Annotated in this window: 103 protein-coding genes, 4 tRNA genes and 2 pseudogenes (1 of these 109 cut by a window edge); 37 read left to right on the top strand and 72 right to left on the bottom strand. The window is 60.7% G+C overall.

The window, feature by feature from the left end; translation table 11 throughout:
- From ACYQ1P_RS10145 to ACYQ1P_RS10100, 10 genes and pseudogenes are all read right to left on the bottom strand, one after another.
- Positions 1-482, bottom strand: the start of a protein-coding gene (locus ACYQ1P_RS10145) for a P63C domain-containing protein (RefSeq protein ID WP_460020246.1). 508 nt of this gene lie to the left of the window's left edge; 482 of the gene's 990 nt are visible here — the first part of the coding sequence; the start codon lies at positions 480-482; its stop codon lies off the left edge, out of view.
- Positions 475-1,401: pseudogene (locus ACYQ1P_RS10140) on the bottom strand (IS1595 family transposase). The gene ACYQ1P_RS10145 and the pseudogene ACYQ1P_RS10140 overlap by 8 nt, the downstream one beginning before the upstream one ends.
- A 107-nt stretch (positions 1,402-1,508) precedes the next feature.
- Positions 1,509-4,352: an excinuclease ABC subunit UvrA gene (uvrA, locus tag ACYQ1P_RS10135; RefSeq protein WP_460020245.1), complete on the bottom strand. Its 2,844-nt coding sequence runs from the start codon at positions 4,350-4,352 to the stop codon at positions 1,509-1,511.
- An 83-nt stretch (positions 4,353-4,435) separates the two neighbouring features.
- On the bottom strand, positions 4,436-6,061 hold the full coding sequence (locus ACYQ1P_RS10130; RefSeq protein ID WP_460020244.1) for a sensor histidine kinase: 1,626 nt from the start codon (positions 6,059-6,061) through the stop codon (positions 4,436-4,438).
- Between the two features lie 77 nt (positions 6,062-6,138).
- Positions 6,139-9,105, bottom strand: a complete 2,967-nt coding sequence (locus ACYQ1P_RS10125) for a chemotaxis protein CheB (RefSeq protein WP_460020243.1) — start codon at positions 9,103-9,105, stop codon at positions 6,139-6,141.
- A gap of 174 nt (positions 9,106-9,279) precedes the next feature.
- On the bottom strand, positions 9,280-10,062 hold the full coding sequence (locus ACYQ1P_RS10120) for a cyclic nucleotide-binding domain-containing protein (protein WP_460020242.1): 783 nt from the start codon (positions 10,060-10,062) through the stop codon (positions 9,280-9,282).
- 159 nt (positions 10,063-10,221) lie between these two features.
- Positions 10,222-10,794 carry a rubrerythrin gene (gene rbr, locus ACYQ1P_RS10115; protein WP_460020241.1) on the bottom strand — a complete coding sequence of 191 codons (573 nt, stop codon included), beginning with the start codon at positions 10,792-10,794 and terminating at the stop codon, positions 10,222-10,224.
- Positions 10,795-10,914: 120 nt separating this feature from the next.
- Positions 10,915-11,682: an OmpA family protein gene (locus ACYQ1P_RS10110; RefSeq protein WP_460020240.1), complete on the bottom strand. Its 768-nt coding sequence runs from the start codon at positions 11,680-11,682 to the stop codon at positions 10,915-10,917.
- Positions 11,683-11,688: 6 nt separating this feature from the next.
- The gene (locus ACYQ1P_RS10105) at positions 11,689-12,504 is read right to left on the bottom strand and encodes a motility protein A (RefSeq protein WP_460020239.1); all 816 of its coding nucleotides are present in this window, start codon (positions 12,502-12,504) and stop codon (positions 11,689-11,691) included.
- A gap of 112 nt (positions 12,505-12,616) precedes the next feature.
- Complete coding sequence (locus tag ACYQ1P_RS10100; protein ID WP_460020238.1) at positions 12,617-12,868, bottom strand: YMGG-like glycine zipper-containing protein; 252 nt, start codon at positions 12,866-12,868, stop codon at positions 12,617-12,619.
- Between the two features lie 152 nt (positions 12,869-13,020).
- Between ACYQ1P_RS10100 and ssb the strand changes: the two genes are divergently transcribed.
- Positions 13,021-13,512 carry a single-stranded DNA-binding protein gene (gene ssb / locus ACYQ1P_RS10095; protein ID WP_460020237.1) on the top strand — a complete coding sequence of 164 codons (492 nt, stop codon included), beginning with the start codon at positions 13,021-13,023 and terminating at the stop codon, positions 13,510-13,512.
- Here ssb and ACYQ1P_RS10090 read toward each other — a convergent pair.
- Positions 13,509-14,426, bottom strand: a complete 918-nt coding sequence (locus ACYQ1P_RS10090) for an adenylate/guanylate cyclase domain-containing protein (protein ID WP_460020236.1) — start codon at positions 14,424-14,426, stop codon at positions 13,509-13,511. The two genes, ssb and ACYQ1P_RS10090, sit on opposite strands and share 4 nt — an antisense overlap.
- A gap of 226 nt (positions 14,427-14,652) precedes the next feature.
- Here ACYQ1P_RS10090 and gyrA point away from each other — a divergent pair, with 226 nt between their 5' ends.
- Positions 14,653-17,358, top strand: coding sequence for a DNA gyrase subunit A (gyrA, locus tag ACYQ1P_RS10085; RefSeq protein WP_460020235.1), 2,706 nt, complete (start codon positions 14,653-14,655; stop codon positions 17,356-17,358).
- A complete protein-coding gene (gene coaD, locus ACYQ1P_RS10080; RefSeq protein WP_460020234.1) occupies positions 17,355-17,876 on the top strand; it encodes a pantetheine-phosphate adenylyltransferase in 522 nt (173 codons plus the stop codon). The genes gyrA and coaD overlap by 4 nt, the downstream gene beginning before the upstream one ends.
- 16 nt (positions 17,877-17,892) lie before the next feature.
- On the opposite strand, the gene ACYQ1P_RS10075 is transcribed toward coaD, so the two are convergent.
- Positions 17,893-18,327 (bottom strand): CBS domain-containing protein, encoded by a 435-nt coding sequence (locus ACYQ1P_RS10075; protein WP_460020233.1) that lies wholly within the window; start codon positions 18,325-18,327, stop codon positions 17,893-17,895.
- 169 nt (positions 18,328-18,496) lie between these two features.
- Here ACYQ1P_RS10075 and ACYQ1P_RS10070 point away from each other — a divergent pair.
- Positions 18,497-18,572: transfer RNA gene (locus ACYQ1P_RS10070), tRNA-Lys, on the top strand.
- Positions 18,573-19,271: 699 nt separating this feature from the next.
- Here the strand turns inward: ACYQ1P_RS10070 and ACYQ1P_RS10065 are convergent.
- The 3 genes from ACYQ1P_RS10065 to ACYQ1P_RS10055 all read right to left on the bottom strand — a co-directional run bounded on the left by ACYQ1P_RS10065 (position 19,272) and on the right by ACYQ1P_RS10055 (position 21,084).
- Entirely contained in the window at positions 19,272-19,493 is a 222-nt protein-coding gene (locus ACYQ1P_RS10065; protein WP_460020232.1) for a hypothetical protein, read from the bottom strand.
- Between the two features lie 317 nt (positions 19,494-19,810).
- On the bottom strand, positions 19,811-19,975 hold the full coding sequence (locus ACYQ1P_RS10060) for a hypothetical protein (protein WP_460020231.1): 165 nt from the start codon (positions 19,973-19,975) through the stop codon (positions 19,811-19,813).
- A 122-nt stretch (positions 19,976-20,097) separates the two neighbouring features.
- Positions 20,098-21,084: a helix-turn-helix transcriptional regulator gene (locus tag ACYQ1P_RS10055; RefSeq protein ID WP_460020230.1), complete on the bottom strand. Its 987-nt coding sequence runs from the start codon at positions 21,082-21,084 to the stop codon at positions 20,098-20,100.
- Positions 21,085-21,405: 321 nt separating this feature from the next.
- Here ACYQ1P_RS10055 and ACYQ1P_RS10050 point away from each other — a divergent pair, with 321 nt between their 5' ends.
- On the top strand, positions 21,406-21,912 hold the full coding sequence (locus ACYQ1P_RS10050) for a hypothetical protein (RefSeq protein ID WP_460020229.1): 507 nt from the start codon (positions 21,406-21,408) through the stop codon (positions 21,910-21,912).
- A gap of 363 nt (positions 21,913-22,275) precedes the next feature.
- Here ACYQ1P_RS10050 and ACYQ1P_RS10045 read toward each other — a convergent pair whose 3' ends face one another.
- The 5 genes from ACYQ1P_RS10045 to ACYQ1P_RS10025 form a co-directional block, all read right to left on the bottom strand.
- Positions 22,276-22,473: a hypothetical protein gene (locus ACYQ1P_RS10045; RefSeq protein ID WP_460020228.1), complete on the bottom strand. Its 198-nt coding sequence runs from the start codon at positions 22,471-22,473 to the stop codon at positions 22,276-22,278.
- Between the two features lie 31 nt (positions 22,474-22,504).
- On the bottom strand, positions 22,505-22,882 hold the full coding sequence (locus ACYQ1P_RS10040) for a hypothetical protein (RefSeq protein ID WP_460020227.1): 378 nt from the start codon (positions 22,880-22,882) through the stop codon (positions 22,505-22,507).
- Positions 22,875-23,909, bottom strand: coding sequence for a hypothetical protein (locus tag ACYQ1P_RS10035; protein ID WP_460020226.1), 1,035 nt, complete (start codon positions 23,907-23,909; stop codon positions 22,875-22,877). The genes ACYQ1P_RS10040 and ACYQ1P_RS10035 overlap by 8 nt, the downstream gene beginning before the upstream one ends.
- Positions 23,910-24,060: 151 nt before the next feature.
- Positions 24,061-24,267, bottom strand: coding sequence for a hypothetical protein (locus tag ACYQ1P_RS10030; protein WP_460020225.1), 207 nt, complete (start codon positions 24,265-24,267; stop codon positions 24,061-24,063).
- A gap of 555 nt (positions 24,268-24,822) precedes the next feature.
- A tRNA-Arg gene (locus tag ACYQ1P_RS10025) sits at positions 24,823-24,899 on the bottom strand.
- A 155-nt stretch (positions 24,900-25,054) separates the two neighbouring features.
- Between ACYQ1P_RS10025 and ACYQ1P_RS10020 the strand changes: the two genes are divergently transcribed.
- Together ACYQ1P_RS10020 and ACYQ1P_RS10015 are read left to right on the top strand one after the other, a co-directional pair.
- The gene (locus tag ACYQ1P_RS10020; RefSeq protein WP_460020224.1) at positions 25,055-26,164 is read left to right on the top strand and encodes an NAD(P)/FAD-dependent oxidoreductase; all 1,110 of its coding nucleotides are present in this window, start codon (positions 25,055-25,057) and stop codon (positions 26,162-26,164) included.
- Positions 26,165-26,207: 43 nt separating this feature from the next.
- A complete protein-coding gene (locus tag ACYQ1P_RS10015) occupies positions 26,208-27,317 on the top strand; it encodes an endo alpha-1,4 polygalactosaminidase (RefSeq protein ID WP_460020223.1) in 1,110 nt (369 codons plus the stop codon).
- Positions 27,318-27,327: 10 nt separating this feature from the next.
- On the opposite strand, the gene ACYQ1P_RS10010 is transcribed toward ACYQ1P_RS10015, so the two are convergent.
- The 7 genes from ACYQ1P_RS10010 to ACYQ1P_RS09980 all read right to left on the bottom strand — a co-directional run bounded on the left by ACYQ1P_RS10010 (position 27,328) and on the right by ACYQ1P_RS09980 (position 33,195).
- Positions 27,328-27,564, bottom strand: coding sequence for a hypothetical protein (locus ACYQ1P_RS10010; protein ID WP_460020222.1), 237 nt, complete (start codon positions 27,562-27,564; stop codon positions 27,328-27,330).
- A 191-nt stretch (positions 27,565-27,755) separates the two neighbouring features.
- A complete protein-coding gene (locus ACYQ1P_RS10005) occupies positions 27,756-28,250 on the bottom strand; it encodes an Hpt domain-containing protein (RefSeq protein ID WP_460020221.1) in 495 nt (164 codons plus the stop codon).
- 93 nt (positions 28,251-28,343) lie between these two features.
- A complete protein-coding gene (locus ACYQ1P_RS10000; protein ID WP_460020220.1) occupies positions 28,344-28,844 on the bottom strand; it encodes a response regulator in 501 nt (166 codons plus the stop codon).
- Between the two features lie 139 nt (positions 28,845-28,983).
- The gene (locus tag ACYQ1P_RS09995) at positions 28,984-29,667 is read right to left on the bottom strand and encodes an SDR family oxidoreductase (protein WP_460020219.1); all 684 of its coding nucleotides are present in this window, start codon (positions 29,665-29,667) and stop codon (positions 28,984-28,986) included.
- Between the two features lie 71 nt (positions 29,668-29,738).
- Entirely contained in the window at positions 29,739-31,517 is a 1,779-nt protein-coding gene (locus ACYQ1P_RS09990; RefSeq protein ID WP_460020218.1) for a response regulator, read from the bottom strand.
- A 60-nt stretch (positions 31,518-31,577) separates the two neighbouring features.
- Positions 31,578-32,990: a magnesium transporter gene (gene mgtE, locus ACYQ1P_RS09985; RefSeq protein WP_460020217.1), complete on the bottom strand. Its 1,413-nt coding sequence runs from the start codon at positions 32,988-32,990 to the stop codon at positions 31,578-31,580.
- A 118-nt stretch (positions 32,991-33,108) separates the two neighbouring features.
- Positions 33,109-33,195, bottom strand: a tRNA-Leu gene (locus ACYQ1P_RS09980).
- Between the two features lie 123 nt (positions 33,196-33,318).
- Here ACYQ1P_RS09980 and ACYQ1P_RS09975 point away from each other — a divergent pair.
- Together ACYQ1P_RS09975 and ACYQ1P_RS09970 are read left to right on the top strand one after the other, a co-directional pair.
- On the top strand, positions 33,319-34,107 hold the full coding sequence (locus ACYQ1P_RS09975; protein WP_460020216.1) for a hypothetical protein: 789 nt from the start codon (positions 33,319-33,321) through the stop codon (positions 34,105-34,107).
- Positions 34,108-34,150: 43 nt separating this feature from the next.
- Complete coding sequence (locus ACYQ1P_RS09970) at positions 34,151-34,978, top strand: hypothetical protein (RefSeq protein ID WP_460020215.1); 828 nt, start codon at positions 34,151-34,153, stop codon at positions 34,976-34,978.
- 8 nt (positions 34,979-34,986) lie between these two features.
- Here ACYQ1P_RS09970 and ACYQ1P_RS09965 read toward each other — a convergent pair whose 3' ends face one another.
- Complete coding sequence (locus tag ACYQ1P_RS09965; RefSeq protein WP_460020214.1) at positions 34,987-35,757, bottom strand: class I SAM-dependent methyltransferase; 771 nt, start codon at positions 35,755-35,757, stop codon at positions 34,987-34,989.
- An 83-nt stretch (positions 35,758-35,840) separates the two neighbouring features.
- Between ACYQ1P_RS09965 and lipB the strand changes: the two genes are divergently transcribed.
- The 7 genes from lipB (at position 35,841) to flgH (ending at position 41,859) form a co-directional block, all read left to right on the top strand.
- A complete protein-coding gene (lipB, locus tag ACYQ1P_RS09960; protein WP_460020213.1) occupies positions 35,841-36,500 on the top strand; it encodes a lipoyl(octanoyl) transferase LipB in 660 nt (219 codons plus the stop codon).
- Positions 36,497-37,384, top strand: coding sequence for a diguanylate cyclase (locus ACYQ1P_RS09955; RefSeq protein ID WP_460020212.1), 888 nt, complete (start codon positions 36,497-36,499; stop codon positions 37,382-37,384). The genes lipB and ACYQ1P_RS09955 overlap by 4 nt, the downstream gene beginning before the upstream one ends.
- A 30-nt stretch (positions 37,385-37,414) precedes the next feature.
- Positions 37,415-38,407 carry a zinc transporter ZntB gene (locus tag ACYQ1P_RS09950; protein ID WP_460020211.1) on the top strand — a complete coding sequence of 331 codons (993 nt, stop codon included), beginning with the start codon at positions 37,415-37,417 and terminating at the stop codon, positions 38,405-38,407.
- Between the two features lie 185 nt (positions 38,408-38,592).
- Positions 38,593-39,324 carry a flagellar basal-body rod protein FlgF gene (gene flgF / locus ACYQ1P_RS09945; RefSeq protein ID WP_460020210.1) on the top strand — a complete coding sequence of 244 codons (732 nt, stop codon included), beginning with the start codon at positions 38,593-38,595 and terminating at the stop codon, positions 39,322-39,324.
- Between the two features lie 18 nt (positions 39,325-39,342).
- Positions 39,343-40,128, top strand: a complete 786-nt coding sequence (gene flgG, locus ACYQ1P_RS09940; protein WP_460020209.1) for a flagellar basal-body rod protein FlgG — start codon at positions 39,343-39,345, stop codon at positions 40,126-40,128.
- A gap of 11 nt (positions 40,129-40,139) precedes the next feature.
- The gene (gene flgA / locus ACYQ1P_RS09935) at positions 40,140-41,087 is read left to right on the top strand and encodes a flagellar basal body P-ring formation chaperone FlgA (RefSeq protein WP_460020208.1); all 948 of its coding nucleotides are present in this window, start codon (positions 40,140-40,142) and stop codon (positions 41,085-41,087) included.
- A 10-nt stretch (positions 41,088-41,097) separates the two neighbouring features.
- A complete protein-coding gene (gene flgH / locus ACYQ1P_RS09930; protein ID WP_460020207.1) occupies positions 41,098-41,859 on the top strand; it encodes a flagellar basal body L-ring protein FlgH in 762 nt (253 codons plus the stop codon).
- 81 nt (positions 41,860-41,940) lie between these two features.
- Here flgH and dksA read toward each other — a convergent pair whose 3' ends face one another.
- Positions 41,941-42,357 carry an RNA polymerase-binding protein DksA gene (dksA, locus tag ACYQ1P_RS09925; RefSeq protein WP_460020206.1) on the bottom strand — a complete coding sequence of 139 codons (417 nt, stop codon included), beginning with the start codon at positions 42,355-42,357 and terminating at the stop codon, positions 41,941-41,943.
- A 142-nt stretch (positions 42,358-42,499) separates the two neighbouring features.
- Entirely contained in the window at positions 42,500-42,934 is a 435-nt protein-coding gene (locus ACYQ1P_RS09920; RefSeq protein ID WP_460021632.1) for a flagellar assembly protein FliX, read from the bottom strand.
- A 280-nt stretch (positions 42,935-43,214) separates the two neighbouring features.
- Between ACYQ1P_RS09920 and ACYQ1P_RS09915 the strand changes: the two genes are divergently transcribed.
- The 7 genes from ACYQ1P_RS09915 to ACYQ1P_RS09885 all read left to right on the top strand — a co-directional run bounded on the left by ACYQ1P_RS09915 (position 43,215) and on the right by ACYQ1P_RS09885 (position 52,658).
- Positions 43,215-45,464, top strand: a complete 2,250-nt coding sequence (locus tag ACYQ1P_RS09915) for a flagellar hook-basal body complex protein (RefSeq protein WP_460020205.1) — start codon at positions 43,215-43,217, stop codon at positions 45,462-45,464.
- Positions 45,465-45,481: 17 nt separating this feature from the next.
- On the top strand, positions 45,482-46,474 hold the full coding sequence (locus tag ACYQ1P_RS09910) for a hypothetical protein (protein ID WP_460020204.1): 993 nt from the start codon (positions 45,482-45,484) through the stop codon (positions 46,472-46,474).
- Between the two features lie 190 nt (positions 46,475-46,664).
- Positions 46,665-47,801, top strand: a complete 1,137-nt coding sequence (locus ACYQ1P_RS09905) for a flagellar basal body P-ring protein FlgI (protein ID WP_460020203.1) — start codon at positions 46,665-46,667, stop codon at positions 47,799-47,801.
- A complete protein-coding gene (locus tag ACYQ1P_RS09900) occupies positions 47,801-48,127 on the top strand; it encodes a rod-binding protein (RefSeq protein WP_460020202.1) in 327 nt (108 codons plus the stop codon). Before ACYQ1P_RS09905 ends, ACYQ1P_RS09900 begins: the two co-directional genes overlap by 1 nt.
- On the top strand, positions 48,124-48,588 hold the full coding sequence (flgN, locus tag ACYQ1P_RS09895; RefSeq protein ID WP_460020201.1) for a flagellar export chaperone FlgN: 465 nt from the start codon (positions 48,124-48,126) through the stop codon (positions 48,586-48,588). Before ACYQ1P_RS09900 ends, flgN begins: the two co-directional genes overlap by 4 nt.
- 18 nt (positions 48,589-48,606) lie before the next feature.
- Positions 48,607-50,862 (top strand): flagellar hook-associated protein FlgK, encoded by a 2,256-nt coding sequence (gene flgK / locus ACYQ1P_RS09890; protein ID WP_460020200.1) that lies wholly within the window; start codon positions 48,607-48,609, stop codon positions 50,860-50,862.
- Positions 50,863-50,891: 29 nt separating this feature from the next.
- Positions 50,892-52,658: a flagellin gene (locus ACYQ1P_RS09885; protein WP_460020199.1), complete on the top strand. Its 1,767-nt coding sequence runs from the start codon at positions 50,892-50,894 to the stop codon at positions 52,656-52,658.
- A 17-nt stretch (positions 52,659-52,675) separates the two neighbouring features.
- Here the strand turns inward: ACYQ1P_RS09885 and ACYQ1P_RS09880 are convergent, their stop codons facing one another.
- Positions 52,676-54,859 carry an ATP-binding response regulator gene (locus ACYQ1P_RS09880; protein WP_460020198.1) on the bottom strand — a complete coding sequence of 728 codons (2,184 nt, stop codon included), beginning with the start codon at positions 54,857-54,859 and terminating at the stop codon, positions 52,676-52,678.
- Between the two features lie 21 nt (positions 54,860-54,880).
- Positions 54,881-55,912 carry an amino acid ABC transporter substrate-binding protein gene (locus tag ACYQ1P_RS09875; RefSeq protein WP_460020197.1) on the bottom strand — a complete coding sequence of 344 codons (1,032 nt, stop codon included), beginning with the start codon at positions 55,910-55,912 and terminating at the stop codon, positions 54,881-54,883.
- Positions 55,913-56,034: 122 nt separating this feature from the next.
- Here ACYQ1P_RS09875 and ACYQ1P_RS09870 point away from each other — a divergent pair, with 122 nt between their 5' ends.
- The 3 genes from ACYQ1P_RS09870 to ACYQ1P_RS09860 all read left to right on the top strand — a co-directional run bounded on the left by ACYQ1P_RS09870 (position 56,035) and on the right by ACYQ1P_RS09860 (position 58,418).
- Entirely contained in the window at positions 56,035-56,598 is a 564-nt protein-coding gene (locus tag ACYQ1P_RS09870) for an SCO family protein (RefSeq protein ID WP_460020196.1), read from the top strand.
- A gap of 91 nt (positions 56,599-56,689) precedes the next feature.
- Positions 56,690-57,010 (top strand): hypothetical protein, encoded by a 321-nt coding sequence (locus ACYQ1P_RS09865; protein ID WP_460020195.1) that lies wholly within the window; start codon positions 56,690-56,692, stop codon positions 57,008-57,010.
- A gap of 82 nt (positions 57,011-57,092) precedes the next feature.
- Positions 57,093-58,418 carry a hypothetical protein gene (locus ACYQ1P_RS09860; RefSeq protein WP_460020194.1) on the top strand — a complete coding sequence of 442 codons (1,326 nt, stop codon included), beginning with the start codon at positions 57,093-57,095 and terminating at the stop codon, positions 58,416-58,418.
- Positions 58,419-58,427: 9 nt separating this feature from the next.
- On the opposite strand, the gene ACYQ1P_RS09855 is transcribed toward ACYQ1P_RS09860, so the two are convergent.
- The 9 genes from ACYQ1P_RS09855 to ACYQ1P_RS09815 all read right to left on the bottom strand — a co-directional run bounded on the left by ACYQ1P_RS09855 (position 58,428) and on the right by ACYQ1P_RS09815 (position 67,080).
- Positions 58,428-59,963, bottom strand: a complete 1,536-nt coding sequence (locus ACYQ1P_RS09855; RefSeq protein ID WP_460020193.1) for a S41 family peptidase — start codon at positions 59,961-59,963, stop codon at positions 58,428-58,430.
- Between the two features lie 94 nt (positions 59,964-60,057).
- On the bottom strand, positions 60,058-60,990 hold the full coding sequence (locus tag ACYQ1P_RS09850; RefSeq protein ID WP_460020192.1) for an exopolyphosphatase: 933 nt from the start codon (positions 60,988-60,990) through the stop codon (positions 60,058-60,060).
- Between the two features lie 34 nt (positions 60,991-61,024).
- On the bottom strand, positions 61,025-61,774 hold the full coding sequence (locus ACYQ1P_RS09845) for a TlyA family RNA methyltransferase (protein WP_460021631.1): 750 nt from the start codon (positions 61,772-61,774) through the stop codon (positions 61,025-61,027).
- 19 nt (positions 61,775-61,793) lie between these two features.
- A complete protein-coding gene (locus ACYQ1P_RS09840; protein ID WP_460020191.1) occupies positions 61,794-62,396 on the bottom strand; it encodes a MarC family protein in 603 nt (200 codons plus the stop codon).
- A 19-nt stretch (positions 62,397-62,415) separates the two neighbouring features.
- Complete coding sequence (gene dxs / locus ACYQ1P_RS09835; protein ID WP_460020190.1) at positions 62,416-64,347, bottom strand: 1-deoxy-D-xylulose-5-phosphate synthase; 1,932 nt, start codon at positions 64,345-64,347, stop codon at positions 62,416-62,418.
- A 25-nt stretch (positions 64,348-64,372) separates the two neighbouring features.
- Positions 64,373-65,257, bottom strand: a complete 885-nt coding sequence (locus tag ACYQ1P_RS09830) for a polyprenyl synthetase family protein (RefSeq protein WP_460020189.1) — start codon at positions 65,255-65,257, stop codon at positions 64,373-64,375.
- A 26-nt stretch (positions 65,258-65,283) separates the two neighbouring features.
- Positions 65,284-65,541 (bottom strand): exodeoxyribonuclease VII small subunit, encoded by a 258-nt coding sequence (locus ACYQ1P_RS09825; protein WP_460020188.1) that lies wholly within the window; start codon positions 65,539-65,541, stop codon positions 65,284-65,286.
- A 124-nt stretch (positions 65,542-65,665) separates the two neighbouring features.
- Complete coding sequence (locus ACYQ1P_RS09820; RefSeq protein WP_460020187.1) at positions 65,666-65,998, bottom strand: hypothetical protein; 333 nt, start codon at positions 65,996-65,998, stop codon at positions 65,666-65,668.
- A gap of 152 nt (positions 65,999-66,150) precedes the next feature.
- Positions 66,151-67,080 (bottom strand): histone deacetylase family protein, encoded by a 930-nt coding sequence (locus ACYQ1P_RS09815; RefSeq protein WP_460020186.1) that lies wholly within the window; start codon positions 67,078-67,080, stop codon positions 66,151-66,153.
- Positions 67,081-67,228: 148 nt separating this feature from the next.
- On the opposite strand from ACYQ1P_RS09815, the gene ACYQ1P_RS09810 reads away from it, so the two are divergent.
- The 4 genes from ACYQ1P_RS09810 to ACYQ1P_RS09795 all read left to right on the top strand — a co-directional run bounded on the left by ACYQ1P_RS09810 (position 67,229) and on the right by ACYQ1P_RS09795 (position 73,233).
- Positions 67,229-68,359: an efflux RND transporter periplasmic adaptor subunit gene (locus ACYQ1P_RS09810; RefSeq protein WP_460020185.1), complete on the top strand. Its 1,131-nt coding sequence runs from the start codon at positions 67,229-67,231 to the stop codon at positions 68,357-68,359.
- 4 nt (positions 68,360-68,363) lie between these two features.
- On the top strand, positions 68,364-71,546 hold the full coding sequence (locus ACYQ1P_RS09805) for an efflux RND transporter permease subunit (protein WP_460020184.1): 3,183 nt from the start codon (positions 68,364-68,366) through the stop codon (positions 71,544-71,546).
- Positions 71,547-71,885: 339 nt separating this feature from the next.
- A protein-coding gene (locus ACYQ1P_RS09800) for an IS630 family transposase (RefSeq protein WP_460018340.1) occupies positions 71,886-72,831 on the top strand; the annotation gives its coding sequence in 2 pieces (ribosomal slippage) (positions 71,886-72,224 and positions 72,226-72,831; 945 coding nt in all).
- Between the two features lie 30 nt (positions 72,832-72,861).
- Complete coding sequence (locus ACYQ1P_RS09795; RefSeq protein WP_460020183.1) at positions 72,862-73,233, top strand: ArsR/SmtB family transcription factor; 372 nt, start codon at positions 72,862-72,864, stop codon at positions 73,231-73,233.
- Between the two features lie 83 nt (positions 73,234-73,316).
- Here ACYQ1P_RS09795 and ACYQ1P_RS09790 read toward each other — a convergent pair whose 3' ends face one another.
- Positions 73,317-74,105 carry a hypothetical protein gene (locus ACYQ1P_RS09790; protein WP_460020182.1) on the bottom strand — a complete coding sequence of 263 codons (789 nt, stop codon included), beginning with the start codon at positions 74,103-74,105 and terminating at the stop codon, positions 73,317-73,319.
- Between the two features lie 777 nt (positions 74,106-74,882).
- Between ACYQ1P_RS09790 and ACYQ1P_RS09785 the strand changes: the two genes are divergently transcribed.
- Positions 74,883-75,821 carry an ROK family protein gene (locus ACYQ1P_RS09785; RefSeq protein ID WP_460021630.1) on the top strand — a complete coding sequence of 313 codons (939 nt, stop codon included), beginning with the start codon at positions 74,883-74,885 and terminating at the stop codon, positions 75,819-75,821.
- On the opposite strand, the gene ACYQ1P_RS09780 is transcribed toward ACYQ1P_RS09785, so the two are convergent.
- Entirely contained in the window at positions 75,788-76,594 is an 807-nt protein-coding gene (locus ACYQ1P_RS09780) for an EipB family protein (protein ID WP_460020181.1), read from the bottom strand. The two genes, ACYQ1P_RS09785 and ACYQ1P_RS09780, sit on opposite strands and share 34 nt — an antisense overlap.
- Positions 76,595-76,857: 263 nt before the next feature.
- On the opposite strand from ACYQ1P_RS09780, the gene ACYQ1P_RS09775 reads away from it, so the two are divergent.
- Positions 76,858-77,586, top strand: coding sequence for a GGDEF domain-containing protein (locus tag ACYQ1P_RS09775; RefSeq protein WP_460020180.1), 729 nt, complete (start codon positions 76,858-76,860; stop codon positions 77,584-77,586).
- 6 nt (positions 77,587-77,592) lie between these two features.
- On the top strand, positions 77,593-78,099 hold the full coding sequence (locus tag ACYQ1P_RS09770) for a hypothetical protein (RefSeq protein WP_460020179.1): 507 nt from the start codon (positions 77,593-77,595) through the stop codon (positions 78,097-78,099).
- Between the two features lie 7 nt (positions 78,100-78,106).
- On the opposite strand, the gene ACYQ1P_RS09765 is transcribed toward ACYQ1P_RS09770, so the two are convergent.
- Entirely contained in the window at positions 78,107-78,913 is an 807-nt protein-coding gene (locus ACYQ1P_RS09765; protein WP_460020178.1) for an SPOR domain-containing protein, read from the bottom strand.
- Between the two features lie 173 nt (positions 78,914-79,086).
- A complete protein-coding gene (gene aspS / locus ACYQ1P_RS09760; RefSeq protein ID WP_460020177.1) occupies positions 79,087-80,904 on the bottom strand; it encodes an aspartate--tRNA ligase in 1,818 nt (605 codons plus the stop codon).
- Positions 80,905-81,066: 162 nt separating this feature from the next.
- On the opposite strand from aspS, the gene ACYQ1P_RS09755 reads away from it, so the two are divergent.
- Positions 81,067-81,142 (top strand) — tRNA-Lys (locus tag ACYQ1P_RS09755).
- A 55-nt stretch (positions 81,143-81,197) separates the two neighbouring features.
- On the opposite strand, the gene ACYQ1P_RS09750 is transcribed toward ACYQ1P_RS09755, so the two are convergent.
- A complete protein-coding gene (locus ACYQ1P_RS09750) occupies positions 81,198-81,443 on the bottom strand; it encodes a hypothetical protein (protein WP_460020176.1) in 246 nt (81 codons plus the stop codon).
- Positions 81,444-81,483: 40 nt separating this feature from the next.
- Between ACYQ1P_RS09750 and ACYQ1P_RS09745 the strand changes: the two genes are divergently transcribed.
- Complete coding sequence (locus tag ACYQ1P_RS09745) at positions 81,484-81,639, top strand: hypothetical protein (protein WP_460020175.1); 156 nt, start codon at positions 81,484-81,486, stop codon at positions 81,637-81,639.
- Positions 81,640-81,641: 2 nt separating this feature from the next.
- Here ACYQ1P_RS09745 and ACYQ1P_RS09740 read toward each other — a convergent pair whose 3' ends face one another.
- The gene (locus ACYQ1P_RS09740; RefSeq protein ID WP_460020174.1) at positions 81,642-84,992 is read right to left on the bottom strand and encodes a DEAD/DEAH box helicase; all 3,351 of its coding nucleotides are present in this window, start codon (positions 84,990-84,992) and stop codon (positions 81,642-81,644) included.
- Between the two features lie 318 nt (positions 84,993-85,310).
- Here ACYQ1P_RS09740 and ACYQ1P_RS09735 point away from each other — a divergent pair, with 318 nt between their 5' ends.
- Positions 85,311-85,652: a single-stranded DNA-binding protein gene (locus ACYQ1P_RS09735; RefSeq protein WP_460020173.1), complete on the top strand. Its 342-nt coding sequence runs from the start codon at positions 85,311-85,313 to the stop codon at positions 85,650-85,652.
- Positions 85,653-86,014: 362 nt separating this feature from the next.
- On the opposite strand, the gene ACYQ1P_RS09730 is transcribed toward ACYQ1P_RS09735, so the two are convergent.
- The 23 genes from ACYQ1P_RS09730 to ACYQ1P_RS09620 all read right to left on the bottom strand — a co-directional run bounded on the left by ACYQ1P_RS09730 (position 86,015) and on the right by ACYQ1P_RS09620 (position 110,510).
- Complete coding sequence (locus ACYQ1P_RS09730; RefSeq protein ID WP_460020172.1) at positions 86,015-86,968, bottom strand: hypothetical protein; 954 nt, start codon at positions 86,966-86,968, stop codon at positions 86,015-86,017.
- Entirely contained in the window at positions 86,965-87,642 is a 678-nt protein-coding gene (locus tag ACYQ1P_RS09725; RefSeq protein ID WP_460020171.1) for a Fe(II)-2OG oxygenase family protein, read from the bottom strand. The genes ACYQ1P_RS09730 and ACYQ1P_RS09725 overlap by 4 nt, the downstream gene beginning before the upstream one ends.
- On the bottom strand, positions 87,639-90,779 hold the full coding sequence (locus tag ACYQ1P_RS09720; protein ID WP_460020170.1) for a type I restriction endonuclease subunit R: 3,141 nt from the start codon (positions 90,777-90,779) through the stop codon (positions 87,639-87,641). The genes ACYQ1P_RS09725 and ACYQ1P_RS09720 overlap by 4 nt, the downstream gene beginning before the upstream one ends.
- Entirely contained in the window at positions 90,779-91,285 is a 507-nt protein-coding gene (locus ACYQ1P_RS09715; RefSeq protein WP_460020169.1) for a DUF4411 family protein, read from the bottom strand. The genes ACYQ1P_RS09720 and ACYQ1P_RS09715 overlap by 1 nt, the downstream gene beginning before the upstream one ends.
- Positions 91,282-92,436, bottom strand: coding sequence for an ImmA/IrrE family metallo-endopeptidase (locus ACYQ1P_RS09710; RefSeq protein ID WP_460020168.1), 1,155 nt, complete (start codon positions 92,434-92,436; stop codon positions 91,282-91,284). Before ACYQ1P_RS09710 ends, ACYQ1P_RS09715 begins: the two co-directional genes overlap by 4 nt.
- Positions 92,433-93,428: a restriction endonuclease gene (locus ACYQ1P_RS09705; protein ID WP_460020167.1), complete on the bottom strand. Its 996-nt coding sequence runs from the start codon at positions 93,426-93,428 to the stop codon at positions 92,433-92,435. Before ACYQ1P_RS09705 ends, ACYQ1P_RS09710 begins: the two co-directional genes overlap by 4 nt.
- Positions 93,425-94,699, bottom strand: coding sequence for a restriction endonuclease subunit S (locus tag ACYQ1P_RS09700; RefSeq protein WP_460020166.1), 1,275 nt, complete (start codon positions 94,697-94,699; stop codon positions 93,425-93,427). Before ACYQ1P_RS09700 ends, ACYQ1P_RS09705 begins: the two co-directional genes overlap by 4 nt.
- Positions 94,692-96,257 carry a class I SAM-dependent DNA methyltransferase gene (locus ACYQ1P_RS09695; protein ID WP_460020165.1) on the bottom strand — a complete coding sequence of 522 codons (1,566 nt, stop codon included), beginning with the start codon at positions 96,255-96,257 and terminating at the stop codon, positions 94,692-94,694. Before ACYQ1P_RS09695 ends, ACYQ1P_RS09700 begins: the two co-directional genes overlap by 8 nt.
- 70 nt (positions 96,258-96,327) lie before the next feature.
- On the bottom strand, positions 96,328-96,516 hold the full coding sequence (locus tag ACYQ1P_RS09690) for a type II toxin-antitoxin system Phd/YefM family antitoxin (protein WP_460020164.1): 189 nt from the start codon (positions 96,514-96,516) through the stop codon (positions 96,328-96,330).
- A 181-nt stretch (positions 96,517-96,697) separates the two neighbouring features.
- Positions 96,698-97,822, bottom strand: coding sequence for a TraI/MobA(P) family conjugative relaxase (traI, locus tag ACYQ1P_RS09685; RefSeq protein ID WP_460020163.1), 1,125 nt, complete (start codon positions 97,820-97,822; stop codon positions 96,698-96,700).
- A gap of 121 nt (positions 97,823-97,943) precedes the next feature.
- Positions 97,944-98,270: a plasmid mobilization protein gene (locus ACYQ1P_RS09680; protein WP_460020162.1), complete on the bottom strand. Its 327-nt coding sequence runs from the start codon at positions 98,268-98,270 to the stop codon at positions 97,944-97,946.
- Between the two features lie 8 nt (positions 98,271-98,278).
- Positions 98,279-98,848 carry a hypothetical protein gene (locus tag ACYQ1P_RS09675; RefSeq protein WP_460020161.1) on the bottom strand — a complete coding sequence of 190 codons (570 nt, stop codon included), beginning with the start codon at positions 98,846-98,848 and terminating at the stop codon, positions 98,279-98,281.
- Positions 98,817-99,074, bottom strand: coding sequence for a hypothetical protein (locus ACYQ1P_RS09670; protein ID WP_460020160.1), 258 nt, complete (start codon positions 99,072-99,074; stop codon positions 98,817-98,819). The genes ACYQ1P_RS09675 and ACYQ1P_RS09670 overlap by 32 nt, the downstream gene beginning before the upstream one ends.
- Positions 99,075-99,166: 92 nt before the next feature.
- Positions 99,167-101,299, bottom strand: a complete 2,133-nt coding sequence (locus tag ACYQ1P_RS09665; protein WP_460020159.1) for a zincin-like metallopeptidase domain-containing protein — start codon at positions 101,297-101,299, stop codon at positions 99,167-99,169.
- Positions 101,286-101,465 carry a hypothetical protein gene (locus ACYQ1P_RS09660; RefSeq protein ID WP_460020158.1) on the bottom strand — a complete coding sequence of 60 codons (180 nt, stop codon included), beginning with the start codon at positions 101,463-101,465 and terminating at the stop codon, positions 101,286-101,288. Before ACYQ1P_RS09660 ends, ACYQ1P_RS09665 begins: the two co-directional genes overlap by 14 nt.
- Positions 101,465-103,255, bottom strand: coding sequence for a type IV secretory system conjugative DNA transfer family protein (locus ACYQ1P_RS09655; protein WP_460020157.1), 1,791 nt, complete (start codon positions 103,253-103,255; stop codon positions 101,465-101,467). The genes ACYQ1P_RS09660 and ACYQ1P_RS09655 overlap by 1 nt, the downstream gene beginning before the upstream one ends.
- The gene (locus ACYQ1P_RS09650; protein WP_460020156.1) at positions 103,252-104,232 is read right to left on the bottom strand and encodes an ATPase, T2SS/T4P/T4SS family; all 981 of its coding nucleotides are present in this window, start codon (positions 104,230-104,232) and stop codon (positions 103,252-103,254) included. The genes ACYQ1P_RS09655 and ACYQ1P_RS09650 overlap by 4 nt, the downstream gene beginning before the upstream one ends.
- A gap of 1 nt (position 104,233) precedes the next feature.
- Positions 104,234-106,372 (bottom strand): hypothetical protein, encoded by a 2,139-nt coding sequence (locus tag ACYQ1P_RS09645; protein WP_460020155.1) that lies wholly within the window; start codon positions 106,370-106,372, stop codon positions 104,234-104,236.
- Complete coding sequence (locus ACYQ1P_RS09640; protein ID WP_460020103.1) at positions 106,369-107,442, bottom strand: TraB/TrbI/VirB10 family type IV secretion system protein; 1,074 nt, start codon at positions 107,440-107,442, stop codon at positions 106,369-106,371. The genes ACYQ1P_RS09645 and ACYQ1P_RS09640 overlap by 4 nt, the downstream gene beginning before the upstream one ends.
- Entirely contained in the window at positions 107,442-108,521 is a 1,080-nt protein-coding gene (locus ACYQ1P_RS09635; protein ID WP_460020154.1) for a TrbG/VirB9 family P-type conjugative transfer protein, read from the bottom strand. The genes ACYQ1P_RS09640 and ACYQ1P_RS09635 overlap by 1 nt, the downstream gene beginning before the upstream one ends.
- Positions 108,518-109,219: a VirB8/TrbF family protein gene (locus ACYQ1P_RS09630; protein ID WP_460020153.1), complete on the bottom strand. Its 702-nt coding sequence runs from the start codon at positions 109,217-109,219 to the stop codon at positions 108,518-108,520. The genes ACYQ1P_RS09635 and ACYQ1P_RS09630 overlap by 4 nt, the downstream gene beginning before the upstream one ends.
- On the bottom strand, positions 109,207-109,392 hold the full coding sequence (locus ACYQ1P_RS09625) for a hypothetical protein (RefSeq protein WP_460018330.1): 186 nt from the start codon (positions 109,390-109,392) through the stop codon (positions 109,207-109,209). The genes ACYQ1P_RS09630 and ACYQ1P_RS09625 overlap by 13 nt, the downstream gene beginning before the upstream one ends.
- A 14-nt stretch (positions 109,393-109,406) precedes the next feature.
- Complete coding sequence (locus ACYQ1P_RS09620; protein WP_460018331.1) at positions 109,407-110,510, bottom strand: TrbL/VirB6 family protein; 1,104 nt, start codon at positions 110,508-110,510, stop codon at positions 109,407-109,409.
- A gap of 26 nt (positions 110,511-110,536) precedes the next feature.
- Between ACYQ1P_RS09620 and ACYQ1P_RS09615 the strand changes: the two genes are divergently transcribed.
- Positions 110,537-110,902 (top strand): hypothetical protein, encoded by a 366-nt coding sequence (locus ACYQ1P_RS09615; protein ID WP_460018332.1) that lies wholly within the window; start codon positions 110,537-110,539, stop codon positions 110,900-110,902.
- Positions 110,903-110,910: 8 nt separating this feature from the next.
- Here ACYQ1P_RS09615 and ACYQ1P_RS09610 read toward each other — a convergent pair whose 3' ends face one another.
- Positions 110,911-111,861 (bottom strand): hypothetical protein, encoded by a 951-nt coding sequence (locus ACYQ1P_RS09610; RefSeq protein WP_460018333.1) that lies wholly within the window; start codon positions 111,859-111,861, stop codon positions 110,911-110,913.
- Positions 111,843-112,642 (bottom strand): annotated as a pseudogene (locus tag ACYQ1P_RS09605) (type IV secretion system protein VirB4); the annotation flags it as partial. The gene ACYQ1P_RS09610 and the pseudogene ACYQ1P_RS09605, both read right to left, overlap by 19 nt.

The raw sequence follows: 112,642 nt of genomic DNA, 5'->3' as shown, positions 1-112,642 counted from the left end.
GCCTGAATGGCCAAGTGTTCTTGAGAGTGGTGCAACTCTCCGGCTCTGCGAGCAGAAAGAAACACACCGCAAATCTCGGGCAGAAGCTCAGCCCTAATGCCATGTGCGGGCGTTGCACCTGCGTTCGAGCGATATAAAATCGGTGCTCTTAGCGCCACATCTAAGGCGCTGGAAATAAAGGCGGAATAGTTCTTTGCAGACAAAAAAGAGGGGAGGTTGGCGCCGCCCTCATTTTCCTTCATTCGCCTCCAGTGTGATCCACCGCGCTTGCTCCCGAAAGCGCGGTGGACAGCGCGTTCAGACAAAACGCGGATGCCACCATCCAGCACAGCACAGTCAAGATCGATATCACCGATTGGAAGCTGTCCGCTGTAAACCGCGTCCAAAACAGTTTGGCTGCCAACATTGGCGCCAACCATGGCGCCTGCCACGTTGTCAAAACTGTCAGGAATGTTTGGGATGTCTTCTTTCTTCTCAGCCATTGATTAATCCTTTGTAGGTCAGCCGCTTGTCAGCCATGCGGTCAATTGTCATTCCGATGAAGTCCATAGTGCCGATCTACGCCGTGTTGTGACGGAAGGAGAACTCCTTCACGTAGCGGTGCAGGTGCTTAGCGCTCATGCAGTGATAGATTCCGATGTAACCGCGCTTTAGCAGGGACCAGAAGCTTTCAATGCCGTTGGTATGTGCCATGTCGCGAACGTATTCGCCAGCCGAGTGATTGATGGTGATGTGGTTGTAGCCACGGGCCTTAAGATTGATGTAGCCGCAGTGGGTATCTGTCACGATGGTTGCGCCTGCTATGCAGTGCTCGCGGACAAAACGCTCAAGGGTCGCGGCTTTGGTGTTCTCGACCACAACAGCGCGGACTTCGCCGTGTTCATCTCGGACGCCAACCACGGCAGTCTTGCCAACTGCACCGCGACCAGCGCGAAGCTTCTTGTCAGCGTGTTTGTTCTTCTCGCGGCCTCCAATATAGGTTTCATCAACCTGCATCTGGCCGCCCATGTGGTCGTCGCGATCCTTGAGCCAAGTTTCGCGGATACGCTGTGCAAGGAACCATGCGGTTTTCTGAGTTACGCCGAGTTCACGCGCCATCTGGGTGCTAGGGATGCCCTTGCGGGCGCTGGTGAGCATGAAGATAGCCAGAAGCCACTTTTGCAGGGGGAGGCGGCTCTCTGCCAGCACGGTGCCTGTTCGGACGCTGAAATGCTTCCGGCAGTCTTTGCAGCGGTAGGGCATGGGCTTGTGGTCTTTGCACTCAGTCACGCTGACCGATCCGCAATGCCCGCACACAGGCTCGTCACCCCAACGCTTTCCCTCAAAGAACTTGCGGGCGGCGTCCTCATCTGGAAACTTTGCGAAAAACTCAAAAGTGGAAAGGGTTTCGGTTTTCGACATGATACAAGCTCCTTATGCACCATGAGTAACCTAACTAGCCAGGATGCGCAAGTAATTTTTGGCTAGTTAGGTATATGGGCCCCCTTTTTTTGTGGGTGCAGCGCAGGTTATTTCAACACCCCGCCCAGATACCGCCCCGTATAGCTTTCCGGCACCGCTGCCACATCTTCCGGGGTGCCTTGGGCAACGATCCGGCCGCCGCCGTCGCCGCCTTCGGGGCCGAGATCGAGCACCCAGTCGGCGGTCTTGATGACCTCCAGGTTATGTTCGATGACCACCACCGTGTTGCCGGTATCGACCAGGGCGTGGAGCACTTCGAGCAGCTTGCGCACATCGTCGAAATGCAGGCCGGTGGTCGGCTCGTCGAGGATATAGAGGGTCTTGCCGGTGGCCCGTTTGGACAGTTCCTTGGCCAGCTTGACCCGCTGCGCCTCGCCGCCCGATAGGGTAGTCGCCTGCTGGCCCAAGTGAATATAGCCCAGCCCGACCCGCTCCAGGGTGGTCAGCTTGTCGCGGATCGACGGCACCGCCTTGAAGAACTGCGCCCCCTCCTCCACCGTCATGTCGAGCACGTCGGCGATGGATTTGCCGCGAAAGGTCACTTCCAGGGTCTCGCGGTTGTAGCGTTTGCCGTGGCAGACATCGCATTGCACATAGACATCGGGCAGGAAGTGCATCTCGATCTTGATCACCCCGTCGCCCTGGCAGGCCTCGCAGCGCCCGCCCTTGACGTTGAACGAGAAGCGCCCCGGCTTGTAGCCGCGCTCCTTGGCTTCCGGCAGGGCGGCGAACCAGTCGCGGATCGGCGTGAAGGCCCCGGTATAGGTGGCCGGATTGGAACGCGGGGTGCGCCCAATGGGCGATTGGTCGATATCGACGATCTTGTCGATCAATTCGATGCCGTCGATGCGCTCATGGGGTCCGGCATGCAGCCGCGCCCCGTGCAGCCGTCGGGCCAGGGCCTTCCACAGGGTCTCGATAACCAACGACGACTTGCCGCCACCCGATACCCCGGTCACACACGTAAAGGTGCCAAGCGGAAAGGTGGCATCGACCTTTTGCAGATTGTTGGCCTGTGCCCCGACCACCACCAGCCGACGGCCCTTTTTCGGCTTGCGGCGCTGTTTCGGCACCGGGATCTGGCGCAGACCCGTGAGATATTGCCCGGTCAAGCTTTCGGGCATGGCCATGACCTGTTGCGGTGTGCCCTCGGCGACCACCCGCCCCCCATGCACCCCGGCTCCCGGCCCCATGTCGATCAGGTGATCGGCGGCGCGGATGGCGTCCTCGTCATGCTCGACGACGATCACCGTATTGCCCAGGTCGCGCAGCCGCACCAACGTCGCCAGCAGCCGGTCGTTGTCCCGCTGATGCAAACCGATGGACGGCTCGTCGAGCACGTAGAGCACCCCGGTCAGCCCGGAGCCGATCTGCGAGGCCAACCGGATGCGCTGGCTTTCGCCGCCGGACAGGGTGCCGGAGGTGCGCGACAGGGTCAGATAGTCCAGCCCCACATTGACCAGGAAACCCAGCCGTTCGTTGATCTCGCGCAGGATGCGGCGGGCGATTTCATTCTGCTGGCTGGTCAGATGACCGTCGAGGCTGGCGAACCAGTCCCGTGCCCCGCGAATGGACAATTGGCCGATTTCGGAAATGTCTCGCCGGTCGATTTTCACCGCTAGGGCTTCCGGTTTCAACCGCCGCCCGCCGCAGGCATCGCAGGTGGTGATGGTTTGGTACTTGCCCAACTCGTCGCGCACCCACGACGAATCCGTATCCCGCCAGCGCCGCTCCATGTTGGAAATGACCCCCTCGAAGGGACGCTCCACCGCATAGCTGCGCTTGCCTTCCGCATAGACGAAGGAAATCACCTCCTTGCCGGAGCCATAGAGGATGGTTTTTTGAATCGCCTCGGGCAGACTGCCGAACGGTGCGACCATATCGAACCCATAATGGGCGGCGAGGCTCTCCAGGGTCTGGCGATACATGCGCGACGAGGCATTGGCCCACGGCGCGATGGCCCCTTCCGCCAGCGACAGCCGATCATCGGGCACCACCAGTTCCGGGTCGAAATACATCTTGGTGCCCAGGCCGTCACAGACCGGGCAGGCGCCGAACGGGTTGTTGAAGGAGAACAGCCGGGGCTCGATCTCTTCGATGGTGAAGCCCGACACCGGACAGGCGAACTTGGCCGAGAAGGTGGTGCTCTCCCCGCTGTTGGCATCCTCGACGAAGCACAGGCCGTCGGCCAGATCCAGCGCCGTCTCGAAGCTGTCGGCGAGGCGTTTCATCAAGGCGGCGGCCGCCTCTCCAGCTTCCTTGCGCAGGACCAGGCGATCCACCACCACCTCGATGGTATGTTTGATCTTCTTGTCCAGCTCGGGGACGTCCTCGATGTCGTGCATCTCCCCATCGACCCGCACCCGGGCGAACCCCTTGCCGCGCAACTCCTGGAATTCCTTGCGGTATTCTCCCTTGCGCCCGCGCACCAGCGGGGCCAGCAGATAGAGCCGCGCGCCTTCCGCCATGCCCATCACCCGATCGACCATCTGACTGACCGTCTGGCTCTCGATGGGCAGGCCGGTGGCCGGGGAATGGGGCACCCCGACCCGCGCCCAGAGCAGCCGCATGTAGTCGTAAATCTCGGTCACCGTGCCCACCGTGGAGCGCGGGTTCTTGGAGGTGGTTTTCTGTTCGATGGAAATGGCCGGGCTGAGGCCGTCGATGGAATCCACGTCCGGTTTCTGCATCAACTCCAGGAACTGCCGCGCATAGGCCGACAGGGATTCCACGTAGCGCCGCTGCCCTTCGGCGTAGATGGTATCGAAGGCCAGCGAGGATTTCCCCGAGCCCGACAGCCCGGTGATGACGGTCAGGCTGTCGCGGGGAATCTCGACCGTGACATTGCGCAGATTATGCTCGCGGGCACCGCGAATGATGAGCTTGTCCATGGCCGCTTATATGGCCCGGATTAGGGGGAAAATCGAGTCCGATCTCATCACCCCGGCGGCAGCAAAAAAAAGATCAGTCCGAATTAATGTTCCAGAGGCAGGGTGAAGGAGAAAGTGCTTCCCTCGCCCGGTTTCGATTGCACCCAAATCCGACCCCCGTGGGAATCAATCACCTTTTGACAGACGGCCAAACCGATCCCGGTGCCGCCTCCATAGGCCTCGCGTTCGTGCAGCCGCTGGAACATGCGGAAAATCCGTTCCTGGTATTGCGGTTCGATGCCGATGCCGTTGTCGCTGATGGTGAACAAGGCGCGTCCCCCCTCGACCCGTCCGCCCACGGCAATGCGAGGCGCTTGATCCGGCCTGCGGTACTTGAGGGCGTTTTCCAAAAGGTTGGTGAAGACCCGTTCAATTTCATTCTCTTCGGCAAGGGGGTGCGGCAGATCGGGGTGCACGATGATCTCGGCTCCCGCTTCGGCGATGAACGGGCCGAGGCTGTCGATCACCCGACTCATCAGGCTGTGGATATCCACTGAGGTGAATGCGTTTTCGTGGCGACCGATGCGCGAATAGGTGAGAACGTCCCGAATCAGCGCATCCATGCGCTTCGCGCCATCCTGGACAAAGGCGAAATATTCCCTTTCCCGATCATCAAAATCCTGGCCGTAGTGCCGCTGGATGAGGCCCATGTAGGAACTGATCATGCGCAAAGGCTCGCGCAGGTCATGGGAGGTCACATAGGCGAACTCTTCCAACTCCGCATTGATGGCGCGCAATTTTTCCTCTCGCTGCCGAATGCGGGAAATGTCGGAAAAGATGGCGACATAGTGATCCACGTGTCCGTCGTCATTCTTGATGGCCGTGATGGTCATGAATTCGGGATAAATATCGCCGTTTCGCCGCCGGTTGAAGATTTCACCCTGCCAGTATCCGGTTCTGTTCAAGTCCGCCCACATGGACTTATAGAAGGCCTTGTCCTGGCGCCCGGAGGACAGGATTCGCGGCATCTCGCCAATGACCTCCTCGGCGGTGTATCCGGTAATGCGGGTGAAGGCGTCGTTGACGCATTTGATGACCGTGGCGGAATCGGTGATCATGATCGCTTCGCTGCTTTTCTCGATGACATTGCCCAGGAGAGTCGCCCGAAGCTCGACGGTTCGAAGATGAGAGATGTCGGTCAGCGTCGTGCGGACCCTCAGGTCGTCGGTGGCCGTGCGCTCGCTGCGGCTGTCCAGTTGAACGATACGAGGATAGGGATCAGGCAGAATCAGCGCCACCTCGCAGGACTGGGGCTCGCGGGTTTCCACCAACCGCTTGAGGTGAAGGTAGATGGTGTCGCGGTCTTTTTCGGCCACCATCCGGGCCAGTTGTCGCCCGATCAGTTTTTGTCGAGGTGTTTCCAGCCATCCGGCAATGGTCAGATTGGCCTCTCGGATGAGGCCTAATCGGTCCAGGGTGAGGTAGCCCACCGGGGCCAGATCGTAGAGGTCGGAAAAATGATCCCGAGCGGCTTCCAGCGCCAGATGGGCCTCCAGCAATTCCTCGCTTTGCAGTTCCAACTCGATCTGGTGAACCTGAAGCTCATGCACGAGGTTGCGGAAATCTTCGGTCGTTTCGGCCTCGGCAATTTCGCCGTCCGCCAGCCTGCACGCCAAGACCGTCTGGGCCCGATTCCGGAGCGCACCGTAGTCTGGAAATTGATCCGACACGCCCTCACTCCCCTTATGTACCCGGAGACACAATCCGGTTTATAATATCACATTCTCCAGCTTTCAGAGTGAAATATTCATTCCGCCCGCTTTTGACGTTCCGTGGCTGTGATGGCCCAGGGCTGGTCTTGTGCGTCGCGGAGCAAGGTGGCGGTCACGATTACCCCAAAATGCGTCCCGTCGGCTCGCTGACGCAAGGCTTCGAAAGGGGGAATTTCGGCACCTGAGTGAATGCGCTTAAAAAATCGGTCCAGGTCTTGTTGATGTTCCTTGGGGATGAACTCCCGGATATTGCTGTTGATCGCTTGTTGCTCCGATTGGCCGTATAGCCGCTCCGCCGCATGGTTCCAGGCCAGGATTTTGCCGTTCAGGTCCATGAGGGTGACGGCATCGGAGGAGTTTCTGACCACGGCGGCCAACCGGGCCTCGTGCTCCAGCAGGCGCAGTTTCGTGACATCGGTAAAGGTCATGACCACACCGTCGATGACGTTGTCCATGGTGCGATAGGGCAGGATGCGGACCAGATAGCGCTTGTCATCCTTTGCCGTGATTTCGCGCTCCAGGGTGACCAGGGTGTCCAATACCAATTTGGCATCCTTGACCAGATCGGCCTTTTCCAGATTGGTGACGATGTGGCCGAGGGGGCGTCCCACATCGCCATTGATCAGGTTGATCACCTCGGTGGCGGCGGGGGTAAACAGGGTGATGCAAAGGTTCTGGTCCAGAAACAGCGTGCCCACCTGTGTCGCCGCCAGCAGGTTGGTCATGTCGTTGTTGATCTTGGTCAGATCGCTCACCTTGCTTTCCAGCTCCGCATTGACCGTCGCCAATTCCTCATTGACCGACTGCAATTCCTCCTTGGAGGTCACATGCTCCTCGTTGATGCTCTGCAATTCTTCGTTCGAGGACTGAAGTTCCTCGTTGGTGGATTTCAGTTCCTCGTTGGAGGTTTCCATTTCCTCGACGGTGGTTTGCAGGTATTCTCGGGTATTGCGCAGTTCCCGTTCCAACTCGGCTGTGCGCGATTCGGAGCTTTTCGAGGATTTCCTGGCCTTGCGTTGGGGGGGCAGGCGCACTTCCTTGAAGACGATAAGGATCAATCCGGCCAGGGGCAGGGGCTCGTTGATCGGACGCACCAGCAGGTCGATTAACTGGAAGCCGCCATTGGTTTGTATCTTCAGGCCCTCGTAAAGGACCTCTTCACCGGTGGTCAGGGCTTTGCGGATCGCGGTCGGCAGTTCGATCGCCAATCCCGGTCGGGCCATCGCCTGGATGTTCGCCGTGGTCTCACCGGGGGCCGGTTCCAGATATTTGCCGGTGTGACCCTGGATGAAAACGATGTCCATCTTTCGATTGATCACCACACAAGGCGGAGCATATTCCGCCAGGGTGGTTTTTTGCAGCCATGTGCGCAGGTCGGTCGGCTGCTCGTGACGGGCTTCGGAGACCGGGGCAAGGGGAGGGTTGACTTCCATCGAGGGGATCACCCTGGACGGTGCCAGGGTTTGCCCATCCCCGTTCATACGCCGTTGATAAATCTTCGCCTTGCGGTCGATGACGGCAAAAAGGGTGTTAAAATCACCAATGGTTTCCGACGAACCGAGAAACAGAAATCCTCCTGGCTTCAGGGCATAATGGAACAGGGGCATCAGCCGGGCCTGTAATTTGGCCCCCATGTAGATCAGCAGGTTGCGACAGCAGATTAGGTCGATTCTGGAAAACGGCGGGTCCTTGGTGATGTTTTGTTCAGCGAATACCAGTTTGCTGCGAATGGAGTCCCGCACCCGGAAGCCGCTGTTTTCAGAAGTGAAATAGCGCTCCAGATAGCGGGGTGGCAGATCGGTGGCAATGCTCGGGGGAAACAGGCCGCCCCGCGCCTTTTCGATGGCCTCGCCGTCAAGATCTGTGCCGAAGACCTGGATCTTGATATTGGCGCGGCGGCGTTCCATTTCCTCGGTCAGCAGGATGGCCAGGGAATAGGCCTCTTCGCCGGTGGAACAGCCGACCACCCAGACCCGCAATTCGTCGTCCCGGAGCAGATTGTCGAAAATCTTTGGCACCACGGTCTCGGCTACAACGTCGAAGGCGGCCCGGTCGCGGAAAAAGGCGGTGACTCCGATCAGCAATTCCTTGAACAGGGTGGTCCGCTCCGCAACATGTTGAGACAGGAATCGGACGTAATCGGCGGGCCGTTCAATCTGGTGCAACTTCATGCGCCGTTCGACACGACGCAGCAGGGTGCTCGGCTTGTAGTCCGAAAAGTCATGGCTGGTCTGTTGGCGCACCAGGGCGACCACTTTGGCCAGGGTCGCCTCGTCAATGACCACATCCTCGGCGGAGGACAGGCTGGCTCTTGCGACCCTGGGGAACGACCATAGTTCCAACAACTTTTTGGGCATGTCCTCCGGCGGCAGCACGAAATCCACCAAATGGGTGTCGATGGCGGCCCTCGGCATACTATCGAACTTGGCGGTTTCCGGTTGCTGCACCAGGACAACTCCGGCTTCCGCCTTGATCGCCCGCAGTCCGGCGGCCCCTTCGCTTCCGGCTCCCGACAGGATGATACAGGTGGCCTGCTCCCGTTGATCCAGGGCCAATGAGCGCAGGAAATTATCAATCGGGTGCTGGATGCCGTGTCGATCAGGCATGTCGATCAGGTGCAAGACACCATGCAGGATCGTCAGTTCCTGGGCCGGGGGGATGACATATACCGTGTTCGGAGCCAAGGGCACGCCATCGACGATCTCTACCACGCTCATCTCCGTGGCCTTGTCGAGCAATTCGGGCAGCATGCTCGCGTGCTTCGGGTCCAGATGTTGCACAACGACAAAGGCGGCCCCGCTATTGGCGGGCATCGTGCTCAGAAACGCCAGAAGTGCTTCCAATCCTCCCGCCGAAGCGCCGATGCCAACGACTGGAAAAGAGGGCGTCTCAGGGGTCTCTCCGGGGGCGGATGGTGTGGCCGGACTGCGACGCCGGGGCGAGGATTTGCGGGGCCTCGCCTTGCCGCTCGGTTTAGGAGACTCGTTCTTCCTGGATGTCATGGCAGTATCTCTCCGGTGACCGGCGATGAGGGCTCTCCCCGCTCACAGTAAGGCTTCCAGGGAGAATGGTCGAGCAACTTCCCCCCGAGTTGGGATCAGCGCGCCGGGACGATGTGTCAATGATCAGTTTTCGGGTCTGAGCCCCAAAGCCGGTCGCCCCCCTCCCCCGGGGATTCACGCCCCGCAATGGTCGGCACAGATCTCTTCCGCCCGGGCGGTCAGCATGTCTCGCAGATCGTCCGACTGATAGATCAGGTCTATGTAATCGCGGTCCCGTTCATCCAGTTCCTCGGGGCCGACCAGACACCGCAACGACTCCAATTCCATCGCATCAAGCACGTTCAGGTCGTCCACATAGCCCAGTTTGGCCGCAACGCCGTTCCACATGCGGCACACCGGGTCCTGGTGAATGAGTTCCGCTGCGTAATCCAACTTGTCGCCGTCCCCGTCGCAGAAGAAATAACTGACGTCGCCGATCCCCCGGCCATGGGCCACGAAGGCATTGACGAACCGCGCCTTGAACGGCACCCGCGCCAGATCGGCCTGGGCCGTCATGCGCATCCCCATGTTGCGCACGTGCACAAGCAGGGTATTCATCAAGAAACGGGTAAACGGATCGACCTTGGACAATTCCTCAAAAAACAGGCTGCGCGGCAGAATATAGCATTCGGTCTCCGTAAGGGCCGTTGCGGTGGCCATGCGGGGCTGGCCGTCAATCAGCGCCATCTCGCCGAAAATATCCCCCGCATTGATCCTGTTCAGGCGCAGGCGCGGCGTCCGTTGGGATGTCTTGGTGATTTCAACGGCACCGGACAGCAACAAAAAGGCCTCGCCGCCTTCATCACCTTCTTCGAATATGACATCGCCAAGAGAAAAGATGCGCCTCTCCAGGGCGCAGGCCCGGTCGCGCAAGGCGGCTTCAAGGTATCTTTCGGAGTTCCCACGGGTATCGAGCATTTTTTTATTCCTTCCTTTATGCTCGCTTCCCCAAGCTCCTCCATAGTATCTTTAGTGATAATCATTCGCAAGTAAAAATTGCGTGAAGCTTTGCAGTCCCTTTTCCCGTGAGGGACCGCGAACATCCCGTCTCCCGAAAATGATCTGGGGACGAAAGAGCTACCAGTTCTCGCCCAGCAGCTCGAAATGCGCCTGGGGATGGAGACAGGCCGGGCAGGTGCCGGGGGCTTCCTCGCCCTCGTGCAGGTAGCCACAATTGCGGCAACGCCAGACGACCTTTTCGCCGCGCTTGAAGACCCGCCCCGCCTCGATGTTGTCGGCCAGATCGGTAAACCGCTTGCCATGCTGCTTCTCGGCGATGGAAATGGCCTCGAACGCACGGGCCACGGCCTTGAAGCCTTCCGCCTCAGCCACTTTGGCAAAGCCGGGATACAACTCGGTCCATTCGTGATCCTCCCCGGCGGCGGCCATGCGCAGGTTCTCCAGGGTGGTCCCGTTTCCGGCGGCCGGGAAGCTGTCGGTGATTTCCACTTCGCCCCCTTCGAGGAACTTGTAGAACCGGCTGGCATGTTCCTTTTCCTGGTCCGCCGTCTCGGCGAACACATCGGCAATCTGCACGAAGCCTTCCTTGCGCGCCTTGCTGGCCCAGAAGGTATAGCGGTTGCGGGCCTGGGATTCCCCGGCGAAGGCCTTCATCAGGTTAACTTCGGTCTTGGTCCCTTTGATCGACATGACAGGTCTCCTCTGGATTAAGAGCTCGATCCAATATTCATTTATTACTTTATAACATTATCTTCAAGGCTTGTCGAAGCCTGCACGCGGCAAGACCGCCGAGGCGGAAACGGCCCCTTGTCAGTTATCCGTCCCAATGATCAATTCGATTTCCACCCGGCGGTTGTTGGCCCGGTTGTCCGCCGAATCGTTGGCATTGAGCGGACGGGAATCGGCAAATCCGGTCGCCGACAGGCGGCCCTGTTCCAGCCCCCGCGCCAGCAGTTCATGGACGACCGACACGGCGCGGGCGGTGGACAGGTCCCAGTTCGAGCGATACTGGGCGGTGGCGATGGGCACGTCATCCGTATGACCGGAAACCTCGATATGGCCGGGAGTACGGGCCAGAACCTCGGCCGTTTGTTCGAGAGCCGGAAGAATTTCGCCCTTCAACTCACTGCCGCCGGAGGGAAAGGCCGAGGCGCTGGGAAACCGCAGCAGGATGCCGCGCGGGGTCTCCTCTAATTGCACCAGATTGCGGTCAATTTCGGCACCCAGATTTCGGCGCAGATCGCGCAAGGTGGCTTCCTTTTGCTGCTTGAGTTCCTCTGCGCGGCGTAGTTCTTCGTCATCCAACGTGGTTTCCATCACCGTCTGACCGTCGTTGAACGGCAGGATGCCGGGAGCGATGGAGCGCACCACCCGCCGCCCCTGCTCCGAATCGAACGTCGAACGCATGGAATCGGCGGTGCTGGAGAATTTTTTGGGATCGAACTCGGCAAAGGTCAGCAACAACACGAACAACGCGAACAGCAAGGACATCAAATCGGCGAAGGTCCACATCCAGCGCGGCGCGCCAGTCCGTTTCAGTTCCACTTCCTTCTGTGGTTCGACGCCGGTAAAGGGCATGGCTTTCTACTTCCCCGCCGCGGTCGGCTTGGCCGAACTGTCCGTATAGGCGTTGGGGGCCCCGACACGGCGCTGCTTTTCCGGCAGGAAAGTTTCCAGCACCTCGATCAATTCGGTCGGGTTGGTGCGCTGTTGAATCTGGAACACGCATTCAATAATCAAATAGCGCAGATCCCGCTCCTCGCGGCTCTTGCTTTCCAGCTTGTCGGCGATGGGCAGGGCGATCAGATTGGCGATCAGCACCCCATAGAGCGTCGTCAGCAGGGCTATGGCCATGGCCGGACCGATCTTGGTCGGATCGTCCATGGTGGCCAGCATCTGCACCAGCCCGACCAGGGTCCCGAACATGCCGAATGCCGGGGCCGCCTCGCCGATAGCCAGAAAGATCTTGGCGCCTTGTTCATGCAGGGCAATGGAATGGGCCATGTCCTGGGTCAGGATTTTGCGGATGTACGGCAGATCACGCCCATCGGCGACCAGTTGCACGCCCTTTTTGAAAAAGGGGTTGGCAATCTTGTTGTCTTCCACCGTATGCAGGCCGTCCTTGCGGGCCATCTTGACCAGCCGCAGGGCCTCCTTGATATAAGTACGCGGTTCCGTCTTTTCATTGGTGAAGGCGGCCTTGATGCCGACCGGCAGGGCGACGAAGACCCCGGACAGGGGAAACTTGACCAGCGTCGCGGCAAAGGTGCCGCCGAACACGATCAACAGACCCGGCGTATTGATGAAAATACCGAAACTCGATCCGGTGTAGATGGCCAGAACCACCACACTGACGCCGACCAGCATTCCGGCGATGGTGGCAATGTCGATACGAAACAAACCGGCTCTCCTCGGATGGGTCGTGGCGTCCAGGCATCAGTAGAGCAGGCTCGCGCGCCAAGCGCAACGCCGGGATGAGCGAAAGTCCCGTGAAGGGGGCGAACGGATGAATTTACGGCCACAGGCCCGGGTCGAAATGATCGGGGTCCTGGTCGGCCCAGGCATCGCCATAATACAGGCCGAACGCCGCGCCGAGGACCGCCCCGCCCGCCGCGCCGTAGGTTCCGAAGAGTTGCTGACCGGAATAGGCCCCGATGGCGGTTCCCGCACCCAGACCCACGACCTCTTCGGGATACAGCCGCGGCACCGACGAACAGCCCGCCAGCACAAGCAGCACCAGCACAGCCGACAGAACCGATTTCATGGCACACCTCCCTGAGATTTCGTGAAGAGGGAAACCAGGATTCAGTATACCTCATTTCGGCACAATAATCACGGCTTCGGGCTTTGCGTCGTCGCCGGGAGGGTGCTAGAGTGCCGCCCTCTTCAGGCAAGGCACGAAACGTGGGGGATTTTATGGCCGGTTCCGTCAACAAGGTGATTCTCGTCGGCAATCTGGGACGCGACCCGGAAGTCCGTTTTGCCCAAAACGGCAGCAAGATCGTCAATGTTTCCGTGGCGACCTCCGAGTCCTGGAAGGACAAACAAACCGGCGACCGCAAGGAAAAAACCGAATGGCATCGGGTGGTCATCTTCAACGAGCGCCTGGCCGACGTGGCCGAGAAATTCCTGCGCAAGGGGTCCAAGGTCTACGTGGAAGGCTCTTTGCAAACCCGCAAATGGACCGGCAATGACGGTGTGGAAAAATACACCACCGAAATCGTGCTCGACCGTTTCCGGGGCGAACTGACCATGCTCGACGGGCGCGGCGAAGGCGGCGGTGGTGGATATGGCGGCGAGTCCTCCGGTGGCGGCCAACAAGGCGGCGGCGGCCCGGATTGGGGACCCTCCGCCGGTTCCGGTGGCGGCACCCCCGGCTCCGACCTGGACGACGAAATCCCGTTTTAATCCACCGCAGCCACCTTGAAGGCCCGGATCGGCTGGCTCTTGCCCTTGAGCGCCACCTGCATGTCACCGGCGCTGGTGAGCCGTCCTTCAAGGATACGGCAGAGGTCTTCCGACGCCAACAGGGGATAGCCCGCCCCCTTGGTGGCGCTTTCCAGACGGCTCGCCACATTGACCGGATCGCCGATGGCGGTGCGCATGACCTTGTCCGGATGGCCCATGTCGCCATAGACCACCGTCCCCACGTGCAGCCCGACCCCCATGGAAAGGGTCTCCGCCTGGCAGCCGATTTCGCTCAGATAATGGTTGAACGCCCCCAGGGCATCCAACATGTCCAGACCCGCCAGCAGACCCTGGCGGGCCGAATCGACCAGCGGTTCGCCGGCCACCCCGAACAGCGCCATCAGACCGTCGCCCATGTATTTGTCGATCACCCCGCCGTGGCGATGGACCACATCTCCCATGACATGGAAATATCGGTTGAGGATATGCACCGTGTCATAGGGCAGCCGGTGCTCGGCAAAGCTGGTGAAGCCGCGTATATCGGAAAACAGGATCACCAGTTCCAGTTCCCGCACCCCCGCCGCGTCGGCGGTTTTGAGCGTATCCACATCCATGTAATCCCGCACCAGACGCTGAACCCGAAGGGTTCCCGACGCCGTTGGACGGACAACACACTGACAGGCCAAACGAATTGAGGGCGGAAATCCGCGTGCCGCCGCCAGGGCGCTTTCCGCCGCTGTGGGCGGGGTCAGCAGGTCGTCGCCCTCGACCACCCGCACCCGGCAGGTGGAGCAGCGCGCCTGGCCCTGACAGACGTGCAGGTGGGGGATGCCCGCCGCCAGGGAAATGTCGAGCAGGGAGGCCTCCGAAGGGGTCTCCAGGGGCACCTGTTGGCCGTCGATGACGAGCTTCATTTCCGCCTCTTTTCCTGCATTTTGCCCACCGTTTTCCCCACCGCAATGAAACTGACATTGTATTGTTCGACAAGGCAAAAGCTGCTATGGTCCGGCCAGGTCCCCGGTGACCGGCGCAAGACGCGTAAGATCTCTTTTATATCAGCATATTAAGTGGTAATCGTTGACCGATCAAACCCCCCCACAAGAACCTTTCGATATTTCCCCTGTCAGCATCGAAGAGGAGATGCGGCGCTCCTATCTCGATTACGCCATGAGCGTCATCGTGTCGCGCGCCCTGCCCGATGTGCGCGACGGCCTGAAACCCGTCCATCGTCGCATTCTCTATGCGATGAAAGAGAACGGCTACGAATACAACAAGCCGTTCCGCAAGTCAGCCCGCATCGTCGGCGATGTGATGGGTAAATACCACCCGCACGGCGATCAGGCCATCTATGACGCCATGGTTCGCATGGCGCAGAATTTCTCGCTGCGTCTGCCGCTGATCGACGGTCAGGGCAATTTCGGCTCCATGGACGGCGATCCGGCGGCGGCCATGCGCTACACCGAGGCCCGCCTGTCCAAGGCGGCCCATGCGCTGCTTGAAGACATCGACAAAGACACCGTTAATTTCGTCCCCAACTATGACGAAACCACCCGCGAACCCTCGGTGCTGCCGGCCCAGTATCCCAATCTGCTGGTCAACGGCGCGGGCGGCATCGCGGTGGGCATGGCGACCAACATTCCGCCACACAATCTGGGCGAGGTGATCGACGCCTGTTGCGCCATCATCGACGACCCCGACTTGACCATCGACGATCTGATCCGCGATTACATCCATGGCCCCGACTTCCCCACCGGGGGGCTGATCCTCGGTCAGGGCGGCATTCGATCGGCCTTCCACACCGGCCGCGGCTCGGTGATCATGCGCGGTCGCTCCCACTTCGAAGAGGTGCGCAAGGACCGCGAGGCCATCGTCATCACCGAAGTGCCCTATCAGGTCAACAAGGCACGCATGATCGAGATCATCGCCGATTGCGTGCGCGACAAAAAAATCGAGGGCATCTCCGACCTGCGCGATGAATCCGACCGCGACGGCGTGCGGGTGGTGATCGAGATCAAGCGCGACCATCAGGCCGACGTGGTTCTGAACCAATTATACAAATTCTCGCCCCTGCAAACCAGCTTTGGCGTCAATATGTTGGCCCTCAATGGCGGCAAGCCGGAACTGTTGAATGTCCGTCAGATCTTGGACGCCTTCATCACCTTCCGTGAAGAAGTGATCCGCCGCCGAACCATTTTTGAATTAAACAGGGCGCGCGAGAAGGCCCATGTGTTGGCCGGACTGGCCGTCGCCGTGGCCAACATCGACGAGGTCATCGCCCTGATCCGCAAGGCCCCGGACCCGGCCACGGCCCGCGAGCAGTTGATGTCCCGCCAATGGCCCGCCCTCGACGTGGCACCGCTGATCGAGCTGATTGATGAGCCCGGCCGCCGGGTGGTGGATGGCACCTATCAGCTCTCGGAGATTCAGGCCAAGGCGATCCTCGATCTGCGCCTGCATCGGTTGACCGGGCTGGAGCGCGACAAGATCGGCGAAGATCTGATGAAGATCGGCGACCAGATCAAGGAATACCTGGGCATCCTGGCCTCCCGCGACAAGCTCTATGAACTGCTGCGCGACGAACTGGTGGCCATGAAGGAACAGTTCAACACGCCGCGCCGCACCACCTTGGAAGAAGGCGAACTGGACCAGGATATTGAAGACCTGATCCAGCGCGAAGACATGGTGGTCACGGTCAGCAATACCGGCTACATCAAGCGGGTGCCGCTGTCCGCCTATCGGGCGCAGCGGCGCGGCGGCAAGGGCCGCTCGGGTATGAGCACCCGCGATGAGGATTTCGTCAGTCAGGTCTATGTGGTCAATACCCATACCCCGGTGCTGTTCTTCTCCTCGGAGGGCATGGCCTACAAGCTCAAGGTCTACAAGCTGCCCCTCGGCACGCCACAATCGCGCGGCAAGGCGCTGGTCAATCTGTTGCCCCTGAACGCCGGAGAGATTATCACCACCACCCTGCCGCTGCCCGAGGACGAAGACACCTGGTCAGATCTCTATGTCATGTTCGCCACCCAGTCGGGCAACGTGCGCCGAAATCAGCTCTCGGACTTCACCAACGTCAAATCCAACGGCAAGATCGCCATGAAGCTGGACGTCGGAGATCATCTGGTGCGCGTCCGCACCTGCACCGAAGACGACGACATCCTGTTGACCACCCACCAGGGGAAATGCATCCGCTTCCCGGTGACCGACGTGCGCGTGTTCGCCGGTCGGGATTCCACCGGGGTACGCGGCATCCGTCTGGTGCCCGGTGATCGGGTTATCGGCATGTCGGCCCTGGTCCACCGGGAGATGGACATGGAAACCCGCGACGCCTACCTGTCGGCGGTCAGCGCCCGCCGTCGTCTGGCCGGTTCCGATTACCTGGACCGCCCCGAGGACAAGGCCCGCGACGAGAGTGCTGCCGCGCGCCTCGACGACGACACGTTCGCCCGCTTGAGTTCCGAAGAGGAATTCGTGCTGACCATCACCGAAGACGGTTTCGGCAAACGCTCCTCGGCCTACGAATACCGCACCGCCGGTCGCGGCGGCCAGGGTATCGGGGCCATTGATTTGAGTCGCCGTGAGCGCGACGAAACCCGAGTCGCCGCGTCCTTCCCGGTGCTCGATGGCGATCAGTTGGTGATGGTCACCGATGGCGGCCAGTTGATCCGGGTGCCGGTCCGCGACATCAGCTTCACCGGACGCACCACCCGCGGCGTCACCCTGTTCCGGGTGGCGGAAGACGAACATATCGTTTCCGTGTCCCGGCTGCGCGAGGACGGCGAGGACGGCGAAACCGACGACTCCCCGGAAGACTCCCCGGAGGACACCCCACAGGAGCCCGCATCGTGAATGAACTGGTCGGCCTTTACCCCGGAACGTTCGACCCCCTGACCAACGGTCACTTCGATATCATCTGTCGGGCCGGACGGGTGGTCGACCGGTTGATTATCGCCGTGGCGGTCAATGCCGGCAAAGGCCCCCTGTTCTCGCTGGAAGAGCGGGTCGCCATGCTGGAAGCGCAACTGGACGAATGCTCGCACAAAATCCAGGCCCGCCTGGAGGTGCGTCCGTTCGATATTCTACTGATGGATTTTGCCGTTCAGTGTGGGGCCAAGGTAATCATCCGCGGCCTGCGCGCGGTTTCGGACTTCGAGTACGAATTTCAGATGGCGGGCATGAATGCCCGCCTCAATCCCAACGTGGAAACCCTGTTCCTCATGGCCTCGGAGAACAACCAGTTCATCTCCTCGCGATTCGTCAAGGAGATCGGGCAACTGGGCGGAAACATCACCCACTTTGTCGCCCCCCGGGTGGCCATCGCCTTGCAGGAACGCTTCGCCGCCGACAAAGCCGCTGGGAAAAGCTGAGGACGCAAGCCCCCGCTTATGGTCGGGCAATGGCGATATCCTTCAACACCGCCTTTTCGAGTTCCGTCTGCTCCAGACGGACCTTGACCACGTCGCCCTGGCTGACTACGCCCACCAGATCGCCGTTTTCCAGCACCGGCAGGTGACGGATGCGGCGTCCGGTCATGGATTCCATGATCGCCTTGCAGGAATCGCCGGGCTGGCAGGTGACCAAATTGGTGCTCATGAAGCCGCTGACCTTGGCCGAATGGGCCTTGGCCCCTTGCTGCGACAAGGCGCGCACGATATCGCGCTCGGACAGGATGCCAACCAGCTTGCCGGTTGCGTCGCGCACCGGCATGGCCCCGATGCGATTGGAGGCCAGCAACGTCGAAGCGGTTTCCAAGGTATCTTCTTCCCGCACAGTAATCACCACCTTGGTCTTGCTCTTCAGAATATCACCGACGTTCATTGACGCGCACCTCCCATAACCCCAAATCTGTGAATGCTCGGATGAGCAAGGCATGATATGGCATTTCGCACGGAAATTACCAGCGACCTTTTATACTGTTTGCCCAGGAATACGGAAACCTGTTGCCAGGACGCCCCTGCTTCGCTAGGTTTCGCCCTCCCCGTTTTACGGGCGCGTAGCTCAGCTGGTAGAGCATCTGACTTTTAATCAGACGGCCATGGGTTCGAATCCCGTCGCGCTCACCATTCATATCAACGCCTTAGCCGGTTGCGGCTAGGGCGTTGTTCTTTTCGGGTAAGCAACGTGCTTGTAGCGCGACACTTGAATTTGCAGCAAAACCAAAATCCGAAAATACATACTCGCGGTTGACCGCCTGTCCTGTGGACGGGTGCGGCGGGCTGCCATATCATCGGGGCTGCGGTCATCGTGACAACTGGGAAATCGTCGGTCCAGTTTGGAGGCCCTTCGGGGCGTCCGTTACGGGGAAGGTGGAGAGTACGATGGGCCTCTAGGAAATGATTGCCCAAAAGGTGTTCAATGAAGGCCCGCTTTCGAAACCTTGTTATCGCGGAGTTTGAATTTTCGTCCTCCCTTGAGGAGAGGGCCCTGTATTCGGGAAGGGCGAGGAAACTCTCAACACCGTCTTCAGGTTCGTCCAATTGGGCAGCCACATATCCGCATCCGGGGCATTCTTTCAGCCAGCATGACATGGAATACCGATGTGGAGACGAGCAACGACCATCCAAATCGTCGGAGCCATAAATCGATATGGTCGCGAGGGAAAAAAACTCATTCTCCTCGCCACAAATATGGCAGGTTACCATCTTCCGAACAGTCATGGTCATTATTGCCTCCATTTGTTTTGATGTTGCAATGGTCGCAACACCAAGGCCCGGGGCATTATCACAGAGAATGATCTTCCCGCTTTTCCTATCGACCTCTTTTTAATTCCCATACGCCACAGCGAGAGCTGCCAACACAGCACCTAATAATGTGATGTTCTGGGCGGCATTGGCGTCCAGGGTGGTTTCTGTCGTGACGGTCTCTGTGGTGTAAATCTCACCGTAGTCGTCTTCGTGCGTTTCACGAACGGTGATGGTCTTGGTCGCGCAGGCTCCCGTCAGGAGTGCCAGGACAACGCATGTGACCGATAAACGGTGGTTCATGATTTTCCCCTTTGGGCCTGTGGCAACGACTGAAAGTCCCGAGGCTTATCCTGGCAGGGATCAGTGACAGTTTTGGGCACTGAGAGTCTTGTCGCGGGGCGGGAGTGTCAGTAATCCTCAGGTCGGATCACGAGGCGTGTCCGTCGCATTAGACGAGGAAACGGCCAAGGGGTTCGCGAATCTAGCCTCGCGTTTCGGTAAGCCAGGAACCGTAATGCCTTTACGTATGGGGCAAAAAAAGATAGGGACACTTGACCTCTCCGGTGATGAAAAGAAAAAAATATGGAAATCGCAGCGGCCGTTATGGACGCTTGGGATCACCACCCCTCCTCATCGAGATAGGCCCGGGTTAACTCCTCGGCGATCTCCCCATCGCAATGCTTGCAGGCGATGCGCAATCCCTCCTGAAGCCGCCGCACTTTGCTGCTCAAATCGTCGAGCATTTCCAGCAACTTTTTATGAGTCCAATCCTGCTCAACCATTGCTTCCCCCGTCGTCTTTCATGAGGCGCTGCGGAAGACATTTCCCGGCAACAGCCGTCTCATGGATGCGTATGGGAAGAGTATGCACCTGAGAGCGTGACAGTTATGGTCATACAATTATCCTACGGCAAAGCCACCCACGACGGTCGGCATTCCCGCACCATCTCGGCCAGTCTTTGCGGGGCCAGGACCTCCACACGGTCGCCCCACATGTAGAGATACCAGGCCATCTCCATGTCGCTTCCGGCGCGGAACCTGACAATCAGCGCGCCGTCCTCCTGCCGTTCAGTCTTCTGGCTGGGATGGAAGACAAACTGTTCCGCCTCGTCAGCGGCATCGGGCGTGAAACGCCAAACCACATCGAACGGTTCTTCGTGAAACAGTCCAAAGGATCGTTCGGCATAGGTTTTCAGGGAAAAATCCGGGTCGCGCTCGAACATATCGTCCAGCACCTCCACTTTCTCGATCCGGGGCAAGGCAAAGGTGAGCATCATCGATTGCTGGGGATGCTCATGCCAGCCCACGAGATAATGCCGGTGTCCGTGCAGAAAACCGTAGGGATTGACGATACGGTCATGAACCTCATTGTCCTTGCGTCGCCGATAGCTGAGTCTGACCCGGTTGCCGCCCTTGATCGCCCGGCGCAGATCCTCAACCACCATGACCTTGATACGGGGACGCGGCCCCGGACGCATGGCCAAGCCTTCGGCTTCCAACAGGGCTTCCAGATCCGGCTCCACCCGGCGGGCCACCTCCGGGCGCACCAGCGCATGGATCTTGGTGACCACAGTCTCCAGGTCCGCGGCCACGTCCTCCCGGTTCTGCTGCCGCATGACCCCAATGGCGGTTTCCATCGCCGCCAGTTCATCCGCCGAGAAGGCGACAAGGTGGTCCAGCACCCCAGCGGGAATGCGCCAGCGCTTGACCCGTTCATCGGTCGCCACTTCCTCGGCCTGCAGGAAGTTACGCAGGATGGCGTCGCGCATACGCATGGCCGTCCGCCGCCCGACATCAAAGCTCTGTTCGATCTCCTGGAGTGAGATCCCCCCACGACGGGCCTGCATTTCCAGGGCAAGCTGCAACAGATTATCGGCTTTTTCGTATCTCATGGCCCCATTCTCCCGCATATTGGTGACCAATACTGGCACATATTTCCTGTTCCACGAATGCTTATCACGAGGAACGAGCCGTGAAAGCAGCACTGATCAACGGTTGGATTTCATTTGATACGTCAGAGGGTCGGATCGACCTCTGTGACTGGCACAAAGGTCTATGGTGCCTGATCACCGAAAGGGGCATTCGTTTTGTGGTAACCCGAGCAGACCGTGTGGCGATCTAATTCACCCCCAAAAGAACATAAGGTGACCATTTCTGACTCCCTGTTGTGGTTGGCTGGAATCATATGAACCCGAAGCATGAGCCGAGTGACCATGAAACAAGCCAATACCAATTCCATGACCTCCGCCGTTTGGCTTGATGAGACGGCCCTGCGGATCATTTCAGATCAAAAGCAACAGATGTTCGGACGTTGGGACCGGCTGTTCGGATGTTGGCAGAGGGAGAATGAACAAACCAATTGGCTAGAAGAGATCCCGAACCGCCCCATGTTTTCGCCGCAAGGGCGAATGGATCAAGGTTTTTGGCCTGACAGGGACATACAGGGCGGAGACAAGGGAGCTGTCATCGCCTACCTGTTGCTGATCCCGGCGCCCCTACGCCGTCTTGTCGCCCCTCTCGGTCCGTTCCAATGGTTGGCCCTTGACCTCATCTGGCTGGAACCCCAGGTTGCGACATGGATTGACGACCTTGGCGCGGCGGAATTCCTGGTCCGACTTGAACATGTTCTGGTCGGCCTCGACAGGCACCACCTCAACCGTCAGCAACGATCCCTGATACTTGACCAATTGGCAGAGGGGAAGCAGGTAAAGGCTCGGTAATCCGCATCACCTCAACGCTTCATTGACGAAGCAGTACGGGAAGGGCGAGTGAATACTACAACAGTAAACCGGCTCGGAGTCTAAACAGGTCGCACGGGGCCACATTCCCCAAGGGTGTTCAGCCTCCGGACCGTTATAAAATAATATTAAATGCAAAGGATCTTGTCAAGGCACGCGAGTCCACGGCACACGCGCTGTACCGTGTTTCTAAATAAACCGCTACATACAGCGACAGCAGATAATTAGTATCTCAGGACATTGCAGACTTTCTTAATAATTCAACGAAAGGAAAAGTCTATAATCTCCGTTCATGATGTTCTGTATGGCAAGGGTAATTTATTTTATTTCGTGCTGGAAAAACCTTTATGTCTCGTCTTTATTTAGATCTCTGATCCCAAACATCTGAACAGCCACTTCACGAAGAACACCTCGGGCTACGGCGTCCTCAATGGCCCACTCGCTTCCTGCACGATCAGCCTCTGGGTTATCCAGCATTTCCTCGTGCAGAAGGGCATCCTTCTTAACGCCGTCCTCCATATAGAAAAATTCATTGTTCGTCATCGTTTCGGTTTCCTGGATCTGGTGATTGCCGTCAAAAAGATCCTATGGGGACAAACCCTGTAAATCTGCCACAGGGGGTCCCTTCCAGTTTGCGCAGTGTTTCCATTTTTCGGAACAACTTGTCACCGAGTGTCGTCCCTCGTTCTTCCACGGCACGCTTGACCTTGTCGAGCCGCAGCATGTTGAGGTCCCCGCCAGTCATGCCCTCTGTAAGGCACTTGCGTCCGATCTTGATGTTGCTGGTAATGTTGCCGAAGTAGCTGTTGATCATGGAGGAGGGTTCGTCGATAGCACGGACCACGTCGAGAATTGAAAGCCACAGTACGTCGTCCATTTCCGCCATACGTATTGGATGACCGAAATGGAGAAACTGGTAGACGGGGCAATCGATGGGGGTAATGTCACTCATCGGGGTGGACTTCCTTGAAATAGCGATCAACCAGGGGGACCATCACCCCGGTCATGGCTTCAACGCGCTCCATCAGAGCGGCAATAGACTGATCGTCATGGCTATCCGGCGCAGGCTTCTTGGCATTAAATTCGAAAAAGGCACTACGGGGGCGGTCGAGCTTTTCCGCGGGAAATGCGTCATGCCAGAACGGGTGGTGGTCGATCAGGAAAGATTCGAGGCCGGGGACGCTTTCCGTTTTCGCTACCAAGGTTAGGTTCAGTCCACCCCAGTAATCGTCAATTCGCAAATGACAGTCGGAAAAATTTGTTGGCCAGTGGTTGGCGACGAAAGGTAGTGTCCTTTTGTTGATCCGATATTTTAGGGGCCAGCCCTGCTTGAGTGCGATTCCCGGAAGTCTCTGGGCGGCACTGGCGAATATTCGAGCCGACAATCCGGTTCCCGTTTCGACCAAGGCGGTATTCAAAGGTTGCACCATTCGATGCTGGCCAGGAATCTCTCCCAGCACCGTTTCCAGATCCAACAGCTTGCTACCGTTCAGTTCGATGTAGCGAAAGTTGATCACCGCTAAAGGCGTTCCTCCTTCGATCAGGTACCGGGCGGTGTCAAAGGCGTTTGGTGCCAGGCTTTCGGAAACCAGCAGCAGTCGGTGCTCAGGCTTTTTGGAGTAATCTAGGGGGAACGCAAACATATTATGATATGCTGCATCAAGTTCCGCGTTCATGTTTGTCCGGTAGATTTGGGCCACCTGGGGCCAATCGAGCCTATTAACAAAGGCGGCATAATCGAGAACCTGTGAGATGATATCTCGAGTTGCCCGGCCCCGTTTCAGCTCTGCAACAACGATGGTCCCATTACCATCGATAAAAAGATTGTCAATGTAGTGGCCATGGGTGGTCGTTATTTCCCGACCGAGGGACAGCATGGGCATTCCCTCGTTCAAAAGTCCCGGTGTCTGGTGCGCCCACTTTTGAAGGTCATCTTCAAGGTGTTGGTTTTGAAAAGGGATCGGCAGAAGCGGGGCCACAATTCCTTCTTGAACATTGAAAAGGTGGCCCAACAATTTTCCCCCATGGCATCCGTAAACTTCCGGCAATGATACTCTTTTTGGCTGTATCAGCAAGATATTTTATAAACTTGAAGGGTGCTTACAAACGGAACCATGCTGAATGGAGGTCCTAATCTACTATATAGCCCATCCGTTCCGTGAGAAATCCCGGCACTCGACCGAAATGCAGCGACATACCGATCGCGCCTGCGTTAATCATAGCCTTCACCTGAAGCACCCGTTCCTGATAGCCCGAACGGCGGTCGCGAATATCGATGCGATCAAAACCGTGAACGCCCAGCAGAGTCATGGGGTCAGTTCGGCAGTCGAACGTCATGCGGCTTCTTCCAAAAGGACGCTCTTGATGGCGCGTTCGGTTTTCCCTCAGGGCCAGCGGCAAAAACAAACCGCACGAACAGGCCAGACACATGAAAGCAACCGATCAACGCACGCGAAAAAGCCTTGCCATAGAGGGCGTCGACATATGTATCATGTGCGGCGTTGCTTGGGACTGCTATCACCGAGGATCAAGCATTTGACCTGGATCGGCGGAAGCAACAAACCATGACCGAAACCCAGGCCGAGCGAGACGAGCGGCGATGGGCCGCAACGTTGGAACAACTCAAAAAATCTTATGCTCCCCGACGCTGAGAAAACAACGGCAGATCCCAGTCTGTAATTATTGGGAGGACCTGGAGCAATCGGGCGAATGGTCACAGGGGCATATTTGGGAGATTAGATGGTAAAAGTTCTTTCCAGCCACGAGAGGCTTCCGAGTCCGGATATAACTCGAAATTGACCCCGTTGCTTCCCCCATGCTTCCCCGACGAAAATGGCCGACACATTCACAAGCGCAGCTACCGCGCAACACATTGTTTTTTATATGAAAATTTGGTGCACCCGGCGAGATTCGAACTCACGACCTCTGCCTTCGGAGGGCAGCGCTCTATCCAGCTGAGCTACGGGTGCCTAAACCCGGATTCCTTTGCGGGGAAACCGGATCGTTGCTGGTCATACAACGGAACACAGGGGGGGATCAAGTCGCGATCCGGCAAGCACCTCTTTTCCTTGACCCCCGGAGGGGCGCTTTCCACAATGGCGGTTCGCAAGGAATGGGGCCGGACATGACGGAACAACTGGATTGCGCCGTCATCGGTGCCGGGGTGGTGGGGCTGGCAGTGGCCCGCGCCTTGGCCCTAGCCGGGCGCGAAGTGGTGGTACTCGAAAAAGCGACCGCCATCGGCACCGAAACCAGTTCCCGTAACAGCGAAGTCATTCATGCCGGGATATATTATCCGGTGGGGAGCCTCAAGGGCCGGCTTTGTGTGCGCGGCAAAGGGCTGCTTTATGACTATTTGCAGAGCCACGGGATCGAGCATCAACGGTGCGGCAAGTTGTTGGTCGCCACCCAGCCCTCGGAAATTCCCATTCTCGATCAGGTGCTTCAGAGGGCGGCCGCCAATGGTTGCACCGACCTGCAACGGATCAACGGCCCGCAGGCCGAAGCCTGGGAACCGGGGCTGCGCTGCGTGGCCGCCTTGTGGTCCCCCTCCACCGGCATTTTTGACAGCCATGGCTACATGCTGGCCCTGCAAGGCGATCTGGAAGCCGCGGGCGGGGTTGTCGCCTTCGGCAGTCCGATCGAAGGCGGCCAGATCACCCAGGACGGTATCCTCCTCCGCGTCGGCGGGGATGAACCCATGGCCTTGCAGTGCCGCACGGTGGTCAACGCGGCCGGTCTATGGGCCCAGGCCATCGCCCGTAGTCTCGACGGCATGCCGCCCGAACATGTGCCGCCCCTGCACCTGTGCAAGGGAAACTATTTCCAACTGAGCGGACGCGCGCCTTTCCAGCGCCTGATCTATCCAGTGCCGGGCGCGGCCTCCCTGGGCTGTCACTTCACCCGCGATCTGGGGGGACAGGGGCGCTTCGGCCCCGACGAGGAATGGGTGGAGCGGCTGGACTATCGGGTCGATCCGGGCCGGGGCGAGGCCTTTTACGCCGCCATCCGCCGCTATTGGCCGGGTCTGCCCGACGGGGCTCTACAGCCGGGATATAGCGGCATCCGCTCGAAACTTCATCCGCCCGGAGAAGCGGCGCATGATTTCAGAATTCTCACACCGGAGCATCACGGCATTCCCGGACTGGTTCATCTGTTCGGCATCGAGTCGCCGGGACTGACAGCATCCCTGGCGCTTGGTGAATGGGTTGCCGAACGGCTCGCAACGAACTAATTTTCACCCGAGGACCACACAAGAAAAAAGGAGTGCGATCACCATGGCAGGCTTTGACGGTATGCGGGGCTTTCTCGGCGGGTTGGTTCTGCTCGCCAGTTGCGCCTTGAGCGCCTCCCCTGCCCTGTCCCAGGCCGATGACGGTCAGGTCAGAGCCCAGGGCAAGGTCGTCGACCGCAATGTCGGCCAGGAAGAAAACCAGCGTCGCCTGCTTGCCGCGCCCAAGGACCCGCGCGAAGCCATGCGGACCCTGGTCCAGGACATCAGCAAATTCACCCGTCGCTACAAACGCAACTTTCTGCTCATTGCGCAGAACCCCCTGGGACTGAGCACCAAGACAGATCTCGACGATCCGACCGCCCTGCTGCCCGCCCGCACCTTTCTGCAATCCATCGACGGCATCCTGCAAGAGGGTGTCTGGTACGGCATTCCGGATATCGGCAAGCCAGTGACCAAGAACCGCAACACCAAGGCGCTGACACTGTTGAATCTGGCCAAGCAGTCGGCAGTGCCGGTATTCATCATCGATTATGTGAGCACGGCCAAGCAGGCCTACGAGGTGCTGGACAAGGCCCACAAGGCGGGCTTCGTGGCCGCTCCCGCCTTTGCTCGCGGACAGGCCCTGAACAGCCTGCCCAAGGTGCCTTCCCGTCCCTATCAGGAGAATGCCCAGTCCGTGCTCAGCCTCAAGGATGTGCGCAATTTTTTTGTGCTGCCCGAGTCAACCGGTCTTGGACGCCAGGACGAGTTCGCCCTCAAGGTTCACGACACCAATTATGACGCGGTCATCGTCGATGTGTTCCACGGGCGCGATCCGCTGACCAAACAGGCTGTGGAAACCCTCAAGTACAAGAAAAGCGGCGCCCGCCGGCTGGTGCTGGCCTACATGAACGTCGGCGTCGTCGGAAGCTATCGCTACTATTGGAAAGAGAACTGGAAAGAGGGGTCGCCCAGTTGGATCGACTCCCCCTACCCCGGCCATCCGGATTCCTATTTCGCCCAGTACTGGAATCCCGAATGGCAGCAGATGTTGAGCGGGGATACCAATTCCTACGTCTATGGCATCATCGCGCAGGGCTTCGACGGCGTCGTGCTCGACGGACTCGACGTCTACCATTTCTTCGAGGGCGATATCGAAGCGGACCCGCTATAGGGTCACCGACTCAGGACAATGATTCCTGCACCGCTTCGACGACAAATCCCTGTTCCGCGGGGTAGCGGCTGCTCAGCAAGGCCACGGCCTCGTCGGCGCTGTCGGCATTGACCTTCAACACCTGGGTCTCACCCCAGCGGTCATGGTACAGACTATGGGATTCATTATTGGCGACCAATTCACGCACCAACGTATTGACGAAACGAACCTCGAACGCCCGAAGGTTCCCATTCGGCGGCTGATACATCTCTGATTTCCTTCCAACTTTCCTGAACGCCTGGGGATTTTTTTGATGGCCCCACGCAACAATCATGCTAGGGGCGCTTTGTTTAAGGAATTATTACGTCATTTTTGTGTCGTGCAAGAAAAATTATTCCAACGCATTGGGGCGTCCCCTGCGGAACGCCCCTCTGGCATTTCAGATCCTGATTTGGGAGTCTATCGACGCACCTTGCGCAGCACCATTTCCAGACCATTGACCAGACTCTCGCCGGATTTTCCGCCGTCGCCGGTCATCTGATTGAGAATGATCAATTGTACCGCATTGATATGGAGCTGGATGACTTCCATCTCCTTTTCGTTGGGGTGGTCCAGATTTTCCAGGAATCGGCAAAGCTGATAACAGACCTGGGTGATCAGCGGATAATTGAAGCTGCCGCCCTGCCCCTTCATATCATGGGCGACACCGAAAATGCGTTTCAGGGCATCGTCCTGCTCTTCCTCGTTGCCATGGGACAACTGATCGAACGCATCTTGCAGCGAATCCAGATCGGCCTGCACCCAGTCCATGTAGTCGTCGGCCAACTCCGCGATGGCCATTTCCGCCTTGGCCAGGGTCGCCGCATCGACACCGCCCCCTGCACCCGGAGGGCCAACCTTGTTTTTCAACAAGTTGGGAGGCTGAATGATCTCACCCTTGGCTTGTTCGGACATGCCTGTATTCCATTCGGTTGCGGCCAGCGGCCTCGGAGTGTCCACAATAGCGGCGAGTGCCCTGTCCCCGCAAGCCTTTCGCGGGCTCTCAAGTCACGCGGAAGGCGCCACCTGACGCTTTTCCATGCCGCCAAAATCCATCTGAAACCGCCGACGATCCGGCCCCACATAGGCCGCAGTGTCAATGAAGGCCATGGCATCGTCCATCACATCGCCCAAGGCTTTCATCAAGGTCTTGGGGGAGATGGGCTTTTGCAGCAAGTCGTTGACTCCGGCATCGCGGGCCGCCGTGTAACAGGGCGTGCCCCCATTCCCCGTCACCATCAAAACCGGAATGCGACGGCGCGGCTGATGGGAGGGTTCACGACGCACATGGCGGACGAATTCCAAGCCGTCCATGCGCTCCATGTTCCAATCCACAATGGCCACATCGGCAGGAAAGTCCTGAAGAATCTCCAGGGCTTCCAGACCATCCTCGGCTTCCTGAATGGCCTTGACCCCGGCGAAACTCAGAATGGTTTTCAGCAGGGTTCTGAAATGAATATTGTCCTCGACGATCAAGACCTTTCGATCACGGAAATCCTTGTCGTACATGCCCCCCCCTCGTAGCCACAGCTACGCAACTATGATAACACCAACCCCCTTTCACACCTGTTTTCGGCATGTTTGAAGCTATATTATATTCTTTTGGGGTATCCCGCAACAAGCCTCATTCATGGCGGCCCGAGCGTCGCTACCAGGGGATCTCCTGGCCATCGTAATTGATGAACCGGCCATTCAATTCCGCGGGCGGCCTAGACAGCACCTGACGCAGGCCATGAACGCTCTGGTCCACGTCAATCAGCGCGTTGGGGCCGCCCATGTCCGTCCGCACCCAGCCGGGATGCATCATGACCACGCAGATGCCGCGTTTCATGAGATCCACCGACAGGCTTTTCATGGCCGCGTTGAGGGCCGCCTTGGAAGAGCGATAGATATAGGAGCCGCCAGAAGAATTGTCCGTCATGCTGCCCATCTTGCTCGACAGCACGGCGATCTGCCGACCCTGTGAATGGGCCACCTGATCCAGGAAGGCCTCGGCGACTTTTACCGGAGCCATCACATTGGTCCAGAAGACTTCCTCCCAGGCCTGATAATCCAATCCGCCGAGGGTACAAGGCCGCGGCCCGTACACACCGGCGTTGAGCAGCAGCAGGTCGATGGATTCCTTTTTCCACGCCTTGGCCAGGGTGTAAATCCGATCAAAATCCATCACGTCCAGGTCTCGGATCACCACGTCGCCCTGAATGGCCTTCAACGCCTTGGCCTTTTTAGGCTCTCGGCAGGTGGCCAGGACGCGCCATCCTTCGGCTGCACATTGGCGGGCAAACTCAAGTCCAATGCCCTTGTTGGCACCGGTGATCAGGATCGTCGGCATCGTCAAAACCTTCTGCACTGATTCGGAGCAACGTCATTAGGAGGCAATCGCTAGTTCAGTTCAAGGCCGGATTATTTGCGCGTCAATTCAGTGAGGTGATCCAGAAAGGCACTGAGGGCTGGCCCCGCCTGCTCCACGCGCTCGCTCTCCTTTGTTGCCGCCGTTTCGGGGGGGAGCGTCACTTGCACATCCCGCAGATGCACCTCTTCGCCCATGGCCTGGTTGATAACTTCAAGCATCGTGTTGAAATCAATGGGCTTGACCACGCTGGCATTCATGCCCGCTTCGAGAAAGCCGCGCAGGTGGGATTCCATGGCGTCGGCCGTCACTGCGATGACCGGTAATTGGGCGCGGTTCGAGTCCATGCGGCGAATGGCCCGGGTGGCATCCAGCCCATCCATCTCCGGCATCCGCACATCCATCAGCACCAGATCAAGCTCCCGGGTTTCCACCAGCTTTATGGCCTCAATGCCGTTATCGGCCAGGTACACCCGATGCCCCAGAGGCTGCAACATGTTGACGATCAATTTCTGATTAATGCGGTTGTCCTCCGCCACAAGGATACGCAACGGGCGCTGGGCGCGATATTTATAGACTCGGCGCGATTCCTGTTTCTCCCCGGGTGCCTCGGCAATGGTGCAGGGAACGGTGAACCAGAAGCGGCTGCCGACGCCCAATTCACTGTCGAAACCGATTTCTCCCCCCATCAGTTCGGCCAAATGACGGCAAATGGCCAACCCCAGTCCAGACCCCCCGAACCGGCGGGCGGTCGAGGCATCGGCCTGAGAAAATCGCTGAAACAGATGGCTATGCAGGTCCTCGGGAATGCCGATGCCGCTGTCGCTCACTTCGAACAGCAGCAACACCCCGCCTTCGGAATCCGGGCTATGGCTGACCGCGATCCGCACCTGCCCCGCCGGGGTGAACTTCAAGGCGTTGCCGGTCAGATTGAACAGAATCTGACGAATGCGCACCGGATCGGCATTCACCCCCTCGGGCAGGCCTTCGACCAAATGAAGCTGGAAATCCAGCTCTTTTTCTTGCGCCTTGGGCCACATCAGGCTGTACAGGTCGCGGACCAGGCTATGCAGATTGAAGTCGATCTGATCCAGCTCAAGCCGTCCGGCCTGCAACCGCGACATGTCCAGAACATCATTGAGAATCCGCAACAGCATTTCCCCGGACTCGCGGATCATGCCCACGTAATCCCGGGCCTGAGACGACAGCTCCATGCCCAACAGCAGGTCGGTCATGCCCAGAACCCCGGTCAGCGGGGTGCGTATTTCATGACTCATGGTGGCCAGGAATTCGCTCTTGCTGCGGTCGGCGGCTTCGGCCTTTTCTTTCTCGCTGGCGTATTCCAGAGTCAGTTTTTCCAGGCGCTCCGCTTGTTGTTGCAGGCTGCGCCGAGAATTCTCCAACTCGGAGATATATTGGGTCATGGTGCGCTCGGTGCGCGCCCGTTCGATGGCATATCGGATGGTCCGATCGAGAATTGACGGTGCCACATCGTCTTTCACCAGATAGTCCTGCGCCCCCTCGCGCAGCACCAACATCGCCGTTTCCTCGTCATCGGTGCCGGTCAACACGATCAGCGGCACATGGGGCAGTTGCGCCCGCGCCCAGGCCACTGTCTTGGCTCCGACGGAATCCGGCAACGACAGATCAAGCAGCACCGCGTCGAAAGTCTCCTCCTCGGCCCGCTTCATGCCGGCCTCCAGCGAGGCCTCGATCACCGTTTCATAACGGGTGAGCGCCACGTCGCTCAGATACTCTCGCACCAGAATCGCATCACCGGGATTATCCTCAATGACCAGCACGCGAATTGTCGGGGATGGCAGATCACTCATCCAGGTAACGAACTCCAAGACAACAGATTAGAATATTGTAACATTATGGATCACACCCTGTCACATCAAGGTCAATGCCGCCAAGCCGAGAAAGGCGAAAAAACCGACCACATCGGTCACCGTGGTCAGAATGACCGTCGAGGCGATGGCCGGATCGACGCCCAGACGCTGCATGGCCAACGGGATTGACGCGCCAGCCAATCCGGCCACGATCAGATTGAACAGCATGGCGCAGGCGATCACCGCCCCGATGCCCGGATCGGAGAACCAGCCCCAGGTCACCAGTCCGGTCAACAGTGCGAACAGCACCCCGTTGGACAGCCCGACAAGCACTTCCTTGATCAACACCCGGTGGGCGGAATCCTCGGTCAAATCGCGCATGGCCAGGGCGCGCACCACCACGGTCAGGGTCTGGGTCCCGGCATTGCCCCCCATGGAGGCCACGATGGGCATGAGCACCGCCAGGGCCACCATTTGATCAATGCTGGCATCGAACAAACCGATGACCAGCGAGGCCAGAACCGCCGTTCCCAGATTGATCAAAAGCCAACTGAAGCGGGAACGGGCGGTCTGAAACACGCCGCTGAACAAATCGGTTTCCGCCACACCGGCCAGACGCAGCACGTCTTCTTCCTGTTCTTCCTGGATCACGTCCACCACGTCATCAATGGTGATGGTGCCGACCAGACGGCCGTCTTCGTCGACCACCGGGGCCGACACCAGATCCCGTTGACTGAACAGATAGGCCACCTCCTCCTGATCCATGGTGGCCGGAATCATCCGGATATCGCGCCGCACGATATCGCTCAACAGCACCGGACGGCGGCGCCGCAGCAGGTGGTTCAACGGCAAGGTTCCCACCGGATGGTGACGCGGATCGACCACGTAGATGTCGTAGAATTCCTCGGGCAGCAGGTCTTCCCCATCCAGGTCTTCGCGGTCGGCGGCGGCGCGCAGATAGTCGATACATTCGCCCACCGTCCAGAATTCGGGCACCGCCACAAGGTCATGACTCATCAACCGCCCGGCGGAGAATTCGGGATAGGCCAGACTCTCCTCAATGCGCGCCCGATCGTCTTCGGGCAGGGAATCGAGAACTTCCCGCAGGTCCGCCTCTTCCATGTCCTCGATCAGATCGACCGCGTCATCGGAGGCCAGTTCCCGAACCAACGCCGCCAGGACTTCTGGCGACAGATCCTCGAGGATTTCCTCGCGGACCGTCTCATCCAGCGCCGACAGCACTTCCGGGTCCAGGGGTGCTCCGGGCAGGGACATCACCAGCGGGCGCTGTTCCGGCGACAGTTGCTCGATCAGGTCGGCGGCATCCGCATAGTGCAGCGGTCGGATCAGGTCCGAGGCCTGCTCCAGGGCACCGTTTTCAAGCGCCTCGGCAACCTCATCGACCAACCCTTCCGGCAAATCGACCGTATGTTGGGAGTCGAGATCCCCTTCGCGGAGCGGTTCGTCGGACATGCTGGAGTCTCCCGAGAGGGCCGAAAGGATATTGCCGCCCCTTATAGGGCCTTTTCGACATTCTTTGGCGGAAAAAACCGAGGCCCGCGCCAAAAACCGGCAGCGGGCCTCGATCAATTGGTGCGGTCGAGAAGACTCGAACTTCCACCCCGTTGCCAGGACAGCGACCTCAACGCTGCGCGTCTACCAGTTCCGCCACGACCGCATCACGGACACCTTGCGGCGTCACAGAGCGCGGAGATAGCACCTTCACGGCAATGGATCAAGACTTCCTACTGTGAACCGGTTATGTTGTCGTATGGATTTTTTCCACGCGGGTGGAGGTGTCATGGGCGACGGCGGGCAGGTGCTCGACCTGGATGTTGGGGCTTACGGACGGGCCTTGACCCAGTTCGATCTGGAAGACGGGGCGGCCAGCCATCACAACGGCTGCCGGAAATGTTATCAGCGCCCCTTCCGGGCCGCCGATCCGGCCCTGGTCGCCGAGCAGTTTCTCACCCTGCCGCTTCTCACGCCGCAGACCTGTGCCCATCTGCGTCACCTGATGGATCACGACCCGGCCCATCTGCGCGACCAGGATTTTTTACAACGGCTGCTGGAGGACGTGTTCCAGCCCCCCCTGGACGGCATCCTCAGCGCCTATTTCGGCAGTGAATATGCCGCCCAATGGTACAGCTTCCAGAAATTCGACAAGGCCGACGGGCGGGCCTATTCCTTCGCCTGGCACTTCGATGCCTGGAGCAGCCATTGCCTCAAGCTGCTGTGCTATCTGAACGCCACCGAGGACCACGGCGGCCCGACGCAAATTCTCGATGTCCGCGAAAGCCTGGGGTTCGCGCGGGCCGGATATGCCTATCCGCCCAAGGAACAGCGGTTGACCGATTTGACGGAGCTGGCGGAGATCCTGCATCTGCCCTGTCATCCCCGGACCCTGCACATGGCCGAAGGGGAGGCCCTGCTGTTCAATCCCGTGCGCCTGCTGCATCGGGGCGTGGTCCCGACTCTCGGCCCGCGCTATCTGTTGCAGATCTGTCTGGCCCCGTCGCCCCTGCCCTGGCGCGAGAACGGCGCCCAGGGGTACTGGCCCTATTGGGACCCGGGCAGCAACGGGGTTTGAAACCAGCCATCTACGGGGCACGCAGCCCCCGGGAACATAAACAATGCACAATATCGACACCCCAACCGTCACCCCTACAACCTTTCAGCCCGACCCCCTCAGCTACAGTCGGACCATCGCCCATTTCGACGTCACCCGCGGCCAGGTCGCCTATCACCGTCATTGTCAGGAGCAGTTCCGGCGCGGACCGGTCGATGCGTCGCACCCGATCCGAACCCACCATCTGACCACCCTGCGGCTTCTGGACCGGCAAACATGTGCCACTTATCGCAGCTACATCGACCAGGGCGCGCAACGGGTTGAGCAACATGATCTGCTGACCGAACTACTGGAGTCCTTTTTTTCCCCCGAGACCGACCGGGCGCTCACCGCCTATTTCGGCAGCGAGTATCATGCCGACTGGTACAGTTTCCAGGCGACCTTTCCCAATGACAGGCACATCTATTCCAATGACTGGCATTTTGATGCGGGCTCCAGTCGGCAGATCAAGATCCTCTGTTTTCTCAACGACGTGGAAGACCACGCCGCGCCGACTCTCTATCTGCCCCTGGTTCAGAGCCAGATCCTCGCCCGCAAGGGATACGGCTTCCCGCCCATGGAGGCGCGGCTGGCCGACCTGTCCGGTCTGGCGCGGTCGATGGGGGTCGAATATAGTCCGCAAGCCGTGCCCCTGGCCGCCGGGGAGGCGTTGTTGTTCAATCCACAGACCCTGCTGCACCGGGGGCAGCCGCCCAGGGAAAACCCCCGATATGTGATCCAGGTCAATATCATCCCGTCGCCCATTCCCTGGCGAACAGCCCTGCAAACGGACCGCTACTGGCCCCGCTTCGAACCCGGCTCCTGCGGCTGGCCTCCCAGGCCGCTCCCCTGAGGGAGCCTTTAAGTGGGGCGGCGCAGAACCACAACGATATCCCCCCGGCTCGCCCGGTCCTGCGGTGCCACGTCACTTTGGAAAACCACCTCCAAATTGGCCGCACCAAATAGCGCGACGATATCCTGCGGCGACTTGTACAGACGCTCGTCGGTTCCGCCCCGCGCCCGGTTTTCCTCCATTTCCTCGGGCACATACTGACAGCCGATGGCCAGATGCCCGCCAGGACGCAGAACCCGCCACATCTCCGCCGCCGCCTTTTCCGGCTGCTGGCTGTAGGACAGAACCCAACCAGCGAGTACAATATCAAAGCCTTCGTCCGCGAACGGTAGATCATGCATATCGGCCAGGGAGATCCAGGGCGAATAGGTGATCAGATCCACCGCCGTGATATTCTCGGCGGCAAAACCGGACCCCAAGAGGGCAATGATTTCCTCTTCGGTGCGCGGCCCAACGGACAGGACCTTCAGCGCCCCCAGCCGCCGCCGGACCGCATCCAACCCCAACAGCGGCCGGATGAGTATCCACGGACGCAGGGTGGCCTGCCGGGCCAGGATCTGCCGTGCATTATGTTCCACCGCCTCTGGAATAGCCGCCACCGCCTCGGGCATCTGCCTGAGGCCCGAACGCAGCAGACGTTGGGCGCGCCGATCGGAAACAATCGCCGCGATCTCTGGGATTTGCAGCAATTTCATAGGATTGCCGCTGATGAACGCCGCCACGTCCCGCATGGTGTCTGGATCAAGGAATTCCTGGGCGACAGCGGACGGTTTCTGCATGATTTGGCCTCCTGTTGGTCATTCCGGGCCTGCCCCTTACTCGTCCATTGCCAGGACTCAGCGCGACCGATATGACAAGGGTCATGTATATCAACGCAAACATGGAATGGCGAGGCCCAGACCGCGAGGTCTCCTACCCGGACGCCCTGACCTTCATGGAACGGCGGGTGGCCGACATCCATGCCGGAACGGCGGCGGAGTGCATCTGGCTGCTCGAACATCCGCCTTTGTACACGGCGGGCACCAGCGCCCGGCCCGCCGACCTGCTCGAACCGGACCGTTTCCCGGTCTTTCCGACCGGGCGCGGCGGCCAATATACCTATCACGGTCCGGGCCAGCGCATTGCCTATGTGATGCACGATCTGCGGCGGCGCGGGCGCGACCTGGGGGCCTTTGTGCATGGGCTGGAAGATTGGGTGATCGCCGCCCTGTCCCGGTTCGGGGTGCGCGGGGAACGACGCGCCGACCGGGTCGGCATCTGGGTGGTCCGCGCCGACGGACGGGAGGACAAGGTGGCCGCCTTCGGCGTGCGGGTGCGGCGCTGGGTGACTTTTCACGGACTGGCGATCAATGTTCATCCGAATCTGAGCCACTTTTCCGGGATCGTGCCTTGCGGACTGGCGAGGCACGGTGTCACCTCGTTGCAAGACCTGGGCGTAGCGGTCACAATGGCGGACCTGGACGACGCCTTGCAGGCCACATATCCTTTGATTTTCCCTGCCGCAGCGAAGGACCCGCCGTGACCCCCGCCGAAATTCTCGATGAATTGGACAAGGCTGTCGGCAGTCATCTGGTTTGGCTCAAGACCTGGCATGGCGCGATGCTGTGCGGAGCCGTCTCCGAATCCCGCGTGCCCATCTACGATTCCCACCATCTCTGTCGCTTCGGCACCTGGTATGTGCGCAACCAGCATGCCGGGCTGGTCGATCAACCGGCGCTCCATACCCTGGCCCGACTGCATCGGGACATGCATGACCGGGCGCACCTGCTGAGAGAGAAGGCCCTGGGTGGACAGTCGCCAGACAGCGCCACCTACGCGGCCTTCGCCGATTCCTTCAACGCCTTTCTGGCCCAGGCGCGCCGTCTGGAACGGGCCTTCTCCCAGGCCCATCAGGACCTCGACCCGCTGACCGGGGTCCATAACCGTCAGGCCATGGACCGGGAACTGTCCCGGGAGCGGGAACGCCATCTGCGCACCGGCGAACCCTGCTGCATCGGGCTGGCCGACCTGGACCATTTCAAGGCGGTCAACGATACCTACGGCCATCCGGTGGGCGATCAGGTGCTGACCGCCGCCGCCGAAATTCTGCTCACCGGCTTGCGGCCCTTTGATTTTGTCTTTCGCTACGGGGGCGAGGAATTCCTGCTGTTTCTCCCCAATACCAATCTGCGCAGCGGCCTGCCGGTCCTGGAGCGGTTGCGCGCCGCCCTGGCTGCGGCCCCCCTGCGCCTGGAGGGCGGGCAGTCCCTGGCCGTCACCGCCTCCTTCGGGCTGGCGGAACTGATCGGGTCGGCCCCCCTCAAGGAAACCATCGAACAGGCGGATCAGGCGCTCTACATGGCCAAGCAACAGGGCCGCAACCGGGTCATTGCCTGGGACGTCCCGAGCGACATCGCCACCGACTGAGCGGAGGCAATACAAGCGAGGATCATCGTCATGACGGAACATCCGGAACTGGTCTGCGCCTACCTGCTCGACGGCTCGGGTCGGGGCACGCCCCTCGATTGGGACGGCGTGACCCACTGGACGCCAAAACAGGGCGAGGCCTGGTTTCATTTCGACTTCACTCAACCCGCCACCGAACCCTGGTTTCGCCAACACAGCGGTCTCGACACCCATGTGATCGACGGCCTGCTCGCCGCCGAAACCCGACCCCGCTGCGACTGGTTCCCCGAGGGGATTTTGATCGTGCTGCGCGGGGTCAACCTCAACCCCGGAGCGGACCCCGAAGACATGGTCTCCATCCGGTTATGGATCGACGATGACAAGGTGATCTCGACCAGAATGCGCAAGTTGATGGCGGTCGAGGACATTCGCGAACAACTTGCCGTCGGCAAAGGCCCCGTCTCGACCGGACATCTGGTCGCCCGCTTGGCGGCGCGCATGACCGAGCGCCTCGGACCGGTCATCGACGACATTTCTGACGAGGTGGTGGAACTGGAAGACCGCCTGTTGCGCTCCGGGGAAGGGGACCCGTTGCCGCTCCGCGAGGCCCGGCACAAGCTGATGGAGTTGCGCCGGATAGCCATTTCCCTGCGCCGCTACGTGGCCCCCCAGCGGGAGGCGCTGAATCGCCTGTCGCAATTGGAAGAACCCTGGCTCGACGAACGGGTCCGGGGCCGGTTGCGCGAGACCGTCGACCGCACGACCCGAATCACCGAAGAGCTGGATGATGTGCGCGAACGTTCCGCCGTGGTACAGGACGAACTGGCCAGCCGCCTGTCCCATCGCATGGAAAGAACCATGTATACCCTGACCCTTGTCGCCACGGTCATGCTGCCGCTCGGATTCCTGACCGGGCTGCTGGGGATCAATGTGGGGGGTATTCCCGGAGCCGACACCAGTTGGGCCTTCTGGGCCGTCTGTGGTGGCCTGCTCTCTGTCGCCGCCTTCGAGGTCTGGCTGCTCAAACGGCTCAGGTGGCTGTAGCCGCGCCCCTGCAAAGTCTTCCCCTGGGACCTTCAACGGGCAACTTATGCCCGGCAAGAGGCGACTTCTGCCGCGCTGGTTGCCCAGCGCTCATCCATCAATCCATTGATTTATAATATTAATATATTCTGGCATGGGGAATGCATGGATAGGCGTGGCTTGAACACGGATGAACGGAACTGACGATGGAAAACACATCATACATCATCCTTTCCAGGGAAAGTTCGCTGCGCCGCGAAATGTCGGTGATCGCGAACAACCTGGCGAACATGAATACCCATGGCTACAAGGGCGAACGCATGATGTTCGTGGACCACCTGGTCCGCAGCAAGGGTGGCGAGTCCATGCTCGGCACCAAGAACGCCTTTGTCCGCGACGTGGCCTCCTATCGGGTCCAGGAAGAGGGACCGATCATCGAAACCGACAACCCGCTCGATCTGGCGGTGCATGGGGACGGCTATTTCGTCGTCGATACCCCCAGCGGCCCGCGCTATACCCGCGACGGACATTTCCAACTCAATGACACCGGCCAGTTGGTCACCTCCAACGGCAACCCCGTGATGGGACAAGGCGGGCCGATCACTTTCGCGCCCGACGATGTGGATATCCGCATCTCCCGCGACGGCTCGATCACCACCAACAATGGCAACATTGCCAAGCTCTCGGTCGTGACCTTCGAAAACGCGCACAAATTGAAGCGCGAAGCGGGGGCGCTCTATGCCAGCGATGCCCCGGGCCAGGAGGCCACGTTCCCCAATGTTGTCCAAGGGGCGATTGAAGGGTCCAACATCCAGCCGATCTTGGAAATGACCCGCATGATCGACGTGCATCGGGCCTATCAAGGCGCAACCAAATTCATCGAACAGGAAGACGACCGAATCAAGAAGCTCGGCAGCATCCTGGTCGGTCAAGGTTAAGAAAGAGGAGTTGAACCCATGAGGTCCTTATACATTGGCGCCACCGGGATGCTCGCTCAAGAGCAGAACGTCGAGGTGATCTCCAACAACATCGCCAACATGAATACCACCGGCTACAAGCGTCGGCGCACGGAATTTCATGATTTGCTGTATCAAAACCTGCGTCGCGTAGGCTCCGCCTCCTCCGATTCCGGCACCATCGTGCCGACCGGCGTGCAGTTGGGTTTGGGCGTCAAGCTGGCGGCGGTCTATCGCATCCATGGTCAGGGCAACCTGACGGCGACCGACAACGTGATGGATCTGGCGATCCAGGGGAAAGGCTTCTTCCAGGTCCTGATGCCCTCCGGCGAGACGGCCTATACCCGCGATGGCACGTTCCAGATGTCGGCCGATGGCAGTCTGGTGACCCACGACGGATACGCCCTGCAACCGGGCATTACCGTGCCCGCCAAAGCCGTGGACGTGACGGTCAATGCCTCGGGCGAAGTGCTGGTCAAGCTGGCCGGTCAGACCACCTCGCAGAACGTCGGCCAACTGCAATTGGCCATGTTCCCCAATCCGGCCGGTTTGCAAGCGGTCGGCGACAACTATCTGATGCAGACCACGTCTTCCGGTGCACCGGTTACGGCGACTCCGGGCACCACCGGCATGGGCACGTTGTTGCAGGGGTTCCTGGAAACCTCCAACGTCAACGCGGTGGAAGAAGTGGGCAACCTGATTTCCGCCCAACGGGCCTATGAAATGAATTCCAAGGTCATCTCCACATCCGACGAGATGATGTCCGCCGTGAACCAACTCAAGTAAGGGAGGCTGCCATGACACGCATCGTTTTTGCTCTTGTATTGGGATGGATCGGCCTGACCTGGACGGGCTTCGCCTCGGCCGCGACCCTGGTTCAGCACATCGTGGTGACCGAGGATGTGGTGCGCATCGGCGATATCTGGAAAGACGCGGGCGAAAGCGCCAACGAGGTGGTGGGCTATTCCCCCGCCACCGGCGAACAGGCGGTCCTCAATCATCGCTGGCTGACCCGCGTGGCCGAAGCCTACAAGGTGGACTGGAAGCCGCTGGGCGGCAGCGCCCGCGCCGTCGTTGAACGGTCGAGCTTTTTCATCGGTCGCGAGGAAATCACCAACGAAATTCTCGGTGCCCTGATCGAACAAGGGGCCAGTCCGGACGTCATCGTCGATTTGGGCAAGCGCAACTTCGATGTGCAGGTGGACAGCCCGGAAAACGCCTCCGTGGCGGTGGAGGATCTGACCTATGATCATTCCTCCGGTCGTTTCTCGGCCAGCCTGCGCTTCCCGGCCAACGGGGCCATCTTGAAGCAACTACGCATCAACGGCCGCACCCACAAGGTGGTCGAGGTGCCGGTACTGACCCACCGCATGGCCAAAGACGAAATCGTCACCCATGGGGATATCCGTTGGATCAAATTGCGCACCGACCGCATGCACCCGAGCACCATCACCGAAGTGACCGATCTGGTCGGCATGGCCGCCCAGAACAGCCTCGGTGCCGACGAACCGATCCGCCATGGACAGGTGGCCCGGCCGTTGGATGTGCGCAAGGGCGCCTTGGTCACCATCATCCTGCATAACAAACGGATGACCCTGACCACCCGGGGCAAGGCCCTGGAAAGCGGCTCCGAGGGGGACGCGGTGAAAGTCCTCAATACGCAGAGCAACAAGATCCTGCAAGCGGAAGTCATTGGCCCCGACCGGGTCCGTGTGCTCTCCGCCGACCAGTTGGCCATGAACTAGGAGACCGACCATGAACAGGTCCCATATCACCCCATCCCTCAAGGCGCTCACCGTCATGGCGCTGGCGATCAGCACCGCAGGATGCAACACCATCAGCCGCCTTTCGGCCATTGGCGATGGCCCGGAACTGAGTGAAATTCAGAATCCCATGGCCCGCCGCGACTATCAGCCGGTGAGCATGCCCATGCCGGCCCCGAAAATAGCCGACAATAACCCCAACTCCCTGTGGCGGGCCGGAGCCCGAGCCTTCTTCAAGGACCAGCGGGCCAAGGAAGTGGGCGACATTTTGACCATCAATCTGGCCCTGGACGACAGCGCTTCTTTGAGCAACACCACCGAACGGGACCGGGAAGACTCCGAGGATACGGATGTCACCAACCTGCTCGGCCTGGAGGCGGAATTCACCCAGTATCTGCCCCAGGGCCTCGACCCGACCTCGGTCATGAGCTTCGGCAACGTCCATTCCACCAAGGGCGACGGGTCGCTGGACCGTTCGGAAGAAATCAACCTGACCCTGGCCGCCGTCATCACCCAGGTGCTGCCCAACGGCAATCTGGTGATTTTCGGTCGTCAGGAGATGAAGGTGAACTTCGAGATGCGCGAGTTGGCCATCACCGGCATCATCCGCCCCGAGGACATTGACTATTCCAACACCATTTCCAACGAAAAGATCGCCGAAATGCGTGTCGCCTACGGTGGCCGCGGCACCCTGAGCGACCTCCAGCAACCGCGCTGGGGCACGCAATTGTGGGATATCGTCTTCCCGTTCTAGTTCAAGCCAGAATCTGGAACAAAACTTGGGCCGGACCCTTCGGGGACCGGCCTTTTTTCTTGGTGATCCGCCGAAGAAGGATCAATCGTCGCGGTGGGTGCGTTCCATGCGTTCGTGGCGTTCCTGGGCCTCGATACTCATGGTGGCGATGGGCCGCGCTTCCAATCGACGCACGCCGATGGGTTCGTGGGTTTCCTCGCAATAGCCATAGGACCCGTCATCCAGACGCTCCAACGCCTCGTCGATCTTGCCGATCAGCTTGCGGGCGCGGTCCCGGGTGCGCAGTTCGAGGGAACGGTCGGTCTCGATGGTCGCCCGGTCGGCGATATCCGGTTCGAGGATTCCACCTTCCTGCAAATGATTCAGGGTTTCCTGCGACGCTTCGAGCAGTTCACCGCGCCACTTCAGGAGCTTCATGCGGAAATATTCCTGCATGGTCGGATTCATGAACTCCTCGTCTTCCGAGGGTCGGTAATCTGGGGGCAAGGTAACGTTCATGCCGTGTCGGACCTCCCAAGGTCTCCGTCGTCCATTTTGGCGGCATATATACGGAGGCTGGCCCGCCCTCGCAAGCAATGATTTTTTCTCTCGCTGCAAGGAGGTGGCTTTGCCGGGCCAAAACCGGCCGCCGGGAGACAGATCAGCTCGACCGGGTGTATTTGGCGATTTCGACTTCGACCCGCAGTTCGATCTCATCCATGATTTCGATCAGTTGCCGATCATTGACCTGCGGTCGCTTCTCCCGCAGCGCCTGGGCCAGTTGGACCAGTTCATCCTTTGACAGCCGTCCGCCAAGCAGTTGCAGGCGCAGCCGTTCCAGCCCATCGAGTAGCGCCTCGCCGCGCCGACGGATCAGGCCGCGCGAGCGTTGCTGAGTCGCGTCGGGGACCTGTTGCGCCGCCAATACGGCGTCCACCGGCATTACCGCCGCCGCCTCGTATCCGCTGGTCGGAGCGGTTGGCCCCGTCGCTTCGGACAGATGATCGGCGAAGTCGCTGCCTTGCCCCCCGGATGCCTTTTTCTTGCGATCCGTCGAGGTCACGCCGCGCGAGGCGCCAGGTCCGGAAATCTTCATGCCAGCCAAGAGTAAAACCTCAAATGTGACCGTTGTTCGAGCCGATGCACCAACTAACCATAAAACCACGAATTTTTCCACTCGGCATTTGTTGCCGGGTCGGTCGGCATCCTGCCGGAAACGGGCAACTCTTGCCTGTCCCCACATAAATATAACTCAATGATTCCAATTGACTATATATTCCTCATTCTGGCACGTCCCTTGCGATACCTGTTAAAGGTTATTGGTTTCATCGCAGGGAGCGTCCCCTCGGGACGTCATCGTCGTCATGATGTATGGCATGTTTTCCACCGCCGTTATGGGCATGTTCTCTCAGGCGCGGACCATGAGCGATATCGGCACCAACATCGCCAACGTGAATACTGGTGGCTACAAGCGAGTCGAAACCCATTTCTCCTCCCTGGTTTCCGACACCTTTCAACATGAAGGGGATCTGGGCGGCATTCGGACCAAGCAATACAATCGCATCGCAAGTCAGGGCACCATCACCGCTTCCGACCGCGATCTGGATCTGGCCATCAACGGGGCCGGGTTCTTCGTGTTGAACAGCAAGGCCGATGGCTCCGGCGATACCTACTACGGTCGCGACGGCTCCTTCCACCAGGAAAGCGGCGAAACGGCCACCGCTGTGGATCTGAACGGCAATACCATCACCTATAAAAAAGGCTATCTGGCCGACAAGAACGGCTATTTCGTCCAGGGCTGGGAAGCCGACATCAATGGCAATTTTTCACCCGCGCTGAAGCCCATTCGAATCGACACCTACGCCTACTACGACGCGCCCATTTCGACGACCGGTGCCAATGTCCATATCAACATCCCCGCCGACGCCGCCACCGGTGCCACCTTCAAGTACAGCGGCGCGGTGTACGACAGTCTCGGCGAGACCCAGGCGGTGACCTTCAATTTCACCAAGACCGACGTGGAAAACGAATGGACGGTCAACGGTTCCTACTACGGTCCGCCGACGGCCCAGGTTGATACGGCAACTCTTGCCGGGACAATTGAAGCGGGCGACGTCTATTCCATGACCGTCAACGGCACCGCCGTCAGCTATACGGCTCTCGGAACCGAAGCCGACATCGGCGGAGTGCGCGACGGCCTGTTGGCCGCCATTGCCGCCGATCCGACCGTCGGGGCGATCGTCACCGCCGCTCCGGGGGCCGCCCTGGGGGAAATCACCCTGACCGCCGTCACCGCCGGGACGCAGTTCACCGCCACATCCTCCGCCACCAACGGCGGCGTGACGGCAGACAACACATTGATCACCACCACCACCACGGCCAACCTCACGCAGACTCCGGGCACCACCGCCGATGCCACCTTCGTGTTCGATGGCGAAGGCCAGCTTCTGGACATTCGCAAGGGCGCGGCGCAGGCGCAGGTCAACACCCTGACCATGGCCGCCGGACAAAAGGACACCCTGACCCTGACCGGCACCGCCGGGGAAGCAGGCGATACCTATTCGGCCACCGTCAACGGCACCACCGTCACTTATACGACAACCGGCGGCGAAGCAAATATCAACGCCATTCGCGATGGCCTGCTGGCGGCCATCAACGCCGATGTGACTGTCGGGGCCCTTGTCACCGCCAGCCCGGGAGCCGGGCCCGGCGAACTGCTGCTCACTTCGGTCACTGCGGGAGCCACTTTCACCACCACCGTCGCCGCCGCCGATGGCGGTGGAACGGCGGACAACAATCTGACCGTGACCACCGGCAACACCATTGAGGCGGGTGACGTCTACAGCGCCACCGTCAGCGGCACCACCGTCACCTACACGGCCCTCGGCACCGAAGCCGATATCGGGGTGGTGCGCGATGCCTTGCTGGCCGCCATCAATGCCGACGGGACTCTCGGTCCGCTGGTCACCGCCGCCCCGGGAGCCGGACTGGGCGAAATCGCCTTGACCGCCGACACGCCCGGCTCGGCGTTCAGTGTCAACCTGGACACCACCAACGGCGGGGCCTTCTCGGACAACCAGTTCACCCACGTCGCCCACACGCCCAACAGGCTCAACATCCCGAGCCCCAACGATTCCACCTCGCTCACCTACAGCGTGACCTGGGCCAACGGAGCCACCTCGACCACCACTTTCGACTTCACCGACACCACCCAGTTCGCTTCCGACGAGCTGGTGCCGCTGTATTACCACAGGAACGGCAATGCCAGTGGACAGTTGGAACGCATCACCTTCGATACCTTCGGGGTGGCCATCGGGTCGTTCTCCAACGGCACGTCGCGCCCCCTGTACAAGGTGCCTTTGGCGGAATTCGTCAATCCGGAACTCCTGAGCGTGTATGACGGCAACGTCTACCGGGCCAACAACCTGACCTCCACTCCGTCCTTGGTGTCGGCGTCTTTGGATGGCTACGCCACTTTTACGCCCAATGCGCGGGAACTCTCGAATGTTGACATCGCAGATGAATTCTCCAGAATCATCATGACTCAAAACGCCTATAATTCCTCCGCCACCGTCTTCAAGTCGGTGGACGAGATGCTGACCACCGCCAAGGACCTGATCCGCTAGTGGATAGAATCTGACATATGGCCGACGTTCCGCTGAAAAAGGCCCTGGTCACGCTGATTGTCGGGGAGCCCTACGTGCGGGCGTTCGAGCGCTATATTCAGCCAACTTGGCAGCCCTACGCGGAACGTCACGGCTATGACATCATCGCCCTGACGGAACTCATTGATCCCCAATGCGATCTGTCGCGCAAGTCGATCCATTGGCAGAAACTGCTGATCGGCATGCACCCGCAACTGCGCGACTACGACCGTCTGGTATGGATCGATTCCGATATCCTGATCAATTATCATCAAGCCCCCTGCATCGTGTCCGCCCATCAAGGCAGCGGCATCGGCGGAGTCACCTCGCCGCCGCCGGATTGGGGACTGGGCGGCGCCGAGTTGGGCCGCTCCTGCCTACATACCATTATGCAGCAGATCCGCGTCCGTCAGCAAAAAGCCCCCGACAAACCGACCTCCGTCTTGTGGGCAGACTACCGCGACTATTACCGCCTTATGGGACTGGACGGCACCGCAAACCAGATGATCAACACCGGCGTATTGGTCTTCGACCCGGCCCGGCACGGCCCGATGATGGCTGAGATCTACCTTAAATACCCTAAGGATTTCATAGATTTCGAGATGACACCCCTGTCGTTCGAGATTCAGCAACAAGGGCTGCTCGATCCGCTGGACGAACGCTTCAACCAGCCCTGGAGCCAGGTGGTTCTTAAGCACTATCCGTTCCTGTTCAACAACGACTATCTGCATGCCCATCCGGATTTGATCCGCCAGTGCGTCAACGCCGCCTTTCGGCAATCCTGGTTCATGCATTTCGCCGGGACAAAAAATCACCCGATCACCAAGCTCCCCATGACCATGGTCGATATCACCTGTCCGGAGATTCCCGACCTGGTGTTTCCGCAATGCCAGGATCACTGGCGGGACTGGTTCCAATTTGTCGATACCGAAACCTTCCAGCAGCAGCATCGCGAACGCAAGCAGGGCCGCGATCGGGATATTTTCATCTGAACGATCATCTCCTGAGGGGGGTCGCAATGACCCGGCAGATGTTGCCCGGCTGCCGTCCCTGCCGCCTCATTTTGCCGACACCTCTATTTATTATCTTTATATTTCAATGTATTAAAAGCAATACCCGATTGGCACGACCCTTGCTTCATAAGCGATAGATTTATGTCTCTAAGCAAGACCGGGTACCGACATGAAACGCATCGCCAAGACCTTTTCAGCCCTTCTGGCACCGGCCCTTGTGGTCTGCGCCGTGATGACGACCTTCGCGCCGTTGGCCCATGCCGCCTCGCGGATCAAGGACATCGTCGAGATCGAAGGCGTCCGGGACAACCAGTTGGTGGGTTACGGACTGGTGGTCGGCCTCAATGGCACCGGCGACAATCTGGGCGACGGCCATTTCACCAAACAAAGCCTGCTGGCCATGCTCGAACGGCTCGGCGTCAAGCCGACCAGCGATGGCCTGACCTCCTCCAACACCGCTGCGGTGATGGTCACCGCCACCCTGCCGCCGTTCGCCCGCAAGGGCAACCGGATCGACGTTTCCATCAGCGCCCTGGGCGATTCATCGAGCCTTGCGGGCGGCACCTTGCTGGTCACCCCGCTGCTTGGTGCCGATGGCGAGGTCTATGCGGTCGGCCAGGGCCAATTGGCGGTCGGCGGGTTCAGCGCCGCGGGCAATGCGGAAAACGTGACCAAGGGTGTCCCCACCGCCGCCCGTATCGCCAACGGGGCGATCATCGAACGGGAAATCGGTTTCGAATTGAGCTCGCTGAAAAGCGTCAATCTGAGCCTGCGCAACCCGGATTTCACCACGGCGCGTCGTCTGGCCCAGGCCATCAATGCCTATCTCGGCACCAACGTGGCGCGGCCCCGCGACCTCGGCACGGTGCTGGTGCAGGTGCCTGACACTTACGAAGACAACGTGGTGGGCCTGCTGACGGATATCGAGCAACTGCGTATCGAACCGGACCTGACCGCCCGCGTGGTGATCGACGAACATTCCGGCACCATCGTCATGGGTGAGAACGTGCGCATCAACACCGTCGCCATCGCCCAGGGCAGCCTGACCATCCGCATCACCGAATCGCAACAGGTCAGCCAGCCTGGACCGTTTGCCGAAGTGGGCGACACCACCACCGTGGACCGCACCAACATTCAGGTGGACGAACAGGCCGACAATCGTCTGGCCGTGGTCGATGGGGGCGTCAGCCTTCAGGAACTGGTCAATGGATTGAATGCCCTCGGCATCGGTCCGCGTGATATGATTACCATCTTGCAGGCCATCAAGGCGTCCGGTGCCCTGCAAGCCGATATCGAGGTGATGTGATGACCGGTTCCGACATGATGTCCAGCCAGCTTGATCAGGCCTTGATGGCCGGCAAGACCTATAGCCAGCCGAAGGCCATCGCCGACCAGGGCCGCATGCGCAAGGTGGCGGAAGACTTCGAGGCCATGTTTCTCGGTCAGATGTTGCAGCCCATGTTCAATGACCTGGGGGCCGAGGAACCCTTCGGCGGCGGCCATGCGGAAAAGGTTTGGCGCAGCCTGATGGTCGATGAGTTCGGTAAGGAAATGACCCGCGCCGGCGGAATCGGGATCGCCGATTCCATCATGCGTCAAATGATTATGCTTCAGGAGGCAAAGGACAAATGAGCCCCTCGGAAAAAGCCCGTTATCCTCATATGGATCTGGTCGACGACATTCTCTATGTGGCCGAGCGCATGATCGACTTTCTGGAGCGCGAGAACGAGGCGCTCTACGCCAAGGACTACGAGCACATCAAGAACACGGTCGAGGAAAAGAACAAGCTCTCCCTCGGCTATGAGAAGCTTTATCGCAAGCTGTCGTCGCATCCCGACATCCTGGCCCGGGTTCCGGAAGAGGATCGCGAGGCCCTGCGCGAGACCGCCCGGGATCTGGACGAGTTGCTCGACGAAAACAGCATGCTTTTGGAGGCCAAGATCAAGGCCATGCAGATCGTCGTCAACATGGTCGCCGAGGCCGCCCGCGCCACCAAGCAGGGGCCGGCCACCTATGATGCCGACGGCACCGTGGCCCATGCCGAGCCCCGCGCACCGACCCGCACCTCTTTCGCCCTCGACCGCAGTTTCTAGACTCAAGGAGTCTTTCCCATGGCCGGCAATATCACTCTCGCCTTGCAAACCGCCACTTCTGGCCTGATGGCCAGTCAGGCCGGCCTGGACGTGATCGCCAACAATATCGCCAATACCAATACCGAGGGCTATTCACGTAAAATCGCCAATTTCGAGCAGCGCGTGGTGGCCGCCGACGGGGCCGGGGTGCAGATTGCCGAAGTGACCCGTATTGTCGATGAAAACTTGCTCAAGAGTTTCCGTCGGGAAAAGGGCAACACGTCTGAAATCGCAGTCAAAATGGACTATTTCACCCGGGTCCAAAATTTGTTCGGCGAGCCCGCGGACAACGATTCCATCGCTCATATGATGGAAGAGTTGACCATGGCCATGGAAACCCTTTCCACCTCGCCGGAACGGACCTTCGAGCAGGCCGAGGTGGTGCGCCGGGCCACCGAGATCGGCGTCAAACTGAACTTGATGACCAATACCTTGCAGGACATGCGTTGGCAGGCCGACAAGGAGGTTGCCAACGTCACTACGCGGGTCAATGCCCTGACCTCGGAAATCGAGGATATGAACAACAAGATCGTCACCAATTCGACCATCGGGCATGATGTCACCGACCTGCTCGACAAGCGGGATCTGGCGCTCAGCGAACTGTCGGAATACCTGGACATCCAGTATTTCACCCGTGAGAACAATGACGTGGTGGTCTTTACCGAAGGCGGCGTCGCCTTGATTGACCATACGGCGCGGACCATGACCCATATCGCCGCCTCGCAGTTGGATGCCACGGTGACCCACGCCAAAGGCAACATCGGGGCGATCACTTTGTCCGGCGGCGGCACTTCCGAAATCGACATCACCACTCTGATCACCCGCGGCAAGATCAAGGGCCTGATTGATTTGCGCGACCATACGCTGACCGACTTGCAAAGCCAGTTGGACAATATGTCCGCCGAGTTGCGCGATACGGTCAATGCGCTGCACAACGCCGGTGCCCCGTTCCCGGGCCTCACTTCGGCCACCGGCACCCGGACCTTCGTAGATCCGAGCACCCAGACCATCACCCTGTCCGGTGGCGACGTCACCCTCGCCCTGGTCGATACCAGCGGCAATCAACTGGCCGTTTCCACCCTGGACACCATCATGCAATCGACCACCTACGGCTCCCTGGCCGCCGGTCTCGCCGGCAATGCCCAGACCGCCGGGGGACCTTGGGACCTGACCGAGGTCGCGGCCACCTTGCAATCCTACATCCGCGCCAACGGCGGCACCACCAGCGACACGGTGACCATCAACAGCGCCGGACACCTGGAACTCAACATCAGCACCTCCAATCTGGCCCTGGTGTTCCGGGATGAGACGGCGACCGCCGATGGCTCGACCGCCAGCGACGTCACCATCCAATTCGATGCCGATGGCGACGGCACCATCGACCGGCATGTGTCCGGGTTCTCAAATTTCCTCGGCCTGAACGATTTGTTCGTCGATGGCTTGGACCTCACACGGCACGATAGCGACATCAAGGCCAGCAATTACACATGGCGCCCGACCAACGGCATGAACATGTCGTTCAAGGACGGCACCGGAGCCGCTGAAAGCATTACCCTGCTGGGCGGCACCTCCTATTCCCTGCAAGACATCGCCGACATCATTAACGATTCAAACAACGGGATCTCCTTCGTCACGGCCACCGTGATCCCCGACGGCTCGGGCTATCGCCTGCGCATGGAACATGACGACGGGCAGGTGTTCGAGGTCTTTGATGACCAAGGGGTCGGCGGCAGTGATTCCTTTATCGAGAACCTGGGTATCAGCAAGAGCGACGCCCGCGCCTCGCAATATTTCCAAGTGCGCGACGACATCATCCGGTCTCCGGCCTTGCAATCCCGGGGCATCCTGCAATGGAATGCCGACCTGGGCATCAAGGGCGAGTATTACATGAGTATCGGCGATAACACGGTCTCCCAGTCCATTGCCGAAATGATGACCAATGGACATAGCTTCTCGGCCACCGGGGGCCTGTACGATCAGGTCGTGACCTTCTCCGAATACAGCGGGTCCATTCTGTCCTATAATGCCGGTCTGGTCGCCACCACTGAACGCTCCTTGGAAAGTCAGTTAAATCTCAGCGAGGCCCTGCGCGAACAGGCCAACAACTACAGCGGCGTCAACCTGGATCAGGAAATGGCCAACTTATTGATCTTCCAGCAGTCCTTTTCCGCCGCCGCTCGGGTCATCAGCATGATTTCCGACATGTTTGATGATCTTGAAGGTATGATCAGGTAGAATAAACACGAATAGATGAGGAGGCCGTCATGGTCACCCGGATCGCAGATTACTCGTTCACCACCTCGATGATCACCCGCATGCAATATTTGCAGAAGAACGTCTATGACAAGCAGGTGCAGGTTTCGAGCGAAAAAAAATCCACACAGTATGCGGGGATCTCCGATCAGGCCCAGCGGTTGGTCAGCATCGAGAATCTGGCCTCCCTCAATGAACGCTACATCCGTAACAACGATATCATCGGCACCCGCCTGGAAGTGCAATGGAACGCCCAGGAAGCCGTCAAGACGACCATCACCGAAATGCGCGACCGCCTGGAGAGCTTTCTTGAATTCTCCACCTCCGACGCCTCCTCAGTCGATGACATTCAGGATTGGGCCTTCAAGTCCATGCTGTCCATCGAATCCCAGCTTAATGCCTTCGTCGATGGCCAATATTTGTTCGCAGGGTCAAAAACACATACCAAGCCGGTGGACTTCGGCCTGACTAATCTCAGCACCTTCCAGTCCACCTATAATGGAGAGACCGTCACCTATCCCACCACCCGGGATGCCCATCTGGTCAACAGCGTCTTGTCCACCGACACGGCGGGCAACAGTTCATGGCTGCGTTTCGACGCCACAAACAGCGTCATCACCGCCGCCACCTCGGCCTTCGGGACCTTGGAAGCCGGAGCCACCTTCACCGTTTCCGGCAGCCCATCCAATGACGGCACCTATATGGTCCGCAACACCTACGCCTTCGACACCAGTGCCCTGGATGCCGCGCCGACCATCACTTTGCCCGATGCCTCGACCCTGACCACCGCCGACTTCGGCACTGTGAGCTATTCCAATCCTGTCACCCTCACGGCGGCCACTGCCAGTTCCCTGTCCGGCATTTCGGTGGGCGATGAAATCGTCATTTCCGGCTCTACCGATTCCGACAACGACGGCACCTTCACTGTGGCCTCCAACGACGGCACCACCTTGACTGTGGTCCCCAACAAGATCACCGTCGCCACCGCATTCGACACCAGCGCCAACGACGCGGCCCCGACCCTTGTGCTGGATGATGCGGCAGATCTGACAGCGGCCGATTTTACCGATTTGAGCTTCACCCATCCCGACACCATCGTCTCGACCGTCGGCGGAGCCCTCGCCGGGTTGTCAGTAGGTGACGTGTTCACCATCACCGGAGCCACCGATTCAGACAACAACGGCAAATATACCGTGGTCAGCAACGACGGCACCACCATGACCGTCACCTCGGCATCTCTGACCACAGAAGGCGGTGTCGGCACGGAAGTGGCGGGCACCATCACCTCCTCGCCCTACTACAAGGGGGACACCACGGTCCTCACTCACCGTGTCGATAAAGATTTCACCATCGACATGGATATTAACGCGACCCACCCGGCCTTCGAAAAAGCCATTCGTGCCATGGGCATCATCGCGCAGGGCGTCTTCGGGACCGCAGGCGGCCTGGATGCCAACGAGAACCGCGTGACCGAGGCCCGTTGGCTGCTTGATGCCGCCCTCGACGAAGTGACCGGCGAAGCACCGCCCTATGGCACCGAAGTGGCGGGCGACATGATTTCCCTCGGCTTCAATATCGGCTTCAAGCAGATTCTGATGAACGATACGAAAGATCGCTTTACCAAGCTGGACAGCATCCTCAAAACCCAGGCCGATGATATCGAAAATATAGATCTGGCGCTGGCGATTGCCCAATTCACCGATGCCTCGACCGCCTTGCAGGCGGCCTATCAGGCCTTCGCCAAGGCGCAGCAACTCAGTCTGTCCGACTTCCTGTAACCTCGGATTGCCTCTGTTCAGGCGGGCTCTCCGGGCAGCAGGACTTCGGTCACGGCGCGCCACAGATTTTCAGCGGTGACCGGCTTGTGCAGCAACGGCAGGCGTGAGCTTTTCGCCTCCCGCAGGCGGGCCAGGCCGGTATCTCCGGTCAGCAGCAGGGCCGGGACGTCCCGACCCAGAATTTGTCTCATCCGGGCAATGGTTTCGGTTCCGTTTTCGCCGCCGGACAGTCTGAAATCGGACAGAATCACATCCGGCTCCCATTCTCCGCCATGGACTTGTGCCTGGGCTTCCGCCCCCGAGGAAGCCAGCCGGACCCGCCAGCCCCAACTTTGCATGAGCCCGGCCAGGGCGGCGCGGATTTCCGGTTCGTCGTCGATCACCAGCACATCAAGGGCCGTTTGCAGTTGCATGGGGTCTGATTTTGTCACGATTGGCACCGGCCCCATGACCAAGGGCACCGAAAGAGAAAAAACAGATCCCCGCCCCAATTCGGAAACCACCCTAACCGGATGCTCCAGCAGTTGCGACAACCGGGAAACGATGGCCAATCCCAGGCCCAGCCCCTCGCGGCGATTGCGTTCCGCATTCCCGACCTGAAAGAATTCCCGGAAAATGGCACCTTGATCGGCAGCGGCAATTCCCTCTCCGCTGTCACAGACCTGGAATTCCGCCTGCCCCGCACGCCGACGCACGCCCACCAGGACTCGACCATGATAAGTGTATTTCAAGGCATTGCTGATCAGATTGCGAAGAATTCGGGCCAGCAGCACCGGATCGCTGCGCAGCGCCAGGGACGAGGAGACGAAGCGCAAGTCCAGACCTTTGTGCCGGGCCAGCGGTTGAAATTCCGCCTCCATCCTGTACAGGACATCCGCCGCCGCAAAGGGCCGAATGCTCGGCGCGATCAAACCTGCATCCAATTTTGAAATATCCAGTAAAGTATCAAGAAGACCGCTCAAGGCCTCGACCGATCCTTTGGCCCGACCGATGATTTCATGGGCCGTCCGCTCGCCCACCAGGCTATCCAGGGTCCCCAGGTACAAGGTCAGGGCCTGCAACGGCTGCCGCAGGTCATGGCTGGCCGCGGCCAAAAAGCGGGATTTGTCGCGGTCGGCGGATTCGGCCTGGGCGCGGGCCTCCCTGAGTTGGGATTCACGCTGATCAATGGTCTCGATGAATACCTTCAGGGCTTGAGCCATGCTGGATATTTCATCCGCGCCCTGAATCGGAATATTTGTCCGTCCGCCGCTGGCATGAACCCGCATGCTTTCTTCCAGTGTCTTGAGGCGGCGGGCGATGGTACGGCTGATCAGCAGCCCCAGCAGCAGCAAGGCAGACAGGCTCACCACGCTGAGAGACGCCAGAATGAGCGATGACCTTTGAATGGTCGCATGGGTCTCCGAGATCGCCTTTGCAACACGGTCACGCGCCTGAGAATACAGAATATTGGCCTGAAAACTCAATCTTTGAGCCGCCAGACGCGCCGATTCTGTGCGCCCTTCGACCTTTCGATGCAAGTCCAGATGTTGCCGGGTCCGCTCAAAAATCTTCCCGGCATATTCGGGAACCCATGCCACCCCTGCCGGAGGTGCCCCCCCAGCCTCCGTCGACAGCCCGGCCAAATATTTTTGCCAAGCCACTTCATAAGCCGCACCCAGACGTTCCAGCGTGAAAATATTTCGCGCGTGAAACATGCGCAACAGCTTGTCCACGGCCGCCATCAGGTCGGGTTCAGGAGTAACGGAGTGCGCCATGAGCCCGCTATGAAGATCGAACACCTCGGCGCGCAAGGCTTCCACCGCATGCCCCTGGTCGATCAACAGTTTCATGTCCGCATTGATCGCCGATAGATCGTTGAACAGGTCTTTGGCGTATTGCTCAATCTTTCTGACATGGGGATCAGCAATGAGCTTTTCCACCTGAAGGCGGATGGCCCGATGCTGATCCTCCACCGCATTGAACGCGTTCATGCGCTCACTTTGAGTTTCCGCTGCAATCAGCTCGGAAACACGCGCCACCAACTGTCCGGTATGATGGCTGAGGATGAGTCCCGCCGTGGCGGTCGGCACATGTCGCTCGCTAAACGAGACCATGGATCGTCCAAATTTCATAAAGGACGCAATGCCGATTCCGGCGGCCAACATGCAAAACAGAAAGGCGGCTATAAAAATCAGATTGAGCTTCGTGGCTACGGACATCAAAGACACCTGCGCCACTGCTTATTTGAACGGTGGGGCATAAAGCAATCCGCCTCGGGTCCATTGATCGTTGAGCCCCCGTGGGGTCTTGAAGAGTGACCCGGCCCCCAGGTTGCGCTCGAAGATCTCACCATAGTTTCCCACTTGTTCAATAATTCGCTTTGCCCAGTCCGCCTCCAATCCCAAGGCGGCACCGAGTTCCCCTTCGAGTCCGAGCAAGCGGGCCACTTCGGCCGATTCGGGAGCGGCCAGATGTTGCTTTATATTGGCCGAACTCAGGCCATATTCCTCGGCCCCGATCACGGCATAGACCACCCAGTTTACAATGTCCGACCAGGCTGGCGAATCCTCTCGCACGACCGGAGACAGCGGTTCCTTGGAGATCACATCCTCGAGCATCACGTAATCCTGGGGTTCCGGGGCCACCGCTTGGAGCAGGCCCATCAGACTGGACTTGTCGTCCGTGATCAAATCGCACTGATTGGTAAAAAACGCCGTATACTGACCATCCCAGGATTTGTAGGTCTGGATCTGGAGTTCAGGCAGATCCTTTTTTCTCAGATCCAGGAGATTTTGGTACGTTGTCGTTTCGGCGGACACACAGACCCGCGCCTGTTTCAAATCCGCCAATTTCGTCACCCCCAGGGATTTGGGAGCCAGAAATCCCTGTCCATCGTAGTAGATCACCGGGGCGAATTGGAAGGCCATCTCCGCATCCCGGCTCAGGGTATGCGTGGTGGTCCGAATCAACACATCAACGTCGCCCCGTTGCAGGGCCGCGAACCGGGTGGTCGCGCTCAATGGAACAAAAGCCACCCGGTCTCGGCTGCCGAGTACTGCGGCGGCTATGGCGCGACAGAAATCCACCTCGAAGCCCAGCCACTGCCCGTCCTTGTCACGCGCGGCAAAACCATAGTTGCTTTCCGCCACCCCACAAATGAGCCCGCCCCGCTGGCGCACCAGATCCAGGGTATCCGCCTGCGCCGGCCAGACACCGAACAACACCGTGAAGATGCTGCCAAATAAAATACCGTGCCAAGCCATGGGCTTCATTCACCCCCCCCTACAGTGACCACGTCCGTCCGTGACGGGCAGGGTTGCGCTTGACCTTCATCAAGCCTAATACAGCCCTGATGGTGCATTATGCTGTTGACCCCCCATTTCCAGAGGTTCCCATGTTCGCAAAATTTTCCATGACGGTGATTCTGGCTTCCCTGTTCCTGCTGCCGTCCCTGTCTCGGGCTGAAATCGGTGGCCGCTACGTCATGCAAAATCATTTTGGCGAGGTGGTCTACGATAAGGATTTTCAAGGTAAATTTCAACTGATCACCTTCGGCTATACGTTCTGCCCCGATATCTGTCCGACCCAATTACAGACCATGGCCGATAGCTTGGACCAATTGTCCGAGAACAAACGCGAGCGCATCATTCCCTTGTTCGTCACCCTTGATCCGCAACGGGACACCCTGCCTGTCCTGCGGGCCTATGTGGCCACCTTTCATCCGCAAATCATCGGCCTGACCGGCACGCCTGAATTGGTCAAGCGCATGGCCCAATTGTTCAAAGTCAAATATGACAGAGTCGAATCCCAGTCCGGCGACCCGGAGATGTACACCCTAGATCACACCTCCGGGGCCTTCCTGATGGACCCGGACGGCAAATATGTGGCCAAAATTCCCCATGCCAGTACGGTCGAGCAGATGGTCCAGACGTTGAACGAAATCATTTCTGAAAAATAGGGTCTCTCGCCTCGGCGAGCCCCTTTGAATTTAGACGGCGGGCGGCTATACTGCCTTGAGAGTGGCATATCTTGAGGGACTGAAGAACGAAATGAGCGACCTGTCGACCCTTTTGGACCGTGGTCCCCGCGCCCGGGTGTTGGCGGCCTTGAGTTATGTCGGGGCCCTGTGTTTCATCCCCTTGATGGTGCAAAACAACGCCTTTGTTCACTTTCATGCCAAACAGGGCTTGGTGCTCTGGGCCTGGAGCGTGGTTGCCGGGATGGCCCTATTCGTGCCGGTGATCGGTCGGCCCTTTGCCATGCTGTCCATGTTGGCGATTATTTTTCTCTCGGTTTTGGGTCTCGGTTCCGTGGCCCTCAAGCGGGCTTTCAAGCTGCCCATTGTGCATAGCTTGTCGGAACAGATCTAGCGGCGCATCGGTAAAAGCGCGTCACGCTGCGACACCGATCCCGTCAAGAAAAACAAGCCTCCAAGGAGGGAGAGACAGGGTTTTGGTGCGGTGGAGCCCCTTTCCAATTGTTTTCAGAGCCCTGGCCGATGAGGGCCAAAATCCGCCGCGCAAGATCCTCGCCAAGAACATGCTCGATTGGGAGGTGTTCTTCGAAGCCAAGGATCAAGGCGTAATTCCTCTGGTGCGGCAAGCTCAATCCCTTGATACCCTGCAAAAATGCTACGCCGTTACTGTTTCGCAGCTGTTCCGACGGGACGGTGACGGTGACCGGCGGCGCACCTTCGAGGCACTGTTTCACGAACTGGTCGGCGTCGGCGATCAGGACCTGGACTCGGTCAAGGAACGACTGACCGTGGTGTTTCGCCATATCAAGGAGGAACGCAAGGCCCGCGTGGCAGCCCTCCTGGCGGCCAAGCAGGCCGAAGAAGCCGCCGCCACGGAACGTCGTCAGGCGCAAATGGATCTAGAAGCCGAAGAAGCGCCCGCGCGCCCCCTGGACGCGACCCCGCCTCCCGCCGCAAGCGAAGAACCAACCGGCCCGACGCCACGCGAGGCGTTCAAGGAAATTTTTGCCCAATTGATCATAAACCGCTTGTTGATCATGCAGGCGGATCAGGACTGGTGCAGGAGCCATCATGTCAAGGTACCGTTTTTCTGCTCCGACGCTTTCGCAACCCTCTACAAATCCCTGCTCATCGACCATCTGGGCGATGCCATGGCCGAACATTTTCCCAGCCTGATTACCCGCATCAAGTTGAAAGATCCCGCAGAGCGACTGGGCTACACCCTGGAAAGCCTCGAAGATCGCAAATACCGCCGGGTGCTCTGGGAAACTTGGCAGGGGGTCTGGGCCCGCATGACCCAGGAACAGGTGGCCCCGAAAAAGCCCGCCCCCGGCAGCAAGAAGAAGGGTCTGCTGGAATCCCTCACCTCCCTGGCCGGCGACAAGGCTCCGGACGAGATGACCGTCTGGCGCAAGAAGGTGGCGCAGGTCGAAGAGCACAACACAAACTGTCGACTCTTTTGGGAAAAACTGACCGCATCGTCCAAGCACTACGAGCCGCCAACGGTGGAGGACAGCACCTTGCTGATGCAGCTCTTTGGACGCAGCATTTCCGGTCTGACCAAGGACATCACCGCATTGCGTCAGATCGCCGGGCAGGGCGGCGAAGTCGGGCGCGCCTTTGACGGCTTCCAAAAGGGCAAGAACCTGGATCTGCCCCTGACCGTGGTCAGCTTCCAGTGCCCGGATCTGTATCTGGACGAGAACAAGAAAATCCTCAAGAAGTACCTGGGGGGCGTCTCCCCCGAGGAGCGCCAGGCGGTCTATCCGTTGACCCTGCGGTTTCTTGCGGAATACCTGTAGCCCCGATCCCTACTGCGCCACGGTGCCCTCGACCGCCTTCAGGGCAGCCAGGAATTCCGGCGTCGTGCCACTCCGCAAATAGGTCAGCGCGCAGCCCAGGACCCGGTCCTTTCCTTCCTCTCCGGCCTTCGGGCAGCTTTCCTCGGGCAATGTCGCCTTGGCCTGATGTTCCTCACCGGTGTCCACTTTCAGCGCCCCGGGCAGATCGGCCTCGCGACGGATGGCATGCTCGGTTTCTTCGTCGATTTCGGCATCATCGGCCTTGAGCGTGGCTTCCGGTTTCTCTTCCGGGACGTCCTCGGCCACTTGCTGCGGTTTCCTTTTCGGCGGCGTGAGGACGATATCCGGCAGCACGCCGATCCCCTGAATAGCCCGCCCAGAGGGAACATAATAGAGATCGGTGGTCAGTTTCAGCGCCCCTTCCAGATTCAACGGCGAGACCACCTGTACCGATCCCTTGCCGAAGGAGCGGGTGCCCATGACCGTCGCCCGGCCATGGTCCTGAAGCGCCGCCGCGACAATTTCCGAAGCCGAGGCCGAACCGCCATTGATCAGCACCACCAGGGGCAGACCGCGGGCCAGATCGCCCCACCCGGCCTCATGCTCCCGGTTGCGGTTTTTATCGCGACCACGCACCGAGACCACCACGCCCTTATCGAGAAAATCATCGGCCAGATCCACCGACTCACTCAACAGGCCCCCGGGATTGTTGCGCAGATCCAGCACATAGCCACGCAGCTTGGGACCGATTTCCTTACCCAGAGCCTCGATGGCCTCCAGCATGCCCTCGTGGGTGGTCTGGGAAAAGCGGGTGACGCGAATATAGCCGATGTCATTCTCGGCCCGCCATTTGACGGCCTTCACATGCACCACGTCCCGTTCCAGGGTCACATCGAAGGGGGCATCCTGGTCCCGCAGGACAGTCAGGCGAATCTCCGAACCGGGCGGGCCGCGCATCACCCGCACCGCATCGGTCAGCGTCTTGCCCTTGATCGCCTCGCCGTTCAGATGGGTAATCAGGTCGTTGGCCTGCAATCCGGCCCGCGCCGCCGGGGTATCGTCAATGGGGGAGATGATCTTTACCGCCCCGCTGTCCTTATCCAGGGTGACCAGAATGCCCAAGCCGCCGAAATGGCCGCTGGTGGTTTCCTGCATCTCCTTGAATTCTTCCGGGTTGAGATAGGAAGAATGGGGGTCCAACGCACCCATCATGCCGTCCAGGGCCGCCTCAATCAGCAGCCGGTCGGTCACCTCTTGCCCCTCTTCTGGCTTGAACTCGTCCATGCCCTTGATCGCCGCATCGATCAGCAGCGCATCCTTGACCGGCGTGACGTATTGTTCGCGCACCTTGAGGAAGGCGTTGCGGAAATGATCCAGCTGGGCTTCGCTTCCGTTTGGCGACTTGGCTTTGTAGGCCGTCTCGAAACGGGCGAATTGCTGCGCCCCCTCGGCGCCCAGGCTGGGGAACAGGTCGCCCAGCCCGAACATTGCCCGGGCACCAAAGACCTCTGGCCAGACCCCACCGACCAAGCCGTGAGTCGCCATTACGCCGATTATAAATCCGGCCAGGACAATGCCCAAACGAGCCAGCAGGCGCCACCTCGCACGGGGGCGCGCAGAAGAAGATATAGTCACCGGGTCATCCGTCTTTGTTGATATTCTGGATCAATTCCGCCAGCACGCGCTCAGCCTCCTCGTTTTCCACCTGACAGGTCCCCGCCGCCTCGTGCCCGCCGCCATGATAGCGCAGCATCAACTCGCCGATATTGGTTTTGGAACTGCGGTCGATCACCGATTTGCCGACAGCGAACACCGTATTGAGCCGTTGCAGGCCCCAAAGAACGTGAATCGAGATGTTCACCTGTGGATAGAGGGCGTAGATCATGAATCGGTTACCGGCGAAAATCACTTCCTCGTTGCGCAGGTCGAGGACCGCCAGCTTGTCGTGCAGGGTGGTGCAGCGCTTGATCTGATCTTCGAATTGCGACTGGTGCTCCATGTATAGATCGACCCGCTCCTTGACGTCGGGCAGGGTCATGATCTCGTCGATGGTGTGATTGCGGCAGTAATCAATCAGTTCCATCATCAGCTGATAATTGGAAATGCGGAATTCCCTGAATCGCCCGAGCCCGGTCCGCGCATCCATCAAGAAGTTGAGCAAGGCCCATCCCGTGGGGTGACGAATCTCCGATTCGTTGAACTGCGCCGAGTCGCCCCGATCCACCGCTTCCATCAGGTCGTCGGCGATGGTCGGAAAGGCGGACTTGCCGCCGAAATGATCATACACCACCCGCGCCGCCGAGGGCGCCTCGGGGGTCACGATATAATTTTTCGGAATGGCCGTCAGACGCAGGGTCTCGCTGAAATGGTGATCAAACGCCATGTGAACCCTGGGGTCATAGGGCAGGTTGGTGGTGATGTCCGTGCTCGCCAGCAGCACCGTGCCATCCTGCACATCCTTCGGGTGAACGAATTTGATCTCATCGACCATGTCCAACTCTCGCAACAACACCGCACAGACCAAGCCGTCGAAATCGCTGCGTGTAACCAACCGAAACTTTGTTTGTGCCATGGACCTATCTCCGATGTACCCCGAGAGAATGACTTTAAGGGCTTCTGTCGCCGGAGGAAAGTCTTCTCGCGGCAATCAGGAACTCAATATTACCTTCCGGTCCCCGAATGGGGCTTTCGGTGAGCCCGACAACCGACCATCCCGCCTCATCTTCGAGCCACCGGGAGATGGTCATGCAGACTTCCTCATGCAAGGCCGGATCGCGTACCACGCCCCCCTTTCCCACCCGTCCGCGTCCCACTTCGAATTGCGGTTTGATCAGCGCCACCAGCCAGCCCCCCGGCGCGGCCAGGGCGAGGGCCGCCGGGAGGACCGTGCGCAGGCCGATGAAACTGGCATCACAGACAATCATATCAAGGGGTTCCGGAATCATCTCCGGCGTCAGGTGGCGGCCGTTGGTGCGTTCCATGACCACCACCCGCGAGTCGCGGCGCAGTTTGTCGGCCAGTTGCCCGTAGCCCACATCCACCGCATAGACCCTGGCCGCGCCGTGGGTCAGCAACACATCGGTAAAGCCGCCGGTGGAGGCCCCCAAATCGAGACAGCACCAGCCGGTGGGATCAATCCGGAATGCCTGCAAGGCCTTGTCCAGTTTGAGCCCGCCCCGGGACACCCAGGGATGGTCCTGACCCTTGAGTTCGAGCGGAATCTCGATCGACACCTGTAGCCCGGCCTTGTCCAGCCGCTTGGTCTCCGAGGTCACACAGCCCGCCATGATCAACGCCTGCGCCTTGCTGCGGCTTTCCACCAGACCCCGATCGACCAGCAACTGATCCAGACGCATTTTCGCGATGGGCACGCCCCTACCCTCCGTTGACCTGATGGAGAAATTCTCCGATCCCGTTGAGCAGCATCTGTACCGACATGGTGACCAGGATCATCCCCATCAGACGGACCAGCGCCCGCTCGCCACGCTCCTTGAGCAGCCGCCGAAGTTGATCGGACAGTAACAGCACCGTCGCCGTCACTGCCCAGGCCACGAGCAGGGCCACCAGCCAGGTCCACAGCCGTTCCGGCTCGCGGGTGGCGAACAGCACCAGCATGGTCAAGGCGCTCGGCCCGGCGATCAACGGCACGGCCAACGGCACAATGAAGGGTTCCTCGCCTTCGATGTCTCCAACCAGGCTTTCGCCGCGTCGGGGAAAGATCATGCGCAGGGAAATGAGAAACAGCACGACCCCTCCGGCAATGGACAGGGCCGGGGATGAAATGTCCATGGCGGTCAGGATCTGTCGCCCCAGGAACAAGAACAGCACCAGGATTCCCAGCGCGATCAACATCTCTCGCAAGATGATCCAACGCCGCCGCTCTTCCGGCACCCGCGCCAACACGTTCAAGAACACCGGTGCATTCCCCACCGGGTCCATGATCAGGGTTAAAACGATGATGGCGGACAGGAGGGTCAAGACATGCCCTCCGCCAAACTCAGCCCCGCACCGCCGCCGTGGCTTCCATGCCCAGGGCGGCGAGGGCGGTGGCGACCATGTGTCCGGCGCTGAGTCCGGCGCGGTCGTACTGTTTGCCCGGGTCATCGTGGTCCATGTAGATGTCGGGCAGCACCAAGGGGCGGAATTTCAAATGCCCGGTGTCGAGCAGTCCGGCATGGGCCAGATACTGGGCGACGAACGAGCCGAAGCCGCCGACCGAGCCTTCTTCGACCGTAATCAGCACTTCATGATGGGTCGCCAACTGGTGCAGCAAGTCCTCGTCCAGGGGCTTGGCGAACCGGGCATCGGCGACCGTCGTCGACAGTCCCCGCGCCGCCAGTTCCTCGGCTGCTTTCATCGCCTCGGCAAGCCGCGTCCCCAGCGACAGGATGGCCACCCGGGTGCCCTGGCGCATCACCCGCCCGCGCCCAATTTCCAGCAATTCGCTGTCCTGGGGCATATCGACCCCGACCCCCTCGCCGCGTGGATAACGGAAGGCGATGGGGCCGTCGTCATAGGCCGCCGCTGTCGCCACCATGCGGTCCAGGTCCGCCTCGTCGGCCGCCGCCATCAACACCATGTTGGGCAAACAGCCCAGATAGGCCACGTCGAACGAACCGGCATGGGTCGCCCCGTCGGCCCCGACCAGCCCGGCCCGGTCGATGGGAAAGCGAACCGGCAGATTCTGTAGCGCCACATCGTGCACCACCTGATCATAGGCCCGTTGCAGGAAGGTGGAATAGATGGCGCAGAACGGCTTCAGTCCCTCGCAGGCCAGAGCGGCGGAAAAAGTCACCGCATGCTGCTCGGCGATGCCCACATCGAAAAAGCGCGTCGGGAACAGTTCGGCGAATTTGTCGGTGCCGGTTCCGGCGGGCATGGCGGCGGTGACGGCAACGATCTTGCTGTCCTTCTCCGCCTCGCGCACCAGGGCGTTGCCGAACACCTTGGTATAGGCCGGGGCGTTGGAGATGCCCTTGATCGGCTCGCCGGTGATGACGTTGAAGCGGCCGACCCCGTGATATTTGTCCCGCGCTTCCTCGGCGGGCTGATAGCCCTTGCCCTTCTGGGTCACCACATGGACCAGCACCGGCCCCGGAGAATCCTCGAACTCGGCGTCGCGGATGTTCTTCAGCACCGGCAGCAGATGTTCCAGATTATGCCCGTCGATGGGGCCGACGTAATAGAACCCCAGTTCCTCGAACAGGGTGCCGCCGGTGACGAAACCACGGGCATATTCATCGGCCCGACGCGCCGCCGCCTCGATGGTGCGCGGCAGATAGCGGGTCACTTCCTTGGCCAGACTGCGCAGGCTGAGGAAGGATTTGGACGACACCACCCGCGACAGATAGGCGCTCATGGCCCCCACCGGCGGCGCAATGGACATGTCATTGTCGTTGAGGACCACCACCATGCGCGAGCGTTGGTATCCGGCGTTGTTCATGGCCTCATAAGCCATGCCGGCGCTCATGGAGCCGTCGCCGATGACCGATATGACGTGATTATGCTCGCCCTTCAGGTCCCGTCCCACGGCCATGCCCAGACCGGCCGAGATGGAAGTCGAGCTGTGCCCGGTGCCGAAAGGGTCGTACTCGGACTCCGAACGCTTGACGAACCCCGACAGGCCGCCGCCCTGGCGCATGGTCGCCATGCGATGGCGCCGCCCGGTCAGGATCTTGTGCGGATAGGCCTGATGGCCAACGTCCCAGATCAGCCTGTCGGTCGGGGTGTCGAACACATGATGCAGGGCCACGGTGAGTTCCACCACCCCCAGGCTGGCCCCCAGATGGCCGCCGGTCACCGACACATGGCGCACGATGTCCTGGCGGATTTCCTCCGACAGCGCCACCAACTGGTCGAGAGTCATCCCTTTCAGGTCGGCAGGCGACTGAATGGCATCAAGCAACGGTGTGGGGGCATCCACGTTCAAAATCGAAGTCCTTTGTGTTCCCGGTTCAGGTTGATCGCTCAACGACGAAGCGGGCGAGCATGCGCAGAGGGTCTGCCTTTTTTCCGAACATTTCAAGGTGCTTGGCCGCCTGCTCGGCCAGCATGTTGGCCTGATCGCGTGCCCGCTCCACCCCCAACAGGGAAACGAAGGTGGCTTTCCCGGCCTCGGCGTCCTTGTGCACGCGCTTGCCGACGGTCGCCTCATCGCCGGTTTCGTCCAACAGGTCGTCGGCAATTTGGAACGCCAGTCCCAAATCATGGGCATAGGCAATCAGCGCCTGACGGGCCGCTTCGGGGGCCTTGCCGAGAATCGCCCCGGCCTCGCAGGACAGACGGATCAAGGCCCCGGTCTTCATGCGCTGCAATCGGGTGATGGCCGGGATATCCAGTTCGTTGCTTTCGGCCCACAGGTCGATCATCTGACCGCCGACCATGCCCTCGACCCCCGAAGCGCGGGCCATGGCCACCACCAGGGCGGCGCGCACGGCGCAATCGGAATGGGTTTCCTCGGCCGCCACCACCTCGAACGCCTGGGTCAGCAGGGCATCGCCGACCAGGATCGCCGTCGCCTCGTCGAATTGCTTGTGACAGGTCGGGCGGCCCCGGCGCAGATCATCATTATCCATCGCCGGCAGATCGTCATGGACCAGGGAGTAACAATGGATCATCTCGATGGCCGCCCCGGTGCGCAGGGCCGAGATCTCCGAGACGTTGAACAGCCGCGCCCCCTGCACCACCAAGAAAGGCCGTATCCGCTTGCCGCCGCCTAGGGTGGCATAGCGCATGGCCTCCACGAGCCGGGATTCCGGCCCGGCGGTCGGTGCCAGAAGATGATCCAGCATCTGCTCGATCGCTTCGGCGGTTTGGGTCAGGGTGTCGTTCAGGGTCATGGGAGGGAGATCGTTCGGGCTCGGGGTCATTCCATGGCGGCGGGCTCGACGCCCAGACTGCCGTCCGGGCGCTGCACGATCCGATCAATGCGAATCCGGGCCTCACGCAGCTTGGCTTCGCAATGTTGCTTCAACAGACTGCCCCGTTGATAGGCATCAATGGCCTGCTCCAGCTTGCCTTGCCCTTCTTCCAGGGTGCGGACGATCTGTTCCAGTTCGGCCAGGGCGTCCTCGAAACTCAGGCGCGTGATGTCCTCCGGCAGGGCGGCGGCAGTGTCAGTCATCAATCAGGGTTCCCATTGGCAAGGGGCGGCAGTCTAGTGCCGCTCCCGCGCAGGCGCAAGAAAAACAAAGGGCGGAACCCGTGCCCCGCCCTTTGCCGCGATAAAACCAGGACCTCGGTCGATCCTATTTGCTTTCGGTGGTGGCCGGAGCCGCCGGTGCGACCGCATAGGGATAGCCGTAGCCATATCCGCCATAGTACGGATAGCCGCCATACCCGTAGCCCGGATAACCGCCCCAGCCATAGCCGGGATAGCCATACCCATAGCCCGGATAGCCGCCCCAGCCATAGCCGGGATAGCCGTACCCATAACCCGGATAGCCCCACGGACCGCCGCCATAGGGGCCATCCCAGCCGTCATCGAACGGCCACCACCATGCCTGGGAATTGGATGTTGGGATTGCAGAAAATGCCAGGGCCAGAACCAAAGCGCCCAGCAAAACACGAAGATGCTTCATGATGGACCCTCCTTAATACCAGTCAGGACCGCCCCCGCGCCCTCCGCACGGGAAACGAGTTGCCGCAAAAACAGTCTGACTATATCAGAGTTCGCTAATGTAGTCAAAATGTCGTATCACTTTTTTTCCACACGCGGGCCATGATCGCGCCCTCAGTGTCCCATCAGTGCCCGCACATGGGCCGCCACGCCGCCCGCCAGCCCGACCAGGTCGTAGCCGCCCTCCAACACGGAAACCACCCGCCCGTCGCAGAGTTCATCGGCGATGGTCAGCAAGCCCTCGGTGACCCAGCCGAAATCCTCGTTCTGGAGTCGCAGATAGGCCAAGGGGTCCCGGGCATGGGCATCGAACCCGGCCGATATGATCAACAGATCCGGCCCCCAGGACCGCAGCCTGGGAAAAATGATGTCCTCATAGGCTTGGCGAAAAGCCTCGGAGCCGCTGCCCGGTTCCAGGGGCACATTGCAGAGATTGTCGAACCGGCCTGTTTCGCGCGCCTCACCGGTCCCCGGATAAGCCCCTGCCTGATGGGTCGAGGCGTAGAACAGATAGGGATATTGTTCGCAGATGGCCTGCGAGCCATTGCCGTGATGCACATCGAAATCGACAATGGCGACCTTTGCCGCGCCGCACGAGTCGTGGGCATGCAGGGCCCCGATGGCGGCATTGGAGAAAAAACAAAAGCCCATGGGATGTTCCGGCTCCGCATGATGGCCCGGCGGACGAATGCCGCAAAAGGCGTTGCGCGCCTTGCCGCCCATGACCTGCTCCACCGCATCGATCACCGCCCCGGCGGCGCGCAGGGCGGCTTCCGGGGTGTGCGGACACAGGGCCGTGTCAGGGTCCAGATGGCGATGCCCGCTGGCCGGGGCGTTATCCAAAATATCTTTCACATACCAGTCCGGATGCACCTTTTCGAGCACCGCGCGGTCGGCCCGGGGGGCCTCAATGCGATGCAGATGTGAAAAGGACTCGCCTTCCAGTTGGCGCAAAATGGCGCGCAGACGATCCGGTCGCTCGGGATGCCCGACCCCCATTTCATGGTCGAGACAATCGGTATGAGTATAAAACAGGGTCGACATTGAGACTCTCCAGGGGCAGGGGACCGAAAGCAACAGCCTATTGTCACCAACTCGGGGAGAGACTAACAATATTTTACCGCCTCGTGGCACCAGAATTTACGGTTCCCGTCGCTGTTTTTGTTTACATCGTTCGAGATCGGACCTTGCGATGCGCCCCTTGTCCCTGCTGATCCTCGCCGCCTTGTGGATGATCCCCGCGCTTCCCACCTGCGCCCAGCAGAAACCTGCCGACGAACCGCCGACCCTGGTCGATCTTGATGCGGTGCGCAGCGAACCGCTGGTCCAGACCACCCCGGTTCTCGGTCGCTTGATCGCCCGGCACAGTGGCCCGGTGGCGGCCCGCACCAATGGCCCCCTGTCGGCTTTTCTGGTCCAGGTGGGGGATCGTGTGGAGGCCGGTCAGGTGATTGCCGTGCTCGACGTGGAACGGGCCCGCCTGCAAGTGGACCTGCACAAGGCGGAAGTGGCCCAGGCCGAGGCCGCCAAACGCACCTCCCAGGTTCGGGCCTCGTTGCTGGCGCAGGAACTCAAGCGCCTGGAAAATCTACGCAACTCCGCTGCCTTCAGTCAGGCGCGCCGGGATGACAAGCAACGGGAATACGAAGCCGCCCTTGCCGCCACCGCAGAGTCGGAAGCCAACGTGGCGCGCAGCCGGGCCGTCCTGACCAGCGCCGAAGTCAATATCCGCGACAGTGAGATTCGCGCCCCCTATGCCGGTGTCATCACCGAACGCCATACGGAACTGGGAGCCTGGGTCAAAACCGGCGATGCCGTGGTGTCGCTGGTTGACGACCGCCAACTTGAAATCCAGGTCGATGTGCCATCGAACCGGGTGGATGGTCTGGTTCCCGGGCGGCAGGTGCGCTTCGACATTGGCCCGCTGACCGACATCACGGCCGAAGTCAGGGCCGTAATCCCGCAGGAAAACCCGCTGACTCGCACCCGGTCGGTGCGGCTGATCCCGCAGTTCGCCGAAGCCGACAGGGTCGGACTGGCGACCGATCAAAGCCTGACGCTGCACGTTCCCGTGGGTGCTTCGCGGGAAGTGACCACGGTGCACAAGGATGCCGTTGTTCAACAGCAGGGACGGAATTTTGTCTATCTGATGGTCGCGGGCAAGGCCGAGCGTCGGGCGGTTCAATTGGGTGACGCGGCGGAGACCCGCTTTGTCGTCAAATCGGGCCTCGAACCCGGTGAACTGGTGGTGATCCGGGGCAACGAACGACTGCGTGACGGCCAGCCCCTGCGCGCCGCCGACGCGCCACAACCGAAAAGCTGACCCCATGAACTTGATCCATACCTCCATTCACCGTCCCATCGCCGTGGTGGCGGCGGTGCTCATGGTGGTGCTGTTCGGTCTGGTGGCCCTGCGGACCATTCCCATCCAGCTCATTCCCGACGTCAACAAGCCGGTCATCACCATCGACACCCGCTGGCCCGGAGCCGCCCCGGCGGAAGTGGAACGGGAAATCGTCAACCGTCAGGAAGAGGTGATGCGCGGCCTTGAGGGGTTGGACGAAATGACCAGCCGCGCCCGCGACGGTCGGGGCACCGTGACCCTGGAATTTTCCGTCGATACGGACATGAACAAGGCTTTGCTGCTGGTCGCCAACCGGCTCGACCGGGTCAGCGGCTATCCGGAGGAAGTGGATGAACCGACCCTGGATACGGCGGGCAGCGAGGACAGCCCCATCGCCTGGTTCAGCCTGACCCGCCTGCCCGGCAACGAGACTCCCATCCATACCTACGGCGACTACGTGGAAAATGTCATCCAGGACCGACTGGAACGGGTCAAGGGGGTGTCCAAGGTCAATGTCTATGGCGGCAGCTCCCAGCGTATGGAAGTGGTGATCGACCCGCAAGCCCTGGCCCGCTACCGGCTGACCGTGCCCCGGGTCATCGCCGCCCTGCGACAGGCCAATGCCTCGGTCTCCGCCGGTTCGGTGGATGAAGGCAAGCGGCGCTACGTGGTGCGCACGGAAGGTGAGTTCACCACCCTGGAGCAGGTGCGCCAAGTCCAACTGAGGACCGAACAGGACGCCGACAGCGGTCAGGTGTCCCGGGTCACCATCGGCGATATCGCGGAGGTGAGGTTCGGTCACAGCGAACGCGAGGCGACCATCCGCCGCATGGGCCAACCGGCCCTGGGGATCAATACGGTGCGCGAAACCGGGGCCAATGTCATCGAGACCATGGAAGGAATCCGGGCGGCAGTAAAGGAGTTGAACGATGGCCCCCTCCCCCGCGACGGCTTGAAACTGCGCCAGATTTATGACGAGACCTTCTATATTGAGTCGGCCATTGATCTGGTGCGCCAGAATATCTGGATTGGCGGCACCCTGGCGGCGCTGATCCTGATGTTGTTCCTGCGTTCCGGTGCGGCGACCCTGATCATCACCCTGGCCATTCCGGTTTCGGTGATCGGCTCCTTCGTCGCCATGGCGGCCATGGGCCGGTCGATCAATGTCATCTCGCTGGCCGGCATTGCCTTCGCCGTCGGCATGGTGGTCGATGCCGCCATCGTGGTGTTGGAAAACATCTACCGATTGCGCCAGTCGGGCCTGCCCCGCCGTCAGGCCGCCTATAAGGGGGCGCAACAGGTCTGGGGCGCGGTGCTGGTATCGGCCCTGACCACAGTCATGGTGTTCATTCCACTGCTGACCTTGAAGCTGGAAGTCGGACAGTTGTTCCGCGATATCGCAGTGGCCATTTCGGTTTCCGTTTTGTTGTCCCTGATCGTTGCCGTCACGGTCATTCCGGCTTTGGCAAAGTCGTTGTTACGACAACCCTCAAGCCAAATGGGCAACAATCGACGGACTTTGCCGCTGATCGACCCTGCCGCCCGATTGTTCATGCGGCTGACCCTCGGTTCCACCCGGCGCATCGTCCATCATCGGGGCCTGTCCCTGTTGGTCGTTGTCTCGGCCTGCGGTCTGGCCGGATTGGCCACATGGGCCTTCTTGCCAAAGCTGGAATATCTGCCCGAGGGCAATCGCAACCTGATTTTCGGCTCCATTCTGCCGCCGCCCGGCTACAATCTGGAAACCACCACCGCCGTCGCTCGCGAGATCGAGGCGGCGGTCAAGCATTTGTGGACGGACGACCCAACGGCAAAGGCGGCTCCCGGCGAACCGCCGAAAATGGATAATTTCTTTTTTGTCGCCGCCCGCACTTTTACCTTCGTCGGCGCGTCGAGCACCGAGGGCGACCGGGTCCGTGAATTGATCCCCATCCTGCGCGGTCCGGTGTTCAAGGAACCGGGGACGCTGGGGTTCATGCGCCAGCCGTCGATCTTCGGACGCACCATTGGCAGCGGTCGAACGGTGGATGTGCAAATTACCGGCGGCGACCTTGAAGCCATTCTCGGGGTCGCCCAAAAGGCCTTCGGGATGATCAACGGTCTGTTGCCGAGGGAGGAAAACAACAGCGTGCGCCCCCGCCCGGGCCTGGAACTGGGTGCTCCGGAAGTGCGCATTGTCCCCGATCCCGTCCGTCTGGCCGACAACGGGGTCAGCGCCCGGGATTTCGGTGATACTGTGGATACCTTCAACGACGGTTTGCGGGTCGCCGAGATTACCATCGACGGCCAACGCATCGACCTCACCCTGATGGGACCGCAAAACCGCATCCGCCAGACCCAGGGAATCGAGGCCCTGCCCATCGTCACCGCTTCGGGGGACATCTTGCCCCTGTCATCGCTGGCCCAGGTGCACATCACCACCGGCCCCATCGAAATCCGCCACCAGGAACGGGAACGGGTGGTCATCCTGGAAGTCAGCCCGTCGGACGACATTGCCCTCGAAACGGCCATGCAGATGCTCGACAGCCAGATTCTGACCAAACTGCGCGAGCAGGGATTGCCCGAAGGGGTGCGTCTGCGCCTGGCCGGGACGGCCGACAAACTGGTCGAAACCTGGGATGCCATGGTTTGGCAATTGGTGATCGCCCTGATCATCGTCTATCTGGTCATGGCCGTATTGTTCGAGAGCTTCGTCTATCCGATGATCATCATGTTTTCGGTCCCCCTGGCCACTGCGGGCGGCATCGGCGGTTTGGCGCTGCTCAACGGCTTTGTTCATCAGCCGTTGGACATGCTGACCATGCTCGGGTTTGTCATTCTGATCGGTATCGTGGTCAATAACGCCATCTTGCTGGTGCATCAGACCCTGCACCATATGCGCAATGACCGCATGGATGTTCGTGATGCCATTTTGGAATCCACCCGCAACCGCATCCGGCCGATCTTCATGTCCACCCTGACCTCGGTATTCGGCATGTTGCCGCTGGTGGCCTTCCCCGGAGCCGGTTCGGAGCTTTATCGCGGACTGGGATCGGTGGTGCTGGGCGGTCTGGCTTTGTCGGCGGTGCTGACGTTATTAATCATTCCACCGCTACTGACTTTGGTTGTAGGTGCCGTGGAAACGCAACGCTCAAATCGCCGTCAGGCCCGATCCGCCAGAAAATAATTTATTGCGCCGCATCTAATCCTTTAGCGGAGGTGCGGTAAAAAATGGCAGCAATCCTGGGGTTTTTTCGAAATTTAAGGGATAAAACCCCTGATTTTGCAACAAGATAACTATTGCACTGCACATCATTTCGGCAAAAAAGGATTTTGAATTCCATTTTCATTCATATATTCTAAAACGATAAAGTGGGATCCGGCACAAGATCGGCAACCGACACAAAACATATAAGACCCAACAGGAAGAACTAGAGCGGGATGAAGCCGGAGTGAATCGAAAGGGGATTCCCAAAGTCTCGCAATTCTGATTCAACATACTGGCTGGAAAAGGAGGCCAGTATGGATGACGAAACCCTATTCGAACGATCTCCGCGAGCGTGTGGTCGCCGCCGTTGAGGAAGGCGGCCTCTCTCGGCACCAGGCCGCGGCGCGGTTTGCCGTTGGTGTCAGTTCGGTCATCCGCTGGGTGACCCGTTTCCGCGAGACGGGCAGTGTTGCGCCCGACAAGATGGGAGGGAACCGGCCGAAGACAATCCGAGGAGAACACCGTGATTGGCTTATCCAGCGGTGCAAGGAGAAGGACTTCACGTTGCGTGGGTTGGTGGCGGAACTGGCCGAGCGCAAGGTGATGGTCGACTACCGCAGCGTCTGGGAATTCGTGCATGCCGAAAAACTGAGTTTCAAAAAAAAGCGTCCTTCCCAGGGAACAGGATCGGCCCGACGTGGCGCGTAAGCGTGAACAGTGGAAGGCGTATCAGGACCGGGTGGCCATTGATCGCCTAGTCTTCATCGACGAAACCTGGACCAAGACCAACATGGCGCCGCTCCGGGGATGGGCGCCGGTCGGCCAAAGGCTCGACGCCAAGGTGCCGTATGGCCACTGGAAAACCATGACCTTCCTCGCCGCGCTCCGCCACGACCGCATTGAGGCGCCCTGGGTTCTCGACGGGCCGATCAATGGCGAACGCTTCCGGGTCTATGTCGAGAAGGTGCTCATCCCCACCCTCAAGCCCGGCGATATCGTGGTCATGGACAATCTCGGCAGCCACAAGGGCGAAGCCATCCGCCGCCTCATCCGAGGCGCGGGTGCCAAGCTGTTCTTCCTGCCGAAATACTCCCCCGACCTGAACCCCATCGAGCAGGTCTTTGCCAAACTCAAGCATCTGCTGCGCAAGGAGGCCGCGCGCACCGTCGATGCGCTCTGCGAGGCCATCGGAAGGCTACTCGATGCCTTCCCGCCGCAGGAATGCGCCAACCTCGTCAGAAACGCCGGATATGGACCAACCTAAATTCATCCCGCTCTAGAGGATACCTGGGAGATGGATCTAGAAGTATTTCAGAACAACGTTCGGCAGGCCAGTGAGCTTCTCAAGGCCATGAGCAATCCGCATCGTCTGCTTGTGCTGTGCCAATTGGCCAGCGGTGAAAAATCCGTCGGGCAGTTGGAATCGGTAGTCGGACTGAAACAGTCCGCCTTGTCGCAGCATCTGGCGCGGTTGCGTCGGGACCGTCTGGTGCAGGCCCGACGGAGTGCGCAGAACGTTTACTATTCCCTCGAAGGCGAGGAAGCCAGCTCGGTGATCGAAACCCTGTACGGGCTCTATTGCGGTCCGGCCGAGGCCATGGCTTCGGAAGAGGCAGAGCAGCTCGAAAGCGCCGCCTGCCCGGCACCGACGGCCAACGCGGCGTAATCGGCGCGGCTCACTCACGGCACAGTGTGGCGGGATGAGATGTCCCCCGCCCCTGTGGCTGCGTCCAGACTGTGGCGGGGGCTCTATTCGTCCAGTTGACCCTGCTGGACGATCCACTTTAGTTCTTCCTTGATGATCTCCACGTGCGGCGCGTCCTTGACCCGCAGCACTTCGGAGATCACATGGCAGCGGGTCGCCGTCGGCAAGCGATCGAAATTTTCCAGAAACAGGAACTTGATGCCCGGACGGATGGTCGGCGACAGCAACAGGCTGGCCACCAGCTTGCGGCGCACGTCGTGGCGCAGGTTGCCGGCCTCGGTCAACTCGAAGAATTCGCGCACGAACTGGCGCGGCAGGATGGCCCCTTCTAGCAGCGCCTGCAAATTCTGGCGTAGGGCGGTGGAATACTGTTTGCGGGTCTGAATGATCACATGGGAGGCATGCCGCCGCACGGCCGCGATGGCCCCCGGATTGAATGCGGAATCGGTGATCAGATCGACGCACTTCTTGACCGTCGGGTGGCGAGAGGATTCGCCGACCATACGCAACACCCCGTTGATCAGCGCCACGTCCTTGGCCTGCGGCCCCAGACGGGCGGCGGCGGACAGGGCCATGGGGGATTCAGGGTCGCGGGTCGCCATCATCGCCAGCGGCAGAGGATCCGCCAGTCCGCTCAGATCCAACTGCTCGTTCAACAGGAATTCCGGCATCAGGATGCGGTCTTCCTCGCCAGGCAGGCACAGAGGTTGGCCGGATTTGTAGCGCTGCTTGATCTCACCGGCCAGCGCTACGCTCTCGGTGGAAATGCCGAGCGCCGGACGACGCGGCGGCGCGGTCTTCTTTTTCAACGGCAAGGTGGCTTTGTTCGCCATTGTTTACATCCGATCCTCAAAAACCAGCATAGACAAGCCAGGGCCTGCCAAAAAATTCCAGCGCTTTGATTATGCGACGGATTTCGGTTAACAAACTCTCAAAACCCGACGCACCGCCCGGACCTTGGGCCGCATCTCCGGTTTCCTGTGGCAATAATGACTCACATTTCAGCTTTTTTCCAGTTTTCCCTTGGCGTTGCCGCCGCACCCCCCCCGATGCAACGCTGACTCTCCCTCATTTCGCCCCAGGCCAGCCCTTTGATCCGACTCAATAATTTTTGAATGTTCACGAATTGATTCAATGCAAAATTATTGTATGGCCTTTCAAAACCACTCGGCATGAGGTCTTTCATACATATTTGACAGTATCAGATGCTTTCATTAACAATAATCGGGCTTGGCAAATCGACTTGGTGCTTGGGAAAAAACATAATATAAAAATCTAATATAATAAAAGATGCTCTTTCACAGACGATACATCGTCTGGAGGCGGACGTCATCCCACAGGTCCACACTGGCAGATTTGCGCAAAAGGGAATTGCGAAACATCTATCGAGGGAATGGGTGAATGGCTGCCACACGACTTCCGGTTCAAGATCTTGATCAGATGGCCTACACGCCGTCGCCCATAAGCGCGATGCCCCTTCAACCCGGAAATGTACAGGTTCAACATTGGGCGTCCGAAACGCCCCCGGCCGCCCGCTTTATCCGGGGTCAATTCCTGCCCCTGGACGCCGGGGACGAGGGCTTGCTGCATGGACTGTGTCGCTGAACAGCATGCGCATCGGCATTGATCTGGGCGGCACCAAAATCGAAGGCATCGCGCTTGGAAACGGCGGTCAAGAACTGGCCCGCCGTCGCGTCCCTACCCCGGCGGGCGATTACCACGGCACCGTCGCGGCCATTGTCGCCCTGGTGGAGGATTTGGAACGCCATGTGGGGAGGCGGGGAACCGTCGGCGTCGGCATTCCCGGCACCCTGTCCGCGCATACCGGTCGAGTCAAAAACGCCAATTCCACCTGCCTGATCGGGCAGCCGTTGGACCGCGACCTCGCCGAGGCCCTCCAGCGGGAAGTGGTGCTGGCCAACGACGCCAACTGCTTTGCCATGTCCGAAGCCATCGATGGCGCGGGCGCGGGTCATGGCCTGGTCTTCGGCGTCATCCTCGGCACCGGCGTCGGCGGAGCGCTGGTCATCCATCAGCACCTTCATGTGGGACCCAATGCCATCGCCGGGGAGTGGGGCCACAATCCCCTACCCTGGCCGCAACGCGACGCCGAGACATCCGAGTGGCCCGGCCCGGATTGCTATTGTGGCAAGACCGGCTGCATCGAGACCTTTCTCTCCGGACCCGGACTCGCCCGCGACTATGGGCGGCGTTCCGGGGCTGATCCCGCCGTGGACAACGCACTGCGGATCGTCGCCCTGGCCGAACAGGGGGATTCGGTGGCCGAACGGACCCTGCAAGCCTACGAACAGCGATTGGCCCGCGCCCTGGCCAGCGTGATCAATGTGGTCGATCCGGACGTGATCGTCCTCGGCGGTGGACTTTCCAATATTGATCGACTGTATAAAAATGTTCCAACCCTGTGGCAGGAATGGATCTTCTCCGACCATGCGGAGACCCCATTGGTTGCCAATGCGCACGGGGATTCCAGTGGCGTGCGGGGTGCCGCGTGGCTTCAGCAGCCCTCGTCGGGCAATCGCTCCAACTGAATCAATCGTCCCAGAATGGCGAAATCGCCGAAATCCTGAACCAGCGATTCCGCGATGCCATCCTGCCGGTAGGCGGCCGAGACCTCGACCACCGGCAACGGATCGACGCTTTCAGGGTCAAAAAAAGCCAACTGGATAGGCACGACGTTTTCCGGTTCAAGCCCCGCCGCGACCAACAACGGTTTCACCGAGTCCGCCGGGGGTCGGGGCGGCAGGATCACCGCATTCACCTCCATCGCCCCGCCGTCATCCGCCCCGTCGAACAGCGGGCCGCTGAGCCTGTTCTTGCCGGACTGTGCGGCTTCCAGCAACAAGATCAGATGGCGGCTGGGAAAGAGCGTCGCCGCGGGTAGATCGTATTGCACCTCCTGGGGATCGCTGAACACGGCCTGCCCGCCCTTCGGGGTCATTGTCGCCGTGCCGCGCATGAGGCCGACCACCGCCCCGCCGTCCACCTCCCGCCCCCAGAAGCGATAGGAAGTGCCGTCATGGGTTTCCCAACTGGACAGGGACCACAGGTTTTCCACCGTCCCGCCCTCGGCATCGCCGAGAAACAATCGGCTGCGGTTTTCCGTCGACCAGCCGTCACAACTACTCTGAAAGCGGTAGTACAGGATCCCGGACACCTGGGATACGTCCGAGCCCGCGCGGCTGACCTTGAGCGAAACCTGATACAAGGCCCGGTGGGAAACCAGGGGAACGCCCTGTGCCGACGTTCCGCCCCAGATTCCCAGGAAGAGAACGGCACATGCAAAGACCACGGGGCGCGTCATGGGGACTCCTTGAAATTTCTTTTCGGTTGCGGGGAAACTTAAGCCGCCTCACCGCCCCTGTCCATGCGGCATCTCTTGCCGGGCCGGGAAAGTACTGCCGGGCTGACTGGGCAAAAAATGCCTCCTGATCCTCCCTAACCCCATCAATCGCGAATAAATATCAATTGAATCAATGAAATCCCAGTTGGCACAAACCCTGCTTGGATAGAACCGGCATTCCCGTGCCGAAGGCTTGAACCCTGCAAAATGATTGGAAGAATACCATGAATGCGCAATACGGCCTCCCCCTCAAGACGGCGAACGACGAGCCGGAACATGATCTGGTGGGGCACATCACCCACCTGATCTATTGGATCAGCGACGGCGTTTCCCCCACGTCCTCGCACAACCAACCGACGTCGGCTTTCGATGTCGCCGAATCCGCCCTGATTTCCGCCATGCAGGCCACCTCCCTGATCGCCGAGCAGAAAGCTCGCATCGCCCAATTGGAGGAACAGGTGATGACGGACGAACTCACCCAGTTGAGCAACCGACGCGGCTTCCTTCGGGAAGTGCGCCGGGTCCGTTCGGCCATGGAGCGGTATGACGAACAAGGTTTGCTGCTCTATATCGACCTGGACGGATTCAAACAGATCAACGACACCTTCGGCCATGCCGCAGGCGACGCGGTCCTACAAAGGGTCGCCGAAGTCCTGCGCGACAGCGTCCGTCAATCGGACGCGGTGGCCCGCCTCGGCGGCGACGAGTTCGCCGTTCTGCTTTCCCACGCCTCCCCGGAAGCGGCACGGTCCAAGGCCAGGGAATTGGAACGGGTTCTCAACGGCAGCAAGGCCTGGTGGCATGATCGGCAGATCCCCATCCGGGCCAGCATCGGCATCCGCAAGGTCACCCGCAACTGCACCATGGACAAGCTGTTGAACGACGCCGACAGCGACATGTATGCCAGCAAGCGGACCCGGTGCAGTCAGCCCCCCGCCCTGCCCCTCCCCTGAGTCCTCATGAAAATAGAGATCCTGCCGCCGCTGCTCAGACCCGACATTTCACCCCAGGAAACCACCCCGTCCCGCAGCCTTATCCCCATCGCCCCGGCCCCCCTCCCGGTCGTCGATGGGGATCTGCGCGATGTGACGGAGGTCAAGGCCGAACCGTCGGGTCCCCCCACGGCGTTGCAGAAACTGGTCGGCTCCCGGGATGTGCGAGACCTCTCGCCCCGGCAGATGGTCGATTTGAGCCTGGATCTCTATGCCGGCAACATTCTGTCCTGGGATGAATACACCCTGCTCGCTTTCCAGCCTGACCTGCACCCCGATTACGACGCCACCATTGGTGCTTTGACGGGACGTCCGGCCGCTCCAGACAAGCCACGCGATTTCATCTCCCAATGGGAGGAAAGGCTCGATTTCGAACTGAAACACAACCCAAAAGACAGGGCGACCCTGGAAAAGGTCGCCCATATCGTCACCGTCCTGCGGCAAATCGAATCCCCGACCAATCTGTCGGTATAGTCTGCGCTCAGAAGCGAACGTCCGCCACTTCCGCACCGGCCGCCTTGGCCAGTTCGGTGGCCGAAACCACCGGCCAGGAGTCCTGCTCGAAGCGGGCCGCCCACAGGTTATGCACGCCCGCACGCACCAAACGCCCACGCACATCCTTTTGATCCGCCTTGGAGAAGCCGACCACCAGTCGGTAAACCATGCCCCCGTCCATCGGGCGGTGGACCACCGTCGGACGCAAGCCGGAGAACTTCTGAGCTTTGAGCGCCGCTTCTTCCATGGTGGCATAGGAACCAATCACATACACCAGATCACTGTGAATCATCTGCTGCGGCAATTCGTCGGTTTCATGCCGAGGCAGGCCGGCCAGTTGTGTTTCGACCGGGACCGAAGCGGGCTTGAGAGAAGGCAGGGGCAGACTGGCCAAATAGGTCTCGGTCGCCGTGTAGCTGCGAGAAGGCAGCGCCTCTTCCGCCCCACCGGCAGCGGTTTCGAACTTGGTCAGGTCTTCAGTGGGAGCCGCCTCGACAGGGGCCTCTACCATCGCACCGGCAGCAACGGGCTTTTCTCCGGTCGCCTCGGCCACGTCGGCCGCCGCCACCTGAATCTCGTCGCTGGTATCAATGCAGACGTCATTCCCCTGCAAGGTCCGCCAAACCGCGCAGTCCTGATTGGTCACTGCGGAGAGCATGTGATCGGTCAACGATTTTTCGGTAGCCAGATAGCTGATGCCATCCACCGCCCACGACGCAATACGCACCGACATGGGTAGCGCGCAGCCCCCTACCAATAACGGCAGGGCCACAACAACAACGACTTTTTTCATAGCCACATCCTTCACAACGGAAATTATTGTGCTTCCGCAACAACTTCCGATCCCCGACATCCTTTATGCCTGACTTTCAGGCTAAGGCGCAAGGGTTAACAAACGGCGAAAGCCGCATCCGCTCCTTGTCGAACGGGGGGATTTTCGAATATGGGGCCGAAAGAATGCCCGGATCAGGAGTCGGCAGAAGACGAATCGTCCTGCTTTTTCTTGACCTTGGGCTTCGGCAGATGGGGCCGGATGTGCAATTCCCGATAGCGCGCCTCGTCGATGGTGGCCGGAGCTCCCATCAACAAATCCTGGGCCTGTTGGTTCATCGGGAAGGCAATCACCTCGCGGATATTGGGCTCATCGGCCAGCAACATCACCATGCGGTCGATTCCCGGTGCGCAACCGGCGTGCGGAGGCGCACCGAATTTAAACGCATTGAGCATGCCGCCGAATTCCTTTTCCACCACCTCGGGAGGATATCCGGCCAGTTCGAAGGCCTTGTACATGATATCCGGGCGATGGTTTCGCACCGCCCCCGACGACAGCTCGATGCCGTTGCACACGATGTCGTACTGGTAGGCCAGAATCTCCAACGGGTCCTGGTTTTCCAGCGCCTCCAGCCCGCCCTGGGGCATGGAGAACGGATTGTGGGAGAATTCGATCTCGCCGCTTTCGGCATCCCGCTCGTACATGGGGAAATCGACCACCCAGCAGAACTTGAAGCAGCCCTTCTCGACCAGATCCAGGTCCTCGCCGATTTTGGTGCGGGCCGCCGAGGCGAAAGCCGCGAATTCGGCGGGCACACCGGCGACGAAAAACACCGCGTCCCCATCCTTCAAACCGAGCGCGTCACGCAGGGCCACGGCGCGCTCCTGGCCGATGTTCTTGGCCACCGGACCGGCCCCCTCCCCTTCACGGAAGAAGATATAGCCCAGACCCGGCTGACCCTCGGACTGAGCCCAGCCGTTCATGCGGTCGCAGAAGGCGCGACTGCCGCCGCCGACGGCGGGAATGGCATAGACTCGAACACGGTCGTTCTTTTCGATCATCCCGGCAAAGACCTTGAAGCCGGACCCCCGGAAGATCTCGGTGGCATCGCTCATTTCAATGGGGTTGCGCAGGTCCGGCTTGTCGCAGCCGTATTTCTGCATGGCCTCCCGATAGGGAATGCGCGGAAAGGGATGGCCGGTCACATGGCGCCCCTCGCCGAATTCCTCGAACACGCCGCTCAACACCGGCTCCAACACCTGGAACACGTCGTCCTGGGTGGCGAAGGACATTTCGAAATCCAGCTGATAGAACTCGCCGGGCGAGCGGTCGGCGCGGGCGTCCTCGTCCCGGAAACAGGGGGCAATCTGGAAATATTTATCGAACCCGGCAACCATCAGCATCTGCTTGAACTGTTGCGGTGCCTGCGGCAGGGCATAGAACTGCCCCGGATGAATGCGCGACGGCACCAGATAATCCCGCGCCCCCTCCGGCGACGAGGCGGTCAGAATCGGCGTCTGCATTTCCAGGAACCCGGCCTCGGTCATGCGGCGGCGGATGCTGGAGATGATCTGCGAGCGCAGCACGATGTTGGCATGCACCTTTTCCCGGCGCAGATCGAGGAACCGGTAACGCAGGCGGGTTTCCTCGGGATACTCGGCATCGCCGAAAACCTGCAATGGCAGCATCTCGGCCGCCGATTCGAGAGTCAGGTGGGAAACCTGCACCTCCACATGGCCGGTCGGCAGGTTGGGATTGATGGTGTCTTCCGTCCGCGCCACGACTTTTCCATCAACGATGATCACGCTTTCCGGGCGCAGCGCCTCGGCCTGGGCGAACAGGTCGCTGGATACGTCGATGACACATTGGGTCACCCCGTAATGGTCGCGCAGATCAATGAACAGCAAATTGCCATGGTCGCGCTTGCGATGCACCCAGCCCGACAGGCGGACCTCCTGTCCGGTGTTGTGGGGGCGCAATTCCCCGCAGGTATGCGAACGGTAGGGATGCATCAAAGTCTCCTGAAGGCCTGGGTCAGAGCAGTATCGGCGCGCGCAAGACGCCACGGACGCGCGGATTTGTCAAGGCATTGGCCCATTTGCGGCATTTTGAGGGAAACAAGCCCTCGACAAGCCGGTCTCGACAATGTTATATGCCGGGCCTTCCCAATTTGGGGGCTGTTAGCTCAGTTGGTAGAGCAGCTGACTCTTAATCAGCGGGTCGTGGGTTCGAATCCCTCACAGCCTACCATTAAAATCAACGCCTTAGCCTGTTCCGGCTAGGGCGTTGTTCTTTTCTAATAAGGCTATAATAAGGTCTCTGTGGAGGTATTCCTTTTTTTGGCCACCAGGCTGAACATGGAATTTTGCCGAATGCCGAAGAGCTTATTTGGCTTCATTACGGTAATAGCTGGTGGCATCGGCAAAAGGGGCTTTCCGGCTTGGTGCCGGGGCGGCGCGTAGGCTTTGAGGTCGGCGTAGAACCACCAGATCAGGCCACGAATCCGGGCCGGAGCCCTGCCGCCAAAATCCGGCGTCGTTTTGGAGGCCATCCTCCATCGCGGCACCCTGCCGAGAGGAGAGGTCTCTCACATGCTTGGCACAAGCGACCGGCAGGCCAGGCGCGTGACCTCGGCACTCATTGAAGATGGCGTGCTGGTCTCGGACAGTTCGCGCGCTCCGCTCCGTCTTGCCTTACCGGCAAAACTGGCCTCCCGCTGGATGCCGGGGCTGTTTCCGGCCTGGTAAGCCTAAGTCGGGCTCAGCGGGGCCAACAGCACCTCCAGGTCTTCCGCCGACAGGGGGGAGGTGGCCGCCGCTCCGTCTTGCAGAATGCTGTCCGCCAGCGCCTGCTTGCGGCCCTGGAGTTCCTGGATCTTTTCCTCGACCGTGCCGAGGGTGATCATCTTGTAGACGAAAACCGGTTTATCCTGGCCGATTCTGTGCGCCCGGTCGGTGGCCTGTTGCTCCACCGCCGGGTTCCACCAGGGATCGTAATGGATCACCGTATCCGCCGCCGTCAAATTGAGTCCGGTGCCGCCTGCCTTCAGGCTGATCAGGAACAACGGCACCTGACCGGACTGGAATTTGTCGATGACCGAGGCCCGGTCCCGGGTCTGTCCGGTCAATTTCACGAAATCAATGCGACGCGCCTTCAGTTCAGGCTCGATCAGAGTCAGCATGCTGGTGAACTGTGAGAACAGAAGAATGCGGCGGCCCTCCTCGATCAATTCGCAGAGCATCTCGATCAGCCGGGTGAATTTCGCCGACGGAATCGCCTTCTTGCCGGTTTCCAGCTTCAACAGACGGGGATCGCAGCAGACCTGGCGCAATTTGAGCAGGGCTTCCAGAATAACAATGTGACTGCGGCCAATCCCTTTCTTGTCGATCTCGCGCCGCACCTTTTCATTCATCGCCAGCCGGATGCTCTCATAGAGATCCCGCTGGGCACCGTCGAGTTCCACATGCTCGATGATTTCGGTTTTCGGCGGCAGTTCGGGAGCCACCTCCTCCTTGGTGCGACGCAACAGAAAAGGCCGGACCCGCCGGTTGAGAAACGCCCGCCGGTCGGCATGGCCCTCCTTTTCGATAGGCGTACGGAATACTCGGCGGAACCGCTTCTCGTCCCCCAGCAGGCCCGGCATCAGAAAATGAAATTGCGACCACAGTTCGCCCAGGTGGTTTTCCATCGGCGTCCCGGTCAGGCAGAGCCGGTGCCGGGCCGGGATACTCCCGACAATCCGGGCGATCTTGGTTTTTGGGTTCTTGATCACCTGGGCCTCATCGAGAATGGCCAAATGGTAGGATTGGGTCAACAGTGCCGCCTCGTCGCGGGGCAGCAGGGGGTAGGTGGTCAAAACCACATCATGGTCCGCGATCTCGCCAAACCGCGCCTTGCGGTCCGGCCCATGCAGAACCAGAACTTTCAGCGCCGGAGCGAAGGCCTGAAGTTCGAGCCGCCAATTGGCCATCAGGCTGGTCGGGGCAATGACCAGACTGGGGCGGTCTAGGCGCCCGGACTCTTTTTCGACCAGCAAATGGGCGATGGTTTGCACCGTCTTTCCCAGTCCCATGTCATCGGCCAGAATGCCCCCGAAATCATAGGCCCGGAGGAATTGCAGCCAATCAAGACCGGCCCGCTGATAGGGACGCAGTGTCCCCACGAGTGTCTTGGGGACGGCCACTTCCTCGATGCCGCTGAAGGCACGCAGCCGACGACCCGCCTCCAGCAGCGCCTGACCGCCCGACCATTTGAGATCCAGCCCGGCCAGGCCGTCTTCGAGATCGGCCATATCCGCTGCCTGCAAGGCGTGAACGGAAATCCGTCCCTGCTCATCAAAATCATTGGCTTTGTAAAGATTGAGCATGGTGCCCACGATGGTTTGCACACGCTCCATGGGCAGGGGGAGCAGGCGGTCGTCGTCCAGGCGCAAATACAGCGGCTTGTCGGCGGGTTGCTTGAGAAAGGCCTCGACCGCCTCCGGGTCCTCCAACTGCTCCAGGAAATGGACCAGGAAGGGCAACAGGTTCACCGGCGCGCCATCGACCATCACCCCGAGGGAGAACCCAAACCAATCCATACCGCTGGCCTGGTTGAGATCGGCGTACCAATCGTCCTCCGCCTCGGCGAGACGCAAGGGGAAGTCCTTTTCAATGGAGACCGTCCATCCGTCGGCCCGAAGTTGCGCCATTCCCGAGCGCATGAACTCCAGCAGCGCGAACTCGGGATTTTCATCCAACAAGAGCAAATCCCGGCGCTGTTCCGGCGGCAGATCGTAAACGCCCAGATCCTCGATCAGTTCGAACCCAAAATCGCCCAGACGATCAAAGGCCCGGGCCTCGGTATTCGTGTCGCGGGAAATGGACAACAATGCGCCGTTCTCGACAACGGTCGCGGCGGGACGCGGGTCGACCGCCTCGAAACGCAGGGGGCCGTAGGTGAACCCGAGCCGGGCGGTGGGCACCTCGACGGGCTCCGATCTTTCCCAATAGTGCCGTTTGCGCGGGGCAAGCCGCGATACGCCCAGGTGCAGGTGGGGTATTGGGGACAGCACCGCCTTTTTGGGTTTGCCGGGATCTTTTGGCAAGGGAATGTCCGTCGCCGGAAAGCGTCTGGTGAGTTCGTCCCTCAGCGACGAAGCCCGCTCGGGCGGCAGGGCCGGGGCCGCCGCCAACACGGCCGCCATGCCGTCGGGCAGGCCCAGTTGCAGGGGCCCGCAGGTCTGGGTTTGCAGATCCACGTACCAGGGGGGGGCCACGGGCAGAATGGCGGAGACCGGCGGGTCGGCAACGATCCCAAGCCGCTGTGCCCCATCCGCGCCCATCTCCCATGCGGCCTGAGCCGCCCGGGCCGGACCGGCGGAGAGGGAGGCGCCCTCCAGGCCCTCCCACCGGCACCGGCCGGTCGCCAGGACCCGTTCGAGCACCCAGGCGGCGTCCTCGCCGAGCAGGTCGTAGCCCCGCCCCTGGCTTGTCTCGCCCATTCTTGACCGACTGATCTGCTTCAGGATCTCGATGTCGATGGGCCGGAGATACTTTGCCAACTGCCGGTTCCAGATGGTACCCGCATCGAAATTCGTCGGGTTGCCCCCAAACCCGCCGCCTTTCAATAGACGGACGGAAACAATCTGCAACCGCGCCCGCAGGCTGCCGATGACGGCCCTTTCGGCCCGCAGCAGATAGATGAGCCGTTGCGCGATGTCAGGCGGATAGTCGTTGCCGGGGGCCGGATTGGCCGCCGCTTCCAATTGGCGCAACCAATCCCCGATCCCCGGATCAAAATTGGCGGCACGTTCAGGCGCCAGGGTCCGCCCGGCGGGTTGGGTCAGCCCTTCCAGCAGAACCGCCGCCACATGCTTGCAGTTATATCCGACGGGACAGCTGCAATGGCCGTCGATCGCCATGGCCGCCCCGGTTGGCAGAATACCCACAACCTGGCGATACAGATGACGCCCGGAGCCCTGCACGAGCCCGTTTATCGTTTTGCCACCGTCCTGGAAAACAGCCTCAAGCACCCGGCCCTGACGCTGATAAGCCCGGCCACGATCGAAATAGGTCGATGGCATCGCCGCGAGAATGTCATTCAGGGTGTAAAGGCGCATGGGTGAGTCCGTTATATCGACCGACAGGATGTGACCTAAATACGAGATTTGATCGTCTCCCGTCCACAGGCCCGGCCATGATCGACCTGGTTTTCCCTGTCGTTCGACCCTGTGCGGCGAGGACCTTCCCGCATCGAGGCGGGGACGAGGTTTCTCCTCCGCGCAGCATGCCCCGGCGGCGGACGAAGGCGGCTGCGCCTCAACCTGCCAAGACGGTTTCCGCAGGCGGACCCTCCGTCTTTCGGTTGCTTCGCCCGCCCTGATTCGGGGCTGGGCAGGCGCGTTGAAACGCATCCCCGATTTGGAAAGGACAAATCCATGTACACGCATATGAACTTCACCGGCAAAGGCTTCATCGGTTCGACCAAGACCGAAACCCGCAACGGCACCAACGTCGGCACCCTCCGTATCGCCAAGACCGACACTTGGAAGGATCGAAACGACGGAGAAAAAAAGGAGCGCACCTCCTGGTTCACCGTCACCGTCTTCGCCCCCGGCCTCCTGGACATGATCGACAAGGGATGGCTCGCCAAGGGCCGCTACATCGAAGTCACCGGTGATCTGCGCGAGAACCGTTGGACCAAGGACGACAAAGAATTCTCCGAAGTTCAACTGGTCGCCGACACCATCCGCTTCCTGGACCGCAAACCCGAGGAATAAGCCCCTCCCAAGCCGGTCGCCGGGCAACCGGCGGCCGGTTTCTGCCGCCCACTTTCAGGAGAACCTTCCTTGACCACAGCAGACATCGCTCTATGTCCAAAATGATTTGGAAAGCACCATCAACACAATGATTTTAAAATATATTCTCCGAATTTCCCCAAAATTCCCCGACTTTCTCCGACTTTTTCCGACTTTCCCCATTTTTCTCCGTCGTAAGGGAGGCAGGATAGGCAATGTGGGCCCACTTCGGGCCACATTGCACCTGCCTTATTCGCACGCCGGGGGCGCGCTCAACGGTGAGAACAAACATGAACCAGTCTGGATTGCCTTTGCGACCCGCTACAGCGCTCAGCGCTCAGCGCTCAGCGTTCGTTGTTGTCGTCCTCATAGCCAGCGTATTCGTCCTCGGGCGCATAATATTCGGCTGCATCGTAGACTTGGGTCTTCTTGTAGCGGTCGCCAAGACCAGCCACGGCGAGCCGAGAAAGACCGCTGATCTTCAGGCCACATGCGATGCATTCGAAGCGATTTGGGAGATACTCCTGCGTCTCGATAATCTCATCGTCATCGAGTTTCTGCATCGGCGCGGTTACAGGCTCTCCGCTGACCAGCGCCTGGGATGCGCACGCAGGACACTCCACCCGATGACCGGATTGGCGCGTCGCCCAGACCGAAGCCGACTGGCTTAACGCGGCACGCTCTTCCTCAGTCTTGGCCGCCCAGACCTTCTCATGGGCGGCGAGATCCCCGAGGACTACCTTCGCGCTATCATCGGCAGCCGCCGCGATGAGTTTCGCGGCAACATCGGCTTCATCTTTCCCGATAAAGTCGGGAAGTGACATTTCCATCGACTTGAGAAGAACCTCGCAGTTCCGATAGAAGCCGGGCTGCCATGTGGAGACATTGACACCGTCAAAGGCAGCCTCACCAGAATGAAGTTCGCTGTTGCGGCGGCCAGTATGAAGAATCCCGAAATCCGAATGCTCCTTGGTGAATTCCGGCAGGATAGCAGTCAAGCGACGGAACACCTCACTGACCGGTATCGATTTTGGTGTGAATTTTGACTCGGTGGGCTGGAAGCCGAGGGAATGGTACAGGCTGGACCATCCATCCTTGTTGTCCGCCAGTAGTGCGGGACTGATATTGGCGAGAGCGGCTCTGGCAAGGAATTCAAGCGACAGGCTCGACCAGAGGGCGTATTCCCACTGGTCGCTTGCGACATCGAGCATCTTCTCGATGTAGCGCTGAGCTTTTGCGAACAGCGCCTCCGGGTTCCACGTATCCGGTGTATCATCTGGTTTGATGGTCTGTTTCAATGCAACGCCTCCAGATAGACTCTCTCTATGACCCGTCCCTCGTGCCCCGCGACGATGGGCGACCGGGCATGCAGCATGCGCCAGTTGTCGACGATGAGCGTGTCGCCTGTATTGGCGAGCGCAATCGATAGGGAATCGACTTCGGACAGGAAAGTCCTGACCTGATGGCTGCCGGTCTGTCCGTTCCTGCTCGCGGGCTTGAGGAAGACCTCGTCCCACCTGAGGCGGTGGCCATCCTCGACCTGTTCGCAGAGGCGCAGCAGGGGAATTGCGCCGTCCCGAGGCCGCCGCGGTTTGACAATCGCGCGGGTCAGGATGTCCAGTGTGACGGCAGCGATGATAGCTCGCCCATCTATCAGGAGCGTTGGGACGTCGCGATAGCCCTTGACGCAACGAAGCAGCAGATAGCGGGGCGGCCGACGCCAATGGGCGAGATCGGTATGAAACGGGAAGCCGTCTAGGCCGTAGATCCCGCTATAGGTGTTGGGGGCCGAATCGGCGCGCGGAACCAGTCGTTGCACAAGACCTCCTTCCCAGGGCGTGAGTGGCTCGCCGACAACGGCGGCAACCAAAAGTGAATCCATATCCGGGCGATGTTCCTCTAGGAAGGCAAAGCCGTGTTCAGCGATTTTATCCTTGAGTGGAGGCGTCGTGACTCTCATGCTGTTATTCATGCGGCCCACCTCGCCGAAAGGACTTCGGCCTGCTGCAACACAGTTTGTACAGCGGCGTCCTGAAGGTCGGGCGGGTAGCCGTATTTGCGCAGGATTCGTTTGACCAGCACGCGCATGCGGGCGCGCGCGGCTTCGCGGTGTTGCCAGTCAACGGAAGCGTTGGTTTTGAGGCTATTCAGCAGCTCGTGGGCAATAACCCGGAGCTTGTCGTCGCCCATGACCTCGATGGCGCTCTCGTTCTGTGCAAGGGCGTCGTAGAAAGAGATTTCCTCCTGACTGAGTCCCTCTTCCTCGCCGCGTTGATGCGCAGCGCGGATGTCCTTCGCCAGGTTGATGAGTTCCTGAATCACTTCCGCCGTCGTGATGGCGTTTGAGTGGTAACGGGCGATTGCGTCCTCAAGGCGTTCAGAAAACGCTCGCGTCTGCACCACGTTGACACGGGCCTGCGAGCGAATTTCGCCATTGATGAGCTTACGCAGCGCCTCCATGGCGAGATTCTTCTTCTCCATCCCCTGCACTTCGGCGAGGAACTCGTCGGAAAGGATGGAAATGTCCGGTGCATCCACCCCGGCCGCTTCGAGGATATCGACGATCTCGGTCGAGATGACGGCGCGGCTGACGATCTGCTGCACGGCGAAGTCTCGCTCGGCGGATGTCTTGCCGGTACCGGGCACACTTTTGGCAAGTGCCGCGCGGATGGTCTGGAAGAATCCGACCTCGTCCCTGATTTCCCGTGCCTCATCACTGGCGGCGGCAAGGGCGAACGCCTTGGAAAGCGCCAGCACGGCGTCATTGAAGCGGCGATGCGCGCGCTTTTTGCCTTCGTCCGTCGTTTCCTTCGCAGCCTCGCGCTGCTGCATATCGAGAACCCATTCGATTGCCCCGGCAAGCGCGACAAGCCGTTCCTGCGGTGAACCCGTCAGCCCGGCGCGGTAGTCGAAACCGTGGAAGATGTCGCTGACGATTTCATATTTCTCCAGCATCACGGCGACGGCTTCGGCCTCGTCGATGCCAGCGTGTTTCTGGTCCTCGCGTGAATACTGGCTCAGCGCCGATTTCAGGTTTTGAGCGATACCGATGTAATCCACGATCAGTCCAGCAGGCTTGTCGCTGAAAACGCGGTTCACGCGCGCGATTGCCTGCATGAGCCCATGGCCGCGCATCGGCTTGTCGATATACATCGTGTGCATGCTGGGCGCGTCGAAGCCGGTCAGCCACATATCCCGGACGATCACCAGCTTAAGCGGGTCGTCGGGATCCTTGGCGCGTTTCGCCAAAAGCTCCCGGCGCGCCTTGCCGCCGATATGCGGCTGCCAGTCCTTCGGATCGGACGCAGCGCCGGTCATGACGATCTTGATGACGCCGTTCTCGTCATCATCGCTGTGCCATTCGGGGCGCAGCTTGACGATCTGGTTATAGAGCGCGACGCATATCCGGCGGCTCATACAGACGATCATGGCCTTGCCGGCCATGCCGGCAACGCGATCCTCAAAATGCTGCACCAGGTCTTCTGCGACCATGGCGAGGCGCTTCTCGGCCCCGACAACAGCCTCAACATTCGCCCATTTGCGTTTGAGCTTCTCTTGCTCGCCCGCCACTTCGTCCTCGGTCAGCTCCGCGACCTCGTCGTCGATAAGCGGGGCCACGTCCTCGTCCAGCTCGATCCGGGCAAGGCGGCTCTCATAATAGATCGGGACCGTCGCACCATCCTCGACGCCCCGGTTGATGTCGTAAACATCGATGTATTCACCGAACACGGCGGGCGTGTTCACGTCCTCCTTCTCAATCGGCGTGCCGGTGAAGCCGATGAATGAGGCATTCGGCAGGGCATCGCGCAGATACTTGGCGAAGCCATAGGAAATTTCGCCGGTCTTGCGCTCGACCTTGGCCCGGAATCCGTACTGGCTGCGATGCGCCTCGTCGGCGATCACGACGACGTTCCGGCGGTCGGTCAGAACCGGATAATCGGTCTCGCCGCGCTCGGGCGAAAATTTCTGGATCGTCGTAAAGATGACGCCGCCGGAAGGGCGCGTTAAAACCTTCTGTAAATCCTCCCGGCTGTCGGCCTGCTGCGGGGTCTGGCGCAACAGGTCGCGGCACGTGGCGAACGTCCCGAAAAGCTGGTCGTCAAGATCGTTCCGGTCGGTGATGACAATGACGGTCGGATTTTCCATGGCCGGGTGCGCAATAAGCTGCCCCGCATAGAAGGCCATGAGCAGGCTCTTGCCGGAGCCTTGCGTGTGCCAGATGACGCCGACGCGGCGGTCGCCTTCGGGGCTCGAAGCTGCAATCGTGCTTTCAACAGCGTGTCGCACGGCGTGGAACTGGTGATACCCGGCTACGATCTTGATAAGGCCGGAGCCCGTGTCGCCGAACACGGTGAAGTCCCGGATCAGGGTCAGAAACCGCGCCTTGTCGAACACACCTTCGATCATCGTGCCCAGCTCCGGCGCGCCTTTCGGCGCGACGGCGGAGCCGTCCACGGTGCGCCACGGCATGAACCGTTCAAGATTGGCCGTCAGCGAACCAAGGCGCGCCTGAAGCCCGTCCGATGTCAGAAGCACCGCGTTGGTGCGGAACAGGGACGGTATCTGGTCCTTATAGGTCTGTAGCTGATTGAACGCGCCGTCGAGCGTCGCGTTCTCGTAGCCGGGGTTCTTCAGCTCGATCACGGCCAATGGCAAGCCGTTGACGAAGAGAACCACGTCGGGGCGGCGGTTGTTGCGGTTTTCGATCACCGTGTACTGATTGACGGCGAGCCAATCGTTGCGGTCGGGATCGTCGCAATCGATCAAATAGGCCGTATCCCCGCCGATGCTGCCGTCCGCGCGCGTGATTTCAACCGGCACACCGTCCACCAGATAGCGATGCAGGCGGCGGTTCTCCTCGACCAGCGACGGCGTTTCCGTCTGCTGTATCTTACGTAGAACTTCGTCGATGGTTTCGGAAGGCAAATGCGGGTTGATACGCTCAAGGGCGGCTCGCAACCGCGTAACCAGCAAAACCTGATCGTAGCTGACACGCTCGGGCGTCGGCCCGTCCGGGGAAATATCCGGCCCGTGCGCGACAGCGTAGCCAAGCCCCGAAAGCCATTCGAGTGCTGCTTCCTCTACATGACTTTCGGCGAAACCAGCCATCAGGCGACCTCCCGGCCTGGCCCGAGAACGAATCTTGCCCGTTCGCGGCGCAGCATCTCGTAAGGGCTGACGCAGCGCAGCTTGAGCCCGATGCAAACATTGGGAATCTTGATCTTCCGGGTGCCGTCTGAAGGCACCTCGTGCGTGACGACAACACACTGGTGCGCAAGGGCGTGAGCAACCAGCCAGTAATCAGCGACCTGAAGAAAGGTGGCGACAGCCGCCGGTTCATAGTGCTGGCTACTGGCCCACACGCTGACGGTTCGCAAGGCAGGCAAGACGTCATCGTCAGGCGGCAAAAAAAATGCATCGCCACGATCCGAGGCCCAGTCGGAAAGATCGTCCTCACCGGCATAGAGTTCATCGGCAACCTTCTCGATGCTGGCGACATTGCCCGCGTCGTTCTGCGTGATCAGCCACTCCCAGAATGCCGGGCAGAAGTCGAACCCATAATGCAGGTTCTTGGCCTGGATGAAGACATTGGCGTCGAGGAGATAGCGCGTCATCCCATCACCCCGACTTCTCGCCCCAGATTGTGGAACGTCTGCGTTTTGGAAACACCCAGCATCCGGAAGGCGTCGCGATAGAGCGTCTGGCCTTCAAGTGTGCTAACCACCAGCGCACGGGCAAAGCGGCGGCTGACGCGGGAAAGCGTGGTTCGGTAGAAATCGCCGCCGCCATTGCCGCGCTCTGTCAGCGCGCGTAGCCGCGCAATCTCCCGCCCCCAGGCTGCATCAAACGCCGCACGGGTCAGCCAGCCCGCGTCCAGCAGTCGTCGCAAGATGACCAGCGTACTGACCTTGAATGTTCGCGCCAGCCGCGAAAGCGTCTCGTCGAGCGGTTCCCCGTCCCATAGCTCGGCGCGCACGGCAGTAAGCGGCACCAGAAATTCCGCAGCAACGGCGTTGCACCAGACTTCTTCACGCCGGAAACCACGCGCGGGCGCTGCGCCAAGATTGGTGAGCGCCGATGCGCCCAGCCACAAGTGGGCCAGTTCATGCGCAAGGGTGAACATCTGGGCGGCCTTCGTGTCCGCACCATTGACAAAGATGAGCGGCGCAAGCGGGTCGGACAACGCAAATCCCCGAAACTCTTCCGGGTCAAGTCGGCGGCGGTTGTTGCTGAGAACAACGCCGCTCACCATCACCAGAATACCGGCTTGATCCGCCTGTTGAATAAACAGGCGCAAGGCGTCAGACCAGGTGGGACAGTCGCGCCGTGCGGCGACATCGAAGCCAAGCGTCGCGCGCATTTTCTCGGCCACGTCCTCCGGGGAGCCAGCAACGGTCGTGCTGCCGATAAACCCTAGAGCCTGCTGGTGTGCGACGCGCACATAATCGCGGTACCAGCTCTGCCGCTCCTGACAGGCATAAATTGTATCCAGCAGGTTCGGGCTCGGACGGGTTACGGCCTGACCAGCAAAGGTCCTGAAGTCCGGGATCGGTACAGGTTCATCCGGCGGCTCCGGCAGGAACAGATAGCCGACAGGCACATGAACAGCCTTCGCAAAGGCTTCAAGCTGTTTCAATGTCGGCAGGGTTTCTCCTGCCTCCCACTCCGGCAGCTTGTTGAACCGCGTAGCCAGCTCGTCCAGCTCCAACCGGGCGCGTTCTCGCGCCCAGCGCAAAATGCGGGGTTCTACAGCCACACGCGTCATGCCGACCCTCCCGCAAGAAGGTCAAGCGGCTGGAAATACGGGTTCTTGTGAATCTGTGCGGCCTGGACCTTTTTAGACAAGAAATCGGCCAGCTCGCCTTGCTGCTCAAGCAACAGCACTAACTCCTGTAAGGTCGCCAGCGCTATAACCTTGTGTTGAAGAAACTCGCGCGAAACATGAATCGCTGGCTCGGTATAGTCACTGGCCGAAATGAATATACCCCGCGCTTCTGCACGGCTTATAAGCCGGACGAGGTGCTCGGAAATCTCTGCCTTCCCGACCGCACTCTGGTACCACTTCATCTCGACGAAATACAAAGCACCCCTTAGTTCGATAACACCGTCGATCTGCTCAACGATGCCCTCACCTGCGTCCCCAACAAGATGAAATGCTTCCTGAACCAGAATGCCGTAAGCGTCGAATAGATTGTTGAGAGCGGTTTCCAGCTTTTTCCCACGAATCTGCGGTGTCATGGATGTGCCGAAAAGGCCATAAAATTCATTCTTGGCGGATTCGACCTTGCCAGCTCTTTCCTGCTTTGCCCGCCTTTCTTCTTCGGCCTCCGAAAGCCGTAACCGGCGTTCTTTGTCGTGCTCCTGTTTCATGCGCGTGAACGAATCTTTCTGGTTCACAATATCCCGCACAGCGGCGACAGCCCCTTTGGCCTTCAACTGGTCATTCGCCCAGCACGTATCAAAATTCGCAAACTCGACAACACGGCGTAACACCTCGCGCCGCTCACGAAGGGCCGCTTCACCCCTCGCGTTGAGACGCTCCAGCACCGTGCGGACAATCTCGTATTTGTTGATCTCGTCCGGCGCGGCCTTAACGTGGTCGGCGAGGTCGCTAATGATGGCCTCGGGCACGCCCGCGCCTCGGAAAAAGAGCAAGACATCCTTCTTCGACCGATTCAGCAACGGAATCGCATCCACGAGGAGATTGAACAGCTCGGGCGGGTAATGAAATGTGATGTCTGCCGCAGTGTGCGTCATGCAACAGCCTCCACGGCTTTCTCAGCCTCACCGATGCGGATTTCGCCGGACATGAGCTTCGGCAGGAGAAGATCGCGGGTCCGGGCGAGGGTGTGGACTTCGTGGGTGTTCGCGCCGATGCGATCAAGAAGCGGCTGCACCACGCTCTGAAAGGCGCGAGCGATCTGATCCGGTGGGAGGCAAACCTTGTACTGTCCCATTGTCTTCCAGCTCGTGCGCGGCATCTTCGTGCCGGTCGATGTCTGGTTGGTATAGTCTACGAACTCGTCCGAAGACAGGCAGGCGAGAGTGAAGGCAGCCCACTCTGGGGATCGCGGGATCACGACAACAATGTCGGTCGAGCAAATGCCGTCCAGCGGGGCAAACCCGACCTTATGGAAGTAGGGCCGCAGCTTCCCAAACAGGAACTCACCCTTCTTAAAGACCGACTTGTTGCTCGTAACCTTCCCTGCGCCTTCCCACTCCGAGAGTGCGATCGAGCGGCGCGGCATATGCTCTAAGCCGATGTAGGGGGTGTCCTCGGCAACGTCGGCTGGACTGACGCCACGCCTCGGCGATCCCGCGACATCCGCAAGGGTCCCCTGTGTCCACCCGACGGGCTTGTCCTCGTCGTCGAGGGTGTCGGGGAATAGGTTCCAGATTTCGGGGGCGAGGTAGGGGGCGCGGCCTTCGGCCTTGGCGCGGGTGGGACCGAAATCGACGAACCAGCCCCTGAAGATCGCCCGCGCCATCGCCTCCAACGTCTCGTTCATCCGCCGGTTCAAATCGATCTTTTCGTCGAGCGCTCCAAGCAGTTCGGCGATTTGCCTCTGCTTGGATAATTCTGGCAAGGGCATTTTGAAAGTCGATAGCTGGGAAACATACAGATTTCGCTGCACGCTTCCCTCCGCCAGTACGTCAATTTGTGCGGGATCAGATAACAGCGCATAAAAAACGTAACGGGTATCTGCCAAGTCATTTCGTGGTCGTATGTTGATTACGGCCCGGTTTCCACACATCCAATCTTTGATTATGCCAAGGCGACCGATGGTTCCCGATTTACTGATTGCCAGGGTGTTGGGTGGGAAGAGATATGCACTCTTTCCCGCACTTCGATAGCCGTTCTCGGTTAGTGACCGGGAAGTCTCAAAAACGAAAGAATTGTTGAGGTCGACTGCTCGGAGCCACTTTATCGGACCGTCGAAATATTCGGATTTTGATTGTGGGGGGTTCACATAGCCTTCCTGAAATTCCGCAATCTCGCCGAGGGTTACCTCTCGTGGTTTAGACATCCGCCCTTATCTCCTCCAGCTTCGTCTGGATAAGGGCGCTTAGCTCCTCGGCCTCTGCAAACTGCTCCGCCAGCGTCTCCTTCAGCTCCGCGAACCGCTCCTCAAAGGTAACGTCGTCGATTTCCGCCGCTGCCGCGCCGACGTAGCGGCCCGGCGTCAGGACGTGATTGTGCCCCCGGATATCCTCCAGCGTCGCGGCCTTGCAGAAGCCTGGCACGTCCTCGTAGGTGTCCGCGTCGGGCTCCCCACGCCAGGCGTGGTAGGTTCCGGCGATTTTGGCGATGTCCTCGTCGGAAAATTCCTTCCGTGTGCGGTCCACCATGTGCCCGAGCTTGCGGGCGTCGATGAACAGCACCTCGCCGCGCCGGTCGCGCCAGCCGTTTCCGGGGTTCCTGTTGCGGGAAAGGAACCAGAGGCAGGCTGGAATCTGGGTCGAATAGAAGAACTGCCCCGGCAATGCGATCATGCAGTCCACCACGTCGCCCTCGACCATCCGTGAGCGGATGTCACCTTCGCCGGACTGGCCGGAGGACATGGAGCCGTTGGCGAGCACCACGCCCGCCGTGCCGTTCGGGGCCAAGTGGTGGTGGATGTGCTGGAGCCAGGCATAGTTGGCGTTGCCCACGGGCGGCACGCCGAATTTCCACCGTGCGTCCTCCCGCAGCCGGTCGCCGCCCCAGTCCGATATATTGAAGGGCGGATTGGCGAGAATAAAATCGGCCTTGAGGTCGGCCAAATCGTCCTTGTGGAAGCTCCCCTCGTTATTCCACTTGATGTCAGCATCGATGCCGCGCACGGCGAGGTTCATCTTAGCCAGCCGCCAGGTCGTGTAGTTGCTCTCCTGGCCATAGATGGCGATGTCGCCGATGCGTCCGCCGTGTTCCTCAACGAACTTTTCGCTTTGCACGAACATGCCGCCGGAGCCGCAGCACGGGTCATAGACGCGGCCCTTGTACGGCTCGATCATCTCGACCAGAAGGCGGACGACGGAGCGCGGCGTGTAGAATTCGCCGCCGCGCTTGCCCTCGGCCCCGGCGAAGCTGCCAAGGAAATACTCATAGACGCGCCCGAGAATATCGCGGGAGCGGTCGGCTTCCTCGGCCATGCCGATGCCCGAGACAAGGTCGATCAGCTCGCCAAGCATGACCTTGTTCAGCGCCGGGCGGGCGTAGTCCTTCGGCAGGACGCCCTTGAGGCTTTCGTTCTTGGCCTCGATGGCGAGCATGGCGTCGTCAATGATTTTGCCGATGGTCGGCTGTTTGGCGTTGGCCTGAAGATGTGACCAGCGGGCCTCCTTCGGCACCCAGAAGACGTTTTCTGCAAGGTATTCCTCCGGGTCCTCCGCGTCGGCCAGCTCCTCCTTCAGAAGAGCGGCGCGCTTTGCTTCGAAGGCGTCGGAGATGTATTTCAGGAAAATCAGGCCCAGGGCGACGTGCTTGTAGTCGGATGGCTCCATATTGCCGCGCAGCTTGTCCGCCGTGGCCCAGAGCTGCGCCTCGAAACCGAGATTGGCACCGTTGTTTGTCTTGCCGTTCGTGCCTGACTTTGCCTTTGCCATTTTTCCCCCGGTTTGTGCCAATGCACCTAACGCCATTTGTTCGCGGGCCAGTGTCCCGGCGCGGCAGTGGTCATGTTTCTGCGTCCTGACCCTCGCGCGCCTTGCTCCGCTGTTTCTTCTTATCACCTGTAAGCCGTTGGTACTGCTCTACAGAGAGCACCACGACAACAGGCCGTCCATGTTTCTCGATCACCACGGGCTCCGCCCGCGCCGTATCCAGAAGCAAGCCAAAGCCGTTCTTGGCTTCCTTGGCTGACATTGATTTCACGGCGTGTCCTTGCGAGCCATTAAGGCCATTGTGTCCACTTTGTGCACTGCGCGCAAGGGTTGATCTTGGCGCAATGTCGTCGCACGTAGCGAAGTAGACTGCAATCATAGGATCCGCGATTGTCTGTTGTCCACATCGGTCTTGTCCTCCATTCTATGACAAGACCCTTGAATCACACCAGACCACTCCGATTCAACTTCTTATCTGACAGCCACTTAGGAGTGACCAACTTGCCAACCCGTGCCTCAGGCGCGCGCTTATTCTCCCCCAACACCGCCTCCAACATCTTCTGCCGGTACATGACGATGGCCACGGCGAGGGGGTCTTCGAGGGTGAGCTGGAGCATGAGGAACTGCTTCCAGGAGGAGAGGGGGCGCAGTTCGTCGGGGCGGCGCTTGAGACCGAGGTAGCGACGCCACAGGCGGGCGTTGTTGGGATGCTTGACCAGCGGGCGGCGCTTGTAGCGCGAGCGGATCGGCGGGCGGTCCTGCGCCGGCAGCGTCTCGCGCACCGGACGCTGGAAGGGGCCGAGGCGCTCACGCAACGCCTTGGCCGAGAACCTTCGATCCAGAGTGCTGGCCTTGATGGCCTGCTTGCCGTCCGCATCGACAATAGCCAGACCGTTGCCGCGCTTCTTGATCAGCAGACCCTGTTGGGCCAGGGCGTCGTGCAGATCCTGCCAGGAGGTTGCCTTGTCGAGCGCCTGAATCAGTTCCGGCTTCAGGGCCTTCACATGCCGCTCGAAGGATTCCTGCCAGGTATGGGCCTCCATGTCGCGGGCCTTGGGGGTCAGATCCCGGTCGGCCTTGTCGGAGAGGCCGAGATCCACCTTCAGGCCGAAGCGCTGCTCCAGCTCCCGCGACATGCGTTCCAGAATGTGGAAGTCCCGGTGCGGGGTGCGGTTGCGCAGGGTCTGCGGATGGACCTTGTTGTAGGCCACATGCATATGGAAGTTGCCGGTGTTCTGGTGGGTGCCGACGACCCGCTGGTGATCGGCAAAGCCAAGGGCTTCGGCGAAGGCCTGCTCGATCTGCTTCAGGGTCTCCAGGTCCGGCTTCTCGTCGCGGAACGAGATCAGCAGATGATAGGTCTTGTCCTTCCGGGAGCGCTTGTTCTGCCGCTGGGTGGCCTCCACCTCCTTGATGGCCAGCGCCAGATCCTCCGGCGTCTCGCCCGCATCGCAGCCGGTGATCCAAAGGGCATGCAGCTTCTCCCCATCGTCTTCTGCCGCCGCGATGTATTCGGCCAGACGCCCGAAGCGATCAAGACTCTTGCGGTCGATCCGTTTGGCGATCATCTCGGCAGGCCCGTTTCCGGCCCTGCCGGTCGTCCCTCGCCGGGCGGGCGCATCCGAGCCCTGGGCCGCCGCCTCAATGGCGGCTGGAGACCGGACAACAAAGGGTTTTTGTCGCCCGCTCTCATAGCGCCTCGATCTTCCGGCGCAGCAGATCCTTGGACGCCGCGATATGGCGGATCAGCGCCTCCACATCCAGGTCCGGGGCATCGGGAGCGATCCAGCCCGGATCGTCCAGGGCCAGCTTGAGCAGGTTGCCGAGCCGCGCCAGATCGGCCCGGAAGCGGATCAGCTCACGGATTTCCGCATCGTTTTGTGGCACCGGAATGCGCGCCCCGGTGGCCACCTTGCGCACGAACTCCGAGACCGTGAGATCGAGCCGGGCGGCTTTTTCGCGGATCGCTTCCCGCTCTTCGGGCAGCACGTAGGTCTTGATGAGGACCCGGTTCATGGGGGGGCCTAAAGGGTCAGGCCGTGATCTTGAGACTTGTCGATTGCAAGTCCCAGCGCCTGGATCTGGAGGGTGGTATAGAGCTTTTCCCCGGCGCGCATGTTGCGCTTGCGGGCCTCGACAACCCGCTTTTCATCTTCGTCGAGGCGGGACTTGTCCTGGTTCAGCAGCCGCGCCGCATGGGCGGAGAAGAACTGCCGGGCCTCGTCCCGGGGCAGCACGCCGATCCGGTTCTTGGGCCTGCTATGGGCCTCGTCGATGGCCCGATAGGCCTCCGGCTCGCGAACCCGGGCCAGATGCCGCCCGGCGCTGGCCAGCTCGTCCAGCGCCGTCTCCAGACTGCCCTTCATGGCCTTGCTGTTGGAATGGCGGTTGCGGTCGTTTTCCAGGAGGGTGCGCTCGGTTGCCAGGATCAGATCCAGATCGCCCGATTTGCCCACCGCGACCACATGGGCGAGGATCTCCTTGCGGGCCTTGCGAACCTGTTCCGCCGCCGGGGTGCGCTCCCGCTCCAGCATGAACACCGATTCACGGAACAGGATTCTGTCAAATGTCTTTGTCGAGCCAGTCTTTGCCATAGGCCTTCTCCGCCGATTCCGTGTTGAGTCCCATTTGTCGCACCCACTCGGCCCCATTGCGGCGCTTCGCCGACATCAGCGACCAGGCGGGAATCTCCGCCAGGCGCAACCAATCCCAGGCCGCTTCCTCGTCACCGGCCCGGTCGGCCGCTGCTGATTCGGCGGCATAGATGGCATTCTGGCTGAGGCCGATCTTCTCGCTTTCGGTCATATAACTCTTGGGCATGGTCCAATCCTTTCCGTCATCAAGGGTCTCCCGCCATGTTACCCCATGCGCCCCCGTCCGGTCCATCTGGACCGGCGGGGTTTGCTGGCCCGTCAAAGCCCCATCCCGGCTTCCCGTTGGCGGTCGGTATCCGGGCGCGCCGAGCGCGCGAAGCGATCCTTGAAGGCGACGCCGACCTGTTGCGCCAGGACGTGCGGCGAGCGTTCCCGGGCCAGATCGTTGAAGTCGGTCAGACCCCGCGCCCGCTCCGCCTCGGTGAAGGCCGGGGCGATGGCTACGCCGCCGACCGCATTTGCTGCCTCGCTGGCCTTGTCCAGGCCGACGTTGACCTTGCGGGCATGATCGTCGTCCGCCGCGATGATCAGCGCGGCTTCCGGCCAGGTGGCGCGCAAGGCTTCGGCGACCGGCTTCAGGTTGCCGGAATCAAACGCCACCACGCAGGGCAGGCCGGTGGCCTGGTGCAGGCTGGCCGCCGTGGCATAGCCTTCGGCGACCAGGATCAGGCTGCCCTGGCGCAGGGTTTCACGAGGATCGATCACATGCATCAACCCGGTCTTGCGGCCCTCGGTGAGGAAGCGCTTTTCACCGTCCGGGGCGATGGTCTGAAGATTCCACAAGAACCCCTTGGCATCGCGCAGCGGGATCAACAGGTGTCCCCGGTCATCCTGCTTGAGCCCAATGCCCGGAACCGCCTTGGCTTGCAGATAGGGATGCTCCGACGTCGCTTCCTGGGCATTGGTCCAGACTCCATAGGCCCGGGCCGCCGCCTTGCGGTGCGTCTCCCGTCGTTCGGCCTTGGCGACCTCCCGGCGCTGTTGGGAGTCCTGCTTCAGGCGCTCCCGTTCGCCGGGATCGAGCTGGGCGTCGGTGGCGATCCACTGCTGGATCTCGCCCCCCAGCTTGAAGTTGACGATCTGCCCATTGGGCAGGCCGTCCAGGAAGCCGCGATAGGACCCGCTCTTCTGCCCCTTGCGGTCGCCCTCGACGGCTACCCGGTGCCAGGCCCCGTCCATCTGGGGGGGACCGTCGAGCTTCAGACCATGCAAATCCAGCATACTGCCGAACTCTTCAATCGGCGACGGTTCCGCCTTCGGAGCCGCCGGGTCGGCCTTCCATGCGGCCAGGGGCTCCGGGTCCGCCCCGTCCGGCGCATACCAGGACTTGGCCCGGCGGTCCCATTTGGCCCCCGCCGCCTTGGCGCGATCCTTCTCCGCATAGGGCACGTCCAACCAGACGCGGGTCTTTGGCTGCTCCGTCTTGGTTTGTTCGGGGGTCTCCATGGTTTTGTCCTCCTGTTGCGTTTTCTCATCGGCGAAAGTGCGATCCCGGGCCGCCTTCTCCAGTTCGGGACGGCGCTCCGGTTCCATGACCCAATCGCGGATCCGTTCCGCGTCCCGGGCGGCGCGGAACAACAGGTTCCGATCCTCTTTGAGAGCGCCGAGCCAGGACTCCACGTAACCCGCATGCCGTTCCGGGTAGTGACCCAGACCCAGTTCGCTGCCGATCAGGAAGGCCGACATTTCGGCCCGCAGTTCCTCGATGGCATAGACCCCGGAGCCGAAGGGACCGAACTCCCGGTTCAGACGGCTCTTGTGACCGCTGGCATGGCCCAGCTCGTGCAGGGCGGTGGCGTAATATTCATAGGCCGTGTCGAAGGCGGCTCGGGCTGGCAGGTGAATGCGGTCGGTCATCGGGCGATAGAAGGCCCGGTCGTTCTGATCATGATTGATCGGCACACCGCCGCCGCTGAGCACCGCTTCCGCCCGTGCCACCGGATCGAAACCAGGCTCCGGCGGCACGAAGGGTTCCAGCCCGTCAATCTGCGCCGCGTTGAACACGGTGGCATAGAACACCCGGGGCCGGGCGAGACGGGTTTCCACATGGCGCGGCTGGCCCGCCTCATCGAGGACCGGAGCCCCCGTCGCATCAAGCAGCGGCTTTTTTTCAGTCCATTGCCAATATTCGACCGGGGTGCCTTTCTCCCCCTTGCGCACCTGCGCATCGAGGCCGAGGGCCTGACGGAAGGTCATCCAGCGCGGATCGTCGCGCGCCTGCATGTCGAGCCACCAGTTGTTGATACCCCGATAGGCCTTGCCCGAGACCGGGTTATGCGGCCCGGCATGGACGAGGCCCGGCGTCCAGGGCTTCTGCCAGCGCGCCGTGCCGCTCTCAATGTGGCGGATCATTTCTTCGGCCACCCGGGTCCGGAAGTCAGGCTGCATCATGGTCCGCCTCCTCTCCGTCCAGCGCCCCGTCCAGGGCCTCCTGCGGGCTCAGGGCCTCCTCGGCGAAGGCTCCCATGGCGTCGGCCAGGTCGGGATCGACCGCGACCGGCCCCCGTTGGGCAAGGTGGGCCACCGTGGCCGTCGCCGTCAGCATGTGGTTGTTCATCAAGATGTCTCCTCTGTGCGGGGTGGGAAGGACAGATTGTCGTGGGAAGGGGCCGGGACCGGCTGCGGCGCGGGCACCCTGGCCCGGCGCAACAGATCCTTGTCCCGGAAGTACAGCCGCTGGCGACCGAGGATCGGCGGCGTACCGGCGGCAAAGATCAGCATGTCGCCGGGAATCACCCGCCCGTTCGGACGCCGCTCCATGCCCTTCAGGCGCATACATTCGTCGGCGGTGAGCAGCGGACGGCTGGTCTCCGCCAGACTGTCCGAGACGCTGCCAATCTCCCCTGGGCGGGCCGAGCGGGCGCGCTTCATCTGCACCACCGTCTGCTTGCCGGTCATGTCGGAAAGCACCTTCGCCGTCTCCACCCGGTTGGGGGCGTAGGCAATGCGCACATGGCAGTTGGACATGATGGATTCCTCACGCCCGTAGGCTTGTTGAAGCTGCGCCATGTCCTGCACGATGATAAAAGCCTTCAGCCCGTAGCCCGCCATGAAGGCCAAGGCCCGCTCGAAGATCTCCAGCTTGCCGATGCTGGTGAACTCGTCGAGCATCAGCAACAGGCGGTGCCGATAGCCCGCCACGGCGCGGCCGTCTTCGAAGGCCAGCGTTCCGGTGAGCCGCCGCAGGAACACATTGAGGATCACCCGGATCAACGGGCGCAGGCGGTCGATGTCGGAGGGCTGAACGATGATGTACAGCGCCGCCGGGGTCGGACCGTTCATCAGGTCGTCAAGCCGGAAGTCGCTGTCGGCAATGTTGCGGGCGACGATGGGATCGGCATAGAGCGCCAACTGCACCGAGGCCGAGGAATGCACCCCTGAACGCTCCTGCGGGGCCTTGATCTTCATCCGGTTGGCCCCGCGCCGCACCTCCCGGTCCACATGGTCCACCCCATGGTCATAGGCCAGCATGTCTTCGAGCAGCGCCGCGAAGTCGTCCTCGTCCGGGCCGCCCGACGCACAGGCCGACATGAAGCCGTTCACGTCGCTCAGGTTGGCCGTGCGCTCCGCTTCGCGCCGGGTACGATAGAGCACATGCAGCAGCACCACCGACAACCACGACCAGCCTTCCTGCATCCAGTAATCCTTCAGGCCCTTGCCCTCCGGATCGACCACCATGGCGGCAATGTTCTGGCAGTCGGCAATGTCATAGCCGCTGCCCAGCCGCACTTCGGCCAGTGGATTGAAGCGGATGGACCCCGCCGTCGCGGTCGGCTCGAAGCGCAGGATGCGGTGCCCCTGTTGCGCCCGCCAGCCCGCCGTCAGAGCATGGTTCTCCCCCTTGATATCGAGCACCAGCACCGAATGCTCCCAGGTCAGCAGGGTCGGCACCACCAGCCCGACCCCCTTGCCCGAACGGGTTCGCGCAAAGGCCAGCACATGCTCCGGCCCGTCGTGCCACAAGGTGCGGGTGCCGAGCCATTGCTTCCAGCCGCCGACCACCACGCCCCGGCGGCCCGCCAACCCGGCCCGTTTGACGTCTTTCCACAGCGCCCAACGGGCCGACCCGTGCAGATCGTCCCGTTGCCGCCCCCCGGCCAGGGTCCGCGCCCCGGCCCGGGCCGAGAGATGCAGCACCAGGGCCAGCGCCGCAAAGCCCGCCGCGCCGGTCCAATAGACCGGCCAGAGCAGGTCATCGGGCAGGCCCCGGGTATGGGTCGCCGTCTGCCACAGCCAGACCCACCAGCGTCCGTCCAAAGGATCGAAGCCGACCGCCCCGCGCCATTGCAGGAGGATCGCCGCCAGGGCGGCGAGGAACACGACGGGGAGAAGGAGGCGCGCGGTCATCGGGCAACCGCCTTCCCATCCTTGAGCACCCACCGGTCCTGCCGGGGCTCGAAGATGTCGGTGACCCGCCGCCACCCGTCGGAGGTGCGCTTGAGCTGCACCACCACATCGACCAGTTCGGACAGGAACTCCGGGACCCGGGGCATGGTGCCGCCGGACCAGGCGATGTTCTGATCGAACTTGCGATGGATCGCCTGTTGCGGGCTTTCGGCGTGGATGGTGCACATGAACCCGGTGACCCCGGAGTTCAGTGCCGCCAGGGCGGCGAAGGCGTTCTGAGTGCTGATCTCGCCGAACACGATATGGTCCGGGGTGACCCGCATCAGGTGATCGTAGAGCTGTCGCCAGTCGAGCAGGCCGGAGCCGCTGTCGGCTTCGCGCGCCGCCAGCAGGCCCACCCCGTCCCAAAAACGCTCGATATGCAGCTCCGGGGTATCCTCTACCGGGATCACCCGGCGATGATCGTCGAGGGTGGCAAGCAGCATGTTGAGCAGGGTCGTCTTGCCGGTGTTGGTGGCTCCGGAGATGATCAGGTTCTTTTCGCCCGCCACCGCGTTGAGCAGATAATCGCGGATCGGACCGGTGATTCCGGCCTGCGCCCAGCTCGGGGTGAACGGATGCTTGCAGCGGATGGCCAGTGACAGACCCGATTGCACCGACGGCCCGACCAGGCATTCAAAGCGATGTCCGCCGGGCAGCACGCAGGACAGCTTGGGATGCAGATCGGCGTTGAACGATAGCCCGTTGCGGTTGGCCAGGGACTTGGCGATGGTCTCCACGGCGGCCAGGGTGAGGGCCGGATCATCGACCACCCGCTTGCCCGCCCCGCGCCGCTCGACGATCACCCGACCGGGGCGGACCATGCGGATTTCCACCGTGGCCGGATCGTCGTAATGGGTCGCCAGCGGGGCCAGTATCCGGCGGAAGATGGCATTGCCCTCCGCCGGTCCGATCCCCTGGGGCAGCGCGCCGTCCATCTCACAGCCCCGCCGGACAGGGCGGCACGAACAGGGTCTGATGCGTGCCGGGTGTTACATATGACCCACAGGCCAAAGCCCCGCCGCCCTGTTCCCACTGATTCCAGATGCCACCGACAAAAGCACAGGTCGAGGACACAGCCTCACCCGTGAAGGGATTGCTTCGTGATACCCTATTGACCGTCCCATAGTAGTGAGCGGCAGAAAAGTTGGGGTGATTTTCATAATCACCATTGACAAATATCGTGCAAAATCCTCCCCCCTGAAAGTATGCGTACCCCGTGCCGAAGGTCCCCGACGCGGTGACCGTATCGACACAGACGTCGGTCGGCCCGGTCGGCACCCCGGCCCCAATGGCCTTCTCGTAGTCGGTGCCGTCCGGCCGCCGCCAGATCTCCACCAGGTCGGTCAACTGCAAGGCATCGCAGCCCGCATATTCCCATTGCCCGTTGGGCAGGGTGTCGGTGCCGGTCAGTTCGAATGGCATCTGGGTTGCCCCCTGGAGCACTTCGGCGGTCTTGATGTCGTAGCGCCCGCTGGGCGGCGTGATATAGACCGTGCTCAGGGCATAGGCGAACAGTTGGTCGTCATGGTTCTGCCAACCGGCGGTCTCCACCTGATGGGCATAGACCGCCGCCGAGGCCTGACAGCCGGTGACATAGACGGGCACCCCGTTGTGCAGGTAGTAGAAGCGCTCCTCGCCATAGCTGACCCCGGCGGTCAGGTCGTGTTCCCAGGTCGCCGGGTTGTCGCAGCCCCCGGTGGTCGTGGCGATGGGCAACGCCCCCGAGGTGTCCGGGGCGCATTCGGTGATATACTGCTTCACCCCATCCACGTTGATCCGCAACCGGCTTTGCAGGGTCACCGTGCCGCCGTCCAGATCGACAATCGGCGAACAGACATATTGCCCGTCCGATCCCTCGTAGATTTGTTCATGGACATATTCGACGCCGGTGTCGGTGCAGCCGCCCGCCTGATAGGTGATGCCGTCGAGAGCATAGGTCCAGGTGCCCTGCTGATAGGAGGTGCCGCCCGCGTAGTCGTGGCGGATCGAGCAGCCGTTGGTGGTCCGCACCATGGGCACGGGGGCCTTGGTCTCGGAGGCCTGGCAGCCCCGCACCTGCACGTCGGCGTTGTTGGAATCCCGATAGATCAGGGCCGACTGGGGCACCGCCTGTTGCGCCTGATAATCGAGCAACAGGGTGCAGGCGGTGAAGGTCTCGACAATGGGGAACAGTTGATCGCTGTCCGCTGCGCATTCGGTGACCTCCTGACGCGCCCCGCCCGCGTCCACATAATATAAGAGATACTGCGCCGTCGCCGTGCGCGCCTCCATGTCCACCAGATCGGAACAGACCGAATAGCTGCGTTGCAGGGTGAAGCCCTCCGCCCCGTCGGTGCAGGGGGTTTCCGAGGCGACCACGCCGCCGGTCGCCGTCACCGTCTTGGATTGCTGAATGGCCCGCAGTTGCTCGATGTCGATGCGCACCGGGCAACCCTCGGTGACCACACTCACCGTCTCGGTGGGGGCGTCGGCCAATTGCACCGGATCAGGGGTCTTGTAGGCCGCCGCCGGATCGTTGGCCGTAGCATTGCTTCCGGCCGGTTTGGCCCCGTCGTCGGTGGAGGCGATAACGGCGGGCTCTTCTTGCGTTGGCGTTTCTGCCGGATGTTCGGCCAGCCGCTTCAGGGCCTCGATCAGACTCGCCCCGTCCCCCTGCACGGTGACCGGGGCCGCCGGTTGCAGTCGCGGATCGTCCAGTTCGAACTGGGCCGAGAACAGGTTGGAGTCCAACGCCTCCCGCCGCCCGTCCTTCTCCACCCCGACCAGCACCACCTGCCCGATGCGCTTGTCTTCCACCGTCACATAACGGGCGTAGGCCTTGGCGGTGACGCCCCGGGTCAGGTCCGGCGATGCCCCCGGCACGGTGAGCAGGCTGAGATCGAGCGGCAGCGGCTCGCCCTCGGGGATCTCGGTCAGCCGCGCGGCGCGGGTCAGAATATTCACCTTGGCGGCCAGGGTGGCGATCATCGCCGGATCGTCTTCGGCGGCTGGATCGGGCGTCTCCGCCGCAGGGGCCGCCAGGGCGGCGAGCAGCGCGGCAACGGCCAGCGCCAGGATCAGGGCTTGCGTCTTCATGTTCCGTCTCCTTGTCCGGGTTTGCGGATGTACCAATCGTGGGCGGGCCGGATCTGCACCCGCGTCCCCTGGGCAATGGTCACGATGGGCACCAGATTGACCGTTTGTTCCAAAACAGATGCGGTGATCTCGCCGAACTTCTCTGACAGTTCCTGCGCCCCCTCGCCGGTGACCGCGCCGACCGAGGAGGTGGCGTCCCCCTTGTCGGCCAGGGCGCTGGCCAACCGCACGGTGGCCGAGATTGCCGAGATCAGGATGGCCGTGCCGTATTTTTCCCAGAAGCGGTTGTCCACCTCGCCGGTGATTCCGGCCCGCCCCTGCTGGTCGCCCACCGGGGCCGCCAGTTCGAGGATTTCCGCCCGGTGCCCGGCCATGAGCACCCGCTTGCAGGTCAGGGACAGCCGGGTGCTGCCCACCTGCTTCGGGCTCTCGTAATCGCAGATCAACCGCGAGCCCTTGGGGATCAACACGTTGCGACCGTGATAGCCGAACACGTCGCGGCTGGTCTGGATGATCGCCTCGCCCCCCTCCTTGCTGTCGAGCTGACTGTTGATGCCGGTCTCCAGCACGCCGCTGATGTAGCGGTCGGCCGCCAGGATGCGGGCGTTGTCCACCGGCGGACCGGAGAGCCGTCGCTCTGCCCCATAACCTTCCGGCTCCCCGGGCATTGCCCCACCTTCCATGCCGGGCGTCAGGCGGGCTAGTTGCGGGGTTTTGGGTCCGGGCAAGGCCCCGTCGATCAGGCCGTCGCCGTCGAACATCGCCGGATGGGCCAGCGCGGTTTGCAGGGCAATCCGATAGGGATCGGGACGCGGCGCGACGACCAGCGGACGCGGGATCGGGGCCGGAGGCGGTGGCGGGGCCGCATTGTTGATCACCCGGGTGAGCACCACCGGCGGGAAGGCGGGCGGCTTTTGCGGCTGCGGCACCGGCGGCGGCGGTGGGGCATTGAAGGTCCAGGCCGCCTCGTCGCCATCGGGCAACGGCGGCGCGCCTTCCACCGTCGCCGTCTGGCACAGGCCACCGAGGGTCAGGCCGAGGGCCAGGGCCGCTTCGCAGAACAAACCCATCACGCCCCTCCGCTATAACGAATGCACAGGAACCGGGTGCCGGACTTGAGGGTGATCAGCGGCTGGGTGCTCTCGATAATGTAGGTGGTCCCCCGAACCCGGGTGTTGACCAGTTCGTCCAGCCCGTCCACCACCACATAGGCGGTGGGCAGTTCCAGATCCCGCCAGCGTTCCCCGAAACGGACGTAGGTGAACACATCGTCCCGGAACACCGTCTCCGGCTTCAGATCGTCACTGCCCGAGAGTTCGTAATCGCCCCAACCGCGCAGCTTGTCCGGATCGAAGGGCACCGTCTCCACAAAGTCGTCGGGCAGCGGTTCCGCCGGGGTATCGGACAGATCTGAGGCCGCCGATGTGCCTGGGGGCGGCAGCTCCAGGGTTTGAATATCGGTTTTGCCTGCCGGGGCGATGATCGGCGGCGCATCGACCGCCCCCTCGATGCGCACCACCAGATCGGGCAGGGTATCGGCATTGAACCCTTCGGCCCGCAGATAGAAGGGATACAACGCGCCGGAACGGCCATGCACCACCATGTTGCTGTCCAGGCCGAACCCGGCGGGCATCACCGACAGACGACGCGGGCCGCGCAGGGTGACCTTGAATGCCGCCGGGTCGCCCAGGTCGGCACGTTCGATCCTCTCACCCTCCGGCAGTTCGATCACCGTCACCATGCGTTCGCGCAACCGCACCCTATAAGTACAGTCGGCACAGACCAGGGTGCGATAGACCCCGGCGGTCTCGTCGGCCCGGTCCCAGGCCGCCTGGATCTGACCGCCGACGCTTAACCGCAGCAGCTCGCCATAGTCCCCGTCGGCCTGCCGCTTGGCTTGCGCCACGGCGGACTCCGGCACCGGACGCTGTGGCCCGCCGTTGGGGAACGGCGTCTGCGCCACGGCGGGGGTTAAGGGGATCAACGACAGGGAAAAAAGGGCCACCGTCGCCCCTATCGGGCGACGGCAGCGCCATTGAGGCGCCGCGAAGCGTAAGCGGAGCGAGCCAAGCACCCGGAGGGTGCGCCCGGCGCTTGAGGGGGACAGGCGGGCCGGGCAACCTGCCCGCCGATAAGGAATCTTATTCATGAGTTGGCCCTTTCCTTGAGAACCAGGTCGAGGACGGTGATGCCCAGAGGGTTTTCGTATTTGTCCGCCGCGCGCACGGTCTGCGGACGCAGGGTCAGGTTCAGATAGGCCCGCAGCTTCTTGCGCTCGATCTCCGCCCCGTCCTTGTGGTCGGTCTGCACCAGGTCAACCGCATACTTGTAGGTGCCGCCGAAGGAATCGATGCGGTCCACGCTTTCCACGGTGATCGAACGGGTCAGACGGGCATCGAGAGCATCCTGCACCGCGCCGCTGTCGATACGCTCGCGGCGGAAGCGCTCGTAGAACGCCCGGTCGGTCATGGTGAAGGCCTGACGAAAGCGCTCCGTCTGGGTCACCGTGTCGATCTCCAGCAGCATCCGCACATAGCGCCGGGCCATGTTCTCCAGCAGCACGTCCAGTCCCTGCACCGTTCGTTCCACCGGCTCGATGCGGTACAGCCGGTTGTCGTCCGGATCGGTGCGCACCAGGGCAATCTCGGTGGTCTTCAAGGGCAACAGATGGGCGAAGGCGCTGACCGTCACCGACAGCCCACCCAGCAGCGCCACGTTCATCGCCACGCTCAGGCGCAGCAGCCAGGCCAGACGCCGATGGGCCACCCCGAAGCTGTACGGATCGGCCCTGAACACCGCCGCATGGCTCACCGTCCGGTTCTCGTCCAGGGGGGTCAGCTCATCCATTTGAAGCCTCTTCCGTCAAACTGGAGGGGCAGGCAGGCACAGGGGCTTTGGCGCATCTCATCGGCCCCGGAACCCTCGTTGGTCGGCATTTCCACCTGTGGGGTGACGGCACAGCCGCCCAATCCAACGACGGCCAGGAGCAGCAGCAAAAGCACCAGCAGAACATTCCTCATGACGGTCGCCTCCTTCATGGCTTTGCGTTGATGTTGCGGACTCGGTTCAGGATTTCAGCGGCGCGGGTCGAGACCTGCTCGAAGGCCGCGATAGGATGGCTTGCGGCCCCGGCGGTCCAGCCGGTGGCCTGAGCGGCACCACTGGCCGCCTTCCCGAGAACCATCGCCGCAGGTCCGCCCGGCATGGCGACGAGGCCCTTCTTGGCGAAGGAGAAGGCCGTGCCAGCGATCCCCGCCGTCAGGACACCTGCCGCCGTGTTGGTGAGGGCCGATCCGGAGATGGAGTTGGCGAGGCCGGTGGCTTCGGTCATGAAGGCAGTGCCCATCCAGCCCAGGGCCATGGCCAGCAGCAACGCCGTGTTGTTCATCGACAGGTCTTCCTGGTCGAAGGTGACCGGATCGCCGACATTGAGCGCCGTCGTGCCGTACATGACCACGGCCAGGGCGGCGGTCGAAGCAAACAGGACCATGAACGACGAGATCAAGGTGCGCATGCCGCTGACCGCCATGCCGCGCCCCCAGCCGAAGCCAAAGCCCAGCATCAGATAGGGACTGAAGGTGGCCAGCATCATGATCCGGAAGATCGACACCACCACCTGGCTGAAGTAGACGATGAGCAGCAGGAAGTACGGAACGACCAGCGCGATGGCATAGAAGATCGGCAGGGTGTTGGTGAGCGAAGTCTTGCGGGCCAGCTGACCGGCCAGGCCGAGCACCTGCATGATCCCGGTCTCGGCTTTCTCCACCAGGGCCGTCATGCCCGCAAGGCCACTCGGTTGCACCGAGGATTGCCCCGCTTCGCCGACCGACAGGGCGACGCTCGCGGCCGATCCCATCACCGACAAAGAGGCCTGATAGATGTTGTTGACAAGATCCGGACCCTGGCCCGTCAGCAAAATCCATGCTATAAATACGAAGATGAACTCCTTACCAAAGGCTGCGAGATCGGCCTGCCCGAGGATCATCTTGAGACCGTGAATCACCACCCACAGACCGACCAACGACAGAAAGAGCAATTGCATCGGATCGACCAGAACCGCACTCAAATCCTGCGTGAACTGATTGGCCAGATTGACGTATTCGGTGACAATCTCGCAGGTGAAGCAGTTACCGGTCATGACCCGATCCTCCAGGAGAAAATGCGATGGATGTTTTGAGAGCGTTGATGGCCTGGTTGGGTGCGGCTGTTCTGCGAGCGGTCGTCTTCGTGATTGCCATCGCCCTCTTTGTGGGATTCATCGGCTCCGTTCTTGGCGCGTTGTACGTGTTCTTCGCCTACGACGAGTACAGCCTTTACGCGGGGGCCTATATTCTGGCGGTGGCTGCGTTGACCTTGTTCATTCAGGCCCGCCAGGGAGACAATCCCGTGACGGAGACCAAGGCCAAGCCCAAGCCCCAAAAGAACCCCAATCGGCCCATCGGTGGACTGCACACCGTCGAAGTGATGCTCTTCGAAGATGATCGCGAGACGGTCCGCTTGGCCCGCAAGTGGCGCAACATGTTGGACTGACGGAGCGCTCATTCGTCCTTCTCCTCTCCGTCCCCGGCCAAACGGCTGTCCAGCGGCACCCCGGCTTTCATCACGTAGGCCGACTGCACCTTCAGCAACTGCGCCAGGATCTGCGTCTGTTGCGCCATGGCCCGGGCCATCAGCACCTGCCCCTTGGCGATGACCGCCAGCCGGTCATTCTGATCCTTGGCCGCGTCGGCCGCCGTCTCCAGTTCGCCCGCCGCCTTGTTCAGGGCTTCCGCTCCTTGCGCTGCCACGTCGCCCTGACCCAGGCCCTTGGAGGCCGCATCAACGATCATGTTGTCGCGCCGCACCTCCACCGCCTTGCGCGCCTTTTCCTGGTCCTCCCAGGGTTTGGCGGTGATCGTCTTGGGATCAATCCATAGGGTTTGCCGATAGGCGTCTCCGGCCTCGCAGATGGAGGTGAAGTCCATGTCCTCGAACTCGACCGAGGGCATGAGCTTGCTCAGATCGGGCACCAGACATTGGGCATCCTGCCGCAGGTCGCGCCCGACCTTGGCCAGATTGATCAGCGGCAGGGTAATCTGTCCCATCTTGCCGAGGGCGTTGAGCTGTTCCTGAGCCTTCTTCGACAGCTCGGTGAGCTTGTCGATCTGCTGCTGCATTTTGCTCAACTGGTCGGTCAGCTTGCCGATGGCGGTGGTGTCGATGACCGGATATTCAGCCCGCGCCGGACCGGCGACGGCGAGCAGCAACAGCAGCGGCAGCGGCAGGGTCTTTTTTGACCGTCGTTCAACTTCTCCGATCCATTCCACCAGCAGCTCGAAGTAGCCGTCGTCCCAGCCCCTCACCCCGAGGAAGGACAACCGATGGCTCACCGTCGCGGGGGCGATCTTGAGCTTGCGCGCGATCTCCCGATTGCTCTTGCCCTTGCGGCGCAGACCGACCAAGGCCAGGTCCCGCTTCAGGGTCCAGTGGGTCACAGATGATCCGGCCATGCCGCCCCCCATTGTGCCTGAAGGGCCGCCAGTCGCCGGTTGGCGTCCGGTCCGGCCTGATAGAAGCGCAGCGCCGCGCCCAGGGGCCGCAGGTCCACGTCGATGATGGCGCTCTCGTCGAAGCCACTGGCCGCGTCACGCTTGATCACCAAGGCCCGCCGCTCGCCCGGACGCCGCTCTTCCCCATCGCCGCAGACGAAGGCGATCTGTTCGTCGTTCAGCTTGAATGGGCGCAACGAGGCTTCGCTGGCCTGACTGTTGGGCAGGAACAAAAAGGTCGAGGTGTTCTCGATGAAGGCGTCTGCCCCCGGCGACTTGAACAAGGCCGCCGGGTCCTGGAAGGCCAGACCGACCGAGCCGTTGAGCTTGCGGTACTCGCGGAACATCTCCATGGCCAGATTGCGGAAGCCGTCGTTCTGCAACAGCTTCGCCGCCTCGTCGATAAAGATGGTGAAGCCCTTGGCATGGCCTGCCGCCCGATAGATGGCCGAGGCGATATGCGCCACCACCGGCGGACCGACCACCGGATCGTCTAGCGCCTCGTTCATGTTGATGCCGACCATGTGAGAGCGATCAAGGAAGCCGCCCAGACTGTCGTGCGGGGCATTGAATATGTGGCTGTTCAGGCCCCGGTTGCCTTTCTCGTCCACCACCCAGCGGGCAAAGGCTTTGCGCAACGCCGTTTGCTTCTCGAAGGCGAAGGGATAGATGGTGTTGAGACTGCGTTCCGGCGGCTGCACGGTGAAGGCCAGTTCCACCGCATGGGCAAAAGCCGCGTCGT

This window comes from Magnetospira thiophila (assembly GCF_054657015.1).
Note: the sequence above shows the minus strand (reverse complement) of the source record. Positions and strands in the feature narration are given on the sequence as shown.

Excerpts from the sequence above, each read along its gene's own strand:
- flgK (WP_460020200.1), top strand. The coding sequence starts at position 48,607 with ATGGCCGGCAATATCACTCTCGCCTTGCAAACCGCCACTTCTGGCCTG.
- ACYQ1P_RS09850 (WP_460020192.1), bottom strand. The coding sequence starts at position 60,990 with ATGGCACAAACAAAGTTTCGGTTGGTTACACGCAGCGATTTCGACGGC.
- ACYQ1P_RS09725 (WP_460020171.1), bottom strand. The coding sequence starts at position 87,642 with ATGAATAACAGCATGAGAGTCACGACGCCTCCACTCAAGGATAAAATC.
- ACYQ1P_RS10120 (WP_460020242.1), bottom strand. The coding sequence starts at position 10,062 with ATGCTCGATACCCGTGGGAACTCCGAAAGATACCTTGAAGCCGCCTTG.
- ACYQ1P_RS09995 (WP_460020219.1), bottom strand. The coding sequence starts at position 29,667 with ATGCCGACGATCCTGATCACCGGTGCCAACAAGGGCATTGGACTTGAG.
- flgN (WP_460020201.1), top strand. The coding sequence starts at position 48,124 with ATGAGCCCCTCGGAAAAAGCCCGTTATCCTCATATGGATCTGGTCGAC.
- ACYQ1P_RS09920 (WP_460021632.1), bottom strand. The coding sequence starts at position 42,934 with ATGAAGATTTCCGGACCTGGCGCCTCGCGCGGCGTGACCTCGACGGAT.
- traI (WP_460020163.1), bottom strand. The coding sequence starts at position 97,822 with ATGATCGCCAAACGGATCGACCGCAAGAGTCTTGATCGCTTCGGGCGT.
- ACYQ1P_RS09630 (WP_460020153.1), bottom strand. The coding sequence starts at position 109,219 with ATGGATGAGCTGACCCCCCTGGACGAGAACCGGACGGTGAGCCATGCG.
- ACYQ1P_RS09900 (WP_460020202.1), top strand. The coding sequence starts at position 47,801 with ATGACCGGTTCCGACATGATGTCCAGCCAGCTTGATCAGGCCTTGATG.
- ACYQ1P_RS09950 (WP_460020211.1), top strand. The coding sequence starts at position 37,415 with ATGACGGAACATCCGGAACTGGTCTGCGCCTACCTGCTCGACGGCTCG.
- ACYQ1P_RS09765 (WP_460020178.1), bottom strand. The coding sequence starts at position 78,913 with ATGAAAAAAGTCGTTGTTGTTGTGGCCCTGCCGTTATTGGTAGGGGGC.
- ACYQ1P_RS09875 (WP_460020197.1), bottom strand. The coding sequence starts at position 55,912 with ATGAAGCCCATGGCTTGGCACGGTATTTTATTTGGCAGCATCTTCACG.
- ACYQ1P_RS09855 (WP_460020193.1), bottom strand. The coding sequence starts at position 59,963 with ATGGCGACTCACGGCTTGGTCGGTGGGGTCTGGCCAGAGGTCTTTGGT.
- ACYQ1P_RS09745 (WP_460020175.1), top strand. The coding sequence starts at position 81,484 with ATGCTTGGCACAAGCGACCGGCAGGCCAGGCGCGTGACCTCGGCACTC.
- ACYQ1P_RS09645 (WP_460020155.1), bottom strand. The coding sequence starts at position 106,372 with ATGAAGACGCAAGCCCTGATCCTGGCGCTGGCCGTTGCCGCGCTGCTC.
- ACYQ1P_RS09690 (WP_460020164.1), bottom strand. The coding sequence starts at position 96,516 with ATGTCAGCCAAGGAAGCCAAGAACGGCTTTGGCTTGCTTCTGGATACG.
- ACYQ1P_RS09845 (WP_460021631.1), bottom strand. The coding sequence starts at position 61,774 with ATGCGTCTGGATCAGTTGCTGGTCGATCGGGGTCTGGTGGAAAGCCGC.
- uvrA (WP_460020245.1), bottom strand. The coding sequence starts at position 4,352 with ATGGACAAGCTCATCATTCGCGGTGCCCGCGAGCATAATCTGCGCAAT.
- ACYQ1P_RS09770 (WP_460020179.1), top strand. The coding sequence starts at position 77,593 with ATGAAAATAGAGATCCTGCCGCCGCTGCTCAGACCCGACATTTCACCC.
- ACYQ1P_RS09680 (WP_460020162.1), bottom strand. The coding sequence starts at position 98,270 with ATGAACCGGGTCCTCATCAAGACCTACGTGCTGCCCGAAGAGCGGGAA.
- ACYQ1P_RS10090 (WP_460020236.1), bottom strand. The coding sequence starts at position 14,426 with ATGAAGCTCGTCATCGACGGCCAACAGGTGCCCCTGGAGACCCCTTCG.
- ACYQ1P_RS09615 (WP_460018332.1), top strand. The coding sequence starts at position 110,537 with ATGGATGTTTTGAGAGCGTTGATGGCCTGGTTGGGTGCGGCTGTTCTG.
- ACYQ1P_RS09695 (WP_460020165.1), bottom strand. The coding sequence starts at position 96,257 with ATGGCAAAGGCAAAGTCAGGCACGAACGGCAAGACAAACAACGGTGCC.
- ACYQ1P_RS09640 (WP_460020103.1), bottom strand. The coding sequence starts at position 107,442 with ATGGGTTTGTTCTGCGAAGCGGCCCTGGCCCTCGGCCTGACCCTCGGT.
- ACYQ1P_RS10005 (WP_460020221.1), bottom strand. The coding sequence starts at position 28,250 with ATGTCCGAACAAGCCAAGGGTGAGATCATTCAGCCTCCCAACTTGTTG.
- ACYQ1P_RS10060 (WP_460020231.1), bottom strand. The coding sequence starts at position 19,975 with ATGGTTGAGCAGGATTGGACTCATAAAAAGTTGCTGGAAATGCTCGAC.
- ACYQ1P_RS09655 (WP_460020157.1), bottom strand. The coding sequence starts at position 103,255 with ATGACCGCGCGCCTCCTTCTCCCCGTCGTGTTCCTCGCCGCCCTGGCG.
- gyrA (WP_460020235.1), top strand. The coding sequence starts at position 14,653 with ATGCGGCGCTCCTATCTCGATTACGCCATGAGCGTCATCGTGTCGCGC.
- ACYQ1P_RS09790 (WP_460020182.1), bottom strand. The coding sequence starts at position 74,105 with ATGGCGAACAAAGCCACCTTGCCGTTGAAAAAGAAGACCGCGCCGCCG.
- ACYQ1P_RS10040 (WP_460020227.1), bottom strand. The coding sequence starts at position 22,882 with ATGAGTGACATTACCCCCATCGATTGCCCCGTCTACCAGTTTCTCCAT.
- ACYQ1P_RS09910 (WP_460020204.1), top strand. The coding sequence starts at position 45,482 with ATGGCCGACGTTCCGCTGAAAAAGGCCCTGGTCACGCTGATTGTCGGG.
- ACYQ1P_RS09965 (WP_460020214.1), bottom strand. The coding sequence starts at position 35,757 with ATGCAGAAACCGTCCGCTGTCGCCCAGGAATTCCTTGATCCAGACACC.
- ACYQ1P_RS09795 (WP_460020183.1), top strand. The coding sequence starts at position 72,862 with ATGGATCTAGAAGTATTTCAGAACAACGTTCGGCAGGCCAGTGAGCTT.
- dksA (WP_460020206.1), bottom strand. The coding sequence starts at position 42,357 with ATGAACGTTACCTTGCCCCCAGATTACCGACCCTCGGAAGACGAGGAG.
- flgA (WP_460020208.1), top strand. The coding sequence starts at position 40,140 with ATGACACGCATCGTTTTTGCTCTTGTATTGGGATGGATCGGCCTGACC.
- flgH (WP_460020207.1), top strand. The coding sequence starts at position 41,098 with ATGAACAGGTCCCATATCACCCCATCCCTCAAGGCGCTCACCGTCATG.
- ACYQ1P_RS09735 (WP_460020173.1), top strand. The coding sequence starts at position 85,311 with ATGTACACGCATATGAACTTCACCGGCAAAGGCTTCATCGGTTCGACC.
- ssb (WP_460020237.1), top strand. The coding sequence starts at position 13,021 with ATGGCCGGTTCCGTCAACAAGGTGATTCTCGTCGGCAATCTGGGACGC.
- ACYQ1P_RS09670 (WP_460020160.1), bottom strand. The coding sequence starts at position 99,074 with ATGCCCAAGAGTTATATGACCGAAAGCGAGAAGATCGGCCTCAGCCAG.
- ACYQ1P_RS09975 (WP_460020216.1), top strand. The coding sequence starts at position 33,319 with ATGGGCGACGGCGGGCAGGTGCTCGACCTGGATGTTGGGGCTTACGGA.
- ACYQ1P_RS09810 (WP_460020185.1), top strand. The coding sequence starts at position 67,229 with ATGCGCCCCTTGTCCCTGCTGATCCTCGCCGCCTTGTGGATGATCCCC.
- ACYQ1P_RS10100 (WP_460020238.1), bottom strand. The coding sequence starts at position 12,868 with ATGAAATCGGTTCTGTCGGCTGTGCTGGTGCTGCTTGTGCTGGCGGGC.
- ACYQ1P_RS10045 (WP_460020228.1), bottom strand. The coding sequence starts at position 22,473 with ATGACGAACAATGAATTTTTCTATATGGAGGACGGCGTTAAGAAGGAT.
- ACYQ1P_RS09750 (WP_460020176.1), bottom strand. The coding sequence starts at position 81,443 with ATGGCCTCCAAAACGACGCCGGATTTTGGCGGCAGGGCTCCGGCCCGG.
- rbr (WP_460020241.1), bottom strand. The coding sequence starts at position 10,794 with ATGTCGATCAAAGGGACCAAGACCGAAGTTAACCTGATGAAGGCCTTC.
- ACYQ1P_RS09665 (WP_460020159.1), bottom strand. The coding sequence starts at position 101,299 with ATGATGCAGCCTGACTTCCGGACCCGGGTGGCCGAAGAAATGATCCGC.
- ACYQ1P_RS09625 (WP_460018330.1), bottom strand. The coding sequence starts at position 109,392 with ATGAGGAATGTTCTGCTGGTGCTTTTGCTGCTGCTCCTGGCCGTCGTT.
- aspS (WP_460020177.1), bottom strand. The coding sequence starts at position 80,904 with ATGCATCCCTACCGTTCGCATACCTGCGGGGAATTGCGCCCCCACAAC.
- ACYQ1P_RS09705 (WP_460020167.1), bottom strand. The coding sequence starts at position 93,428 with ATGACGCACACTGCGGCAGACATCACATTTCATTACCCGCCCGAGCTG.
- ACYQ1P_RS09635 (WP_460020154.1), bottom strand. The coding sequence starts at position 108,521 with ATGAATAAGATTCCTTATCGGCGGGCAGGTTGCCCGGCCCGCCTGTCC.
- ACYQ1P_RS10065 (WP_460020232.1), bottom strand. The coding sequence starts at position 19,493 with ATGAACCACCGTTTATCGGTCACATGCGTTGTCCTGGCACTCCTGACG.
- ACYQ1P_RS09710 (WP_460020168.1), bottom strand. The coding sequence starts at position 92,436 with ATGACGCGTGTGGCTGTAGAACCCCGCATTTTGCGCTGGGCGCGAGAA.
- ACYQ1P_RS09775 (WP_460020180.1), top strand. The coding sequence starts at position 76,858 with ATGAATGCGCAATACGGCCTCCCCCTCAAGACGGCGAACGACGAGCCG.
- ACYQ1P_RS09815 (WP_460020186.1), bottom strand. The coding sequence starts at position 67,080 with ATGTCGACCCTGTTTTATACTCATACCGATTGTCTCGACCATGAAATG.
- ACYQ1P_RS10015 (WP_460020223.1), top strand. The coding sequence starts at position 26,208 with ATGGCAGGCTTTGACGGTATGCGGGGCTTTCTCGGCGGGTTGGTTCTG.
- ACYQ1P_RS09620 (WP_460018331.1), bottom strand. The coding sequence starts at position 110,510 with ATGACCGGTAACTGCTTCACCTGCGAGATTGTCACCGAATACGTCAAT.
- lipB (WP_460020213.1), top strand. The coding sequence starts at position 35,841 with ATGTATATCAACGCAAACATGGAATGGCGAGGCCCAGACCGCGAGGTC.
- ACYQ1P_RS09865 (WP_460020195.1), top strand. The coding sequence starts at position 56,690 with ATGAGCGACCTGTCGACCCTTTTGGACCGTGGTCCCCGCGCCCGGGTG.
- ACYQ1P_RS09905 (WP_460020203.1), top strand. The coding sequence starts at position 46,665 with ATGAAACGCATCGCCAAGACCTTTTCAGCCCTTCTGGCACCGGCCCTT.
- flgF (WP_460020210.1), top strand. The coding sequence starts at position 38,593 with ATGGAAAACACATCATACATCATCCTTTCCAGGGAAAGTTCGCTGCGC.
- ACYQ1P_RS09660 (WP_460020158.1), bottom strand. The coding sequence starts at position 101,465 with ATGAACAACCACATGCTGACGGCGACGGCCACGGTGGCCCACCTTGCC.
- ACYQ1P_RS09700 (WP_460020166.1), bottom strand. The coding sequence starts at position 94,699 with ATGTCTAAACCACGAGAGGTAACCCTCGGCGAGATTGCGGAATTTCAG.
- ACYQ1P_RS09650 (WP_460020156.1), bottom strand. The coding sequence starts at position 104,232 with ATGGACGGCGCGCTGCCCCAGGGGATCGGACCGGCGGAGGGCAATGCC.
- ACYQ1P_RS10010 (WP_460020222.1), bottom strand. The coding sequence starts at position 27,564 with ATGTATCAGCCGCCGAATGGGAACCTTCGGGCGTTCGAGGTTCGTTTC.
- ACYQ1P_RS09885 (WP_460020199.1), top strand. The coding sequence starts at position 50,892 with ATGGTCACCCGGATCGCAGATTACTCGTTCACCACCTCGATGATCACC.
- ACYQ1P_RS09780 (WP_460020181.1), bottom strand. The coding sequence starts at position 76,594 with ATGACGCGCCCCGTGGTCTTTGCATGTGCCGTTCTCTTCCTGGGAATC.
- ACYQ1P_RS09970 (WP_460020215.1), top strand. The coding sequence starts at position 34,151 with ATGCACAATATCGACACCCCAACCGTCACCCCTACAACCTTTCAGCCC.
- ACYQ1P_RS10055 (WP_460020230.1), bottom strand. The coding sequence starts at position 21,084 with ATGAGATACGAAAAAGCCGATAATCTGTTGCAGCTTGCCCTGGAAATG.
- ACYQ1P_RS09870 (WP_460020196.1), top strand. The coding sequence starts at position 56,035 with ATGTTCGCAAAATTTTCCATGACGGTGATTCTGGCTTCCCTGTTCCTG.
- ACYQ1P_RS09830 (WP_460020189.1), bottom strand. The coding sequence starts at position 65,257 with ATGACCCTGAACGACACCCTGACCCAAACCGCCGAAGCGATCGAGCAG.
- ACYQ1P_RS10050 (WP_460020229.1), top strand. The coding sequence starts at position 21,406 with ATGAAACAAGCCAATACCAATTCCATGACCTCCGCCGTTTGGCTTGAT.
- mgtE (WP_460020217.1), bottom strand. The coding sequence starts at position 32,990 with ATGTCCGACGAACCGCTCCGCGAAGGGGATCTCGACTCCCAACATACG.
- ACYQ1P_RS09990 (WP_460020218.1), bottom strand. The coding sequence starts at position 31,517 with ATGAGTGATCTGCCATCCCCGACAATTCGCGTGCTGGTCATTGAGGAT.
- ACYQ1P_RS09880 (WP_460020198.1), bottom strand. The coding sequence starts at position 54,859 with ATGTCCGTAGCCACGAAGCTCAATCTGATTTTTATAGCCGCCTTTCTG.
- ACYQ1P_RS10110 (WP_460020240.1), bottom strand. The coding sequence starts at position 11,682 with ATGCCCTTTACCGGCGTCGAACCACAGAAGGAAGTGGAACTGAAACGG.
- ACYQ1P_RS10000 (WP_460020220.1), bottom strand. The coding sequence starts at position 28,844 with ATGTACGACAAGGATTTCCGTGATCGAAAGGTCTTGATCGTCGAGGAC.
- ACYQ1P_RS09740 (WP_460020174.1), bottom strand. The coding sequence starts at position 84,992 with ATGCGCCTTTACACCCTGAATGACATTCTCGCGGCGATGCCATCGACC.
- ACYQ1P_RS09825 (WP_460020188.1), bottom strand. The coding sequence starts at position 65,541 with ATGACTGACACTGCCGCCGCCCTGCCGGAGGACATCACGCGCCTGAGT.
- ACYQ1P_RS09805 (WP_460020184.1), top strand. The coding sequence starts at position 68,364 with ATGAACTTGATCCATACCTCCATTCACCGTCCCATCGCCGTGGTGGCG.
- ACYQ1P_RS09610 (WP_460018333.1), bottom strand. The coding sequence starts at position 111,861 with ATGGCCGGATCATCTGTGACCCACTGGACCCTGAAGCGGGACCTGGCC.
- ACYQ1P_RS10030 (WP_460020225.1), bottom strand. The coding sequence starts at position 24,267 with ATGACGTTCGACTGCCGAACTGACCCCATGACTCTGCTGGGCGTTCAC.
- ACYQ1P_RS09675 (WP_460020161.1), bottom strand. The coding sequence starts at position 98,848 with ATGGCAAAGACTGGCTCGACAAAGACATTTGACAGAATCCTGTTCCGT.
- ACYQ1P_RS09915 (WP_460020205.1), top strand. The coding sequence starts at position 43,215 with ATGTTTTCCACCGCCGTTATGGGCATGTTCTCTCAGGCGCGGACCATG.
- ACYQ1P_RS09785 (WP_460021630.1), top strand. The coding sequence starts at position 74,883 with ATGCGCATCGGCATTGATCTGGGCGGCACCAAAATCGAAGGCATCGCG.
- ACYQ1P_RS10020 (WP_460020224.1), top strand. The coding sequence starts at position 25,055 with ATGACGGAACAACTGGATTGCGCCGTCATCGGTGCCGGGGTGGTGGGG.
- ACYQ1P_RS09820 (WP_460020187.1), bottom strand. The coding sequence starts at position 65,998 with ATGAAGCATCTTCGTGTTTTGCTGGGCGCTTTGGTTCTGGCCCTGGCA.
- ACYQ1P_RS09715 (WP_460020169.1), bottom strand. The coding sequence starts at position 91,285 with ATGACGCGCTATCTCCTCGACGCCAATGTCTTCATCCAGGCCAAGAAC.
- ACYQ1P_RS10125 (WP_460020243.1), bottom strand. The coding sequence starts at position 9,105 with ATGACATCCAGGAAGAACGAGTCTCCTAAACCGAGCGGCAAGGCGAGG.
- ACYQ1P_RS09720 (WP_460020170.1), bottom strand. The coding sequence starts at position 90,779 with ATGGCTGGTTTCGCCGAAAGTCATGTAGAGGAAGCAGCACTCGAATGG.
- ACYQ1P_RS10075 (WP_460020233.1), bottom strand. The coding sequence starts at position 18,327 with ATGAACGTCGGTGATATTCTGAAGAGCAAGACCAAGGTGGTGATTACT.
- flgG (WP_460020209.1), top strand. The coding sequence starts at position 39,343 with ATGAGGTCCTTATACATTGGCGCCACCGGGATGCTCGCTCAAGAGCAG.